Raw genomic sequence first — 105434 nt, 5'->3', positions numbered from 1 at the left:
CAAGATTGGAATTTTGTTGTGCTATTTGTGCCTTATATTTTTCTCCCATAGCATCACTTTTAGCTTTCATTTCTAGCCATTGTTTTTTGAATTCTTCTACATTGCTTATATTTTCAGTTAAAGAAAGTATCTTCATCATACTTGAACCTATATTATCATCTAAAGCATAAGCAATATCATTATCTTTCATAAATTGATATAGCTCTTGTATTTTATCTGCTCCAAAATCATCGTCAAGACCTGCTAACTTACCTGCAACTGTTGTTTCCCCACGTAAAAATTGAGAACTATTATTTGAAGCAAGAAAAGCCATCAAAACTCCACCTTTAGATATTGAACCATCTATGTTTGTATAAATATTTTTCCCTATATCTACACCTGTGCTTAATTTAAAAATATCTGATTTTTTATCGATATAACCATCACCAAAACTATCCCAATCAGGAAAACTTATAGTATTTTTTAAAGAATTTTCATACAAGCTTTTATCTGCTGCGTCTACAAAACCTGTAGGATTTGAGCTAGCAGCTTTATAATATTCATCTTTGGTATAGATTTTTGTTACTTGCAAGGTTTTACTATCCCATTGAAACCATTGTGGAATTTTATTTATATCTTCAGTTGTAAAATTTCCTTTTGGCTCATCAATAAGTTGTGAAAAAACTTTATAAGCTCTTCCTATACTTTTGGCTATATCTAAACTTGTAAAAGCTTTCGCTGTATTTATTTGATCTTTTGCAAAATTCTCCATACCCTTAGCATAAATCTTATAATCTTTTGGTATTCCTGCAGCTTCATTAAAATCACTTGTAAAAAAACCATCTTCATCTACACCATAACCTAGTATTTTATCTATAGCCTTAGATTTATCACTCACTAAATTTGAATTTGTTTGTTTAATTTGTTTTAAAGAAGTATTGTTTGAGATATTATTATTTGAATTTGTATTGCTATTTATTTCTTTATTATCTACTAAATCATTTGTTTTAGAATTCTTTTTAGAATTTAAAGTATTTGTATAATAATTATAATTTGAGTAAGAATTTATACTATTTATCATTTTTTACTGCCTTTTGATCATTTCTACCTTGTATATCGGTAGAAATGAAATTTTTATTTATTACTTATTTGCAGTAAAGATTCTAATAGTTGATTTTTATTATTAAATTCTGCATAAGATATATAAGTTGAATTTTTATCTTTTATTATTTCATTCATAGTTCTTATAACCTTATCATTGTCAAGCTCAATTTTATGTTGAGTATTATCAATATACTTTGCAATTTTTGCTATATCTGTTTGTATATTTTCATCACTCACACCAGCAGCTGCAAAAAATGTTTTTGCTTGTTCAGCTATACCATATCCAAAAGAATATTGTAAAAACATATCTTTACTTAATTCTTTTGAATTGTTGATTAATTCTTTGGAGTCTGAAGTATTTAAATTTTCACTTGCCTTTTGAGCTTCATTTAACACAAGATTGTAAATTCCTACTTGTGCTTTAAAGTGATTTTGCAATTCGATTAAATGAGGATCTTTGTTTTTTGTAGAATTGATTATTTGATCCATTTTGCTTAAAATATCGTCAATAGCTTTTTTAAATTCTGTCTTATTTACATTACCTAAATAGCTTGAATTTTGGCTTAAAGAACTTAAATTGAGACTTTGTTTTAAAATATCATCAAAATTACTTTGAGTTTGATTTGAAGTTTTTTTGCTATGATCTAAAATATTAGTATTTTGAATTTTATTTATATTCATTTATCTTAATTGCTCTAATCTTTCTTTTTTGGAGCCTATTTCTGTAATTTGCACTCCAAAATTTCCATCCACAATCACTACTTCCCCATAAGCGACTCTTTTTTCTCCAATTAAAATTTCAAGCGGATCATTAGCAAGTTGATTAAGCTCAACAACAGAACCAATATCCATCGTTAAAACATCTTTTAAAAGCATTTTTTTATTACCTATGCGAACGCGAACTGGCAAACGAACATCCATAATTAAATTTATATTTTTAAGTTCTTCGCTAATTGCAAAGGCTTTCTCTCCCGTATTTCCAGTTTGATCATTTGGAGTTTCTATGGATTTTCCAGTTAAAACATTATGTATTGTTTCGTCCATAACTAGAGAAATTTGCTCTTCTAGACTTTCTATTTTTACATCGAAAAAATAAAGCTTTATAAAATCCTTAAAATCAACATTGTCCGCTACAAAATCACAAGAACTAAGTTCAAATTCCATTTTTGGAATATCTTTTTGTGCTCCTAATGTGGTAGAAAAAGCTGAAATAATATTTTGTATAGCTTCTTTGGCTGCATCCATTTCTTCTGAGCCAAGTTGATCTTTCTTAGAGATTTCTTCTTCTCCCATCATCCATTCACCAATAGCACTCATAAGAACAGAACTTGCTAAAATTCCTATCTTACCTCCATTATTTATATTAAATACAGCATAAACTAAAGGCGGTTTAAGTGTATCCTGAGATGAAACATCAAATTCTTTATATTCGCTAAATTCTGCATTTTTTCCCGTTAAACCTTCTATGGTGCTAATACATTCATTCGTAAATAATTTTAAAAAATCATTAATCATACTTCTTCCTCCTCTTCCATATCTTCCGCATTATAAGCATTGGCTTTTGCTTTACGTTCTTCTTCATATTTTTCCAAGATTTCTTTAATCTCATCTTTATCTGTGCGTACAAGTTCTATAATTTTAATGGATTTTCTAAAACGATGTAAGCCAATTTGTGCTAAAAATACCTCTTTTTTATCGATACAAACAATAGCTTTATCATCAGCTTCTCTATCGAGTTTTAAAATATCTCCTTGCTTTAATTCTAAAAATTCATGCACATTGATTAAAGTTTTTCCTAAAATTGCTTCATAAACAACTTCTGCACGACCAATTAAGGTTTTAAGTTCTTTATTTCTTGATTTTTTTGCTGAAGTTTCACCCATCATAATATCACGATTTGCTAAACGACTTAAAATACTTTCTAAATGCACAACGGGATAGCAAATATTAACCATTCCGCTTGAATTTCCTATAATGATTTCCATTACAACCATAATTACAATTTCGTTTTGAGATACGATTTGGACAACATTTGGACTTGATTCTTTGGCTTCGACACTTGGGTAAATTTCCGTAACACTTCCCCAGCTTTCTTTTAGTCTTTGCATAATAATACGCAAAATAGAATCTAATAGATTTAATTCAATGTCTGTAAGCTCTCTTGAAGCTTCATAGCTCTCACCTTGACCGCCTAAAAGTCTATCGATCATAGGAAAAGCAATACTTGGATTGATTTCCAAAACACAATTTCCATCTAAAGGTTTAATAGAAAATACGTTAAAGCTTGTAGGACTTGGTAAAGACATTAAAAATTCACCGTAAGTCATTTGATCCACAGAGTGAAGTTTTGTTTCAACAATACTTCTCATCATAGACGAAATTTGAGAAGCCAAATTTCTTGCAAGCTTATCGTGTATACTTTTTATAGTTCTTAATTGTTCTTTAGAAACCCTATTTGGACGCTTAAAATCATATACAACTATATTTCTTTCTTCTTTGTCCTCTTTAGAATTTGAAGCTGCAGGTGCTTCTGTATCATCAACAACTTCAAGTAAGGCGTCAATTTCTTCTTGGGAAAGTATTTCTGCCATTAAATTAGCCTTTCTCTAAGTTTTTTAAGAAGTTTTTTGTGAATTTGAGAAATTCTACTTTCGCTAATTTCTAAAATCTCACTAATTTCTTTAAGACTTAATTCTTCATAATAATAAAGTTGAATAATAAGTTGATCGCGTTCTTTTAATCCTTCTAAAATTTCTTGTATTTTTTCTAAAAATTGTTCTTTTTCAAGTTTTTCTAAAGTATCATCTTCATTGTAAAGCTCTATTTGCTCATCAATTGGTAGGGTATAGCTGATCGCGTGTGCTGTGCGAACTTCTTTGATTTTTTCTATGTCTAAATCAAGTTTTTGTGCTAAATATTCATCATCTGGTTCTTGTTCATTTTCTCTAAAGTATTCATCGATTAAATTATCAATGTCTTTTATTATTTTACGATTATTACGACTCATTACGTCTAAAGAGCGTAAAAAATCGAGCATAGAGCCATTAACGCGTTTTCGAGCAAAACCCCAAAAACTATCATTTTGATCTTTATCATAGCGGCGAGAAAGTTTTATCATTTCTTCAACCCCGACACTAATTAGATCATTAACATCAATACTAGAAGGCAAACGCTCTTTTAAACGAAAAGCCATTGCACGAAGTGCTGGCATATAAGATAAGACTAATTCATCTTGTTCGTTTTTTAATGTTTGAGCATAAGCTTTAGGCGGCTCTTTTCGCATTTTTTCGTCTTTCTTTAGATTCGTTTTTCTTTAACTCTTCTCTTTCTTCATTGAGTTTATCTAGAATTATATCCATTTTCTTTTCTCTAATTACAAGATCGTTAATTATATTATTGCTAGTTTTTTCATAATCGTGCTTATTGAAAATTCTTCCACTGATTTTTTTAACATCAATAAAAGTCATAATAGCAATATGAATACAAACATAAAACATAAAAGTGATAAAACAAGTAAAAATTAAAATATCAAAAGCTTCATCTATGCTAATAACACTAAAGGCAAGTCCTATAAAAAACCCGCAAACTGTAAAAAAAGCTACATAATTTTCTGGTCTCATAATTCCTTCTTTAATTGCTAAAATCTTTCGATAATTTTTCTAAAGAAATTTGAAAAACTTCGATTTGAAACATTATCAAGCATTTTCCGTTCCAACCTGTATAAAAGCTTAGATGCTAGGGATTTTAACTCATCGCTTGCATTGGTATTTTCATCTGTAAATAGAGTTCGTTTTTTTATGCTAGAGCTTACGTCTTTAGAAGAGCTTAGATGCCCTAAAAATTCCAAATTAAGAGGATTTTTAATATTGGCATCAGCAACTTTTTTTATATTTTCAAAAACCTTTAAGGCTTCGTTTTCATTTTTAACGACATTAAACAACATAAGTAAATTTTCTTTAGTTTTTGAAGTCGTTTTTATAGTGGCATAAGCGTCTGTAATTGCTGCAGGATCTGGAACTGTAACTATTATAACTTCATCAGCCATTTCTAAGAAATTTAAAATATTGCCACCAATGCCTGCTCCTGTATCAATAATAAGAAAATCAAGTTCGTCCAAAATACTTGCTTGGTTTAAAAATCTTTCATAAATATTTTTATCATTATATTTTAAAATTTCATCTCCACTTTCGCCCGGTATAAGCCATAAATTAGGTTTGACTTCTATTAAAATATCTTCTAAAGAGCATTCTCCACGTAAAACATGTAAAAGATTTTTTTGTATGCGCACATTTAAAATTACATCTAAATTCGCTAAACCAATATCTGCATCAAAAAGACCTACTTTATAACCATTATGTGACAAAACATTGGCTAAATTTGCACTAATAGTGCTTTTGCCTACTCCACCTTTACCACTTGTAATAGCTATAAAATGAGTATTTTGAGACTTTTTGGTTCCATCTTGGTTCATAAGAGAGCGAAGCTTATTAGCTTGATTATCCATTATTTTGTCCTTTATTAAAGCCTTCTAAAATACAACGAACTAAAAAGTCACTATTTGCTATTTCTATATCATCAGGAACTTCTTGTCCAATTGAAAAAAAGCTAAGAGGTATATTTGTTTCATAGATAAGAGAAAAAATATTACCAAAAACTTTCGTTTCGTCAAATTTTGTAATGATTAAAGTGTCAATATTTAAAAATGAAAAATTTTTATAAATTTCCATCAAATCTTCAAGTTTGGTATTGGCAGAAACAACCAAATTTACATCGATTTCTGCATTAGAATGCATTAAAAACTCTTTTGTTTTAGCAAGTTTAGTTTGATCATATTGTGAATTTCCTATGGTATCAACTAAGATAATTTCACAATTGTTTAAGCTTTTAATCGCTTCATCAAGATCTTTTGGTTCTATGCTATCAATTATAGGAAGCTTCATCATCTTTGCATATTGAAAAAGTTGTTCTACAGCTCCAATTCTATAAGTATCAAGGGTAATAATACCCGTTTTATAACGTTTATCCCCATAAGCATATCTAAAAGCCAACTTTGCTAAAGTTGTGGTTTTTCCTACTCCTGTTGGACCAACTAACATCATAATTTTTTGTTTTTTAACATCAGTTTCAATGCGACAAGGCAAAATATTTCTTAAAAGAGAGTAAAAATATCTTTGCACCGCTTCTTTATTTGTTTTCATAGAGGCTGGCATATTTTCAATTGTTGCCTTCATTATAGCCTCTAAATGCTTTTCAAGCATACCACTTTCTTTAGCTTGTTTATAAATGGTCGCAAATTCTGGCGGGATAATAAGATTATTTCTAGCTTCAGCTTTTTCATCCCACATCATATCTGCTAAAAGATCTATTTTATCATTGAGCTTATTAATTTGTTTTTCAACGTGCTCTATTTTTTTATTATAACTTGGTTGTGGTGTATAATCTTCCAAAGGAGTATTAGTAACTTTAGAGATTTCACTACTGACTTCACTTAGGCGTTCTTTAAAGTCATTAAAACCCATTTTCGTATTAGGATTTATTTTGTTTTGCGGAAAGTCTTGATAATTTTTTTTATCAACTCTAGATGCTCCCAAATTTAAACTTGCTTTCGCATTTGAAAAGTCAAGAATAACATCTTCATCCTCGCTTATATTTTCAGCTTTTGATTTTTCTAAATTAGGATTTGGGATATTTTTTTGAACAGGTTTTTTAGGTGGTAAGCTTTTTCCCATTTTTTTAAGATGTTCATGATAATCAGCTTCTTCGATAGCAACCATAACTTCATAGAGTGCACCACGATTAAGGGTTTTTGGGCGAATTTGTTTGTTGGTAATGATTAAAGCTTTATCACCATAGTCTTCTTTGACTTTAGGTATGATTTGATCTGTATCTTCAACGGTAAAGGTATGGATAAGTTGTCCCATTTATAATCCTTTTATCAAGCCTAAAGGTAAAATTACACTTATTCTTTCTTTAACCCCGCGATGAGGCACCTCACACCACCTATCACGCTTGACCTTTCTAGAAAAATACAAAAGATCCAAATCAAGTGTTCTAGGAGCGTTTTTGAAAGTTCTTTTGCGTTTAAATTTTAACTCATAAAAAAGTAAAACTTTCAAAAAAGCTCTTGCGTGCAAATTTGTTTGTACTAACATAATTGCATTAGTAAAATCCTTTTGTGCTTTAAATCCAAAAGCTTCATTGATGAGAAAGGGTGAAGTTTCTAAAATTTTTATCCTTTTATCATCTATAAATTTTCTAAATAAAGCATCAAAACGTTTTTTTTCAGGTTCTATATTACTCCCTAGTCCTAAAATAGCAAAATACTTAAACTCCTTTTTATATCGGCTAAAATAAGGAAAAAAACGACTTTTTTCCAGTCGCCTTGCTCCTTTAAGTTTTAACATTATGGTTTATTTTGAACCTGTGCCTGTGCTTGCATAGTGCGTAAATTGTTGATTTGATCACAAATTTGGATCACACCCATAAGAGCTAAATGATATCCAAAAGGACCAAAACCTATAATTGATCCGGCACAAACTGGAGCAATAAGACTTTTTTGGCGAAATTCTTCTCTACGATGAGTATTAGAAATATGCACCTCAATAGTTGGCAAAGCCACAGCTGCTATCGCATCACGAATAGCTATAGAAGTATGAGTATAAGCTCCAGCGTTTATAATAATTCCATCTTTTATTCCTAAGCATTCTTGGATTTTATCTACAATTTCACCTTCAAAATTGCTTTGAAAAAAGTCAAGCTCAACATTATTTTGAGAAGCTGCAATTTTCATTTGTTCGTGGATATCATCCATTTTCATTGCACCATAGATATTGACTTCTCTTACACCTAGCATATTGATATTTGGACCTTGGATGACCATTATTTTCATAAAATTCACCTTAACATTAATTTTTAACTTTATATTATAACATTTTAAAATAAATTTTTGCTACAATCATAATTTTATTTAAGGAAAAATTTGTGTATATTATTAGTGCAAGATATATTTTTTTATGTGATGAGAATTTTACTATTTTAGAAAACCAAGCCTTAGTTTTTGAGAGCCAAATTTTAAAATTAGGAAAACTTGAGGATTTGTTAAAAAAATATCCTAAAGCTCAATGGATAAAAACAGATCAAAATTCGATCATTCTTCCTGCATTTATTAATCCACATACTCATTTAGAATTTAGTGCCAATTCTACCACTTTGCACTTTGGGGAATTTTTAATTTGGCTTAAGAGTGTAATTAAGTCTCGTTCTTTTTTAAGCGCTAAGGCTAAAGAAGAATTGATTCTTAAAAATATAAAAAAAATGCAAAGAAGTGGAGTGGGAACTATAGGTGAAATTTCAAGTTTTGGGAGCGATTTAACCTCTTGTTTAAAAGCTAGTGAAAATGGAATGCGTGTTATTTTTTTTAATGAAATTTTAGGGACAAATGAAGAGCAAATTGAAGAAAAAAAGGCTGAATTTTTACAAAGATTCGAAAATTCTTTAAAATATAAGAGCGAATTTTTTATTCCCGCGATTTCTGTGCATTCTGCTTATTCTACCCATCCAAAACTTGCCCATTTTGCACTTGATATAGCAAGAAAATATGATTTATTAGTAAGCACTCATTTTTTAGAAAGCAGAGCTGAAAATAATTGGCTAAGAAAAGCACAAGGTGGTTTTAAAAAATGGCTAGAAAATTTTATACCTGATCCAAAACCATTTTACACCCCAAAGGATTATATAAAACTTTTTAAGGGTGTAAAAACTCTTTTTACACATTGTGTATATTTAAAAGAATATGAGTGGCTTGATAAAAATTATCATTCTATAACTCATTGTGCTTTTTCAAATCGTCTTTTAAGTCAAAAAACTTTTAATTTAAAAAAAGCTTTGCAAAGTGGTTTAAACATCCATCTTGGAACAGATGGACTTAGTTCTAATATTTCTTTATCAATACTTGATGAAATGCGTACAAATTTGTTAATTCATCAAAGGGAAGATTTACTGAATTTAGCTTCTAAACTTTTGCAAATGGCAACATTATATCCTGCAAAGGCTTTAAATTTAAATACAGGGGAGATTAGGGTAGGAAAAAATGCTGATTTTAGCGTTTTTAATCTTGGAGAATGTGAAAAAAAACAAGCTCCTTTGCAATTTATTTTAAATGCTAAAGAGGTGCAAAAAATTTTTATAAAAGGAAGAGAATGCAATTTATAAAATTATTTTTTAAAACTTTAGGAAATGGCATAAAGTTTATCAACACTTATTTTAAAACTTTTGTTTTACTATTGATTTTTCTTTGGATTTTTGCTTCAAGTCAAGACACAAATTCACATTTTGCAAATTTAGAACGTATTGATTTAAAGGGTGAAATTTTTGACAGTTCTTCTGTGTTGGAAAAAATAATTAATGCTAAAAATGATGATCAAATTAAAGGAGTGCTTTTTGTCATTGACTCACCAGGAGGTGCTTTTGCTCCAAGTATGGAGCTTGCCCTGGCTATAAAAGATTTAAGGGCTAAAAAACCCGTGGTAGTATATGCAAGTGGCACTATGGCAAGTGGGAGTTATTTAGCAGGAGTAGGGGCGAATAAAATTTTGGCCAATCCTGCCAGTTTTATTGGATCGATTGGAGTGATTATGCAGGGTGCCGATATTAGCGAGTTGGCCAATAAATTGGGCATTAAAGAGCAAACCATACAAGCGGGAGAATTTAAGAGTGCTGGAACTTTTACGAGGGCTTGGAGCGGTAAAGAAAAACAATATTTACAAGATTTAATCGATCAAAGTTATGATTTATTTGTTGATTTTGTTTCTAAGGAGAGAAATTTAGATAAAACTCAAAAAAATACTTGGGCTAATGCAAGAGTATTTTTAGCACAAAAAGCTAAGGAGTTAGGATTAATTGATGGCTTAAGTAATTATGAAAATGCTAAAAAAGAGCTTGAAAAACTCAGTAAAGTTCAAAATCCTACTTGGAAAGAAGAAGATAAAATCGATAAATTGTTTAATCGTTTAGAAGGACAAGCTTCAAGTTTGATAAGTAAAAGTTTAATTGAAATTGTTTATAAGGCTAATAATAGTTTTACAAGTGCTAGATAAAATCTTAAATATTTTTTGTTTAATTTTTGTAATATTTTTATGCAATAATCATTTATATTTTAAAATTAAGGAGTAAGGTAATGAAAAAAAATATCGTTTTTTTCGAAGTTCGAGGTGGAAGTGACAAAGGAGAAGATGGCTATAGAAAAGATACTATGCCTATGGTAAATGCTTTAAAAGCTAAGGGTTGGAATGCTGAGGTAATTTTTTTTGAGGTGGGTAAAAAAGATGAAATTTACAAATATGTAAAAGAAAATTTTGATGGTTATGTTTCGCGTATCAATCCTGGTAATCTTAAAGAAGAAAATGAATATTTTGATATGTTAAGAAAACTTTGTGATGATAAGCTTGTAGGTATGCCTCACCCTGATGCTATGATAGGTTATGGTGCTAAAGATGCACTTACAAAGTTAGCAGATACTGATCTTGTTCCAAGTGATACTTATGCTTACTATGATATCAAGACTTTTAAAGAAAATTTCCCAAAAAGCTTGGCTAAAGGTGAAAGGGTTATAAAACAAAATCGTGGCTCTACAGGAGAAGGAATTTGGCGTGTGAGTGTAGAAGGTAGTGTCAGTGGAGATAGTTTACCTTTAAATACAAAAATCAAATGTACAGAAGCTAAGGATAATCATGTAGAGCATAGAGAGCTTGGAGAATTTATGGATTTTTGTGAGCAGTACATTATAGGCGATAATGGTATGCTTGTGGATATGACTTTTTTACCACGTATTAAAGAAGGTGAAATCAGACTTTTAATGCTTTACAGCACACCTGTAAATGTGGTACATAAAAAACCAGCTGAAGATGCTGATGCTTTTTCTGCTACGCTTTTTAGTGGAGCAAAATATCGTTATGATAAGCCAGAAGATTGGAAGGCCTTAGTGGATATGTTTTTGAGTGAACTTCCTAAAGTAAGAGAAAAATTAGGTAATTATGACTTACCATTGATTTGGACGGCCGATTTTATTTTAGATACTGATGAAAAAGGTAATGACAAATATGTCTTAGGCGAGATTAATTGTTCTTGTGTGGGCTTTACTTCTCATTTAGAACTTGCTGATGAAGTAGCTTCAAATATTATCAATATCGTAAGTAAATCTAAAGCTTAATCTTTTTAATGTCCATTTTATTATTGACAAAATGGACATTCTTTTGTTTATTCTATCGAGAAAAATTTTCTCAAAATGATCATTTATATTTTTGTTTAAAATAAAATGTCTTCTTTTTTATATTTAAAATTATTAATTACGCATAATTGTATCATTGTTTATTATGCTATTAATTGGAAATTACTTTATTTATATAATAAAATTTATATTCAAGATTTACTGATTCTATATACATAAAATCAGTAAATAATAATATGCGCTTGTTGTGGCCCATGAACTCCAAAAACGGTGATGAGTTCTATATCGGCTGTTCTTGAAGGTCCTGCGATAAACAAAATATTGCTTGGCAAATTCTCATTTTCTTTTTTTGCTAAATTTAAAGCCTCGCTAAGACTTTTAACTATATTTTCTTTTTTAAGCAAAACAATACAAAGTTTTGGAGCCAAAGAAAGCATTCTAGGTTGTTCTTTTGAAGAAAGCACTAGAGCAACACCATGAGAGCTTACCCCCACTCTTGCGTGAATGATAGAAAAGTCACTATGAAAAACTTCAGATCTTAGTTCTTCTATATTTTTATCAAAGCATATTTTTTGTTCAGCGTTGATTTTTTCTAAATTTAAATTTAGATTTTGAGGATAAATAAGCTTAGTATAGCCATAGCTTGACGCGATTTCATTGATTTTTTCTTCAAGTTTATCTTGAGTACTTTCTTCAACGATATATCTATTATCACTCATTTTTTGTTTTAATTCGCTAAGCATATCTTCTGTAGTGCAAATATGTTCTACAGGATCTATACTTGGAGTGCGTGAAAATTCTTTATCACAATAGTAATTTTCAAGTTTTTTTAAAATACTTTCCTTGCTTTTTGAAGAAATTTGTGCAATTTTACTCATAAATAACTCCTTCAAGTTTTTCTACTTCTTTATATAAATCTTTTTTGATTTGTGGTAATTCTTTAAAAGCACTCCAATTTTTAATTACTGGTAAAGAATCTTTAAAATTGTGCAATAAAGAATTAAAATAATGAGCCTTTGAAAGAGAAAATCTCCATAAATTACCATTGGTAGCTAGATTTTTAAACCTTGCAAAAGTAAAGGCTTCCATAGCATTGTGATGAACCAAGTTTGCACCTATAGGCGGATTATCCCCTTGTCCTACTTTATCACGTCTTAGTTTTCTAATAAGATCAGCCAAAGGAATTTTGACAGGACAAACTTCTGAACAACGTCCGCAAAGCGAACAAAAAGTTAAAATATCGCCTGTATGATCTATGCCAAAAATGTTTGGACTGATCACTTCCCCTATAGGTCCAGGGTAAGTTGTTTGATAAGTATGTCCTCCTATTTGATCATAAACAGGACAAAAATTCATACAAGCACCACATCTTATACATCTTAAAGCTTCGTAATAATCTTCGTTTGAAAGCATATTGGTGCGGTTATTATTAAACAATACCACATGCACTTCTTTAGGGCCATCCAATTCCCCATTTTTTCTTGGCCCTGTAATGATGTTATTATAGGTTGGTATAAATTGTCCTGTAGCAGAAGGAGTGAGTAAAGATACCATAGTAGCAGCATCTTCAAAAGTTTCCATTACTTTTTCTATACCACAAAGTGCTATATGGATATCTGGAGCTGTGGTACACATTCTACCATTGCCTTCATTTTCTATAAGCCAAAAAGCTCCTTCTTTAGACATGGCAAAATTAACCCCACTAAGCCCTAATTTTAAGCCTTCAAATTCATCTCTTAAATGTTTTCTTGCGATAGCATTAAGTTTTTCAGGTTCACTTTCTAACTCAGAGTTTAATTTTTCTTTGAAAATTTTTCCTATTTCATAGCGATTTCTATGAATGGCTGGAACTACGATATGCACAGGCGCTTCATCGTTTAATTGTAAAATGAGCTCACCCAAATCGGTTTCAATGGCTTTCATTCCTTTATTTTCTAGATAATGGTTTAAGCCTATTTCTTCACTTGCCATAGACTTACCCTTAAGAACTTTAGTAATATTTTTTTCGATCATAAGTTCATAGATTAGTTCGCAAGCATCTTCTTTGGTGTCTGCCCAATGCACTATCATTCCATTAGCTGTAGCATTTTTTTCAAATTCAAGTAAGCGATCTTTTAAGCTCATTAAAGCATTATTTTTAGCTTGTTTTGCTTTCGATCTTAAACCTTGCCAATCTTGAAATTTGGCATCGATTACTTTAAAGCGATTTGTTTGTAAAGTATGCATAGCATTAACAAGGTTTTCTTGCATTTGTTTATCGTTTAATTTCAAATGAACGATTTGTTCGTGAGGCATCTTAGCATTCATAGTTTTTCTCCTTGCAAACGTTTGACTAAAAAGTCATATAAATGGATAGGTTTGATATCAAGTCCCATTCTTTGCATAGTTCCACCTATATTTAAAAGGCAACCTCCATCAGCACTTACTAGATATTTTGCTCCAGTATTTTGTATATCTTTGACTTTACTTTGTGCCATAGCATTTGAAATTTCAGGTTCTTTAATACAAAAAGTTCCACCAAATCCACAACATTCTTCTTCATAAGTTAAAGGAACGAGTTCAACATTTTTAAGTCTTTTGATCAAATTTTTGTTGGCATCAATGCTTTTTTGCACTCTTAAAGCATGACAATTTGAATGCCAAGTTATTTTTATAGGATCACCTTTATCTTCATAATTTACATTAAGAACTTCATCAAGGTATTGAGAAAGTTCTATTACTCTTTCACTGAAATTTTTTACTTTTTCAAATTGTGGATCATCTTTAAAAAGTTCTAAATAATCATGACTCATCATTCCAGCACAAGATCCACTAGGAACAACGATAGGATAATGCTCATCAAAAAGATTTACATTATACATAGCAATTTCTTTACTTTCTTTAAAGTATCCTGAGTTAAAAGAAGGTTGAGAGCAACAAGTTTGTTTTTTCTTAAAGATAACTTCCACGCCCTCTAAGCGTAAAAGTTTTAGAGCATTTAAAATCGTATCTTGCATAGCAGCTGTCCCTAAGCAAGTTGCGTAAAAATATACTTTTTTCATTGATTTTTACCTCTTTTAATTATTTTAAAATAGCACTAGGAATAATACCTTGTAAGAAGAAGGCAATAAAACAAGTCCAAATTCCTACTAAAATAATAAAAGCTATTGAATATTTAAGCGTGAATTTGAAAAGCTCTGATTCTCTTCCTACTAAACCAACAGCTGCACAAGCAACGGCTATACTTTGCGGACTGATCATTTTTCCTACAACACCCCCTACAGAATTTGCTGCTAAAAATAAAACTTCATTAACTCCAAGTTTTTGAGCAGTTGCTTGTTGCAAGGTTCCAAAAAGTAGATTTGCACTTGTGTCTGATCCCGTTAAGAATACTCCTATCCAGCCTATTACTGGAGAGAAAAATGAAAATATATCTCCTGTGTGAGCAAAGGCAAGACCTAAAGTCGCACTCATACCACTATTTTTAGAAATAAACGCAAAAGCTACAACAAGACCTATAGTAAGACAAGGGATAGCCATTTCTTTTAAGGTTGCTCCAAAACATTCTGCAGCATCGCTTGCTTTAATTTTTAAGATAAAAATAGTCAAAAATGCAGCAAATAAAATTGCTGTTCCTGCTTGTGCAACTGTCTTGCCGTTAATGAAATCTATAGCTAAATTTAAGCTTACTGGTTTTGAAATGCTTGCATCTACAATAGAAGGACTAAGTATTCCTTGAGTGATATTGTTAAATGCAATAGTAATACTAGTAAAGGCAAAAATTCCATCTTTTCCAAAAAGATTTTTAAACCAAGGTTGAGTCCAAAAGATTATACAAATAATGAGTAAGATAAAAGGAGTCCAAGCTTTTAAAATTTCGCCAAAACTTAAATTTGTATTTGTTTGAAAATCTGTTTTACCATCTACGCGATAAATATTTTTTATTTTCCAAAATTTTAAAAATATTGTCGTAATTGCTAAAGAAGATACAGCTGAAATAATACTTGGAAGTTCAGCACCTAAGTAATTAGAACTTAGATATTGAGTAAGGGTAAAGCTTGCTGCAGCTACAAAAACAGCAGGAAAGGTTTCTTTAACTCCTTTAAAGCCATTCATTAAAAATACAACAAAAAATGGAACAATAAAACTAAGAGGTATAAGCATTCTACCGATCATAGCTGAAACGGATTGACTTTCAATTTTGACTAAATCACACATTGCAATTACAGGAATTCCAACAGCACCAAAAGCTACAGGTGCAGTATTTGCTATAAGACAAAGTCCTGCTGCTTGCAATGGTTTAAAACCAAGTCCAACTAGAAGGGCTGCTGTGATGGCAATTGGACCTCCAAAACCTATAGCACCTTCCAAAAACGAACCAAAACAAAAGCCGATTAGTATCACTTGCATTCTATGATCAGGAGTAATACTCATCACACTTTGTTTGATCACTTCAAAAGATCCTGATTTGATTGAAAGTTTGTAAAGAAAAATTGCTGCAATGATAATCCAAGCAATAGGCCACATACCATTAATGAAACCTTGCACAAAACTTGCACCAACTAAATTCCAAGGCATCTTATATATAAATAGCCCAACCAAAGATGCAGCTATAACAGTTAAAAATCCAGCTTGAAAACCCTTAAGCTTGAAAAAAACTAAACAAACCAAAAAACAAAATATAGGTAAAAATGCAAACAAAGCACTTAACCAAATATTTCCCATCGGATCATAAACTTGTTCCCACATCAGATATTTTCTCCTTTTTTGATACTACTTTGAATATAACTAGAGAATCTTATCAAAAATTTTAAAAAAAGGTGCAAAAAAACAATAAAAATCAAAAATATTGCATAGTATTATTAAAAATTTGTGTATTTTGGTAACAGATTATTTTTTTAAAAAATTAATAAAATTTAAATAATAAAACTTTAAATGTTGATGATAATATATTTAAGTTTTGAATTCTTGTTAGTTTGTATTGTTTATTTTAAGCCAATTAATATTTCAAATAAATTAAATTGTATAATTTTTAAAAACTAAAGTATTTAAAAAATCAGTCGATATAGAGTTTGAATCTTTTAAAAATATTGCAAAATTAGTCCGCTTTTTTACGGACTTAAGTGTTGTATTCTTTAATCTTATTTATAATAACATTTAATTTTATTCGATGTTTAAATTCCAGTTTATAGGTGTCTTTTTTAAATTCTGCAAAATTTCGTTTGCTTTTGAAAAATGCCTACAGCCTAAAAATCCTGTTCTAGCTAATGGACTAGGATGAGCAGCTTCTAATATAAAATGTTTTTTTGTATCAATAAGATTTTTTTTAGATTTTGCAAAATTCCCCCAAAGCATAAAAATAAGTCCTGTTTTTTCTATACTGAGTTTAGATATGATAGCATCGCTAAATTCTTGCCAACCCCAGGTACTATGACTCGCAGGTTTTCCAGCTTCAACACTAAGAATAGAATTTAAAAGCAAAACCCCTTGTTTTGCCCAAAAACTCAAATCCCCATCTTTTGCAGGTTGAATTTTTAAATCATTATAAAGCTCTTTATAGATATTAGCTAGGCTTGGGGGAATTTTAATTTCTTTAGGAACTGAAAAACTAAGTCCCATTGCTTGACCTTCTTGGTGGTAAGGATCTTGCCCTAAAATGATCACTTTTAAATCTTTGAAAGGAGTAAGATTGAAGGCATTAAAAGTTAAATTTGCTGGTGGATAAATTGTTTTTTTATTTTCTAAAGCGTGAATATATTTTTTTTTAATTTCTAAAAAATAAGGTTTTAAAAATTCTTCCTTTAAAAAATTTTTCCAATCCTCGTTTATTTTAATATTGTCTAAATCAATAGTTATTTTTTTCATACAATAATCCAAAGTTTTATTGAGGAAAATTATAACAAAATTTATTTAAGGATGTATTTTTAATCTTTATTATTTAGTTTTACTTGAATAAATGTTAATAATATTAACTAAATATTAACTAAAACAGGAATATACTTAATCTACGAAGATTTTTAGTGTTTAAATTAAAAATACAAACTATACGAAAGGTTTAAAATGGGAACAAGAAAAGAGCATGATTTTATAGGAGAATTAGAAATTCCTGACGATGTGTATTATGGAGTGCAAACTTGCAGAGCTTTGGAAAATTTTAAGATGAGCGGTAGGGTTTTAAAAGAATATCCGTTCTTTGTAAAAGCTTTTGCACAAGTTAAAAAAGCAGCAGCTTTAGCCAATAAAGATTTAGGAATGGTTCCGGCTGATAGAGCTGATTATATCGTTAAAGCTTGTGATAGGATTATCAATGGCGAATTTTTAGATCAATTTGTAGTAGATATGGTTCAAGGTGGTGCTGGAACAAGTACAAATATGAATGCTAATGAAGTGATTACTAATGTCGCTCTTGAAATGATGGGCCATAAAAAAGGTGAATATCAATACCTTCATCCAAATGACAATACAAATTTTGGACAATCAACTAACGATGCTTATCCAAGTTCTATTAAAGTCGCAGTTCACGCTAAAATGGGCGATTTACTTAAAGCTATGGAAGTATTAAAAAATGAATTAGAAATTAAAGCAAAAGAATGGAAAGATATATTAAAAATCGGTAGAACAGAGCTTGAAGATGCTGTTCCTACAACCTTAGGAAATACTTTTAATGCTTTTGCAAGTTATTTAAAAAGCGATATAGAAAAAATTACTAAAGCAAGGGAATCAATGACTTATCTAAATTTAGGAGCAACAGCGATTGGAACAGGAATTTGCTGTCATCCTGATTATAAAGATTTAGTTGAAAAATATTTAAGTGATATAACAGGTTCTACTTTTAGACCCGCAGAGGATTTTATAGCAGCGACTCAAGATACAGCCGATTTTGTTCACGTAAGCGGAGCTTTAAAAACTGCTGCGGTTAGACTTTCTAAAATTGCTAACGACATAAGATTAATGAATTCAGGTCCAAGATGTGGTTTAAGCGAAGTTAATTTACCTCAAATGCAACCAGGTAGTTCTATCATGCCAGGTAAAGTAAATCCTGTAATCCCAGAAGTTGTAGGAGAGGCTTGTTATGAGGTTATAGGAAATGATGTAACTATAATGCTTTGCTCAGAAAGAGGAGAATTTGAGCTTAATGCATTCGAACCAGGAATTGCTTATGCTTTATTTAATTCTTTAGTTCTTTTAGAAAATGCAATGCTAACTTTAGCTAACAAGGCCATTAAGCATTTAACAGCTAATCCTGAAAATTGTAAAAAAACCATGTTTAATTCTATCAGTTTGGTTACTGCACTTAATCCTTATATAGGATATGAAAATTCAGCATCTGTTGCAAAAGAAGCTTTGCAAACTGGAAAAAGTGTAGCCGATATTGTTTTAGAAAGAGGTTTGCTGTCAAAAGAAAAGCTTGAAAAATATTTAACTCCTGAAAATATGTTAAATCCACGCATCGAAAAATAAAAGGTTTTTATTATGAGCTTGGAGCTAATTCTACAAATCATTGTCTTTTTGGGTTCTATTTTTATAGGAATTCGTTTAGGGGGTATAGCTATAGGCTATGCAGGAGGTATAGGAGTTGTTGTTTTAGGACTTGCTTTAGGTATGAAGCCAGGTAGTATTCCTTGGGATGTTATTTTAATCATTGCTGCAGCTATTGCAGCAATTTCTGCAATGCAGCAAGCCGGTGGTCTTGATTATATGGTAAGGCTTACTGAGAGGTTTTTAAGGAAACATCCACAATTTATTAATTATCTAGCTCCAATTTGTGGTTGGCTTTTAACTCTTTTAGCAGGAACAGGTAATGCTGTATTTTCTTTAATGCCTGTGGTTGTCGATGTTGCAAAATCTCAAAATATCAAACCTTCAGTTCCACTTTCTTTGATGGTGGTTGCTTCTCAAATAGGTATCACTGCATCTCCTGTTAGTGCCGCTGTTGTTTATATGAGTCGAGTTTTAGAACAATTTGGATGGAATTATCCGACATTATTGGGAATTTGGATAAGCACAACTTTTATTGCCTGTATTTTAACGGCTTTTATAGTTAGCCTTATTACCCCTTTAGATCTTAGTAAAAGTAAAATTTATCAAGAGCGTTTAAAAACAGGACTTGTTAAAGATGCTAATGAAGTTTTACAAGCAGAAGATAAACCAGGTGCTAAACTTTCAGTGGCGATTTTTTTAACAACGGTTTTATGCGTGGTTTTATATGCAACAGCAATTTCTAATAATATTCGATGGATAGATCCGGTTGTTATTTCAAGAGATTCGGCTATTATGAGCTTTTTGTTAACAGCAGCTACTTTGATTACTTGGTTTTGCAAAGTAGATCCGACAAAAATTTTAGATACAAGTGTTTTTAAAAGTGGAATGACAGCTTGTGTTTGTGTTTTTGGCGTTGCGTGGCTTGGAAATACTTTCGTTTCGGGTCACACCAATGAAATTACAGATTTAGCTAGCAATTGGGTAAAACAAATTCCAGCAACACTTGCGGTTGCATTTTTCTTTGCTAGTATGCTTTTATATTCTCAAGCAGCTACGGCTAAAGCTATTGTTCCTGTGGTCATTACTTCTTTAGGTATCACTACTGCAAGTCCGAACGATTCTTATATGTTAGTGGCTTGTTTTGTTGCAGTTTCTGCACTTTTTGTTTTGCCAACTTATCCTACCTTATTGGGTGCTGTGCAAATGGATGATACAGGAACAACAAGAATAGGTAAATTTATTTTTAATCACTCTTTCTTTATACCAGGTGTGTTAGCTATCGCTATTGCAGTAGCTTTAGGCTTTGTGGCTGCTGGTCTTTTTATGTAAATAACAATAGTCCATTTGGGCTATTGTTAATTTTTTGATATAGTTTAAAATTAAATTTTTACGGAATTATTTTGAATGTATCGAATAATATTATTTTTTATTATATTTATTTTAAGCGCCTGCTCAACTCACCAAGAACAAAATTTTCTCTATCAAGAAGAATTGTTTTCTAAAAGGTGTGATCATAATTTTTTTGAAAAACAATTACAAGCGATCCATCAAAATGATGATACTATTTTTAAAGGTTTAAATGCAGCGTATATTGCTAGGGATTGCAAAGATTTTAATTTGAGTAACATAATTTTTGATCAAGTGGAAAATTCTTATAAATATGATGTTGATTTAAAAAGCACTATTTCTAAAAACACAAATTTAATAACTTCTACACTAATAAATGATGGAATAAATGATTATCAAGGTACTTGGTATGAACGCACTATGGTAAATGTTTATAAAGGCTTAAATTTTATGAGTTTGAAAGATTTTTCAAATGCTAGGGTAGAATTTAATCGTGCTTTAGCAAGACAAGAGATGGCTAAGGAATATTTTGCTAATCAAATTGAACAGATGCGAAAAAAGGTTGAAAAAGAAGAGAATTTCGAGCAAAATATCGATAAAAATATTGAAATTATTGCAAATCAATACAATAATCTTTTTGAAGAATTTCATGCGCAAAAAAATTACACAAACGCTTATGCAACTTATATTTCTTCAATATTTTTTTTTATGGACCATGATTATCAAAAAGCTTCTGATTTATTTAAAGAAGTTTATGCAGCCTATAATAACGATAAGGAAATACAAAGAGAATTTGAGCTTTTTGATCAGTATTCTAAAGCTTTAAATCCGCAAAAATTAAAAAAACATGTTTTCATCATTTATGAAAATGGTTTGAGTCCTGCATTGGACGAATTTTCACTTACTCTACCTTTTATTTTTGATCAACATATCGTGACAGCAAGTGTGACTTTACCAACTTTAAAAAAGCGAAATGAATCTTATGTTTATTTAAATATCTCAAATGATACAGATTTTGTGAAAACTTCAAATGTATTTGATTTTGATGAGGTGGTTGCAAGCGAATTTAAAGAAGAATTAAATGCTAAAATTACTAAATCTTTAATTTCAACTCTTTTAAAAACTAGTTTAAATATGACTATAGCAAACAATGATCAAAGCGGAATTTTAACTCTTGTAAGCAATATTTTTACTGCTACAACAACAAGGAGTGATTTGAGAATTTGGAATTTTTTACCTAAGAATATTCAAATTTTAATGCTCGATAATAATGGTTTTATTAAAATTCAAGATGATAATAATCATTTAATTTATTCTAATTTTTTAGATCAAAATAAAGATATATTGATTTTAATTAGATCATTTAACCCAGCGATTCCAAGTCAAATTTACAAAATTGAAAATTAAATAGAGTATAATTAATTTAAAAAAAGGAATTAATAATGAGAAATTTATTTTTTTATTGTTTTCTAGCTATTTTTTTTGTAGCTTGTGGGGCACCTGTTTATACAGATGGTTATGCAAGTCAAGAAAAACAAGGTGATGCTTTAACTTTAGGACTTGATAGAGAAGATTTTGAAAAAACAGCACAAGAAATGATCGAGAGTATGTTGAAAGATCCTGCTTTTTCCAATATTTCACAAGGTCAGAGAAAAGTGATAGCTATTGGAAAAATCGTCAATGATACACCGCAAAGAATAGATACAGATAAGCTTATAAGTAAAATTACCATAGCACTTAGAAAATCGGGTAAATTTATTCTCACTACAGCTGTTGCAGCAGGAGGCGCTCGTGATGAAATGAGTGAAGCTGTAAGGGGATTACGCGACAATGAAGAATTCAATCAAAATACTATTTCTCAAAAAGGAACTTTAATAGCTCCTAATTTTTCTTTAAGTGGAAAAATTCGTCAAGATAATGTCAAACTTAGAAATGGGGACATACAAGTAGAGTACTTTTTTCATTTAACACTTACAGATTTAAACTCAGGACTTGCTTATTGGGAAGATGAAAAAACAATTGATAAAACAGGAACTAGTAAATCGGTGACTTGGTAAAATGAGAAATTTTTTTATTTTAATAGCTTTTTTATCTTTGCTTTGGGCTGAAAATCAAAATATTATAAAAGCTCCAAATGAAAAAAATGTTATTATTTATGATTACACTCCTATTGAAGATGTCAATTTTAGTAATCAAGATAATATTCAAAATTCAAAAACACTTCCTCATCAAAGAACTAAGTTTCAAAAAATTTCACAAGGTTTTGGAACTGGTCAAACAAGAGAAGAAGCGCTAAACAACGCTTTAATTGATGCTTTATCCAAGCTTAAAGGTGTATCAAAAATCAATTTAAGACAAGAAATTAAAAGCGTTGATTTTAAATTTTCAGCTCAAGGACAGATTGTTCAAAATTCAAAAAATACACTTCAAAATGTAAGCAATGGACGTATTGACAGCTATGAAATTACCTCCGCTGAAAACAACGGAACCGATTGGCAAATCGGACTTTTAGCCTATAAATATCTTTACCAAAGCGATCAAAAGCCAAAACTCATACTTTTTGATGAAAATGATGCAAATATAGGAAAAAATTTAACTCAAGCCTTAAACGATGTTTTTTCCAATAGTGATTATTTTACTCTCTTAGAGCGAGAGAATGATTTTAAAAACGAAGACAAGCTCATTGAAAGTAAACAAAGCTCTAGTGAAGAAATTTCTAAATTAGGAAATGTTTTAGGTGCTGATTATATTTTAGAATATAAAATTTTAGATGCATCTAAACAAGATAATTTTATTTCTTATAATAAGCTAAAAATTAATCTATCTTACAAGCTTATATTTTATCCTACAAGAGAAATTGTATTATCAAAGACTTTAAATACAAGTTTAATTGTCACTCGCGACGTTCAAAAAGAATATAAAGCTTGGGAAAATATTGCCTTAATGATACAAAAGCAGATACAAAATTCGCTTTTTAATGTCAATACATTAAACACGCAAGAAAAAGGAAAAAAACCTAGCTATAAGCTTCATAAAAATGGTGGAGTAGAGCTTGGTTTTTAATAAAATTCATTAAATTTTAAAGAAAAATTTTGTAAAATCAGAGTTTTTCTAAACCATTAAAGCTTTTTAAATCCGAAATCGGTGCTTTATGGTACTTACCAAATTATAAGGAAAAGCAATGTATGCTATTATAAAACACAGCGGAAAGCAGTATAAAGTTAGCGTTAATGATGAATTAAAGCTAGATCACTTTGAAGCTGAAAGTAAAGCTACTATCGAAGTGAATGAAGTACTTGCAGTTTGCGATAAAGATATTAAGGTAGGGGCGCCTTTCGTAGCAGGTGCAAAAGTTGTTTTAGAAGTGATCAATCACGGAAAAGATAGGAAGGTTATAATTTATAAAAAAAGACGCAGAAAAGATTCTAAACTCAAACGAGGTTTTAGAAGACAATTTACTCGCGTTATAGTTAAAGATATTAAAGCTTAAGGAGTAAAGAATGGCACACAAGAAAGGTCAAGGTTCAACTCAAAATAATCGCGATTCTATAGGTCGTCGTTTAGGTGTTAAAAAATTTGGTGGTGAATTTGTTAGAGCCGGAAATATCATTATTCGTCAAAGAGGAACTGCAACTCACGCAGGTAATAATGTAGGTATAGGAAAAGATCATACTATCTTTGCCTTAATTGATGGTTTTGTTAAATTTGAAAGAAAAGATAAAGATAGAAAAAAAGTTTCTGTTTATCCTGCTTAATTTCTAGGCTTTTTGCCTAGAAAATTTTAAACTTTTGCTAACATTTTTAATTTTTATTTATAATTATATTTTTGTTTTTAAATTCTTAAATAAAAAATTAATCATAAGAATTAAGTTTTTAAAGCTTTTTATTTTAAGTTTTATTTATGATCGGGGTATAATACCATTGTTTAATTTAAATAAAAGGAGAAATAATGGGAGGCGGAAATACAAATCCAAATTACCCATCAACTACTGGAAATCCTAGTAGTGGCGGTAGGGGAAATACCCTAAAGGGCAAATAAAAATAGTCCTACAATTTGGAAGAGACGAAATATTCTCTTTCAAATTGCGTTTTTATCTTTCTTTTGTTATACTTCTCTTCAAAAAATCTTAAGGTTATAAATGTTTATTGATAGCGTTAAAATTACTTTAGCTTCAGGTGATGGAGGTAAAGGTGCTGTAAGTTTTCGTCGCGAAAAGCACGTTCCATTGGGCGGTCCTGATGGTGGCGATGGCGGAAATGGCGGGGATATTATTTTTATATGCGATAACAATACTCACACCCTTGTTAATTTTAAAGGAAAAAAGGAACTTCGTGCGCAAAATGGTGCAGCCGGTATGGGGCGTAATAAAAATGGAAAAAAAGGAGAAAATTTAGAACTCATTGTTCCTGAAGGTACGCAAGTAATTGACGCACAAAGTAATGAAATTTTACTTGATTTAACTAAAGAAGGACAAAGGGAAGTATTTTTAAAAGGAGGCAAAGGAGGTCTTGGAAATACTCATTTTAAACACGCAACCAATCAACGTCCCGATTATGCACAACCTGGCATAAAAGGAGAGAGTCGTTTAGTAAGACTCGAGCTTAAATTGATCGCTGATGTAGGACTTGTGGGTTTTCCAAATGTGGGAAAATCGACTCTTATTAGTGTAGTTTCAAATGCAAAACCTGAAATTGCAAATTATGAATTTACTACACTGACACCAAAACTTGGTCTTGTTGATGTAGATGAGTATAATTCTTTTGTGATGGCGGATATCCCAGGTATTATCGAGGGTGCAAGTGGAGGCAAAGGTTTAGGACTTGCTTTTTTAAAGCATATAGAAAGAACATCTTTTTTACTTTTTGTATTGGATCCTTTAAGAGAAATGCCTTTAAAAGATCAATTTATAGTGTTAAGAAATGAGCTTGAAAAATTTTCTAAAGAGCTTTTTGGACGGGAATTTGGTATCATGATTTCAAAAAGTGATAGTGTGAATTTAGGTGTTGATTTTGCAAAACAGATCGTAGAGAATATAGTAAATTTAAAAGATTATTTAAAAAGTATAGAAGATCCACAAAGCTTTTTGATAGAGGTTTCAAGTCTTGAAAAAACAGGGCTTAAGAAGCTTAAATTTATGCTTTTAGAAGAGATTAAAAAGTTAAGGGAAAAACATGGAAAAAGATGAAAAACTGAAAAAACTTAAAAAGCAACGTTTAGCAGATATATTGTTTTTGGTTGCAGCTTTAGTGAATTTTATTGGGGTATTTTTTATATCATTGCTTGGAAAAGAGTCAGGACTTATTTGGAGTGGGATTTGTTGGTTGGTTATTGGAGTTATTTTTATTGCTTATAGACAATATCGATTAAGTCAATTAAATAAAAAATTAATTTTGCACAAAAAGATTTACTTTGTTTAAAAGTAAAATTTGATATATTGTTAATTTAGATTGCATGGTTAAAAATAATGAAATTTAGGGAGTAGAAAATGAAAAAAATAATTTCAGCTTTTATTGTAGTTGCAAGTGTTTCTATTTTACAAGCTAAAAATTTAGAAATTTATGAAAGTCCTACTTGTATGTGTTGCGATTATTGGGCAGCCTATATGAAGAAAAAAGGTTATAGTGTAAAAGTACATAAAACAAATGATTTTTTAAAAATTAAAGATCAATATGGTATCAAAAATGAATATCAAAGCTGCCATACAGGAATTATTGAAGGCTATGTCGTTGAAGGACATGTTCCTGAAAGCGCTGTAGCTTGGCTTCTTGAAAATAAACCAAAAGATGTTATAGGTATTTCAGCTCCTGGAATGCCACAAGGAAGTCCTGGAATGGAGCAAGGTCATTATGAAAAATATCCTGTCATTTTAATGAAAAAAGACGGAAGTTATGAAATTTATGGCTATTTTTTAGGAGATCAAAAACTTTAATTATTTATAAAGGATAAGATTAATTTTTTATCCTTTTAATTTCATTTTCAAGTATATGATAAGGTGTTAATCCTATAAATTTTTTATTCATTTTTCCTGACTCAAAAAAACTAATTACAGGAACTCCATAAATACCACCTATTGAATCTGAAAGATACTTAGCTGCATTTTTTTCATAAAATAAAGTTAATTGAGTTAAACCTTTTTCTTTTGCCCAATTTTTTGCATCATTTAAATTTTTTGCATCCCCTAAAACTACAAAGATATTAAAATTATAATTTTGGATTAATTGTTGTAAAATTTTTATTTGATCTTTGCAAACCCCACAATCTTTAGTAAAAAATGCTAAAGCAAAATTTTGATCTTGTTGGTTGAGTTTTAATTTTTTCTCAAAACCATTATAGGAAAAATTATAATTTTTATTATCCAAACTTTTAAAATTTTCCCCATCACTGCAGGCTATAAAAAATAAAGCTGTGATTAAAGCAATGAAATAAGCTTGGATTTTAAATTTTCCCAAGGTGTTTCTCCTAAAATTCTATCTTTTATAATTCCATCTTTAATGATAATAGTTGTTGGTGTTGCAAATATGGCATACCTATCTTGTGTTATTTTAAGATCATCTTTTAAAATTTCGACATTTTTAAAATCAAATTTTTTAGCTAAAGATTGTATAGTTTGTATATCATTGGCTGAATTGATCGCATAAACGCTAATTTTATCTGGATAATTTTGCGCAAATTTATCTAGATAAGGCAGTTCCTTTAAGCAAGAAGAGCAACCATTTTGAAAAAAAACTAATACTTTTAAAGAATTTTTATCATCGTTTAGTTTAATTTTATCTCCTAAAAGATTTTTAGCTGAAATTTCTGTAGCCACTTCTCCTATTTTCGTACTTTTTTTATGATTTTCAAAGGAGCATGCATTAAATAAAAATAGCGCAATAAAAATGCATAAAAATTTCATTTTAAAACCCCATGATGTAAGCATATAGTTCTATCAGCAAATTTAGCTAAATCTGGATTGTGTGTGATTAGAATAATTGTTTTTCCTTCATTTTTGAGTTTTTTTAAAGTTTGAAGAACGATTTCTTCATTAGCTTCATCTAAATTCCCTGTGGGTTCGTCTGCGAGTAAAAGCTCTGGGTTGTTAATCAAAGATCTTGCAATACATACTCTTTGTTGTTCTCCCCCACTTAGTTGATTGGGTAAATGATCTAAGCGATGTGAAAGTCCTACTTTTTCTAGCATCATTTTTGCATCTTCTTCATCAACGCAAGAGTGATAATATTGAGAAAGCATCACATTTTCTAAAGCATTTAGATAAGGGATAAGATGAAATTGCTGAAATATAAGTCCTATTTTTTCTCTGCGTAATTGTATTTTTTGTTCTTCTTGAATTTGTTCTAAATTTTGCCCATCTAAGATATATTGACCACTGCTTGGAGTATCCATTAGAGATAAAATATTTAAAAGTGTGGATTTACCACTTCCTGATGGCCCCATAATGGCAAGCCATTCTCCTTGATAAACATTTAAATTAATATTATTTAAAGCCTTAACTTTGCCAAAATTTTTGCTAAGATTTGTTATTTTTATTAATTCTTTCATTTTAATCACCTTTCAAATTATCACAAATATTAATTTTTAAAGCCTTTTTTATAGGTAAAAAAGCGGCAAAAAAAGCAAAAGCCAAAGAAATAATGATAGATATTAATACCGCTTTAAATCTAAAGTCAATGCTGGAATTAAAAATTAAATAACCAAAAATATTGGCTAAAAATATTCCACAAAATGCCCCTATGATGCTTGCTATTAAGCTTACTATAAAACATTCACTTGCAAAAAGTTTAAAAATTTCGCTCTTTTTAGCTCCTAAGGCTAAACGCAAAGCAATTTCTTTTTTTCTAGAAAATATGATAGAGCTTAGTGTGGTATTAACACTGGTTGTAACTATAATTAAAACAATAATGACGATTAAAAACATTAAGGTTTTTATTTTTTTAAGAACCAAATTTTCACTTAAAGATACCGATGATATAGGTTTAGCGTTGATAGTATTATCACTAATAGTTTGGGTTTTATGCCAAACGCTTTGAAAATCACTATCTATTATAGCATTAGCATAATTAATGCCTTGAGTATCACTTAAATTTTGAATTACATTTAAAGACGCTAAGGCTATGCTATCGAATTCATCATTACTTGAAAATATAGCTTTTATGGTTAGTTTAACACTTTTTCCATTATTTGGATTATAAATTTGCAGTTCATTTCCTGCTTTAAGGTTTAATTGTTTAGCTAGATCGACACCTAAAAAAACAGAATTATCGTTAAAATCTCTTAAAGAAAAGCTCCCATCTTTTATCTCTAAAAAAGGTTTAGTCAGTCTTAAGGCTTTAAAATCTGTTCCCAAAACAACCGCACTTGTGCTGCCTAAATTTAGGAATTCATATAAAAACGGCGTTAAAGCTCTAGCTTTTAATTTTTGTTTGATTTCTTCATATTTGATATTGGGAATAAAATTTTCATCTATATTTTTAGAACTTATAATTACATTTGCTCCATAAGCTTTTAATTCCTTGGAAAGTTTTGTATCTATATCAAAATAGATATTTAAAAATGCTGAACAAGTTAAGGCACCTATGAAAATGGATAAAACGATGATAAAAAGTCTTTGATAAGAAAAACTAAGGCTTTTAAAAAGCTCATTGAAAAAAAATCTATTTTCCATAAAGCACCTCTACTGGAGAAAGATTGGAAATATTTTTTATAGGGATTAAGCAGCCAATTATAGCTATTAAGCCAGCAAAAACTAAACTCAAAGGTAAGGCTATAAAAGCAATATCGATAAAATAGCCAAAAATATTAAGACTAATAATTTCTGAAATTCCTATACCAAATAAAAATCCGAAAATTGCAGCGATAAAGGCTACAATTAAATTTTCACTAGAAAAGATTAAATAAATTTGAAAAGTATTAGCTCCAAGGACTTTTAAAAGACCTATTTCTTTTTTTCTACGATGAATTTCTGAATTCATAAGACTTGAAATGGCTATGCTTGAAACAATGATGCAAATAATGCAAGTGATTAACATTAAAGATTGAATTTTTTTAACGATTAAATTTTGAGCATCGCTTATAGCATTTAGCACTTTTACATCAGAACCAGGAAGTCCATCTTTGATTTGACTGGCAATAGAGCCTACATAAGCAGAACAATACCATTTATCGTATTCAACTTGATCGAGTTTTTCCTCTCCTAAGCGGCGTACTTTTTCAGAAAGTGCGGATTCTGGTATAGTAAAAGCTCTAACTTCAGCACTTGAATAAAGCCCTTGTTTGTTGAGTAATTCTTGGACAAGGTGTAAAGGAGCAATGATTTTATTTGACATCTTAGGATTTGTATGTAATAAAATTCCTACAATCTTAACTTCTTTTGAAATATTATTTTCTCCAAGGAGTGTTATATTTTGTCCTATTTTTAGTTTGGAATTTTTAGCCAAATCTTCACCAAGCATAATTTCATTGCTATCATCTTTTGCCCAGTTTCCTTCTACTTTAAGATAAGGATAAAGAGTTTGAATTCCTGTTACAAAATCATCATCATCTTTTATTTTAATCGCTTGACTAAAATAAGTACCATATAATAGGGTTTTTATAAGCTTACCATCTTTTTTAATTGTGATTTTTCCATCTAAAAAAGGAGCTAATGCTGTGATATTATTACGCCAATAAATATCTTTAATCATGTATAAATTTTTCTCTTTAAGATAGTTTTTATTTTTTAAAGGTTCATAAATTTCATTACCAATTTCAATATTTAAATTAGATCCTTTAGGTAAAACAAGTATATTTGATCCATAACTTTTTAATTGTTCTGTGACTTCATTGCCTATGCTTAAAGTAATATTTAGCATAATACAAAGCAAAAGAGTAGCTAAAAAGCAAGTGAGAAAGGCTAAGAATTTTTGAATTTTATTTTTAAAAATAGAATTAAGAATTATTTTAGCCAACATCATTTCTCCTTTGGATCAAAAATTTAGCTTCAGTTTCTTCAATAAATTTTAAAGGATCTTTTTTGAATTCTTCATAGTTTTTTTCATTAATAAAATAATAAGTAATTCCTTTATAACTATAAGAAAAAGGTGCTTTTATGTTAATGAGTTTATCTTTTGAGACAGGATCAATTACTTGAATTTCTTTGATTTGACTAAAATAATTAGATCCAGCAATTACATCTTTTACATCGATAATAATATTTTTGCCATCATAAGTGTATTTTAAAGGAATAGGATTGCAACCACCTGATTTTCCTACGCTTGGTAGGAAAATACGGACATTACAAGAAATGCAGATTAATTCTCCATCTTTTTTAATATATCCCATATCTCCACAAATCATACAAGCGTCAAAAACAGCGACAGGAGAGTCTCTATCTTCTCTTTTATTGATTAGAAAAAATCTCACAACCTTACCTTCAGCTGTTACATAGGCAAATCTATGGAGTTTATTATCCCTTAAAAGAGCCACATCAAAGATAAATTTGCCCTCAGCGTTAGGTAAAATTTCTTTAGGTTCATCTATAACCAAAGGTTTAGAACTGATCATAAAAAAATACAAAACGATACAAAAACTAACTATACAGCTTATAAAAACGCTCGAAAAATAAGAATTGATTAGATGATTTTTTGCCTTATCTTTGCGATACTTAATATCTAAAATCGTATGCTTATTGATATTGTTTTGGCGAATTTTTAAACTTAAAAAAGCAAGAATAAGGATTAAAATGATATAAAGATAAATTTTAAAAGTACCAAAATAATTGCTTTTTCCAACAAAGCTAACCAAAAAAGTTTCAGTATCAATAATTGAATTTCTCATCAAAGTGAGTAAAATATTAGCTAAAGCACGATCCATTTCTACAAAGATAACGATACAAAAGACAACAAAACTTGCTTTTTTATTGATTGTTTTTTGCCATCTTAAAAAGAAAAAGATTAAAATACAAATAATGAAAGCTAAGAATATAAAACCTAAAGATGTAATTGTTTGACTATCCAATAAAGAATTGCTAAATATAGGTAAATCTTGATTGATATAATAATAATTTAAAGCTATACAAAAACTTATAATGGTTGATAATATTAAATTTAAAATTTTAAACTTTTCCCAAAAATAAAATATAAAACTTACGAGCAAAGAAGCTATAAAAATAAAATTGAAATTAAATATCAAATTATCAGTTTTTAAAAATTGTGCAGATATAAAAAATGCAAAGTATCCAAATAAAAATCCCAAAAAAACCGCTATAAAGCTTTTTGTAATGTATTTTTTGTCAGGATTTATAAAAGCTATTAAAACGCTTAAGGGCAAAATATTGGAAATAAAATTGACAAAATATATGCTCATAATCTTTCACTTTTTTATATTGATAAGAGTTATTATTACATAAAAAACTTTAACAAGTGTAAAAAATAAATAAATTTTTGTATAAAGATTTTTAAGATATTAAAATTAATCAAGATTTTATTTTTTAAAGAATAAGAAGTATTTTTAGAAATTCTATTATTAAGAATTTCTAAAAATTTGGGAATTATTTAGGTGTGCCTGTGTATTTAAATTTGTAATCAACTTTAAAAGGTTCAAACCATTTACCTACGCCAGTTTCTTCATCAACATGGCGTCCAAATCCTTGTTTTTCAGGATTTGAAATATAAAAAGTGAGTTCATAATTACCCACTCCAAAACCACCTTTTTTGTCTTTTTCCATAGCGATATTAGCACCATAATGAGGACCATCATCCGCAACCATAGGCATTAAAGTTCCGCGTTTAATGGCTCCAGTATCCGTATTTTTAAGTTCATAAGCTATGGTTAGATAAGGCATCCAAAATCCTTCAGGAAAGCCATTAGGATTATTTTTAGTTGCGTGAATATCTGCTTCTAAGTGAATATCTGCTAAAGATGCTGCAAGATCAATTCCTCTTGGTTCCATTTCGATTGGTTGAAGATAAACAGCGGCTATTTCCATCCCATTTAATTCTTTTGGATCGCCAATTGGCACTTCACCTGCAAAAAGATTGATACTTGCAATCGCTGCTATAGCAACGCTTGATAAAATTTTTTTCATTTTACTCCTTTTTTTGAAATTTGTTTTGTGATTAAAATACCAATGATTAATAAAATTAAGACTATAAATTGAGGAATTAAAGTTTCATAGTAAGGATAAATTCCAAGCCATAATATAGGTTCAAAATTCATAGGAACTAAACTAGGAAGGATGATTTTTCCTTCTATAAGCTCTGCTATACCCTTGCCTGTAAAAACAAATACCATGTAAAAGATTATATAAGAGGTGATATAAAAAAATTGCTTAACAGGGATGCGAATAGCTCCTGCTTTTAAAAGAAAATATAAAACAATTAAAATTAAAATTCCAAGTCCAAGTCCCCCAAATATAGCACTTAAATCCGTACTGGTTTTTGCATCAAAAAGCAAAGCTTGATAAAAAAGAACCGTTTCCGCACCTTCTCTATAAACAGCTAGAAAAACGGTAATCCAAAGTGTTTTTGCGCTATTGTTTGAAATAGCATCAATTGCACCTTGCTTGATAAAACTAGCCCATTTTTTATTTTGTGCGTTTGAAAGCAACCAAAATCCAACATAAAATAATAAAAGAACAGCTATAAGCATAGTAATGCCTTCTATAAGTTCTCTACTTTGCCCCGCATTTTCTTTAAAAAGCCAAGAGACAGCAAAAGCTGTAATAAAGCTGAGTATGATTCCGGTAAAAAGTGCGCTATAGGCTATATTGAGGCGATTTTTATTACCACTTTGAACAAGATAAGATACGATAGCAACAACGATAATTAAAGCTTCTAAACCTTCGCGTATGATAATTCCTAAAGCCCATATAAAAAGAGAATAAGGCGTAGAATCTTGAATTTTATCTATGCCTTGCTGGATGAATTTTTCTAATTCATCAAAAGTAGCTTTTAGCTCTTTTTTATCGGCGCTATTTTTGATTAATGCAACGCTTTGAGAAAATAAACTTTCAATTTTTAATTTCAAATTACTATCTACCGCCCCTATTTTGTTTTCCATTCCACTAGCTTCAAAAATGTCTAAATAAGTATTTTGTAAATCATTAATAGCTGAAATATTAAAACCATCATAATTATTTAAAATTTCATTTAAAGCAAGTTTAATATCATCTCCTACTTTAGCATAATTTTTTCCTTGATTTTCATTATTAAAACCTTTTAATTTTAATTTTGAAAGTTCTGAATTTGGAATTTGTAAAAATACATCAAAAAGCTGCTCTTCTATATTGTCTAAATCATCTCTTAGTTTTTTTTCATCAACTTTTTTTTCATCAACTTTGCGTATCAAAGCTCTTAGAGCTTGTTGAAATTTTTGATCATTTCCTGCCTTGGTAAATTTACTGATTAGAATTTCAACTTTTGTATTACGATAATCATTAAATAAAGCATCATTTAATAAATTTTTACTTTCATCATAATTTCCGTTTTTAAAGGCATTTGCAGCCAAGGTAAATTTAGTGGAAATATTATCAAGAATAAATTGTAATCTTGCATCCATAGAAGCTGCTGCCTGAAGATCTGAATCAATGCTATTTTCTTTAATATTTGATGCGGTTGTATTAGGATTAGTTTTACTTTGATTAAGCTCGCTCGTTTTTACTCCCATTATTTGAGCAATTAAATTTTCGGCATCAGCTTCTCGTTTAGCATTAGCTTCTAAGCTAGACTTTTCTGCAGCTGCCTTATCGTAATTTGTTTCACTAGCTTCTGCTTTTAGCCTGTATCCATTTTGTAATATAGGAGCAATTTCGTCTAAATCATAATAAAGACTATCAATAAGTGCATTGATTTGTTCTAAAGGAGCTTTTTCTTTATACATACGACGCAAATTAACAAATTTACGCTCCATTGTAATAGCTTTTCGACCTATATTTCGACCTATAGGACCCTCCATATTTTCAAAATGTTGAAAATATGCATCTTCGCTTAGTTTTTTTGCACCTTGGTTGTCTCCTTGTTTGTATAAAGCAAGACTTTGTTTTAATATATTTTTAATAGTATTAGATTCGGTTACATAATCATCAATTTTTGCAAATGCAGAACTTGTTAAAAAGAATACAAGACTAAAAAATACAACCTTAAAAATTTTCATCTAAATCTTATTTCCTTAATTTTGTTTTATATAATGAAATGATTTTATAAAAATAATATTTATTATCAATAAAGTATAATATCAATAATCTTAAATAAGACTAAAATAATATAATTTTTACCAAAGATTATCATGATTTATAAAATATTTTTTAAAGGTGTTAATTTTTAAGAAAAAATTCCGATATTAGTTAAGTGTCTTTTATAAGACTATATTTAAAATAAGGAGGAAAGTATGATTTCAGATGCAACCATGAGTAATGCGAACTTATTGACAGCGGTTAATACTTCTGTATTAAAAAAATCTATGGATACAAATGAAACATTAATGAGTAAGCTTATTGAAGGTATGGAGAATGTCTCTGAAGCCTCCGCTCCACAAGCTTCTAGCTCTAGTGGTTTGGATATTTACGCTTAAATATCTTAATTTTTAGGATGTAGTTTTACATCCTAATTCTCACCCAAAAATAATTATTTCTTTAGTATTTTTTGCTATAATCCGAATTAAAATCCATAAAGAACAAAATTCCTTTAGGAGTATAAATGCATATTATAAAAAAAATAATTTTAAGTGAAACTTTTCCTGGAATTTTGCTAATATTTTTTACTTTTTTAGCTTTGTTTTTTAAAAATTCCTTTTTAAATCCAATCTATACAGATCTTTTTCATGCTAATTTTACAATAGGGTTTGATCATTTTAAAATATCAAAACCTTTAGAACTATGGATAAATGATGGTTTAATAGCTATATTTTTTCTTTGTATAGGACTTGAGTTAAAATATGAAATTTTAAGAGGACAACTTAAAAATATAAAATCAGTTTCTTTGCCTTTATTTGGAGCTTTAGGAGGTATGATACTTCCGGCTTTGATTTTTACTTCGATCAATCATCCTCATGAATTTGCCATGCAAGGTTGGGCTATTCCAACAGCTACCGATATAGCATTTGCTGTAGGGATTTTAATGCTTTTGGGAAATAAAATTCCATCTAGCCTTAAATTATTTTTACTTTCTTTAGCGATTTTTGATGATTTGGGTGCGATTATTATTATTGCATTATTTTATACCGATCAACTTTCATTTTTAGCAATGGTTATTTGTCTTTTATGTATTTTAGTTTTATTTATTTTTAACTATTTTCATATTACACATTTATCCTTATATGTTTTAATTGGAGTAATTTTATGGGTAGCAATGCTTAAGAGCGGGGTTCATGCTACTTTAGCAGGGGTTATCATAGCTTTGTTTATACCTTTAGATACTCCAAATAAAAAACCTTATTTGCATGAGGTTTTAAAAGATTTAAATCCTTGGGTAGTATATTTTATTTTACCTTTATTTGCCTTTGCAAACGCTGGGGTTGATATCAAAGATATGGATATCAGTGCTTTGTTTTCGCCTGTTAGTCTTGGAATTGTGCTAGGTTTATTTTTAGGAAAACAACTAGGAGTTTTTTCTTTTTGTTATATTGCTATTAAATTCAAACTTGCAAAACTTCCCGAAAATATTAAATATTCTAAATTTTATGGAGTTTGTATTTTAACAGGTATAGGTTTTACTATGAGTTTATTTATCGATGGTTTAGCTTATAAAAATAGTGATATTTTTGAACACGCGGATAAACTAGCTATTTTATCAGCAAGTTTTTTAAGTGCATTGGTTGGTTTTATATATCTTAAGATAATTAAATGAATGATATATTTTGCAAATTAAAAAAAATATTTTTAAGTGAAACTTTTGGTGGAATTTTGCTCATTATTTCTACCATATTTGCTTTATTTGTGCAAAATGGATTTTTTAGCGAGCATTACCGAAATCTTCTTAATTTAAAGGTAGGGTTTAGTGTAGGCGAATTTGAGCTTAATAAACCTTTTTTGCTTTGGATCAATGATGGATTAATATCAATTTTTTTCTTTGCGATCGGACTTGAGCTTAAAAAAGAATTTTTACATGGAGATTTTAAAAATCCTAAAAATATAATATTACCTTTTATAGCGGCCTTAGGTGGGATACTTGTTCCTGCTTTATTTTTCACTTTAATCAATATAGGAGATGTTTATACACTTAAAGGTTGGGCTATTCCAACAGCTACAGATACAGCTTTTGCTTTAGCTATATTGATGATGTGTGGTAAACATATTCCATCAAGTTTGAAATTTTTTTTACTTTCTTTAGCAATTTTTGATGATGTGGGTGCTATTTTAATTATCGCAATTTTTTATACCACTGAACTTTCTATTTTTGCTTTTACTGTAGCTGCAATTACTATTTTTATAATGTTTATATTAAATATTTTAAAAATTACGCGAAAATCTTTTTATTTCATTTGTTCTTTAATTCTTTGGATTAGCGTTTTAAAAAGCGGAGTTTATGCTACTTTAGCAGGGATTATCACTGCTTTTTTTATTCCTATGGCTACCAAAGAAGGAAAACCTTTTTTAGAAGAAATTTATGAGAGTTTAAAATTTTGGCTCACTTTTGTTATTTTACCTTTATTTGCCTTTGCAAATGCTGGGGTAAATTTATCAAATATTGATCTAAAGGCTATTTTTTCAGGAGTGAGTATAGGAATATTTTTCGGACTTTTTATAGGAAAGCAATTGGGAGTTTTTGTCTTTTCTTATTTTGCTATAAAATTTAAATTAGCCAACTTACCTCAAGGGTCTAATTTAAAACAACTTTATGGAGTTTGTATTTTAACAGGCATTGGTTTTACTATGAGTTTATTTATTGATGGTTTAGCTTATGAAGTAAGTGATATATTTCATTATGCGGATAATCTTGCTATTTTAATAGCTTCATTTTGTTCAGGAATTTGGGGCTTTATCTATCTTAGATTTTTTGCAAATCGTGCTTAAAGGAAGTTTAATGATACAAATTTTTTTTATTTTTTTGACCTTATTTTTTATTACTGGATGTAGCTTTTATCCTAATTTTGCTTTTATGGGAAAAACAAATTATCATTCCTCAAACGCAGAATCTAAACTAAAATCAATTGCTTATGAATGGAGAAGAACTCCTTATGTTTTAGGAGGTACTACAAAAAGAGGTGCGGATTGTTCAGGCTTTACTCAAAAAGCTTTATTAGAATTAAATACAAGAATTCCAAGAACAACTACCACTCAATTAAATTCAGGTATAAGAGTTTCTAAGTCAAATTTAAAAACTGGAGATTTGGTTTTTTTTAAAACAGGTAGAGGGCCAAATGGTATGCATGTTGGAATTTATACAAGTAGAGGAAAATTTATACACCTTTCTTCTAAAGGTGGAGTTAAGGAGGTTAGCTTGAGTAATTCTTATTGGAAATCACGTTATATAGGTGCTAGAAGATATATAAGATGAAAATCGGTGTTTTTGATAGTGGCGTAGGAGGACTTAGCGTCTTAAAATCTCTTTATGAGGCAAATTTATTTGATGAAATAATTTATTATGGAGATACTGCGAGAGTTCCTTATGGAGTGAAAGATAAGGATACAATTATTAAGTTTTGTTTGGAAGCGTTGGAATTTTTTAAAAAATTTCAAATTGAAATGCTTATAATAGCTTGTAATACTGCAAGTGCTTATGCTTTAGATGTATTACAAAAGAATGCTAATATTCCCATATATGGAGTTATAGATGCTGGAGTTGAAGCAACAAAAAAAGCACTCAAGTATAAAGATGAGAAAATTTTAGTAATTGCTACAAAAGCGACTATAAATTCACAAGAATATCAAAAACGTCTAATCGAACAAGGTTTTACTAATATTGAAGCTTTAGCGACTGGACTTTTTGTTCCTATGGTTGAAGAGGGTATTTTTGAGGGAGAATTTTTACAAAGTGCTATGAAATATTATTTTGAAAAAGTTCAAACTCCCGATGCTTTAATTCTTGCTTGTACTCATTTTCCTTTTTTAATGAAATCTTTGAGTAATTATTTTGGTCAAAATACAAAATTAATCCATTCAGGTGATGCTATAGTTGATTTTTTGAAAGAAAAAGAAAAATTAATTTATAAAAAAGATAAAGCTCTTTTGCATTTTTATGCTTCAAGTGATGTGCAATCTTTAAAAAATACTGCTAAAATTTGGTTAAATTTATAAGGATAAATCATGATAGAATTAAAAAAACCTGCCGAAATAGAAAAACTTAGAAACGCAAATCAAATCGTTGCAAAAACTTTGGATTTTCTAGAAAAAGAAATAAAAATTGGAATGAGTTTAAAACAAATTGATCAAATGGCAGAAGAGCATATATTAAGCTTGGGTGCCAAACCTTCTTTTAAAGGACTTTATGGCTTTCCAGGTGCAATTTGTACTTCTTTAAATCAAGTTTGCATCCATGGAATTCCTGATGATAAAATTCTCAAAGAAGGCGATATTTTAGGCATAGATGTCGGCGCAATGCTTGATGGGTATTATGGAGATGCTGCTAGAACTATTGCTATTGGTAAAATTTCTTCTAAGGATGAAGCTTTGATTGCTTGTGCTAAAGATGCTTTGTATTATGCAATTGATATTATTAAAGATGGAATGCGTTTTAAGGAGCTTTCGGCTGCGTTGGGTGAATTTATTACTTCAAGAGGTTTTGTTCCATTGCGTGGGTATTGCGGACATGGAATAGGTCGGAAACCTCACGGGGAGCCTGAAATTTTAAATTATTTAGAAAAGGGAGCTAATGCAAAAAGCGGACCTAAGATAAAAAATGGAATGGTTTTTTGCATAGAACCTATGATATGCCAAAAAGATGGCACTCCAAAGCATTTTAATGGAAAATGGGATGCGGGCAGTGCTGATGAGTTAAACACTGCACATTATGAACATTGCGTAGCGGTTATTAATGGGCGAGCAGATATTCTTTCTGCTTTATGAAACAGCTTTTATTATCTAAAAAGATTTTTAAAATCTGTAGTTGAATTATACATTCCAGTGTTATCTATACTTTGACCCATAACAATAGCATTGGCTAGATCAGCTAAAATATTTTTTATTTCATCTCTTTTATCTTGAATATATGCTAAAACTCCTTCATATCCAGCTTTTTCTAAGATTAAAAGAGGATTTGAAATTTCAAATTCAAAAAGTTTTTTGCCAACATATACGTTAAAAATATTTCCAAAAAGTGCAGTTCCCATGAAAGAACAATTTTGGATAAGTTGCGAAGTGGTTGCATCTAGAGTGCGTTTTTGTAAATCATCGATTTTTTCATCAAGTCTTTGAGTAATGCTTTGTTCAATTTTTTTAAGCGAGAGTTCAAGTATTTGTAAAGCACCAATAAAATCATTAGCATCATTTATTTGAGAGCAAATTTGATTGGCCTTAAATTCGCCAACTCCTTCCACTTCTCCCAAATGTTTTTTTAATACATCTAATTCATTTTTCATTTTTTTGCCTTTCAAAAAATTATTACTAAATTTTATTAAAGCAAAAAGTGTTCCTATTTTTTAATTTATATTAGAATTGATCCATAAAACAATATCTTTGGTTAAAGAATTTAGACCTTTGTCAAAGGCTTTATAAACACCTTGAATATCTTTTTCATCAATATTTTGTTTGGTGCTAAAAAGACGATGAGAAATGGTTTTATTTTCTTTTGCGTCAATTAAATTCACGCTGATTGTAATCTTTGCATAATTTTGCTCAAGTTTAATAATCTGTTCAAAAGATTCAATTCTACTTTCAAGAATATAATCAGACTCTAAAGAGCTTTCTTTAAAAATCACAGCTTTGAATATTTTAGCTTGTTCTAGTTTGGATAAAAGCAAAGATTGATAAAAATTGCTTGGCAAATCCGCCCAAAAATAATAAGCATAAGAATTGCCCATATTATTTTCTATATATATAATTGATTTTGAATTAAGATATAAGGGTAAATAAGCATTTTTAATTTTTAAAATTTTATCTATTTTTTTAAAAACAATATTAGATGGAATTTCATTGTTTTTTAAAATAAACATTTGAGTTTTATCAACTTGACTATTAATGGAACATCCATAAAAAATAAAACTTAAAATAAATATATATAAATACTTTTTCATTATCTTTCTCCAGGTCCTAGTTGAGGTTTTTCTTGTTTAAATAAAAGATCAGATGGGCTTTTTTGTAGATTTTTAATTAAAAGTTCGCTTTCTAATAAAACTTTTTTTAAGAGTCCTAAATTTTGTTCAATATCTTCATCATAAGAGTCCATTTTTAAATTGGCTTTTTTGGCAAAAGAATTTAAAGCAATTGCCCCTTCTTTAATGCTTTTTAAAATTTCATTAAAATTTTTAGCCGCAAGACTTATATTATCTGCCATTTGTCCTAATTTAAAACTTGCATTTGTAATATTTTGACTCATTTTTTGTGAGTTTTGATTAAGGTTAATGCTAACTTGGGCTAAATTTTTTAAAATGAGTTCTAAATTTTTTAAATTTTGCTTACTTAAAAGTTCTTTGGTTTTATCATCTGCTGTTTTAACTAAAGAAAAAATATGTTCGCTTTGTTTATCTATGGCGGTAAAAAAACTTTCTTTAAATTGGATTATAGGCGGTTTATTTTTGTTTTTACTGATTAATTTTGGACTATCTTTACTTCCACCTTGCAATTGAACAAATTTAAGCCCCGTAATTCCTTGTAATTGCAAAGTTGCGAAAGTATCTTGTTTTATAGGAGTATCTTTTTTTACTTTAATCAGTATTTCAACTCCTAAATCTTGCTGTGTATTAATGCTAATATTTTCTACGCTTCCAACTTCTACACCTAAAAGTCTTACTGGCGCTTTAATGCCAAGGCCGGCTACAGATTCTTGCGTTTGAATTTCATAATATTCAAAGCTTTCATCCTTAGCATATCCTCCAAGCCAAAGTATAAATGCCAAACTAGCAAAAAACAATCCAAAGACAAAAATCCCTACAAAAAAGTAATTAGCTCTATTTTCCACTTTTACTCCATAAATCTTTTTAAAAGTTTTTCATTTTGCATTTTAAGTTCCTCATAAGTCCCATAAAATCCCACTTTTTTATTTTCTAAAATGATAAAACGATCAAGCAAGGTTTTCATACTGTCTTTATCATGAGTTACCAATACAATGCTAAGATTAAAAATTTGTTGTAATTCTAAAATAAGCTCATCAAATTCTCGGCTACTATGTGGATCTAAACCTGAAGTAGGTTCATCAAGAAAAAGCAATTTGCTATCTAAGGCTAAAGCTCTTGCAATGGCCACTCTTTTTTGCATTCCTCCGCTTAGTTGGCTTGGAAATTGCCTTAAAACACTTTCATTTAATCCAACCATTTTAAGCTTCATAAGAACTAATTCTTTGATGGAAATTTCATCCAATTGAGTGTATTCTTTTAAAGGGATAGCTATATTTTCATAAACATTTAAAAAACTAAAAAGAGCAGCAAATTGAAAAACCACTCCCCATTGTTTTTGTAAATTTAAAGCATTTTTTTCACTGATATTTTTAAGCTTAAAGCCTAAAATTTCATACTCTCCTTCATCAAAGTGTTCTAAAAGTAACATTTGTTTGAGTAAAACGGATTTGCCACTCCCGCTTCCACCCAAAATGCCAAAAATTTCATTTTCTTTAACTTCAAAATTGATTTTATTGTGGATTATTTTTTGATCAAATTTGGTCGTGATATTATGTGCTTTAATAACCATCAAATTCCGGCCATAGTTAAAATAATCGAAAATAAAGCATCAAATGCTATCACCCAAAAAATAGTACTTACAACACTTTTTGTGGTATAAATTCCTATGCTTTGTGTGGTATTTTTTACCTTAAAACCATTAAAACAGGCAATTGAACCTATTAAAAATCCAAACATCGGAGCTTTTGCAAGACCTATGATGATATGCTTTAATTCGACTGCTTCTTTAAAGCGTCTTATAAATTCTGAAAAAGAAATATCAAGGTTTATTTTTGCAACTATCATTCCACCTAAAATACTTATAGCATCGCTTAGAGCGACTATTAAGGGCATAGAAATGATCAAGGCTATAACACGAGGGATAATGATAAAATCAAAAGATCTAAAGCCCATTGTATTCATTGCAGCGATTTCATCTGTTATTTTCATCACTCCAATTTGTGCCGTGTAAGAACTCGCACTTCTTCCAGCTATTATAATAGCTGTGATCAAAGGAGCAAGTTCTCTAGTGGCTGAAATTCCTATTAGATCAACAATAAAAATATTAGCCCCAAATTGTGCCAATTGGTAAGCTGCTTGATAAGCAAGAACAACTCCTATTAAAAAAGCAGTTAAAATGACAATAGGTAAAGCGTTAAATGCTGAATTTTCTATATGATATAAAAAAGATACGAAGCGGAAATTTTTAGGATTTTTAAAACACAGCAAAAGGCTGATGAAAAAAGCACCTATAAAATTGATAAAATCTCTTAAAATTATTAAAAAGTTGATAATTAGTATCCCTAAAGATGTAAATAATTCTTTAAAGCTGATCTTATTTTTTTGCACATTATTATCTATTCTTTGATAGTTTTTTTCACAAAGTTGGAATAGTTTTTGAAAACGCGAGTTTAAACCTTGCTTTGATATTGTAATATTATTTTTTTTAAGATCAAATTCTAAAGCTAAAAAAAATCTCACTCCAGCCATATCAATTTTTTCTAAATTACTAAAGTCAAAAATATAGTTTGCATTTGAAATTTGAGATAAAAAATTGTGGATCTTTAATTTTGCAACACTTGTTTTATCCCAAATTCCAAAAATCAATAATTTATCTTTTTGAAATTTAAAATTTGCATCCATTTTGTTTTTCAAGTATAAAATTTAAAAGTTTAGAAGTGCTAAAGCCAAAGTATTCAAATACATCTTTTTCTTTTCCACTCTCTCCAAAACTTTCAATACCATAAACTCTATGACAAAATTTATAAAGTTCATTAGAATTTGCTGCTTCAACCCCTATAACTTCTCCTTGCAAAATTCTTTTTTTGTAATCATTTTCTTGCTGATCAAAAAGTTCAAAGCAAGGCATCGAAGCGACATTGCAGGCAATATTTTGTTTTGCAAGTTCATTGGCAACATCTAAGCAAAGTGAAACTTCGCTACCGCTAGCAAGTAGAGTAAATTTAGGATTGGTGTTTTCTTTTAGCAAATAAGCTCCATTTTTAACATCCCCAAAGACTGGTTCACTTAAAGCTTTTAGTTTTTGACGTGAAAGCACAAAAGCACTTGGTATGTCTGCGTTTAGAGCTATTTTCCAAGCTTTAACATTTTCAATCCCATCTGCAGGTCTAAAAGTCAAGAAATTAGGCATAGCTCTAAAAATACTTAATTGTTCGATAGGTTGATGCGTAGGACCATCTTCTCCCACTCCAATACTATCATGAGAGAAAATAAAGAAATGTTTGATTTTCATTAAAGCTGCAATTCTAGCAGCAGGTTTTAGGTATTCACTAAATATAAAAAAAGTTGCTGAAAAAGGTAAAAATAAGCCATAGCGCGCAAAGGCATTATTAATAGCTGCCATTGCATGTTCTCTTATGCCAAAATGGATATTTTTTCCTTCTACAAAATCTCCCATTTCGTGAAGTTCTGTTTTATTTGAAGGACCTAAATCCGCACTTCCGCCTAAAAAGCCTTCTAAATTTTTAGCTAAAATATTTAAAATTTCGCCATTACTGTCTCTTGTGGCAAGATCTTTGCCTTTAAAATCGGGATATTGTATTTTACTAAAATCAGGCTTTAAAAGCTTTTCTAAGAGTTCTTTTTTTTCTGAATTTTTAAGTTTTTCTTTCCATCTCGCTTCTTCTAAATCCCCAAGTTCTATAGCACTTTCAAAGCGAATTTTTGCTTCTGGTGGAATTTGAAAGGTTAAATTTTTATCAAAACCTATTTTTTCTTTAGCTTCTTTTACAATATCTTCTCCTAAGGGTGCACCATGGCTTTTATGGCTTCCTTCGAGCTTTCCAGCACCTTTAGCAATGGTTGTTTTTGCAATAATAAGGCTTGGTTGTTTAGAATTTTTTGCTTTTTTTAAAGCTTTATCAATCTCTTCAAAATTGTGTCCATCGATATCTTGAACTTCAAAACCTTGAGATTTAAAACGCAAGGCAACATCTTCATTAAAGGCAAGACCTACATCTCCTTCTATAGAGATATTATTGCTATCATAAATGAGTATTAAATTATCTAGTTTATGAAGTCCTGCTAAAGAACAAGCTTCATAAGAAATTCCTTCTTGTAAATCTCCATCACCACAAAGACAATATACTTTATGATCAATAAGATCTTCTCCAAGCATTTTTTTGGCTTTTTTAGCAGCCATAGCAAACCCAACAGCGTTTGCCACACCCTGTCCTAAAGGACCCGTTGCAATTTCAATACCTGGTGTTGTGATTTCTGGATGCCCAGGAGTTTTAGAATGAAGTTGTCTAAAATTTTTTAAATCATCTAAACTTAAATCATAACCGCTTAAATGCAAAAAACTATAAATTAAAGCACTAGCATGGCCACCTGAAAAAACTAATCTATCGCGGTTTATCCAATTTGGATTTTTAGGATTGTGCTTTAAATGATAACTTAAAACACTTAAAATATCAGCTAGACCTAATGCAGCACCAGGATGACCAGAATTTGCTTTTTCAATCATATCTGCACTTAAAAATCTTAAAGTATCTGCTTGAATTTTTAGAAATTTTGCATCCATTTTCAACCTTTATAAATATTGTGTTATAAGATTTTCAATCATTTTTGATATGTTTTCATCTAAATCGATCAAATCATTTTTGCAATCTTGAATCAAATCATTTTTGTAATTTATAGCTTCTTGAAGTCCTAATAAATTCACAAAAGAATTTTTATGTGTATCGTGATTTGTGGGTTTTCCACTCTGTTCTTCACTCATAGTTGCATCAATAATATCATCATTGATTTGGAAAATCAAACCTAATTTTAAACCGATATTATAAATCTTTTCACTTTCTTTTTCATTTAGTTCGCAAATTTCACAACCCATTTTTAAAGATGCAGCTATAAGCCTTGCAGTTTTATGAATGTGTAAAAATTTAAGTTCATCTAATTTGAGTTTTTTATCTTCAAAATAACAATCAATAGCTTGACCTATAATCATTCCATTAATACCCGCATTGTAAGCTAAAGTACGGATTAGATTGATTTTGATCTTTTCTTTTAAATTTAAATTACTTAATAATAAAAAAGCTTCTGTGTTTAAAGCATCTCCAACTAAAATAGCTGCAGTTTCATCATAGCTTTTATGTAGAGTAGGGGCACCTCGTCTAAAATCAGCGTTATCCATAGCAGGTAAATCATCATGAATAAGAGAATAAGTATGGATAAATTCTAATGCTAAGGCTGCATCTAAAGCATTTGAAATGAGCTGTGGCGTTTTGCAATTGACTACACCTAAAAGTAATTGCGCACGAAAATGTTTTCCTCCTGCTTTTAACATTGCTTGCAAAGCTTCGTTAAAAAAAGGATGAAAACTTTCTATATATGGCAAATGTTCATTTAAATGCTTGATAAAAATTTCTCTCACTTTTTAAGCCTAATAAAAAATTGAAAATTTCCATCTCCATTTGTATTGATATTGCCAAGCAAATTATCATTAAAGTTATGTAAAGGCAGCTTAGAACTTTTTCTTTGAATTAAAATATTAAAATCATTTCCTCCAGCTAGTATGGTCTGTAAGTTTTTAAAATCTTTAACTATAGCATTATTGACGCGTAAAATTTTATCGCCCACCATAAATCCAGCTAAATCAGCTTTAGATTTTGGATCAACTTTTGTAACAATCAAGGATGAATTAACACTTAAGCCTAAATTGCTTCTAAAATTTGTTGGTTTTACTTTCGGTTTAGTGTTTGGGAGATTAAACATACTTATGTCTTTTGCAAAAACTTCAGTTGAAATGTTTAAATCTACATTATCTCTTAAAACTTGAAAATAAAGAGTACTTCCAGGATCTGCAAAAAGGATTTTTTCATTTAGTTTTCTTAAGCTTTTAACAGGGGTTCCATCTACACTTATCACTTCATCATTAATTAAAAATTGACCATTTTTACGAATTTTATTAACATAAATCTTATTCTCTCTTAGTGCAAAATCTACACCTATATCCCCCCAATAAACATCGTTATATTTCATAAAGTGTTTTAAATAACGATTTCCTATAAAAGAATTATCATCTAAAGCAATACCCATCATCTCGCAACAAGCAGTTCCTAAAAGTCCTATTTTTGTATTAAAATCAAGCTGATCTCTTTCATTAATGTTTTGAGCTAAATATTTAATATGACCTATATAAGGTTTATTTGGATCCCAAACTCCTACCCAATCATTACGAGTTAATTTTTCTTCATCTCCCATAGGCGTAGGAATCAGTGAAAAGTCAGTTCGAACAAGATAAAGATTTAAAAAAGGATCGTATTTTACATATTTGTTCAATTTTGCATTAGGTAGTTTCAAAACAGCCAGTAAATTTTCACTCAATACAAAAGCAGGAAGTCCCTCGTAATTAAACATACTAGCTTTATTTCTTTCATAACCTGCGACAAAATCTTCAAAAGTAGGGCGTTCTATGGCTTGCCCGATCATTAAAAAAGCGATAATACAAAATAAAAATCTCATAATTTTCCAAAGCCTCCTAAAACATCATTAGTTATATGATTGCGATTTTGTGTAACCATAGCTAAAACATCATTGATAGCAGATATAAGTAAAATTTGCATCGATTCTTTGTCCTCAAGCAATGAATCATCAATACTTACATCAATAATTTCTCCTTTTCCATTTGCACTGACTTTTACAAGCCCCCCGCCACTTTTTGCACTAAATTCTTTATTGGCAAGTTCTAATTCTATATTTTTTGCTTTTTCTTGAACTTGATTTAAAAGTTCTCCCATTTTAGAAAAATCTATATTTTCAAACATTACTCGTCCTTAAAATTTCATTTACAACAAGTTTATCACTAAAGGGATGTTTTACACCTTTAATTTCTTGAGTATCTTCATCACCTTTGCCTAATATTACTACCAAATCGTCTTTTTCTTTAAGTTCTAAAGCTTTTTTAATCGCTTCTTTTCTATCTTCAATCATCAAAGCTTTTTTTGGTTCTTTAAAACCGCTTGCAATTTCTTCGATTATGGTTTTTGGATCCTCATCACGTGGATTATCACTTGTAATGATAGCAGTTTTTGCAAAATGTTCTACAATTTTGCCCATTAAAGGTCGTTTGGTATGATCTCTATTACCTCCTGCTCCAAAAACCACAATAAGTTTTTTATTTTTAAGTGTGTCGAGCACTTTTTCTATACCATCAGGTGTATGAGCAAAATCAACGATAACTCCATCAGCAACCTGTTCTACTCTTCCGCAAACTCCCCCAAAATTGCTAATCGCTTTTTCTAAATTGATTAAATTTGGTTTCACAAGTTCATTTACACAAGCACTTGCGGCTAAAAGATTATAAAGGTTAAAAAGTCCTAACATAGGTGATTCTATATGAAAACTTACATTTTTAATCATAACAATTGCCTCAATTCCATTTTCTAAAGAATAAGCTTTGATTTGATATAAAGAAGGATTTTCTATCCCATAAGTGAAAGCGTTTTTTACATTGAATTTGATTGCTAAAGCGTCTTTATTGATAAATTTTAAACTTTCATCTGTAAAAAAAAGTTCTTTAGCTTGTTTGTAATTTTCAAAGGTTTTATGAAAATCTAGATGATCTTGAGTGATATTGGTGAAAATTTTTGCTGCAAATTTTAAACCCTCGATTCTATTTTGCACTAGAGCGTGAGAGCTTACCTCCATAACAAAAAAATCACATTTTTTTTCTGTAGCTATTTTTAGGTATTCTAAAGTTTTTAAAATCGCAGAAGTTGTGAGAGATTTTTGATCAATTTGTTCATCATTTATAAAAGCACCACGAGTTCCACAAAGACCACAATTATATCCTAAATCAAGTAGTATAGAATAAATTGCCGCTGCAGTGGTTGTTTTTCCATTTGTTCCAGTAATACCGATGATTTTTATATTTTCATCAATATTAAGCAATTTTTTACATTCTTCAACATCAATAATCTTGCATTCTTTTTTTAAGGCTTCATTTTCAAATCGTTTGTTTTGCTCTGTTGTTAAAAAAAAGCAATTTTTTTCACATTCTAGGGTATTATCTGTAATGAATGAATTTTCAAGCTTGATTTTCACTTTTAAATCCTATAAGTTTTTCTTGAATTCTTATAAATTTTTCATTGGCCCAAAAATGAGCAAGAACATTTTCTATATAATTTAAAGTCATATCTTTGTAACCATTATCTACCAATTTTTCTAAAAAATCTAAAAAATCATCACGATTGTCAATGACTAATTTAGTACTATTTATAACATTTTCAAAACTCTTTTTAAAACCGATTTGCTGTTCGCTTTTTAAAAAATCTTGATAATTTAAAGCGTGACCATCTTCGAGTTCATTTTGTGATTTTTTTTCATTTTGAGCTTCTATAGTTTTAAAAATTTCTTCAAAATCTTTATCGATTTTACTTACAGAGTAATGTTCTAAATAAAATTCAAAAAGCAAAATAGCTTCTTTAGGAAACTTCAAAGCCAAATCACAAAGCAAGATAAAATTAAACAAACGTTTATTTTTGCGTTTTTCATAGGCTAGAGAAAAATATACTTTTGCTGCTTTAAAATCTTTTTTTAAAAAATGTTCAATACCGAGTTTTTTATAATTTTGCAAATTCTTCTGCCCCGCCATTTAAATTTACGATGGTAATTTCTGGATGAATATCGATTTTAAGTTGTCTTTCAAGTCCGTATTTTAGAGTTGTGCTACTTGATGCACAACCTTTGCAAGCACCGATTAAATGCACATAAACTACTCCATTTTTAATCCCCAAAAATTCAAGCCCACCTCCATCACGTTCTAACATAGGAATGCTTTTTTCTAAGCTCGATTTTACAGGATTTATAAGTTCTTCATCGCTAAAAGGCATCATCAAATCAATCCTTAAAAAAATTTCTATACTTTAGCGTGATTGTGTTTAAAAAAAGGTAAATTAAATACTTTTTTATTATTTAACTTAAAAAGGTTCTTCATTGTATTCTTGCGTGGAATTGATATTTAACTCTTTTGTGCCAAATTTTTTAAAAGAAAAAATTCTATTTAAGTTTTTAAATAATTCTTCTAGCTTTACTTCATCTTTTTCATTTTTTATTAAAAATAAATATTCTTTTAAAAAAGTCAAACATTCTTTTTCTTTTAAATTTTTATTTAAAATATGAGAGCTTTTATCAATTAAAGTGAAAAGTTGTTTTTTTAAAGCCAAAGTTGAGCTTGTAATATCGATATGATTTAAAAAGGCTAAATTTACTTTACAAATTCCAAATAAAAATTCATTTTCGCTTAAATTTTTTCGGATATTTTTTTGTTCTAGTTCTCTTACTTCACTATCTTCATAGCCTTTTTTTTCTAAAATTTTTTCTAATAAAATTTTATGTTTAAAGCAAATACTATCGCTAATTTGTTTAAAAAATTCGTGCATATTTGGATTATTTTTTAAAAAATTAAGAATTTCAAGTTCTGTAATATGAATTTTTGCATTTGGAATTTCTAAGTAGTTAAGGTTGAAATTTAAACTTCTATTTTGCTTGGAATTTTTCGTTAAGATTACAAGTTTTTCTTCAACTCCTAGAAGTTTTGAAACTAAGTTTGTATAAGAATTTGCTATTAAAGGCTCAAGATTAAAGGTATATTTTTGCACACTTTCTAAAGCTTTTTGTTTATCAAGTGCAGAATCGAGCGAAAATTCTGCTATTATACGCCTAATATAGAATTCTCCAAGCTCTATGCCTTTTTCGAGTATATCATAAAGTTTTGCATTTTGGTTATTAGCAACCAATTCAGCAGGATCTTTCCCACCTTCTAAAAGAGCGACTTTTCCATCGATTTTGTGAATGCTTAGTAAAAAAGCTGATCTTGTAGCAGCTCTTAATCCTGCTTCATCATTGTCAAAACAAAGTATCACTTTAGTTTCATAGCGGCGGATTAAAGGCAAGTGATGCTCGGTTAATGCGGTTCCAAGAACGGCTACCGCATTATTAAAGCCTGCTTTATGAAAAGCAATTGCATCCATATAGCCTTCGCAAATTATCATTTCCTTTTTTGCACTGATAGCATCTTTGGCTAAATGAAAGGCGTAAAAAATTCTACTTTTATCAAAAAGCATATTTTGAGGAGAATTGACATATTTGGCCATTACGTTTGGATTGATAGTTCTTCCACCAAAGCCTACAAGTGTATTTTTTTGATCATAAATTGGAAAAGTAATACGCCATATAAAACTCGCGTAAATTTCACCTTTTCCATCTTTTTTTAAAGCCCCAACAGCTAAAGCATCTTCAAGCGATATATTTTCATTTTGCAATAATCTTACGCTTTCTTCGCTTGATTTTGCAAAACCTAATTCAAATTTAGCAATATCTTTATCGTCTAATTTTCTTGAGTAAAGATAGTCTAAAATTTCTTTATGATGCGAAAGATTGTTTTTAAAATAAGCATTTAATTTAGGCAATATAGTTTTTAAATCTTTTTTGTTTTCATTTTTTTCTTTGGTATAGCTTAGTGTAAAATTACAAAGACTAGCAACTTTTTCTACCGCGTCAGAAAAATTCAGCTTTTCATAATCCATTACAAATTTAAAAGCATCTCCACCTGCTTTACACGCAAAGCAATGATAAAAACCTTTTTGAGCATTAATATGCATAGAAGGATTTTTGTCTGCGTGAAATGGACATACGCAAACAAAGCTAGAGCCTTGTTTTTTTACTTCAATGTAATTTTCAATTATATCAACAATATTAAGTCTTTGGGATAAATTTTCTATACTTTCTTTAGATATCATTTTAAAAACCTTAAATAAAATTATACAAAGATTTAGCTATAATTTGGCATAAAATTTTAAAGAGAGTTTATGGATTTTTTCTTTGTAGAATACAGAGATCCTTTAGTGGGACTCATTATTTTGACTATTTTAATCTTTGTTGTTGCTGTAGCAAATTATGCTTGGAAAGCTTTTGCAAATAAAGACGAAGAGCAAAAGCTTGAAAAATTCATTAAAAAATTTGAAATAGATAATGCGCATAAAGATTTGTTAAGAAATGAGAGATTAAGTTTTGGAAATTTAAGTTTTTTAGCTGATATTTTTACAAAGAGTGGAGAATTTGAGAAAGCGACCCAAATTTATTTGATTGCACTTGAAAAAAGTAAAGATAAAAATGAGCAAGAATTTATTTTTATAGCTTTAGCAAATATTTATTTTAAGGCAGGATTTTTAGAACGAGCTAAAGAGGTTTTACTTCAAGCTTTAAAGCTTCGTCCAAGAAATATAGAGGCTTTAAAGCTTTTAAAAATTGTATATTTAAAATTAAAAGCTTATAAAGAAAATTTAGAGATTTTGGAATGTTTATTTGAACTTGGAGAGGATGTAGAAAAGGAGCAAGAATTTATTAAAGCTTTAAATTTGCAAACTTTAAATTTAAGCGATGAAGAAAAAAAAGAAAAACTTTTAGAGCTTCAAATAAAAAATAATCCTATGTTAGGGCGTTTAGTTTTTGAAAAATATCATTTATTTATAGAACAAAATTTTAATCACATTTATGATCTTCTTTATAAAGAAAAAAAAGCTTTAAATTTGCAAAATGAAGAATTTTTAGAGTTTTTTTATGCTTTAGGTTTTATTCAAGAAGATAAAATTCCAAATCATTTTGTTTTTCAAAATTCAAATTTTAAAATGTTTAAAATTTTACGTGATAATTCTTTTAAAACAAGACTTGAATTTTCTTATCGTTGTATGGAATGTAAAAATATTATGCCTTTATTTTTTTACCATTGTCCTATGTGTTATGAATTTAACACTTGTAAGATTATTTGCGAAGTGAAAAATGATGAAATGTGTTGAAATTTATACAGATGGATCTTGTCTTAATAATCCAGGTTTTGGAGGATGGGCGTATATAGTGCGTTATAAAGAACATCAAAAAGAGGGTTTTGGATCGGAAAAAAATACTACAAACAATAGAATGGAGTTAATGGCTATTGTCGAGGCTTTAAAAATTTTAAAAGAACCTTGCAAAATTAAGCTTTTTACGGATTCAAATTTAATGGTTCAAAGTATCAATGAATGGCTTAATGATTGGATTAAAAAAGATTTTAAGGGTAAAAAAAATGTGGATTTATGGAAAGAATATTTAACATTAGCAAAATCACACCAAATTCAAGCCTTTTGGATCAAGGCACATAATGGACATATAGAAAATGAAAGATGCGATACTTTAGCAAGAGAAGCTGCTTTAAAATTGCAAAAGGAAAGCGATGAAAAATATTGAGTTATTAGAACAGAATCTAGGCTATCAATTTAAAGATAAAAATCTTCTTATTCAAGCACTCACTCACAAAAGCTGTAAAAAATCTTACAATAATGAGCGTTTAGAGTTTTTAGGGGATGCGGTGCTTGATTTGATCGTAGGGGAGTATTTATTTCATAAATTTGGAAAAGACGCTGAAGGCGATTTGTCAAAATTAAGAGCCGCTTTAGTGAATGAAAAATCTTTTGCAAAAATCGCCGATAGTTTAAATTTAGGTGATTTTATTTTTATGAGTGCATCTGAAGAAAATAATGGAGGAAGGCAAAAGCCTTCCATCCTTTCTGATGCTCTAGAAGCGATCATAGGATCTATTCATTTAGAATCAAGCTTTGAATGTGCAAGAAATATTGCTTTAAAACTCATAGAAAATAATTTTCCAAAAATTGATGCAAAAAATTTAATCAAAGATTATAAAACAAGACTGCAAGAGATCACTCAAGGCACCATAGGACAAACTCCAGAATACGAAACACTGCGTGCTTTTGGGCCCGATCATTTAAAACAATTTGAAATTGCTTTAAAATTAGAGGGAAAAGAAATTGCAAGGGCTATTGCAAAAAGCAAAAAAGAAGCTCAGCAAATGGCAGCAAAAATTGCACTTGAAAAATTGGAAAATTTATCATGAATACCTTTGGCACAAGATTAAAATTTACAAGTTTTGGAGAGTCTCATGGAATAGCTGTGGGTTGTGTGATAGATGGAATGCCTGCTGGGATTAAATTTGATGAGGAATTTTTACAAAATGAACTTGATAAACGCAAAGGTGGAAATCAATTTTCAACCCCAAGAAAAGAAAGCGATAGAGCACAAGTCTTAAGCGGAGTTTTTGAAGGATATACCACAGGTCATCCTATAGCCATAGTTGTTTTTAATGAAAATGCACGTTCTAAAGATTATGATGATTTTAAAGATGTATTTCGCCCTGCACACGCTGATTTTACTTATTTTCACAAATATGGCTTGAGAGATTATAGAGGTGGTGGAAGATCAAGCGCTAGAGAAAGTGTTGCTAGGGTAGCTGGGGGCGCTGTATGTGCTATGCTTTTAAATGAATTTGGTATTTGTGTTCAAAGTGGAGTTTTTGGAGTAGGAAATTTAATTTCAAATTTAAATGAGAATCAATTTGATTTTAATTGGGCTCAAAAAAGCGAAATTTTTTGTCTTGATCCTAGCTTAGAAAATGATTTTAAAGCAGAAATTTTAAATGCAAAAAAATCTAAAGATAGTATAGGTGCAGCAGTTTTTACAAGGGTTAATGGAATGATAAAAGGACTTGGAGAAGTTCTTTATGATAAATTAGATTCTAAACTCGCTCATGCTTTAATGGGGATTAATGCTGTTAAGGCAGTGGAAATAGGCGAAGGGATTAATGCAAGCAAAATGTATGGATCTCAAAATAATGATATTTTAAAAGATGGTAAATTCTTAAGTAATCATAGTGGGGGTATTTTAGGCGGAATTTCAAATGGAGAAGATCTTATTTTAAAAACTTATTTTAAGCCTACTCCTTCTATTTTTAAAAAGCAAGAAAGTATGGATCAGTTTGAAAATAATGTGAAATTAGAATTAAAAGGCAGGCACGATCCTTGCGTTGGTATACGAGGAAGTGTTGTGGTTAATGCTATGGTGCGTTTGGTTTTGGCTGATTGCTTACTTTTAAATGCGAGTGCAAATTTAAACAATTTAAAAAATATTTATGGATTAAAATAAAAAAAGCCTACTTAAAAAGTAGGCTTTTATAGCAATATTTTGAAAAGATTCAATCACTATATCGTTCTTTTTTGAAATTAGTTTATACTAACTTATAAAAAATTTACTAATTTGTGTTTTATCTTCAAAAGCTGAGGTGATAAATTTTTGGTTTTTAAATTCTAATTCATAGTTAGTATTTATATCGCATTTTGTGTAAGTTAAAGCAATTTTTAAAGCGAGTTCTATATCTTGATTATTTGCATTCGCACTAAGCAAAGAATAAGCTCCTATTAAATTTCCTATGCCTATAACTTCATATTTTGGAGTTTTTAAATTTCTTAAAAGTTCATTTTCTAATTCATTGCGCCCTATGATCATTTTAGCGCCCATAGGCAATCTTAAATGACGTCCGTATTTTAAAAGTTGTGCGTCATTAACTTGCATATCTTTATCAAATTGTATGAAATCGCGAATTTTTTTAGCAAAGCTATCAAGGGTTAATAAACATCCTCCTCCTGGGCTTTCAAAATCTTCAAGTCCAAATTGTGCAGCCAGTTCCAGTTGTCTTTTGCGACTTCTTCCACTAATGCCTTCTAGTTTTTCTCTATCTACCCAACCTTCTTTTTCGGGCTTTGTTAGAGGTAAATTTTTTGCACACATAGGACGCAAGATAAGATCTTCTTCATCAAGGGCTAATTTTTTAACCTTCGCCATAGCGTCATTTCTTTGACTCATTGGTCTTTGTCCTAAAACTTCTCCAGTGATTACAAAACTAGCTTTTTCACTTTCTAGCATGGAAAGAGCAGTTTTAAACATAAAAGCATGGCAGTCTATGCAAGGGTTGAAATGCTTGCCATAGCCATATTGTGGATTAAAAAGAACTTCTTGTAAATAAGAATTTTTTACATCGATCATTTCAAAATCTGCACCCACCATAGCCGCTCTTTTTTTCATGATCTCACTTTTATCGCTTGTGCTTCCAAAACCTATATTAATATTTAGAGCTTTTACTTCTATACCTTGAGAAGTAATGAGTTTCATTGCTAACATACTATCAAGGCCACCACTAAAAAGGGCTAATGCTTTCATTGCTTTCCTTTGCAAATTTAATTTCTTAGTATAAATAAATTTGTTTTTTTGTCGATTTAAATTTGTAATTGTATCTAAAGAATTTTAAGATCGCAATTCTGCTTTAGAAGAGAATGAAAAGTTGTTTTTGTAAGCCAAGTTTAAAAATTTTGAAAGGGCTGTCATGGAAAAATTAACAATGAATAGTTTAAATGCTTTATCAAACAATCAAAATATTACAAATCGTAAAGAAATTTTAGAATTAAAGGCTGAAGAAAAGGATAAAGTCAAGGTTAATGATCTTTCAGATGATAGCAATTCTGGCAAGAAAGTCGTTTTTGAGGACAAAGAAGGTGAGTTGATATCTTTAAATTTGAGTGAAGAAAATTACAAAAGTTTGCAAAATCATTTTGGTTCTTATGCAAATTATATTGCCAGAGATGATGGATCTATAAGGCTAAATGGAGAAGCAAATGAATTTATTTCCAATTGGTTTGAAAATGCAAAAAATGAATTTTTTAGTATTAAATCTACGCAAAGCAATGAAAGAATTAATATAAGTTTTCATCAAAATACTTTGCATGAAAGTATGCAAAATTTAGGTTTAAAACATAGTGACTTGATATCTGATGATGCAAGTATAGAAGAAAAATTGAATTTTTTCATAAATAAGGATGTTAATAAAGATGGAAATATCGATGATAGCGATGTTAAAGAGCCAAGTTTTAGAGAAATTTTGGGTGATTTAAAAGAAGCTTCAGGCGGTGGAGCAAATGCTATGCAAAGTGTTGATCCACAAAAAATTCAAAAAAAAGATGATGATAAAGCTAAAATCAAAGAAAAAGAAAATGATGATGAAGATTTACTTCAAAAAGCACAAGAGAAAGGTTTAAACTCTTTAAGCGCTGATGAGCAGGCTAAACTTAAAGCTAGTAATCCAAAAGAATTTGAAGAACTTCAAAACAAATCTTTAGATGAGTTGGCTAAGAACTTAAGCAAAGACTTAATGCAACAAATTAGTGACAATGAAGCTATATTTGTCGATAAAAGAGTGTGAATAAAAGTAACATATTTTTTGTAATTTTTCAATTTATTATATAAAATGTTTGTTTTTTATAATTTTTCTGTTAGTATATAAGTGTAATTAAAAAAGAAAGGAAAAAATGAAAAAAGTATTATTGTTTGCTATTTTTAGTTTGGTTTTTTCAAATGTTGCTTTTGCGAGTTCTGATTGCGATACAAGATGTCAAATACTTAAAGAACAGTGGAATATTTATTACAATAAACTAAGATATTGTGATAAATTGCCTTATTATCAAGCCACTATGTGTCGTTTGGCGGCTGCTCATTTTAAGCCTTAAGGATAAGCGATGAAAATTGCTAAAGATGTAACGATTATCGGATTAAATGATGTAATGGCTTATTCCAAAAGAGCTTATTTAGATAAAAAAGATTTTCAAGATTTAAAGCAAGAAGAATTTAACCCAGAAGATTTTTTAGTAAAACTAGATTCTAAAAGAGAAAAATCTGGTATTAAAGTTATATTTGAAGATGAAGAAAGTTCTTTATTTGTAAGCTTGAATTTAACTAAAAGCAATTTTCAAAACATTTTAAAACATTTTGGCGATAAGGAGGATTATTTTTTAAGAGAAGATGGTTCGATTAGACTAAATGGTAAAGCTCAAAATTTTGTAGCAGGCTGGTTTAAAAATGCAGCTTATGATTTAAATTATTTAAAAGCAGATGCAGATAAAAATGGAATTATTAAAGGCAAAGAAAATAATAATCTTTATCTTTATAATCTTACAATTACCCCTGATAATCCTAAAGGCGGAGCTAATGATCTAATCAGACAACTTTATATTACCACAGGAGGCAAAAGTAAAGTAGGAGATGACGGCAAAGAAAGAGATTTAGAAAGTGCTTTAAATGCTCTACTTACTTTTGATAAAAATGCTGATGGCAAAATTACTGTTTTGGAAATTGAAGGTTCTAAAGATAGAATTTTAGCTGATGCACAAACTATGTTTGATAATGGAAACTCTGTAAGCAAGACGCTTTTGCAAAAATTAAAGAAAATGCAAGAAGAAATTGATAATGCAAGCGATGAACAAGAAGATTCCGATATTAAAAACAAAGCTTTAGATCAAGGTTTAAGTGCTTTAAATATGCAAGAACTTTTAAAATTTAAGCAAAAATATCCTGATGAGTATGAGAAATTGAAACAAAAAGACTTAGAGGATTTGAGTAAAAATTTAAGCTTTGATTTGCAAAAAGAAATCGATTATGGAAGCTTAGAAATCATAGATAAATTAGTTTAATTTATCTTATATACTATAGGTAGGACAATCCTTAAGTCGTTTTTATAGTAGGGAAAATTCACCGAAGCTTTACGGATGCTTTCTAGGGCATTTTTATCTAAGAGGGTGTATCCGGAGCTTTGGATTATCTTTAACTCTGCTAAGGTTTTATTTTCTTTCCATAAAAATTCTACTTTTACTATCCCTTGCATACGCATTTTTTGAGCTTGTCTAGGATAACTTTGAACTTTTTGAATAGCTTTTTGGATTTGTTCAAGCAAAGGATGTTTATCTTTACCTTGTGTAAGTTGAGTGATTTGAGAAGGATTTTCTGTCATTTGCTTTGTAGGATTTTCTATAGGTGTTGAGGCTTTTTTCTGCTCTATTTTTTTGATTTTCTCTCCTTCTTTTTTTATAATTTTAGATTGAATTTTTTTGACTTTAGGCGTTATTTTTTCTAAAATTTTATTTTCTTGAATAGGTGTAGAATTTTCTCTAGTAAATTGTTTTATAGATAAAGCAAAAACTTCTTTATTGTTGAATTTTATTTTAAAAAAATCAGCAGAATGAAATATTAAAAAAAATATAGGCAAAAAGCTTAAAAAAGATATATAAAAGGCTTGATATTTATGATTTAAAAATAAACTTTTCATCTATTTTTTTTCTGCGATTATTTGAAATTTTTCATGCTCTTTGCTTTTTAATAAATCAATAATTTGGACAAAGCTTTCAAATTTAGCGTTTTTATCGCTTTTTAATTCTACTATAGTTTCTTGATCAAGCCCTGATATAGCTTCTTTTAATTGATCTAAAGTCGCTATTTTGTTATCTAAATAAAAAACGTTTTTTTCATCAATACTGATAAGGAGTTTTTTTTCATTTTCACCAAGACTCATAGAGCTTTCACTTTTAGGAAGATTGATTTGAATTTTACCTTGTGCAATAAAGGTTGAAATGCTAAGTACTATAGCAAGTAAAACCAGCATAATATCTATAAATGGAACTATATTTAAACCTTCGTTTTTTGGAAGCTTAAGCATCTTTTTTCATCCTGTATCTATTGCTTAAAAGTGAAATTTTTCGCAACAAAGCATTATATGCTATAAGAGTTGGAATAGCAACTAAAAGACCTAAAGCTGTAGCTTTAAGAGCTAAAGAAAGTCCTATAACTATAGATTTTACATCTATATTACCTGCTAAACCCATTTCATAAAAAGTAACCATAATACCAATAACAGTTCCTAAAAGACCAATATAAGGAGCATTAGAGTAAATGATATAAATAGTAGTTAAATTTTCGGTAATTGCATCATCAAATTCTTCTTGATTTTTATAATCTTTAAAATCAATTTTTCTAAAAAATAATATTCTTTCAACTACACACCAAAAAGCTATAAATGCCATAATTCCAAGAATTATAAAGATGATTAAATCAATATAATTTCTCAAAAACTCCATATAAACTCCGCTAATTTTTTAACTTTGAATGATTATACTACAAGGAAAATAAAACTATAATTAATATTAATTATCATAATTTTTAAAAATTATTTCTCAAATCAGATTATTTTAAGATATAATAAAAATCATAAAAATATATTTTAAGGAAGTTGTATGCAGCAAAATCATAATTTTACTTCTTTTGTTCTTTTAAATGATAGTGAATTTGATTTTTTAAAATTAAGTTCTTTGCTTGAAAGCGAATTTGGTATATTGGTTCCAGATGAAAATTTTAATCAAGATGGTGTTATTTTTTATCATAAGAATATGTTAGTCACTTTAAGCTTAATTAAAAATCCTATACCAAACGAAGAAGCCGAGTATTATGCGAATTTTAATTTTATGTGGAAGGATGCTCTAGAGGAAACTAAAAAACATAAGGCACATCTTCTTATAGCAGTGCTTAGTCAAAATGAAAGCAAACTCGAACAAGCTAAGCTTTTTACTCAAATTTCATCGGCATGCTTGCAAGATAAAAATGCTCTAGGATTTTATACAGGTGGAGTTGTTTTGGAGCCTAAATTTTACATTGAAAATGCGAAGATGTTGCAAGAAAATCGTTTACCAGTTTACAATTGGGTCTATGTCAGTGTTTATCCTAGCGAAGATGGCGTGAATGCTTATACTTATGGATTGAGAAATTTTGATAAATTAGAGCTTGAAGTGATTAAGAGTAAGCTTAACGAAAAAGAACTATTTTTTACTATGTATGATATTGTATTGCATATTTTAACTTATGATATAGATTTAAAAGATTTAAATACTTTAAAATTTGAAAATGGTAAAAATATTCAATTTTCAAAAAGCGAAGGAATAGGTGTTGAAGGAGAAAGTTTAAAGGTAAGTTTTTAGGTTTCACATTTGCTTCACAAAGTTAGGTTAAATTTTCTCCAACCAAAATCAAAAAGGAGAAAAAATGAAAATGAAATTAGGTTTAGCGGCTTTACTCGGTGCTTCAGTACTTTTAGCTAGAGATATCGTTGTTCCTGCGAGCACTCTTCCACAAAATGCAAAAAATTTTATTACTACAAATTTTAAAAATGCACAAATTGCTTTAGTTAAAAAAGATATTGATTCTTATGATGTAACTTTAAGCAATGGAATAGAAATTGATTTTATGATCAATGGAGACTGGAAAGAAGTAGATGGCAAATATCAAACATTGCCTAGTACGATTTTACCAAATATTATGTCTAAAATAAGTACAACTTCAAATGCACAAATTGTAGAAGTCAGTAAAGAGGTTAATGGATATAAATTTGAAACAAATAATTATATGAAAATTTATACAGATGCTCAAGGTAATATTTTAGGACAAAAATTTGATCATTGATTTTTTATAGTTTATTAAAAAATTATTAAAATATTTGGATTTATCCAAATATTTTATTTGTTTATCTTAAAGCACCTGAATTATGTTATTATATTTAAGCTTATTTATTTAAGTTTAATTTAAAAATATTATTAAAATTTAATAAAAAATAATAAAAATTTACCTTATTTACAAATAATTTGGTATAATAATTTTTTAGTAATTTTGATAAATTTTTATGATAAAGGAAAACTAATGAATGCTTCGAATAGTAAATGGACCAGCCACGATATACGGTGGGTACTATCTCTTTTTGGAACGGCAATTGGCGCAGGCGTTCTTTTGCTTCCAATTAGTGCAGGGCTTGGCGGACTTATTCCGCTTTTGATTATTCTTGTTTTAGCTTTCCCTATGACTTATTTAGCTCATAGGAATTTATGTCGTTTTGTTCTTTCGAGTTCAAATCCAAAAGATGACATTACTTTTGTTGCGGAAAGTTATTTTGGTAAAGGTGGCGGATTTTTAATCACTGTATTGTATTTTTTTGCTATCTTACCTATTTTACTTGTTTATAGTGCAAATCTTACAACAACTTTAATTGAATTTTTAATCAATCAGTTTAATTTTGATGCTACAATGATGCATGAAGGACGTTGGTGGATAAGCTTTTTAATAGTAAGTGTTTTAGTTCTTGTTTCAATTTTTGGCGAAGGTGTTGTCACTAGAGCTATGAGTTTTCTTGTTTTCCCTTTCATTATATTTTTGTTTATTCTTTCATTACTTTTGATTCCTCAATGGAATATTCATCTTTTTGAAAATGTTGATTTTTCAGTATTATCAACAGGTGATTTTTGGATAACGTTGTGGCTTGTGATCCCTGTAATGGTATTTAGTTTTAACCATTCTCCTATTATTTCATCTTTAGCATGTTATTGCAAAAAAGAATATGGTGATGATGCAGAATTCCGTGCTAGAAGAATTATTTCTTTTGCTGTTGTTTTAATGGTTTTTGTAGTTATGTTTTTTATTTTTTCTTGTGCTTTAACTTTTACTCCCGAAGAATTTGCATTAGCAAAAGCTCAAAATGTTAATATTTTGACTTTTATTGCAAATAAATTTCCTCAAGTAGCTGTTTTAACCTATGTTGGACCTATAGTTGCTCTTGTTGCAATCAGCAAAAGCTTTTTAGGACATTATCTTGGTTCTCAAGAAGGTTTAAATGGTATTTTATATAAAGCAAGTGGTGGAAAAATCCAAGGTAAATTAGCACAAACTTTAACAGCGATAATTACTTTTGCTATTGCTTGGTATGTAGCTTATAAAAATCCAGATGTTATTGGTATTATTGAAGCTATAGGTGGTCCTGTTTTAGCGATATTGCTTTTTTTAATGCCTCTTTATTGTATTTATCGTTTTGATATTTTGGCAAAATTTCGTAATAAAGCTTTAGATGTTTTTATTCTTATTATGGGGATAATAGCAATTTCAGCTGCTATTCATAATCTTTTCTAAGGATATATTAATGAGCAGTAATTTTAGTATTTTTAAAATTGGAGTCGGCCCTTCATCATCACATACTTTAGGGCCTATGTTAGCAGGAAATTTGTTTTGTAAGAAAATTGTCAAAAGGTTAAATGAAGTTGATAGAATTCAAATCATTCTGTATGGTTCTTTATCTTTGACAGGCAAGGGACATTTAAGTGATAAGGCTGTAATTTGGGGATTAAATGGTTTAGAAGCTAGAAACTTAAGTGCTCCTGTGCAAGAAGAAGCCAATAAAAATGCTTTAGAAAAAGGAAAAATTAACTTATGCGGTGAAAAAGAATTAAAATTTAATTACGAAAAAGATTTAATTTTTTCTAAAGATTTTTTACCTTTGCACGAAAATGGTATGCAAATTAAAGCTTTTGATGTAAAAAATGAAATCGTAGAAGAAGAAACTTATTATTCCGTAGGTGGAGGGTTTGTTTTAACAGCTCAAGAATTAGAAAAAAGGGGTAAAAATTCGAACCAAAGCACAATGAAGCTAGATATAGAACTTAATAATGCTCAACAAGCCTTAGATTTTTGTGAAAAGAATGGTTGGGACTTGGCTGAACTTTCTTATAATTATGAACTACAATTTCATACCAAAGAAGAGATTAGATCTTATTGTCTTGAAATTTGGGAAGTAATGCAAGAAGTATATTATAATGGTACTCATCCAACTGAAGAGTATTTACCAGGAAAACTTAACTTAAAACGCCGTGCTAAAGGTATGAAAGAGCGTATTGCTATGACAGCTGATCCTATGGGAATGATTGATTTTATTTCATTATATGCTATTGCAGTTGCAGAAGAAAACGCAAGTGGAGCAAAAGTAGTTACAGCGCCTACAAATGGTGCTTGCGCTGTTATTCCCGCTGTGATGCTTTATCTTAAAAATCATACTGTTGGTTTCAATGACGAGCAAGCTATAAATTTTTTACTTACAGCCATGCTGATCGGTTCTTTATATAAGAAAAATGCAAGTATTAGTGGAGCTGAGGCAGGATGTCAAGCTGAAATTGGAAGTGCAAGTTCTATGGCTGCTGCTGCGATGGCTACGGTTTTGGGAGCGAATGCTTTTAAAGCTTGTAATGCTGCTGAAATGGCAATGGAGCATCATTTAGGTTTGACTTGCGACCCTGTGGCAGGACTTGTTCAAATTCCTTGTATAGAAAGAAATGCTTTTGGAGCAATTAAAGCAATTAGTGCTGCTAGAATGGCAATGACTCGACAATCAACTCCTAAAGTTGGTCTTGACGAAGTAATAGAAACGATGTATGAAACTGGGAAAGATATGAATTATAAATACAAAGAAACTTCCTTAGGTGGCCTAGCTACAAATTTGAAAACTGTGTGCTAAAGCGTTTATGCTTTAGCATTTTTTCTTTTCTTTAAAAACTCTTTTACATCTTCTTTGAAAAAATTTTTAAAAATATTAATATGCTTAAAAAGCAAATTAGCATTAATAAAACTTACAATTAAAAGAATAATGCAAATTATAAAAAAAATCAAATCAATAATCTTAAATTGATCAATTGTAGCTAAACTTATAAAAAATATACTTACTAAAAATAAAAAAGCTAAAAGCAAACCTTGTTTTGTTTGAATTTCATTAAAATTATCTAAATTTTGAGTAAAATTTTTAAAAAATATAATTTTTTTATCTAAATGTAAAATTAAAATTTCATCATTTTCTTTAAATGTGTATTGTTTAATACCTTGATAAGTGAAGGTATCACCATTTGGATTAAGTTCATCTTTAAAAGATTTTAAAATATAGTCTTTTGAGATAATATTTTTAATATTGCTTTGTCTTTCAATTTTAAATAATTCAACTTCATATTTTAAATAAAATAATTTATTCAAGTTCGTAAATGCCATAAGTATCACTTCCTAAAAAATTTTTATAAAGTGGTTTTAAATTTAAAGGTATTGTAACATTTTTTTTATTGTTTAGAATTGAACTTTGAAAAATTAAAAATAAATCCATTTCATTTTTAAAAGTTTTTAGAAAATTTTCTCCACCTTCATACATCAAAAATTTAGCTTTTTTTGGAATTTGTGTGTAAATTTTACGATTTGGAACTTTAAACAAAGGGATATTTTGATCAAAACTTTCTAATTTATTATGACTTAAAATACAAATATCAGGTGCTTTTCCTTGGCAGAGCCTTGCATCTAAAGTGGGTTTATCAACCCTTATAGTCTCTCCACCTACCACTAATAAATCTATGATTGATCGAATTTTATGGGCATAGGTTCTACTTAATTCATTACTAACAATTTTTCCAAAGGAAGATCCATTCATAGAAAGAGCAAGTTTAAAAAGTTTAAGTTGTCCTTTTTGCCATTTTAAAAAAGGTTTTAGAAGGTTTTTTCCTTCTTTTTCAAGAATTCCAAATTCCACTTCTATGCCTTGATTTTTTAGAAAATCTCCTCCTCCTTTTGCGGCATCATTTTCATCTTTAACGCTGATAAAAATCTTTCTAAAGCCAAGCTCGCTAAAAAGTTTCGCGCAAGGAGGAGTTTTTCCTTGATGAGAGCAAGGTTCTAGCGTAACATAAGCAATAGCATCTTTAAATGCACCTTGGTGATTTTTACAAATAAATTGATGTAAAGCATTGGCTTCTTTAGGTAATGAAATTTCAGGTTTTATTTTTTTTAAAGCGTGACTAATGGCATTTAATTCAGCATGCGCTAATCCAGCTTTTTCGTGTGCTTCTATGGCTAATATTTTTTCATTTTTATTTAAAATTACACAACCTACAGCTGGATTTGGATAAGTTAAAAACTGATATTTCCAAGCCTCATTTAAGGCTAATTGCATATAAAATTCTTTCATTTTTTCCAATTTTACTTTTTTATTAATGTGTTTTTTGTGATTATATAATATTAAGTTATTTTTTGTCTAGTATTTAAAGAAGTTAGTGGCCGGGAGAAAGGGATTCGAACCCCTGGAGGTGTTACCCTCAACGGTTTTCAAGACCGCCGCTTTCGACCACTCAGCCATCTCCCGATTAATGATAAATAATTTTGTGCCTTTTTTGGAGGCGACATCCGGATTCGAACCGGAGATCAAGGCTTTGCAGGCCCATGCCTTACCGCTTGGCTATGTCGCCCTGATAATTCGAAGTGGTGCCCGAGGCCGGACTTGAACCGGCACGGAAGAAAAATTCCGAGGGATTTTAAGTCCCTTGTGTCTACCAATTCCACCACCCGGGCGGGTGATATGGAGCGGGAAACGAGATTCGAACTCGCGACCCCAACCTTGGCAAGGTTGTGCTCTACCCCTGAGCTATTCCCGCAGAGTCTAAAGATGAAATTCTAGCAAAATAAACTTAAAGAGAGTTTATCTTGCTTTATTTGCAGACGAACAAGGCTGTTGCGTTTAAACTTTGTTTTGTATCTTTTACAATAGGTAAAGCAAGTTGCATATCATTTGATTTTGCAGCAAAAATTCTTGGTGTTATATTTGGATCTAAATTCGTTTTAAGTGTTTTTAATGTGCAAGATTTATTTAAATCCTTAGAATAAATTCCTTCATAAGAATAAGCTTTTTGCAAAAGTTTGTCATAAAGTTTTTCTTTATTTTCTTCTAAAAGTTGTTTTGAAAATTTAGGCTCTAAAGTAGGTATGGAAACTCCTACAAATGAACTTTTTTTAACTATAGAATTTAAATCATTTAAAAAGTGATTAAAATTATCGAGTTCATTTTCTTTAATAATGCATTCTAAATTTGCGTTTAGTTTTTGTCCTTTTATAGTTTGTGCTCCATCTTTGTAAGAAAAATTAGGCTCTATAGAAAAGCTTCCGCCGCTACAAAAATTATCTTTTTTGGCACGTTGCGTGATTTGACTAAAAGTATTAGTTATTTGATTTTTCTCTTCATCGCTTAGTGTGATTTTTGTATCAAGATTTTCATTTGCCCAAAAATTGATATTTGTATAAAATTCATCGGGTTTTAAGTCTGTATTTACTTCTATATTTCTTGAAAAAAATAAAGCTTGGTTGGAATTTTTTTTCTCTAAAAACTCAACATTAAAAATAACTCCGGCAATAAAAAGTAAAAGACATAAAAATCCTATACCTAAACCTTTAACAAAAGCTAACATATTTTTCCTTGATTTAAATTGATTTTGTTTATTTTATCAAAAAATTTAAAATTTTTGATATACTTTACTTTATGCAAAAACACATCATTAAAAAACTTCAAGAAAATTTACTTTTTTGGTATGAAAAAAATGGAAGAAAAGCTTTACCTTGGAGAAATTTAAAAAGTCTAGAATGTGATGAGCGTTTAAAAAATATCGATAAGGCTTATGGTGTATATATCAGCGAAATTATGTTACAGCAAACTCAGGTAAAAGCAGTTTTAGAGAAATTTTATTTTCCCTTTTTGGAAAAATTTCCTAATTTACAGAGTATTGCAAAAGCTAATGAAAATGAGCTTTTAAAAGCTTGGCAAGGTTTAGGGTATTATAATCGTGCTAGAAATTTAAAAAAAGCAGCTTTAGAATGTATGGAGAAATTTGGCGGCATCTTGCCTAAAGAGCTTGAAAAATTAAAGAGTTTAAGTGGAATAGGATCTTATACAGCAGGTGCAATTGCCTGTTTTGCTTATGATCAAAAAGTCGCTTTTGTAGATGGAAATATACGTCGCGTTTTAAGTAGGCTTTTTGCTTTAAAAAATGCTTCTATGAAAGAACTTGAATCTAAAGCATACAAAATATTGAATTTACAAGATGCTTTTAATCATAATCAAGCCTTATTGGACGTAGGTGCTTTGATTTGTTTGCCTAAAAATCCAAAGTGTGGAATTTGTCCTTTTTATGATTTGTGTAAAGCTAAATTTAATCCTGAATGTTATCCAGAAAATAAAAAGATTGCTTATGAAAAATTAAATTTATGTCTTATCTTGATGGAATATAAAAATCAATTTGCCATTAAACAAAGTTTTGAAAATCTTTATAAGGGTATGTATAATTTTCCTTTATTTAAAGAAAGCGAGATTGAATTTGCAAAAAATATGAAATATTTGGGAGAATTTAAACATAGTTATACTAAATATAGATTAAATATTAAGGTTTATCATCAAATTTTAAAGACTAAAACTAAAGATTATGAATTTAAAAAATTTAAAGAACTAGAACATATTCCATTTTCAATACTTTCCTTAAAAGCCTTAAATTTAATTAAGTTCTGATTTTTTAGGCAAACATAAAGTAGCCACGAGCATAAGGATTGTAAAAATAGCTATATAGATAAAAAAGCCATTTTCTATATTTGCATTTTTAAATTGTAAAGCTACCCAAGGGGCAGAACCTCCAAAAACAGCATTTGAAATAGCATACCCTAAACCCGTTCCTAATGCTCTTACGTGTTCAGGAAAAAGTTTAGCTTTAAAAATTCCAGCCATTGAAGTGTAAAATTAAGATAAATTCAAGAACTTATAGACGCATAAAAATCCTGCAGCAAAAACTCCAAAGGCATTAATTTGTTGAATTAAAGGGTTATGTGATGTTGAAAAAGTATGAGCAAAATATGTTGCCGTAAATATAAAAATCAAATCATTCCACTAAATTACCGCTACTTGTAGCTATTATTGAGCGAATTTTTTTCGCACGAGTAAGATCTTGCATAAATATTTCCTTAATTTTATATTTTTATTCCAAGTATAGTATGATTTTTGTTTAATGTATTTAAAAATAAATAAAAAAGATAAAAATATTTATCAAAATGTTACTTATTTTCCAAATTGTATAAAATTTGATAAAATTGTGTTTAGGACGCATGATGAAATTTAAAAAAATTTATATAGAATTAAGCGATATTTGTGGTTTAAAATGTGATTTTTGTCCTTCAAAAAAAGCGATTCGTGGCGTTATGAGTCAAGAAAAATTTGATATTTTGGCTAAACAAATTCATAACCAATCTAAGCTTTTTGCTTTACATCTTTTGGGCGATCCTTTGATTTTATCAGATTTAGAGGATTATTTAAAAATCGCCAAAGATTACAATATGAAGCTTGAAATTACTACGAGTGGTTTTTATTTTAATTCTAAAAATTGTGATTTGTTGTTAAAATATGAAAATATTCATCAAATCAATATTTCTTTAATGGCTTTTTTAAGTCAAAGCAAGCTTTCCTTAGAAGAATATTTTAAACCCATTATAGAATTTTGCAAAGAACATTTAAAGAATGAAAATTCTAGTTTTATCAATCTTAGACTTTGGAATTTAGACTCTTGTTTTCAACCTCCTAAAGAAAATTTAATTATCTATCGGTTTTTATCCAAAGAATTTCAAAAAAATATCGATAATACTTTAGTAAAAAATTATCTGGCAAGACATATCATACTTCATCAAAATACACTTTTTAAATGGCCAAATTTAAGCGATACTCCTTTATATTTTTATGGAAAATGTTATGCTTTAAAAGATCAAATTGGAATTTTAAGTGATGGAACCTTGGTTCCTTGTTGTTTGGATACTCAAGGTGATATTAATTTAGGCAATATATTTGAAAATGATTTCAAAAGCCTTCTTCAATCACAGCGTTTGCAGTCTATAAAAAAAGCTTTTGAAAAAAATAAACGCATAGAAAAACTTTGTCAAAGTTGTGAATTTTTTAAGGCCAGATTAGACGATTGATTTTTTTCTAAGCTGCTCTTGAATTCTTTTATTCTATCTATTATTTTAGGACTTAATCTTAATAATATATGTGTATTTTTGTAAGTATAAATTTGATCTGTTTTAGCTGCTTTGGTATTTTTTAGCAAAGAGTTAGAATTTAATAAGCTATGTTGATTTGCATTAATACCAAGAATTAATAAATCTGGATTTTGTTTGAGTATATATTCTGCTGATATTACAGGACGTGCAATATCGCTTTTTGGACTTAAATTTTTTATTCCAATGAGTCTTAAAATGTCAGCAATTAAAGAATTATCATTAAAAGCCATTAAAGGTTTGCTAGAATAAAGATATATTGCACTTTTATTTAAGGGATCTTTTTCTAAATTTTTTAAACGATTTTCAAAATTTTGTAAAAGTTTTTTTCCTTGTTCTTCTTTTTGTGTGATTTTTGCAAGAATTTGTATATTATCTTTTATATCATTAATACGTTCTGCTTTTAGATTGATATTTTTTATACCAAAATTATCAAGTTTTTCTTTTAAATTAAGAGAATAAGAGCTTAAAATTACTAAACTTGGTTTTAAAGAGATGATTTTTTCAATTGATGGATTTGAAAAAGTCCCAACGCTTGGAATTTTAGAAGTTTTATCTTCAGGATAAATGTTTGAGTGTTGCAAAGAGGCAATGCCTATGATTTGATCATTTGCTTCAAGCATAAAAAGCGTTTCAATGCTTGCAGGATCAAGTACTATAATGCGTTCTTTTGCCTGCATTATCCCTAAAAACATTATACATAAAATCAGTATTTTTTTCATTTTATTCCCTTTAAAGCTAAAATATAAGGTTTTGAGTTTTGATAAATAATTTCGCAATTTAAGTTGTAAATTTCTTTCAAAATTTCTTTTTTAAAAAGCTCTTTTGTGGTACCAAAATATTGTACTTTACCTTTTTTTAAAAAAAGCAATTTATCGCAAAATAGTGAAGCAAGATTTAGATCGTGAAGTATGGCTATGATGGTTATTTTTTGTTCTTGGATCAAATTCTCACAAAAATTTAAAAGTTCAATAGCGTGATTTAAATCAAGTGCCGAGGTAGGCTCATCTAAAAATAGAATTTTTGGCTTTTTAAGCAAGGCTCTAGCTAATAACACTTTTTGAAATTCACCTCCACTTAAAGACAATATATCTCTTTGTAAAAATCCATCTAATTTTAATGTTGCAGCAAGTTCTTCAACTTCTAAAATATCTTCTTTAGAATAAGTTCCAAAAGTGCTTTTTAAATGAATGTATTTACTCATTAAAAGTGTATCTATGACTTTTAAAGGAGTTCTTAACTCTGAATTTTGAGGAACAAAGCCGCAAATTTGAGCAAATTCTTTAAGTTTAAAATCTTTAATGTTTTTATCAAAAAGTATTATTTCTCCACTTTCTGGGGTTAAGTTTTGAAGCATAAGTTTTAAAAGGGTGCTTTTGCCTGATCCATTGGGTCCTAAAATTCCTATAAATTCTTGCTTTTTAAGATCTATATTGATATTTTTTAGCAATGCTCTTTCATTGTAGGAAAAATTTAAATTTTTTATTTTTAACATTATAAAAATCTCCTAACTTTTAAAGCCAAATATAAAAATATCGGCGAACCTATAAAAGCGGTTAAAATTCCTATAGGAATTTGTACAGGTGCTATAATTGTTCTTGCTAAGGTGTCGCAGATGAGTAAAAAAAGTCCTCCAAAAGCTGTACAAAAAGGTATTATTAAGATATTATTATAATTTTTAAATAAAAGTCTTACAGTATGTGGTATGATAAGACCCACAAAAGCAATCAATCCTGTAAAAGATACAGCAAAAGATACAGCCAAAGAAGAAACTATAAGCAGATTGATTTTAAGTTTGTCTGCATTTACTCCTAAATTTCTTGCCTCATCATCTCCACTTAAAATAATATTGAGTTTATTTTTATGTATATAAAAATATGTTAGAGAAAAAACTAAAGGAGGGATTAAGATAATCACTTCAAACCAAGAAACCGATCCAATATTTCCCATCAACCAAGCGACTATTTTAAAAGAATCTTCCCCTATAAGATAAGTAAAAAAGGAAGTAAAAGCTCCTAAAAAAGATGAGGTTGCTATCCCTATAATAAGTAAAGTAGCTATGGAGGATTTTGAAGAAATTTTAAAGATTGCTAGAGTAAAAAAAGCTGAACAAAAAAATCCCAAAATTCCATAGAAATAATCAGGTAGTTTTAATAAGTATGCTAAAACCGCACCAAAGGTTGCTGCTGAAGCTATACCTATAATATAAGGATCTGCTATGGGGTTTGAAAAGACATTTTGTGTGATCGCTCCACTACTTGCTAAGAGCATACCGATTAAAATGGCCATAATAATACGTGGCAAACGTCCATCAATTATAATCTGACGTAAAATATCATCTTCTGAGAAAAGATAAGAAAAAAGTTTAATAGGGCTTAAATTTTCATCTCCCATGCAAAGAGAAATAAATCCAATGCCTAAATAAGCCATAAAAATGCCTATACTCCAAAAAATATTTTTAGAAAGCATATTTAAACTCTAAATAATAATTTCTTCCATTTCCAGCTAAATATTGATCATTGACGCTATCTTGATAGGTGTAGTATTGTTTGTCAAAAAGATTTCGAATTCCTCCAAAAATTTGTAATTTTTTGTAAAAATACATTAAACCAATATCTGTTAGCATATAGTCTTTTATCCAAGCATTTTTGCTCATTTTTCCCGTGTTTTCATCTATAACGCCATTATCTTTTGATCGAGAATAATACGTTAGATCTAAAAAGGTGTTCAAATTTGAGTTTATAGCATACTCAACTCCTGCTGTAGCTTTGATTTTTGATACATAAGGGATTATTTTTCCACCATTAATACCTTTTGAAATTTTGGCATCTATATAGGTTAAGCTTTGTCTGAATAATAATACATCATTTAGAAAACTTTGATTAAGATTAAGTTCTGCTCCAATACGACGTGTTTGATCTATGTTATAATATTTCCAAAATGCACCAGATTCGGAATGAGGATTTCCAAGATATGAAATTTCATCTTTACTTAAGGTGTAAAATAAAGTTAAATTGATTCCATAAAAATCCCACCAAAAATCATTCATACCAAGTTCAAAAGTATTAAAAATTTCGGAATTTAAATTAGAAGAATAATATTTTTGCGTTTTTTGGTCTTTATTTACAAATTGTGCAGGAGATGGAGAAATAAATCCTCTTTCGTACTTAAAGTATAAATTTCCTGTATTAGAATATTTTAAATTTGGGGTGATTTCAAAAGCAATATTATCTCCTGTATCATCAGTGTTAAATATTTCTGTGTTATTTTTAGAATTTTGAGAAATAATCATTTTGCTTGTATAGTTTCTATCGGTTTTGTAAAGATTATATTCATATCTAGCCCCACTAGAAATGCTAAAAATATCATTAAATTCGTGAGAATCAAGAGCAAAAATAGAATGACTTTGTTTATTCATATCCATAAGAGTTGTCATAGTATGATTTATTGACATATTAGGAATATTTACATCATAATGGATAATGCTTGTTCTTTTTGCATCGTGATTTGCAAATTCATAACCAAAAACAAAATAAGAGTCGCTTTTATAATTATACTTGCTTTTAAGATTGATTCCTGTAATTGTATCTTGAAAATTACTTCCATCTTGATAAACAGGTGTATTAATTCCTCCAAAACCCATTATAGAAACATCTTTGAGATAATTTATTTTCTGATTTTGCCAAAAACTTTCTAGATCAAACTCCCATTGATTGTTAAGATAATAATGATAATCTAAAGTGATTTCAGGTCTGTTGATAGCACTGATAGTTTCGCTATCGCCTTTTTGCTTAGGATTATCTTCAATTTGTGCTTTTGTTAAATATCCACTACTTGTGTTTTTACTTTTAAAATAGTTATAACCTAAGATCAAATCACTATATTCATTTGGATTTATATAAGCTTTAGTATTGATAAAATAACCTTTTTCATTATACCCTTTTTGATAGCCATCTATATTAAAGCCTTCTGTATTTAAATTTAAAGATAGCTGTTTGTTTATTTTTTTAGTTATATCAATCCCTAAATTTCCTCCAAGTTTATTTTGATCATATCCATTGCCCTTTACGTTAATAGAGAATGCATCTTCTTTTTGTTTTTTTGTGATGATATTGATCACCCCTCCACGAGTCCCATTTCCATAAAGTACAGATCCCCCACCTGGAATAATTTCTATACGTTCAACATTGTCAAGATTGATACTATTTATAGGAGTAGTTCCGTGAGAATTATCCAGCATATTTATAGATCTTCCATCTACCATAACTTTCACAGCAACATTGGATTTATCGCCCTGACCACGCATATCAACATTACGACCTAATCCAAAATCCACAAAATTAATTTCAGAAACTCTTTCTAAGGCTTGTTCTAAAGAGCTAAAACCTTTTTTTTGTAAATCCGAACCTTCTATAACTATAACATTTCTTAAATTACTATCAGAATCTTGCTCAAAACCACTCGCAGATACAACGACTTTATCGAGTTTTATATTAGTTTCTTGATTATTTTCTATCGCATTTATATCAATGAATAAAAAACTTAATAGCATCGGTATTTTTATCAGTTTTGAATTTTTATACAATATTATAACTCCTTGAAAATAAATAATGATAATATATATCATAATTTAAAAGCGAAATTTATCGTTTATTATCTTAAAAATATATAAATTTTTAAATTTATTAACACAAAATAATTTTTAAGATTTTTTTAATTTGATAATTGATATCATTATATTTTTTTGATTAAAATAAATTAAAAAAGGAATAAAATGAATTTAGAAAGCATTATTTCTCATATGAATGAACACCACCAATCAAATTTGGTCGATCTTTGCAAAAAATTTGGTGGTATAAAAGATCCAAAAGAGGTAAAGTTGCAAAATGTTGATTTTACAGGTTTAGATATAGTTTATAATGGTAGTGAAAATCTGCGTATAGAATTTCCTAAAAAAGCTAACGAAGATACCTTAAAAGATACTATAATTTCTCTTTGTATGAGTGCAAAAACTGAAGATAATTTTAGTGGAGTAGCTAAAGAAATTGAAGAATTTAAATTAAATTTTAATTCCGTATGTTTAGCTACTTTAAATGAAAATAATGAGGTTGTTTGCTCTTATGCGCCTTTCGTAGCTACAAATTGGGGAAATTATATTTATATTAGCGAAGTTAGTGAGCATTTTGGTAATATTAAGAAAAATCCAAACAATATAGAAGTTATGTTTTTAGAAGATGAAAGTAAAGCTGCCTCTGTAATACTTCGCAAAAGATTGCGTTATAGGGTTAATGCAAGTTTTATAGACAGAGGCGAGCAATTTGATAAAATTTATGATAAATTTGAAAAACAAACTGGTGGAGAAGGCGGTATAAAAACTATAAGAAAAATGCTTGATTTTCATTTAGTGAAACTTGAATTTGGAAAAGGACGTTTTGTCAAAGGTTTTGGACAAGCATATGATATCGATCAAGGTAAAATCACTCACGCAAGTGCAGGAGCAAATGGAAATCCACACAAATTTCCACATAAACATTAAAAATTTACAAGAGTAAGATTATAAATTTTGCTCTTGTAAAGATTCAGCTTGATAATGGGCGATTAAAGGCTCAATGATTTCATCAAAAAGTCCATCTTGCATAATAGAATCTAAACGATATAAGGTTAAATTGATACGATGATCGCTGATGCGATTTTGAGGAAAATTATAAGTGCGTATGCGTTCACTTCTATCGCCACTACCCACTTGAGATTTTCTTGCCTCGCTTTCTTGCGCTAAACGTTCATTTTCTTGCATTTCATAAAGTCTAGCTTTTAAAACTTTCATTGCACTTTCTTTGTTTTTATGCTGACTTTTTCCATCTTGATTTACGACAACTATGCCAGTAGGAATATGGGTAATGCGAACAGCAGAATCGGTGGTATTCACACTTTGTCCGCCATGTCCTGAAGAACGCATAACATCGATTTTTAGATCATTTGGATTTATTTGTATCTCGATGTCATCAACTTCTGGCATAACAGCTACAGTAATAGCTGAGGTATGCACTCTTCCTTGAGATTCTGTTTGAGGAACTCTTTGTACTCTATGAGTTCCTCCTTCGTATTTAAGTCTAGAATATGCTCCCATACCTTTAACGAGCATTATAATTTCTTTAAATCCTCCAACACTTCCTTCGCTTGAGCTGACGATTTCTAACTTATAATTACGATTTTCCGCGTATCTTGCATAAGCTTTTACAAGATCGCCTACAAATAAAGAAGCTTCATCGCCACCTGTGCCTGCACGAATTTCTAAAAAAATATTTTTTTCATCATTGGGATCTTTAGGTAAGAGTAAGATTTTCAGTTCTTCTTCAAGCTTAGGTTTTAATTCTTCTAAAATTTTTAATTCTTCTTTGGCAAGTTCTCCAAGTTCATAGTCATTAAGCAAAGCCTTATTTTCTTCTATACTTTCTAAAGTTTTTAAATACTCTTTAGCTTTTAAAACAATGGGTTCTAAGTTTTTTTGTTCTTTTGAAAGAGCAGTCATTTTTTCGATATCGTTTATGATATCAGAGTTGCTAAGAAGAGAATTTAATTCTTCATAGCGTTTTAAAAAAGGGTCTAATTTATCGGCTAACATTAAAAAATAAAATTAGGCAATTTTATTTACTAAAAGAGCTAGACGACTTACACGACGTGAGGCAGTTTGCTTTTTAAGAAAACCTCGACTAACCATAGCATGAATGCTTTTATTAGCTATTTTGAAAGCTTCATTTGCAGCATTTTTATCATTTTTTGCAGCCGCTTCTCTTACAGCTTTAGTTATATTTTTAAGTCTTGTTCTATAAAATCTATTTCTTTCTGTTTTTTTAATAGTTTGTCTCGCTCTTTTTTCAGCAGATCTGTGGTTTGCCATTAAATATTCCTTTTTTGAAATTTTAAGGGTTAATTATATAAGAATAAAATTTAAAATTTCATTAATTTAAGTAAAATTTCAAAATAAATTTTTTAAATTAATATCCCAAGTTACAAGATTAAATTGAAGTAAAATCCCATAAATTACAGCACTTAAAAGTCCAGCAAATAAACCCGCTAACATATCATCTAGCATCACACCCAAGCCACCTTTAACTTTTTTATCAATTTTTCCTATAATAGAAGGTTTTGTAATATCGAAAAAACGAAAAAATATAAAAGCCGTTAGAAAATTTAATAAAGAATTTGCGCTACTTGCTGCGATAGCACAAGCTAAAAATACTCCAGCAACTTCGTCAATCACTATATGTTTATCATCGTGAATGCCTGTTTTTTTTTCATAATCATCTATGATACGAATACTTGCAATAAAAATTAGAAAACTTAATAAAAATAAAGTCGTATTTTCTAAATATTTTAAGATAAAAAAAGCAGGAATTAAAGCAGCAAGAGTTCCAAAGGTTCCAGGTGCTTTTGGCGAACAGCCTGAATAACAAAAAGTTAAAAAAAATTTTTGCATTTTTTTCCTTTATATCATATAAGACATTTGATGTGTTTCTAAAAGTTTTTGATAAAATTCTTCATCTTTTTTATATTCCAAAATACCATCTGTAGCAAAAAGATCGTTGTATATTTTTTGTAAATTTTTAAAACGATTTGGAAAGATTGAGGATAAAATCATACTAGAAATTTCTTTTCGCATAAAAATCGATGGTGGGATGATTCCTGATCTTAATAAATTTTTTAAAGATTGAGAATTATAATGTAAATGATGATGACATCCGTGTGGACAAGATCGGGTACTTACAATCATATGACAAATATCGCAAAATACAAATTCGGGTAAAACAATCACTTCTATATCATAATCTTTAGAAAATTCATCTAATATTGTTTTTGGCTGATTTTCATCGTAAAACATTCCAAGTCCAGTATGATTTTGTCCAACTACAAATTTAGTGCAACCAAGATTTTTTGCTATTATACTTTCAAGTCCTGGGTTTAGATGAGAATGAAAAATATTGATGTTTTTAAGCGGAAAAATAAAAATTCTATCGGGTGGTAGATAAGTTTGGATAATTTTTTTTAGATATTTTTGTTTTAAATCAAAATCAAAACCGTCTGGCTCAAAAGACTCTACCAAAAATACAACAACTAAATCCGCTTTATCTATAGCCCAGCGAAACATTCTTTCGTGTGCTCTGTGTAAAGGATCAAGGCTTGTAACAAGAGCTGTAATTTTTTGAGCATTAAGATTTTCTTTTGTGAGTTTAAAATTTTCTTTTATCATTTTTATGGAAGAATTATAAATTTCTATTTCTCCGCTGATACAAATTTCTCCATGATTTTCCAAAGAGCAAGTATGCGAGTTAAAAATACTAGAAAAATTTTTATCACTCTTAAATTTGCTTTTAAGATCAATATGCCCTACAATTTTTTCATTAAAAATGAGCTCTATTTTATCTCCTATTTTTAAATTTTTGGCATTTTTTGGAGCAAAAGTTAAAGGATATGGAAAACTTTCACCTTTAAATTTTCCAGTTTTTAAGATTTCTTTGCTTTCATTTTCATCCATTAAATGTGTGCAAGTTCCCAATAGTCCTTCTTGGATAAGAGAAAGGATCCCTAATTCATTTTCGTCAATAACAATGTTTTTATTTTTTCTTGATGTCATATTTTTTCCTCTTTTGCCATAAGGATTTGCGAGAAATTCCTAATTTTTTTGAAAGCTCAGTATCTGAAAAGACATTTTGATATTTTAAAATTATAAATTTTGCATACTCATCTAATGTTAAAATTTCATTACTGATGATATCTTTTTCATCATCATTAAGATTAATATATTGGAATTTGGAATTTGGGATATTAGAATTTGTATGCAAGATTACACTTTTATTTTTTATAAACTCAAACAATCTCTCCTGTTCCAAAGGTTTTAAAAACTGCAAATTGCTTAAAAATAAAAGAGTATTTTCTATGTAAGATTTTATAACCTTTTCTACCGAATTTGTTACAGCTAGATCAATATATGAAAGCATTATATCGCATTCATTGATAAATTTAAACACAAAAGCATCAACAGAGCTTTGTTTATTAGACTTTATGATAATAGGAAATTTTAATTTTTTAAAATTATAATCAGGAATTTTAATAGTTTCCAAGCGCGATTTTATATAGTTTTTATAGGCTTTATTTTGTACAGAAAATTTTTTAAAATCTTGATGATGTTTAATTTTTCTTATAAGTTCTTCTATCATAAAAGGTTTTTGTATATAATCACTTGCACCTAATTTCAAAGGATTTGAAACCGTATCAGTACTAATATAAGAGATTAGCAAGATAATAATACTATGTTTAAAATGTTCTACAGCTTTTAAAAAATTGGCTGTATTTGTTGAGAGCAACACAATATCATAATGCTTTTTGTCGTGATACTCATCAAAAGAATTAATAATCGTGCAATTATATCCAGCGCTATTTAATTTTACGCTAATACTTTGCGCTAAGTAAATTTCATTTTCTATAATTAAAACTTTCACAATAATGTCCAATCAAAATATTTTAAATTTACATTACTTAGCACTGCTATGCCTTCTTTTCGTCCTATAGATCCTAGCTTTTCTGTTGTGGTAGCTTTTATATTAATTCTATACTCGCTAATGTCTAAAATATGTGCTATATTTTTAGCTATACTTTCTTTAAAATCTTTGAGTCTAGGAGTTTCTGCTATCACGCAAATATCTGCATTTACAAGCTCAAGCCCAATTTCTTTGACTTTATGATAAACTTCTTTTAAAAGCTCTATAGAGTTTGCATTTTTAAATTTTATATCTGTATCAGGATAAAGTTCGCCTATATCACCCAAACTCGCAGCCCCCAAAAGTGCATCAATCAAAGAATGTGCTAAAACATCACCGTCTGAGTGCGCTTTCAAGCCCATGCTAGGATGAATTTCTACACCCCCTAAGATCAAAGGTCTTTTTTCTCCAAATTCATGGACATCAAAACCATTTCCACAAAAAATTTCACCGCTAGGTTTTGGTAAATTAAATTTTTTTAAATCCTCTTTAAAGGTTAATTTTCTAGCATTCTCTTCGCCTTCTATAAACCAAATTTTACCACCTACAGCCGCAATAGCTGTACTATCATCTGTAAAATTTACATCTTGATCAAGAGCCTTTTTAAGTAAATTAGTGCGTGAAATTTGTGGAGTTTGAATAAGCTTGATTCTTTCTCTTTGTAAAATTTCATCATCAAAAAGTGTCGTATCACAAACTTTTAAAGCTGGAGTGATGCAATCTGCCTTATCAATATTTTCAAGCAAGCGATCGAATAAATTTTTACTGATGGAAACTCTTGCGACATCGCTTACTATAACAAATTCTGTTTCAACCAGTTTTAAAGCGTTTTTTAAAGATTGTGCGCGAGTATCTCCACCTTCTACGATTTCATAATTTTTTGCGAATTTTTTCATATAAGAAGTATTACTAGAAGTAACAATTATCTTTTTAAAAGGGTAAAAAGAACTCAAATTTTTAGTTGCATAGAGCCATAAAGGATCGCTACCAATACGCAAAAATTGTTTTTTTACCTCCATGTTTAAACGCGTAGAATTTCCAGCTGCTAACATAATTAGACTTAATTCTCGCATTTTTTATTCCTTAGATGTGATTTTATAAAATAAACTTAGTTATTATAATGTTACCATATTATACACTTACAAAAAGCTAAATTTTAGATTTTTATGAGTAAAATAAATTTTTTAATTTTTTTTAAGGAAAGTTAGAATTATGAAAGAGCAAATTTTAGAAAAACTTAAAAATGTAAAGTATCCTAATTTTGAAAAAGATATAGTTAGTTTTGGTTTTGTTAAAGAAATAAAAGTAGAAAATAACGAAGCTTTTATCAATATCGAAATCGCTTCATCCAATCCTGAAATTTCTAATGAAATTCGCAAAAATGTTAATGAAGTTTTATCTTCTTTAAATTTAAAAAATATAGAAATTAACATCATCACGCCGAAAATTCCTGAAGAGAAAAGCAATTCGAGAAGTGGTAAAAATATCGTTCCTCAAGTAAAAAATTTTATCATGATTTCAAGTGGTAAAGGTGGAGTAGGTAAATCAACTACAACCGTAAATTTAGCCATTTCTATGGCAAAGATGGGTAAAAAAGTAGGGATTTTGGATGCGGATATTTATGGGCCAAATATCCCAAGAATGCTTGGAGAAACTAAAACTCAACCTGAAGTGGTAGGACAAAGATTAAAGCCTATTTTAACACACGGGGTTTATATGATGAGTATGGGAGTTTTGATCGAAGAAGGACAAGGGCTTATGTGGCGTGGTGCGATGATCATGAAGGCTATGGAGCAATTACTCGCTGATGTGATTTGGCCTGAACTTGATGTTTTATTTTTAGATATGCCTCCAGGAACAGGTGATGCACAAATCACTTCTGCACAAAGCATACCAATCACTGCAGGTGTATGCGTGAGTACTCCACAAACGGTTTCTTTAGATGATAGCAAACGAGCACTTGATATGTTTAACAAACTTCATATCCCAATCGCAGGTATAGTAGAAAATATGAGCGGATTTTTATGCCCTGATAATGGTAAAGAATATGATATTTTTGGTAAGGGAACTACCGAGGAAATGGCAAAAGCTTATAAAAGTGAAGTTTTAGCACAAATTCCTATTGAAATGATCGTTAGAGAAGGTGGGGATGATGGAAAACCAGTGAGCTTTTATCATCCTGAAAGCGTGAGTTCAAAGCGTTATTTAATGGCGGCTGAAAAAATTTGGAATTTTATAGAAAAGATTAACAATGAAGGCGGAGCAGATAATTCTGCAATTCAACCGATAATGAACGGAAAAAGCGCTTGTTCACATTGATATTTAGGGTTATTCCCTAAATATTTTTTTACTTCTTATCTTTTTAAATCACTTTTAAATTTTTACACCACTTCTTAAAAAGTATTTATTAATTAATGTCAAAATTGTATAAGATTTTTTAGGAGGATACAATGAAGATATTGCAAGAAGCATTTGGTGAGTATAACGATGAAAAAGTTACACGAATTCGGTTGATTAATGACAATAATGTAGAAATTTCCTGCCTTAGTATGGGGGCAATTTGGCATCAATTTTTAGTTCCAACTAAGGATAAAGAGTATCAAAATTTATTATTGAGTTTTGATAACATTGATGATTATTACTCAAACCCTCAAAACATTTGTAAATCGATCGGCAGGGTTGCTGGAAGAATTAAAAATGCATCGTATGATTTAAACGCAAAGCATTATAAATTGCCACAAAATGATCACGGCAATACTCTTCATGGTGGACCACACGGCTTTTCAACTTGGAACTGGGAATATTCAACTTCAGTTGATGAAAATAGCGTGAGTGTGACTTTTCAAAAAAAAATCGATGAAAGCATGGATGGCTTTTTTGGAGAGATACAAGCTAGTATTGTTTATACTTTAGACAATCAAAATAAAGTAAGCATTGCATATAGTGCGATAGGTGGCAAGGAAGATACTTTGTTTAACCCAACATGCCACGTTTATTTTAATTTAAGCAATCGTCGCGATTTGACAACGCATGAATTGCAAATCAATAGTGATCATATTTTAGAAACCGATGAGCGTTTAATCCCTACTGGAAAATTCATTGCTGTTGATAACACAGCTTATGATTTTCGTAATTTTAAAAATGTAGAATCCGTGCTTAAAGAAATTAAAGGACTAGATACAGCTTATGTGCTTAAAACAAATTTGGCTGCCATTTTAAAAGATAAAGAAAGCAAACGTCAAATTATCGTGCATTCAGATCGTAATGGACTTGTTGTTTATACGCCTGAAAAAATTGAAGGACAAAATATTTCATTTAGTCGAGATAAAGGCGCTTTAGCAAATAAAAATGAAGGCATTGCTTTAGAGGCACAGACTTTGCCAGATGCGATTCATCATAAAAATTTTGGTGATATTGTATTGCCAAGTCATAGCAAACAAACCTATCTTATATCATTTACATTTAAACAATGATTTAAGAAAGCAAGTTTGGATTATTTTTGATGAAAATATGGAAAAGTGGTTTTCTAAACCTTGAAAATATTTTCTTAAGCTTAAAAAGCTATAATTTAAAACATTTCAAGAAAGAAAAAAATGAAAAAAATTTTAAAAGGAATTTTAGCTTTAGGGCTAATTAGTTTTTTAACAGGGTGTGGCGACAATTTAGTAAAGCTAGAAAACAAAGACAATTCTCCTTATTATGAAACTGCAATTGAGGCCGTTAAAAAGAAGTATCCAAATTATGAACTTTACGATTTTTCTTCAGTAAAATCTTTAGAAAAAAAGATTGTAAATGCAAGTGTGAGAATTCCTAGACTTGAAGAAAATTTAAAAGACCAAAAAAAACTTTATCGTTATTTTAATTTTATTATCTTGAAAAATAACCAAAATGATTATAAATTTATAGATGTTAGATGTGATAATAAATCGTATGCAGATAAAACCTTAGTTTGCTACGTAAGCGACGAGGACAAAAATTTTTTTATAAAATAAATAAATTAATGCGGACTTATGATCCGCATTAATTATAAACCCTTATCTTTCAAATTCTCATTTTGCTTATTATTGATTTTTCTAGAAAAAGAAGAATAAGAAATTTTGCTTTTATTTATGATATTTAAATCATCTTTTATATTTAAAATTTCGCAACCTTTCTCATACTCTTTAATCAAAAAAGGATTAATCTTTTTAATGTTTTTATTTGAAAGCTCCAGCTTTAAATTCTTAAATCCAAGCGTAATATTATCTTGCAAGAAGTCTTTATTGCTTTCTAAATTTTTAAGGTAGTTTTCGTATTCCCACACTTCAGAATTTGATTTTTTAAGCAAATAAATTGCATTATCTAAGCTTTGTATTTTCTTTTCTAAATTAAAAATATTTTGTTTTTTGCCATTGAAAAGACTTAAAGAGATTAAATTTGCTTCTAAATTCTTTTTCATAGCATCATCTAAATTTTGATTATTTTTAGAAATAGTATTTTTAACTTTTAAGAATTCTTGATAATCTTTTTTTGATGAAATTTTTACATTTTTTATGCTATCTGAAAACATTTCTAATCGTTTTGCGTCAATTATTTTTTCATAAGTTAATTTATTTAATTCTTTGTTTAAAATTTCAATTTTTGAATTAATTTCTTTCAACTCTTTCATTTCATTTAAAATAGAATTTTCATTCTCTTTTATTTTTTTGCTATTGAGTTTTAAATCTCGCCCAATTTTATAAAATTTTTTATTATTTTTCTTTTTATATTGATTAAAAAGATTAAGCAAATGATTTCTTTCATCTTTTAAATTTTTATTCTCTTCAGAAAAAAAATCAATTCTACTTTTTTTCTTTTCGATTTTAATATTTTCTCTTTGAATATTATTTAATAAAATCTCATTTAAATTATTTTTAGTTTCATACTCATCAAGATATAAATTTCTTTTAATTTTTTGACATTCTTTCTTTAAATCTTTTTCTAAAATTGAATGATTATGATAACGCAAACCTTTGTTATTTAAAGTCATACAAAAATTATTTCTAATATCGTCCCAAAACTCTTTCACGTCTTCTTTTTTATCAAAATGAATTTTCTTTTTTGTCAGTATATTTCTTTTATTTAAAACGATATGAACGTGTGGATTATTTTGATGAGTATGTAAAACCATAACATACTTATAACCGAGAAAATTATTATCCATAACTTGCTGAACAGATTTTTTTAAAATTTCAAGATTTTTAGGAGTAGGATTTTCTTTTATAGAAAACATTAAATGCCAAGCGTCTTTTGCATTTTCTGATTTAGAAAAATCTTTTTTCCAGTCTTTTAAAACTTCTTTGGTGGTAACTTCCTCCCCTTTTTCATTAATGAGTAAGGAATTATCATTATTTTTTAAAATATATTCCATCGCTCTTTTTGCACCAGCACTTGATAAATTGCTTAAAAGTTTTACAATAACTTGTTTAGAAAAAGAAGATTTATTGAAATTATTAATATTATTTTTTATTGAATAAGAACTAACATAATGATTAAAAATTTTATTTCTTTTAAAATTGTCTTTTATGATAGAACTTGCTTTTTTAACTTTTTTTATTTCTTCAAGTAATTCTTCAATCTTTTTTTGCATTCTTTTCTCAAAAATTTTAGTAAATTAATTTAAAAAATTATAGTAAAAAATATAAAACTTGTATAGAGGCAGGATAACCCTTTATAGTGGCTGTTTTTTAACTCAAATCACTATTTTATAGTGCTTTGAACGTTAAAAAAGATTTTTTTGCAAAAAATAAAATTAAAAAAAACTTTTTTTTAATTTTTGTTCTTGAAATAAATTACTTTTTTTTAAAAAAATAAAATGATAAAAAAAATAAAAAAAATATGAAAAAAAGTCATCAAAAAAAATATGAAAAAATAATACAAAATATGCAAAAGAATATTTAAGATAAGAAATGAGATTTAAGACGACTAAGAAAAAGCATCACATAATAAGAAAAAAGAAACATTTAATATAGAAAGATAAAGTATTTTTTACGATACTTTATTTTATAAAAAATAAAAACAAAAATTCTATTTTAAAAAGAATAAAAAAATCAAAATTTTTGCTTAAAAAATATAAAAAAAATCAAAAATTGAATAAAAAATAATTATTAAAAATCATTGAATGATTTTTTTTATGAAAAAAAATTAAAACTTTTAAAAGTATGAAAAAATAGCTATTAAAAAGAATTTTTTTTACCATTTTTTTTTAAAAAAATAAAAAAATATTAACCCCCCTTTTTTTGCGACTTTTTTATAGTGGCTTTTTTTGAAAAAAAAATCCACTTAAAAGTATGAAAAAATAGATATTTAATTGATTATATTTTTTTCCAAAAAGTTATATTAAATAAAACTTAATTAAGTTTTATTTAAAAATAAAAATATCGTTTAAAGTATGAAAAAATAATTACTTTAAGTTTAAATTAAGTCGCAAAAAAAAAAAGGGGGGGGGTTAATACCTTATGCTATGATTTTGAAAGATTTGCAAATCAATATTTTTATTTAAGGAAAAAAATAATGAGAAAAAATTAATATCGTTTTTAGTATTGTTCTTTATAGCGGTTTTAAAAGTATTTATTACTTATATAAAAATTTGCGGATTTTAACTTAAAGTAAGAATTCAAGTTTTATTTTGATATAATCCATCTTTTAAAATAAATAATAAAAAGGAAATAAATGTCGATAAATACCAAAGAAGATTTTTTACTTTTAATCAAACAAATTGAGCAAAAAAGTGGCTATAGAACTCCTAAAGCCTTTGGTATAGCGAGGCTTGATAGAGGACAAATTAATAAAAATAAAATTTTACAAGCAAGTTTTGCTTTGGTCAATTATGAACAAAATTTTGCTTCAGCAACGATAATGCTTGAAGCTTTTATGCAAAGAGGTGTTGAAGTTGATTTTAGCAAAAGTGAATTTTCGCAAGTTTTAAAACTTGAAGATATTGATTTTGCTTTATCTTGCTTTAAACCTTTTTTAGAAGAAGAAGGACATAAAAATATTGATTTATTAAAACTTATTAAGGATAAATTTAAAGACGATGAATTTGCTTTTGTATGTCTTTTTGAAGATAAAGAACCTTTGAGTGTTGAAAGTGTTTATCTTAAACTTTATTTACTTTCTACAAAAAAAGTGCCTTTAAGAAGTATAAATTTAAATGGTGCGTTTGGACTTTTAAGCAATGTTGCTTGGAGTGACGATAAGCCTATAGAACTTGAGTATTTAAGAGAAAATGAAGTGCGTTTAAAAATGACTAATCAATATCCAAAGATTGATTTTGTAGATAAATTCCCAAGATTTTTAGCACATATTATACCTGAAGACAATACAAGAATTTTAGAAAGCTCTAAAGTAAGAATGGGTGCTTCTTTAGCGGCTGGAACAACTATTATGCCGGGTGCTTCTTATGTGAATTTCAATGCTGGAACAACAGGGGCTTGTATGGTGGAAGGCCGTATAAGCTCAAGTGTTGTGGTAGGAGAAGGATCAGATATAGGCGGAGGAGCTTCTATTTTAGGAGTTTTAAGTGGTACAAGTGGGAATGCGATCAGTATAGGCAAAGCGTGTCTTTTAGGTGCAAATTCAGTTACTGGAATTCCTTTAGGTGATAATTGTATCGTTGATGCAGGAATTGCCGTTTTAGAAGGGACTAAGTTTTTACTAAAAGATACACAAGAACTTGCAAAGCTTAATCCAAATTTCACTTTTGATAAAGAAATATATAAAGGTTTAGAACTTCAAGGTTTAAATGGGCTCCATTTCCGTCAAGATTCAACAACTGGAGTAATGATCGTTGCTTTAAATAAAAAAGCAGTAAAACTCAACGAAGCCTTGCATTAAAATAAAATTATTTTAAAAGAAGAAATCCAAAAACAGGAGGCAAAACAAAATGACAATGCAAATACAAGTGCCAGAAGTAATATCAGGGCAGATGAGCGAGGAGAGTTTGGAGAGATTAGCGAGGAACTTACACATAGCGAAAGAGGACGATATGAAAGAAATTCCTCTTTGGCTTTTGGAGGACTTAGCGATAACTTGCAAACAATTGCATTTAGAGAAAGAATTGGACAAAGTCTTGGAGGAAATAAAACTCAATCTAGAGGCACAGCGGAAAGCAGATTTGATGGAGCAAGAAGCCAGAGAAATGAAGATAAAAGCAGACTTAGCGGAGCAGAGAGCAGAGAAAGCGGAGCAATTAAATCTTCAAATCAAGAGCTTTATGAGGCAAATGAAAGAAAAATATGGAATAGCTTAAGTAAGGAGGAAAAACAAACTTTTAAAAGCTATTCTTTAGAATTAGAAAAGCAAAAATTATCATCTTATATTAATGATGAGATGATTAGAGACGATATTTCAAATCTAAAAAAAGATTTGAAATATTATATGAAAAAAGCTGATATTTTAGTTCCTAGAAAAAAGTAAAAATTTAGTTTCCTTATTTGTAGTCAAAGTTAAAAAACTAGGGTTTAATTTTTCATCTACCTTTTAAAATATCATAATCAGTTAATTTTGGAGAAGCATAAATGCTTTCAAGCACCTATTTCTTGCATAATATTTTTTAATTTTTGAAAACATATAATTGTAAAGATTTTTATTTTGTTTGGTAAAATTATAAGTGATTCTGAGATAGATCATATCCTCAAGATGGCGTATTTGGTTTTACAGGATTTGAAATAATTGGACTCGCTCCATTTTGTAAAATTCTAAAACTAACACTGTGTATAAAATCGAGTTTAGAATGATCCAAGTTGTAACCAATCGTAACATTTATACTCAATTTTAGCCTTTTTAATTTAAGATTAGAATCAGTTTTAGCTAATTTTAAATATTTCTATAATAAAGTATTAATAACTAGAAGTGTGATTTTTTGCACAGTTTAAATATTTGAAACGTTTCGGATAATACAATTTAAAGAGGAGATATCTTTATGATTTCAAAGTACTGCAGACTGAGTAATTCTCATTCTGATTTAATTATTAAAACCCATCCACATGCAGAGATTATTTATTGGGGCTCTGCGCTGAAACATTTTTCACCAGATGACTGCGCTAGTCTGGAAAGACCGGTTGCGAATGGTCGTTTGGATGTTGATACTCCACTGACACTTATGGCTGAAAATGGCTTGGGACTTTTTAGTTCTTCAGGACTGGAAGGACATAGAAATGGACTAGATGCATATCCTATCTTTCATACGGTTGATGTTGAACATACTAAAAATACCCTGAAACTTACTAGTGAAGATTCTATAGCCGGCCTACGTATGGTCAGTGAGTTGATTATGACTTCATCAGGGGTTTTAAAAGTTCGTCATGCACTGACCAATCTTAAAGATGATGACTGGTGGATAAATCGTTTCGCTATCACTCTACCGGTAGTTGAACGTGCACAAGAAGTTATGGCCTTTCATGGACGCTGGACTCGTGAGTTTCAGCCGCACAGGGTGCGTGTGGATCATGATGCTTTTGTGTTGGAAAATCGCAGAGGACGGACATCTCATGAGCATTTTCCGGCGTTGATTGTCGGCACACCTGGCTTCTCAGAGCAACAAGGAGAGGTGTGGGCAGTACATCTAGGGTGGAGTGGAAATCATCGTATGAGATGTGAGGCAAAAACTGACGGTAGGCGTTACCTACAGGCAGAAGCTTTGTGGATGCCTGGTGAAAAAGCTATTAAGAAGGATGAAACCCTGTACACACCTTGGTTATATGCCTGCCACTCTGTGGATGGTCTTAATGGAATGAGTCAGCAATACCATTGTTTTTTACGTGATGAAATTATCCGTTTTCCTGAGAATAAAAGCCGCCCTGTACATCTTAATACTTGGGAAGGTATTTTTTTCGATCATAATCCTGATTACATCATGCAGATGGCTGATCGAGCAGCATCACTGGGTGTTGAGCGTTTCATTATTGATGATGGTTGGTTTAAAGGACGTAATGATGACCACGCTGCTCTTGGCGACTGGTATATAGATGAAAAGAAATATCCAAACGGGCTGATGCCAGTTATTAAGCATGTGAAATCTCTTGGTATGGAATTTGGCATATGGGTTGAACCAGAAATGATTAACCCAGATTCTGATTTATTTCGTCTTCATCCGGATTGGATATTGTCAATGCCAGGATATTCCCAACCAACTGGAAGATATCAGTATGTTCTTAATCTGAATATTCCAGAGGCCTTTGATTATATTTATGAGCGTTTATCATGGTTACTGGGAGAACATCCTATTGATTATGTGAAATGGGATATGAATCGTGAGCTTGTGCAGGCTGGATATGAAGGCCGTGCAGCAGCAGATGCACAGACTTGTCAGTTCTACAGGTTACTTGATCTCCTTCGCGAACGCTTTCCACATGTTGAGTTTGAGTCTTGTTCTTCCGGTGGTGGGCGTATTGATTTTGAAGTTCTGAAACGCACACATCGGTTTTGGGCATCTGATAATAATGATGCACTGGAGCGTTGCACCATACAGCGTGGTATGAGTTATTTTTTCCCTCCGGAGGTGATGGGGGCTCATATTGGTCCTAGTCGTTGCCATACAACTTTCCGGCAGCACAGTATCGCTTTTCGTGGTTTGACTGCATTATTCGGTCATATGGGACTAGAACTGGATCCGGTGGCCGCAGATGAGATAGAATCTGAGGGTTATCGTCGTTATGCTTTACTCTATAAAGAATGGAGAAAACTAATTCATACAGGTGTTTTCTGGCGTGTGGATATGCCAGATTCTTCGATACAGGTTCAAGGAGTAGTTAGCCCTGATCAGTCTCAGGCACTTTTTATGATCAGTCAGCTTGCAATGCCGGATTACACCTTACCTGGCATACTTCGTTTTCCTGGACTGGTAGCAGAAGCACGTTATCGTATTAAGGTTATTGATCACCCAGAAATTCAGGTGGTCGGCGAAGGTGGCCATACTATGCGCAAATTACCACTCTGGATGAACCAGTCTTTAGAGGCTAGTGGTGAATGGTTGACACAAGGAGGAATTCAACTTCCTATACTGGATCCAGAGAGTGCAATTTTAATTGCACTTGAAAGAGTGTGAGAAGAGTAAGAATAATGAATTCTGTAAGTATATATAAGAATCCAGATTTCTGGATTTTCGGTCCATTTTTCTTTATCTATTTTTTCATCATGGCAATCTATTTTCCGTTTTTTCCTATATGGTTGTCCGATGTGATCGGACTCAGTAAAATGGAAACAGGTATAGTCTTTTCATTTATGTCTTTGCTTGGTATCATTTTACAGCCATTATTTGGGTTTATATCAGATCGCTTGGGACTGAAAAAAAATCTAATCTTTAGTATCAGCTTGTTGTTGTTATTTTTCGCTCCCTTTTTTTTATATGTATTTGCACCCCTGCTGCTCTTTAATATCTGGATAGGTGCACTGGTTGGTGCTGTCTATGTCGGTATTGTATTTAGTGCAGGTGCTCCAACTATCGAAGCCTATATAGAGCGGGTCAGTCGCCGTAGTGGATTTGAATACGGTAAAGTAAGAATGTTTGGGTGCTATGGTTGGGGGATATCTGCGAGTATAACAGGAATACTTTTTAGTATAGATCCTTCCATTGTTTTTTGGATAGGATCTGGATTTGGTGCATTATTGCTTTTTTTATTGTATTTGGCGAGCCGTACCGGCCAGACGGCAAAGGTTTTGAATATACAGGGTGTCAACTCTTCCTTGGTTTCTGCTAAAACAGTCTTTAGTTTGTTTCGCATGCGTCAAATGTGGATGTTTGTTTTATATGTGATTGGTGTAGCATGTATCTATGATGTATTTGATCAGCAATTTGCCACCTTTTTTCGTTCATTTTTTGATACTCATGAGGCAGGAACACAGGTATTCGGGTTTGCTACCACCGCGGGTGAGTTTTGTAATGGTATTGTTATGTTTTTTGTACCATGGATAATTAATCGTATTGGTGCTAAAAATGCCCTTCTTGTTGCAGGCTTAATTATGACCATCCGCATTACCGGTTCTTCTTTTGCTACCACTATTACAGAAGTTGTAATTTTAAAAATGCTTCACTGTCTTGAAGTTCCATTTTTATTAGTAGGGGTGTTTAAATATACTACGGTAATATTTAGTACTCGATTGTCAGCGACTGTTTATTTGGTCGGTTTTAATCTTTCCAAACTACTTGCCGCAATACCTCTTTCTACCTTTGCTGGCTATTTGTATGATCATATAGGATTTCAGAATACGTATCTTATGCTAGGGATGATTGCTCTGATTGTTACTGTGATATCAGCTTTCACGCTTACTTCCCATAAAAGGATTTTAACATAGAGAATTTGAAATAAGGAGTTTTTTTTGGGGTCTCGACGGGTTCTTTTTTATACCCCAAAAACTCCTTACCAATATCAAAAAGTGTGAGCGGTTTAGGTTTATTGCTTTTCTGTTAATATTAAAGCTTTAATTTTACCTTTTTGAGATATAAAAACAATTTTTTTAAATGTTGTTTAGTACTTGCTAAACCTTCTATTTATGTTTTAAGTTTCAATTTTTAAATAACATTGATTTTAATAATACTCACAAACCTATTTAAAGCAATGCTACTATCTTGATATGGATTGATATTTTTGATTATAGATGCTTTAAAAAGGCATATAATTTGTAATAAGGTCTATTTTGTTTTTGTATACAGAATTTTTTAAAGAGTTTTAGCTTCTAGTTTCTTTTCCAATTTGATTATAATTTGATCTATTACTATACATTAGAAAAAACATAAGACTTAAGTTTTTATCAGAAATTTTTACAAAATTTTTTTATAACGAATTTTTTACTTCTTGTTTTAAAGTATTGATACCCATTTTAAAATTCTACCCACTGTGTGATCCTAGTAGTATTAGAAACATTAGTTTTTTCTTTAATAAATGGTTAAAAACGATTATCTTTTGTAGCTAATTCTAAATCATCTCTTCAGGAAAAAAATTCTTTCAATTATTTCATTAAGGATATCGAATTGCTCTGAATTATTAAAGAATATTTTTGCTCTATAGTTTTGGACAAATATTTTTTCAGAATTTTTATAAGTATTAGCAAAAACCATACTTGGAACATTAAAACCTGCTAAAGCTAAAAACGACAAAGCGTTTTTATAACTTTGATTTTCTTTCATGGTTAAATTTCCATACCGATAAAATTATTCTGAAATTATAATATTTTTATAAAATTTGTTCTATAAGAAAATTAAAATCTTAGTCAAAAGAGATTACAAGGAAGAATTATAATTTTATTACAAAATAAATTTCTCTAGCAAATTTATAGCTAGAGAAATTTATATCAAGCCACAAATTCAATAAAAGCCATTTCGGCAGCATCGCCACGACGAATTCTTGTTTTTATAATTCTAGTGTAGCCACCGTTTCTTTCTTTAAATTTCGGAGCAATTTCTGTTACTAGTTTATTAGTAGCGTTTTTATCTTGCAAGGAAGCAAAAACAGCTCTATGAGCATTGAAATCGCCCAATCTAGCTCTAGTAATAAGTCTTTCTACATATCCTCTTAATTCTTTAGCTTTTGGTAATGTTGTTTCGATTTTACCATTATTAACCAAAGCAATTGTTAAATTTTTTAACAAAGCAGCACGATGAGATGAAGTTCTGCCAAGTTTTCTATATCCGTGTTTATGTCTCATTTTTTATCCTTCATTTTGTGCTTTTAATTCAGCAATTTTTTTGCTTAATATGTCTCTGTTATCACTTAATTTAGAAGTTCCTACAGGAAAACCTATACTTTCCATGATGCTTTTGATTTCATCAAGTGATTTTTTACCTAAATTTTTAAGCCCTGCAAGTTCATTTACACTCATTAAAGCAAGTTCGCCTATATAAACGACTCCTGCTTTTTCAAGGCAGTTGTAACTTCTTGCACTTAAATTTAAATCAGTAATATTTTGCAATAATTTAGTATTTTCTAATTCATTGCTAGTGGCTTGATTTTTAATAATACTTCTAACATTAGTGATTTTATCAAAAACTGATAATTGTTTATACATAGCTTCTAAGGCATTTTGAAAAGCTTCATTTGGAGTGATTTGTCCATCTGTTGTTATAGTTAAAACCACTTTTTCATAATCGGGATTATCTTCAAATAAAACTTTTTCAATATCATAAGTAGCTTCTCTTACAGGAGTAAAAAAGGCATCAAGAGCGATAAATTTTGGATCATTTAAAAGCTCTTTTGTTTCTTCGCTTGGCACGTAACCAATTCCTTTTTCTATAATCAAAGTAAATTTAAGTTCCGCATCTTCATTGATAGTTGCTAAATATGCATCAGTATTTACCACTTCAACTTGATTGTTGTTTAAATCTTTGCCATAAATTTCTTTAGGACCTTTAAAACTAAATTCTACTATTTCTTTATCGGCATTACTTTTAAGTTTAAAGCGTAATTTTTTAAGATTGATAATAAAAAGTGCTACATCTTCGAACATACCACGCATACTGTCAAATTCGTGAGACACTCCATCAATATGAATTGCAGTTGGAGCGTAGCCTATAGTGCTTGTATAAAGCAAACGACGTAAAGGGTGAGCTAAAGTAATCCCATAGCCAATTTCAAAAGGCCAAGCACTAATTTTAGCCACAGTGTCGCTAATATTTTCTATCGTAAATTCTGTCGGTGTATAAGCAGATGTTGTAATTTTTCTCATATCTAACTCCTATTACTTAGAGTAAAGCTCAACTATAAATCTTTCCTCTACAGGAATAACAACTTCTTCTCTTTCAGGTTTTCTTGTAAAAATTCCAAATCTTTTATCTTTTTCTACATCAACCCAAGCAACTATACCAGTTTGTGCTGTAAGTTCTATCGCTCTTGTAATTTGAGGATTGTTTTTGCTTTTTTCGATAATTTCGATTTTAGCACCTGCCTCAACTCTAAAACTTGGGATATCCACTCTTTTACCATTCACTAAAATATGCCCATGGGTTACAAGTTGTCTTGCAAAACGACGAGTGGTTGCAAATCCCATTCTATAAACTACATTGTCTAATCTTTGCTCTAAAAGTTGGATAAGTAAAACCCCTGTATTACCATCTTTTCTAGCTGCCTCTGCAAAAAGTCTTCTAAATTGCTTTTCGCTAACTCCATACATAAATTTAGCTTTTTGTTTTTCTCTTAATTGAAGTCCATATTCGCTAATTTTACCTTTTCTTGCTCCGTGTTGACCTGGTGCATAAGGGCGTTTATCTAATGCGCTTTTCCCTGCTAATCTTCTTTCTCCTTTTAATGCCAAGCTAACACCAAAGCGTCTTTCTAATTTTTCTACTGGTCCTCTATATCTTGCCATAATAATCTCCTAAATTTTTCTTATATCTTAGACACGACGACGCTTAGGCGGTCTGCAACCATTGTGAGCCAATGGAGTGATATCTTTTAAGAAAGTAACTTTAATCCCTTCCATAGCACCTACGCTTTTTACAGCAGTTTCTCTACCGCTTCCAGGTCCTTGCACTTTTATGCCTACTTCTTTAATCCCGTGTTCTTTTGCTTTATTTAAAGCGTCTTCTACTGCTTGTTGTGCTGCATAAGGGGTTGATTTTTTAGAACCTTTAAATCCTAAACCACCTGCACTGCTCCAAGCAATCGCATTTCCCATTTCATCTGTAACTGTTACCATGGTATTGTTAAAAGTTGCACTGATATATACAATACCCTTTGCTATATTTTTTTTAACTACTTTTTTCTTTACAATTTTTCTTTTAGCCATTTTTTATCCTTATGATTTTGCACCAACGGTTTTTCTTTTACCCTTGCGAGTTCTAGCATTTGTTTTTGTTTTTTGACCACGAACAGGCAAGCCTTTTCTATGTCTTAAACCTCTAAAACTTCCCAAATCCATAAGAGCTTTGATATCCATAGCAACTTGTTTTCTAAGATCCCCTTCAACCATATAGTTTTCTTGGATTTCTTTTCTGATTGCTGCTGCTTCATCTTCGCTAAGCTCATGCACTCTTTTATCATAAGAAATTCCTGTTTTGTCAAGAATTTTTCTTGATGTAAAAAGCCCTATACCGTAAATATAAGTAAGTCCATACTCAATTCTTTTTTTCTTTGGTAAATCAACACCTGCAATACGAGCCATGTTTATCCTTGTCTTTGTTTATGTTTTGGATTTTCGCAAATAATGCGAACTACGCCTTTACGGCGAACTACTTTGCACTTGTCGCACATTTTTTTAACAGATGGTCTCACTTTCATGAGCGTCTCCTTATTAAGTAAATTCCACTTGATTTGCGACTGCATCAGGTTTTATGAATAACCAACTATTTTTAAAATAAGTGGTGAATTTTAAAAATACTTCTTTCATAGTTCGATACAAAATGTCGCAAAAATGCTAATTTTATCGAAAAAAAACTTTTAATTAGCTTATTTATATCTAAAAGTAATGCGTCCTTTATCAAGACTATAAGGGGTAAGTTCTACTTTAACTTTATCACCAGGCATAATTCTTATATAATGCATACGCATTTTTCCTGCAATGTGACAAAGAATGACATGTTTATTGTCTAATTCTACTTTAAAATTTGCATTGGGTAATGCTTCAAGTACTGTTCCGTCAATTTCTATTACATCATCTTTTGCCAAAAGTTTTCTCCTTTTAATTTTTAAAATGTAAAAATTATTCTATCAAAAATTATTAAAAAATTTACTTATTTTTTGTTATTTATCGTTTGATATTTTTTTGATAAAATAAAAACAACCAAATCTTTATAAAAAGGAGATGAAATAATGATCGATTATAAAATTTTAGACAATGGAAGAATTTATAGCAAGGGCTATGCCATGCTTAGCAAGGATGCAAAATTTACCCCATTTGAATTTTCTCGTCATGCTATAGGCGATAATGATATTTTGATAAAAATTTTATACGCAGGAATTTGTCATAGCGATGTGCATACTGCAAAAAGTGAGTGGGGATCGACTATTTATCCTTGTGTTCCTGGCCATGAGATCGCTGGAGAGGTTATTGCTGTGGGTAAAAATGTGAGTAAATTTAAAGTAGGCGATTATGCGGGTGTGGGTTGTATGGTAAATTCTTGTGGAGAATGCGAAGCTTGCAAGCAATCACAAGAGCAATTTTGCGAAAATGGAAAAACAATCTATACTTATAATTGTAAAGATATTTTTCATAATAATGAAATCACTTATGGTGGTTATTCTAACAATATAGTCGTGAGTGAAAAATTTGCCGTTTGTGTTCCTAAAGATGCGCCTCTTGAGAAAGTTGCCCCTTTACTTTGTGCGGGTATTACAACTTACTCACCTTTAAAATTTTCTAAGATTAAAGAAGGATCTTATGTTGGTGTAGCAGGATTTGGTGGACTTGGAATGATGGCGGTTAAATATGCTGTCAAATTAGGTGCAAAAGTCAGTGTTTTTGCACGAAATGAAAATAAAAAAAGCGATGCTTTAGCAATGGGTGTAAGTTCTTTTTATACAAGCACGGATAAAGATGTAGTTAAAGAACGTTTTGATTTGATTATCTCAACCATTCCAACCCCATATGATCCTTCTGTTTATCTTGATTTGCTTAAATTTGGAGGAGAATTTGCTGTAGTAGGACTTCCACCTGTTGAGCATAAAATAGGAATTCAAATCAATACTTTAATCCATAAAGCAGGAAAAAGAGTTTATGGATCTTTAATAGGTGGGATAGCTGAAACTCAAGAAATGCTTGATTTTTCACTTAAAAATAAAATTTACCCAGAAACCGAGCTAATCACTCCACAAGAAATCGATAAAGCTTATGAAAATTTAACTTCCGGAAAAGCAAAATTTCGCTACGTAATCGATATGAGAAAAGAATAAATTTTTTAATCAGCGATCAAAAATAAGATCGCTGATATTAAAATTTCTTTCTTCGGCAATTTTTAAAAGTTCTTGTAAAGTTTTTTCATCTAGTTTTTCTCTTGCTAAAATCCATAAATATTTTTTATCAGGACTTCCTACGATGGCTACTTTATATTCTGTATCTATAAAGATAATTTCATAATTGGTTTTGTTAAAAAGATTCATAAAAAAATTAAAGCTTACGGCTAATTTTCGATTAGCATTTAGCTTTGCTTTACCTTTAATGCTTGAAATTTCATTTTCTTTTTGGCAAAAATTTTCTATCTCTATATAAGGAGTTTCACCTTTGTATTTTAATGTGTATTTAGCCTTTGAGCTTTGGCAAGTTTTTTGAAAAAAATTTGGTTTTCTAGCAATCTCAAGCCATTCACCCATATAATTTTGTAAATTTATATCACCAATTAGTTCTATCATAAATTTATCCTTTTTTAAAATTTTAATATTTATAAGCTTATATATTTTTTAGATGATTTATATTTTGGTTATCGTTAAAGAGTTAAAATATTTTAAAATTATTTTGAAAGGTATAAGTGATGAAAAATGTATTTTTAATTAATGGAGCAAAAGAATTTGGACATTCTAAGGGTCAGCTTAATCTCACTTTGCATAATCATGCTGTTAAAATTTTAAGCGATTTGGGATTTGAAATTTTACAAACGCACATTGATAAAGGTTATAATGTGCAAGAAGAATTAGAAAAATTTTTAAAATCTGATGTTATTATATATCAAATGCCAACTTGGTGGATGGGTGAACCTTGGATTGTTAAAAGATACATCGATGAAGTTTTTACAGCAGGGCATGGCAAACTTTATACTAATGATGGAAGAAGTCATGAAAATCCTAAGAAAAATTATGGAAAAGGTGGTTTAGCTAAAGATAAAAAATATATGTTTAGCTTGACTTGGAATGCCCCAATTGATGCTTTTAATGATAAAAACGAATTTTTTGAAGGTAAGGGCGTGGATATGGTGTATTGGCATTTACATAAAGCTCACGAGTTTTTAGGTATGAAGGCTTTAGAAACCTTTATGTGCAATGATGTGATGAAAAATCCACAGATTGAAAAATACCTAAGTGACTATGAAGCACATTTGAAAAAAGTTTTTAAATAAAATCTAAAATTAAGTTTTATTTAGATTTAAATTAATAAATTCTTTCAAAGCATTTTCAAGCTCGTTTCTTTTTATTGTAATGCTTTGAGTTATTTTTCTTGATATGTGCATTCTAGTATAAAGGTAAAATATTTATTTTAATTTTTACAAATACTATATTTACACCAATAAATATATAATTTATAAAGATTTTTTTAAAATAAATTTCAAAGGTTTCATAAAAGGTTTTTTTTGCTATCCATTATGAAAGTTTTAGACTAGCGATAAATTTTCTAAAAAGTCTATAGAATCTAAAATGTGAAAATTTAGATTGTGTGATAGTAATAAAAGTATTATCTTTTAAATTTCCTTTAATTTTTTTCTTTTTAATTTCATAAATATAAGGTTTATAAACTAGAGAATCGAGCTTGTAAATTGTTTTTTAGAGTTTGTGCCTTGAAGATATTTTTTACCTTTAATAATAATTTGATAAAAATCTATAGCCACAACTCTATTTATTATTTTATCCTGTTTTTTATAGGACTATAATAATTTTTTCCAAAAATATAAAAATCAAAGATAAGATAATGTAAAAATCGGAGCATTTTCATTTCATCAACTTTAAAATCATTATTTAGAATTCTAAGAATTGAATTTTTAAGTTCAAATTCATTTCTTGCTTGTAAATTAAATCATTAAAAGCATAGAATGCCCCACCGCAGATTATGCAAGGTTTTTGCATCATTAAAGCATATAATCCAACGCCAGAATTTTATTAATACGCAAGCTTCACAAATTTGTATAAGATCTAAAAAAATTGTATCATCAGGAGCAAAAAGTAAATTTTTATAAACCTTTTTATTTAGTGTTAAATCTAAAGGGTATTTTTTGGCTATAAATATTACATCTTATTTTATAAACTCTTTGGCTAATTTATCAACGATTTTTAAGAAACCTTGATAATCAAAAGGTGGTTTGGAAAAATATTTAATGACTGTATCACTTGGAACTTGTAAAGCTATAAAGATAACTTTATTTATGGCGGATTCCTAGTGTTCTACGAAGTTCTATTTCACTTTGTCTTAAGTCTTGTTTTTCAAGGTAATTTTCATTGTAAAAAAGTTCTTTATTAATGAAATTTTTTGTTTTTAAAATTTGTTCCTCGTTTAAAATTTTATTCCAATTTTTTTCATCATAGGAATTAGAATCATAATTAAAACCTTCATCGAAAAACCAACTATCATTTATCGCCCCTCTTTCCCAAATTATATAGGGAATTTTGCTCTTTGCAAAATTGATAAATTTTTAAGTCTTAATTCATTATCATAGGGGTTAAAAAGTATAATATTTGAAATTTCATTATTTTTTAAAAAAATCAAAAACGCTTTTTTATTAAGTTTTGGTTCGTTTTCATAATAATCAAAAAAATCTCCTTCTAATTTAAAAATACATTCTCCAATAAAAACACTGATTTGATTTAAAATGCGATGAGAAGTGGAATTTTCCTGAAATAAAGCAAGATTTTTTTTATTTTTTACAGAATTTTCTTGCAAAGACTCTATAAAATGATTTTTTTTAGATAGGTTTTTAAAAAATTTTTTATGATTGGAATCTCTATTATTAAAATATCCATTTTGATTAGGCTCTATGTGCCAAAGATGATAAAGATAGATTCCATAAACGGCTGCTTCATTTCCTACTATTGAAAATAAAGCCCTAAAGCCTTTAAAATCATTAAAATTCCAATTTCTATAATCAAAATCTAAGTTATTTGGCAGGGCTTCAAAAGTAGCACAATTTTTTAAAATTCGCATCATTAGATCAAAATCTTCATAGCCATGCCCTATAAATTCCTTATCATTTCCACCGAGTTCTAAAAATTTAAAGCGATTCATTACAATAGTACTTGAAGCAGGAGTTAAGAATTTTATAAATTTTTTGTCAAACAGTAAATCCTGCTTAATTATATTATCCCATAAAGAAAGTTTGCGATTTTGTAAAATTTCCGTACCCAATTCATTTAAAAATACACAAGGTAAAACTAAAAAAGCATTGGGATTTTTATCTATTTCTTTTATAGAGATGAGTTCTAAAATATTTTCTAAATTTTTTTCACTTATAACACAATCGACATCCAAAGACATTACTACATCACTTTTTGCATTGATAACACCCAAATTTCTGCATTGTCCTGTAGAAAAAACTTTACTAGCTTGTTGAATTTCATCTTTAATGTAACGATGCCCTTGATTTTCAATTAAAATTTTAAGTTCTGGATGTTCTATCGACGAAAAACCTTCTACAAAAATATACTCAACTGATTCATTACTAACATAGTGTTGAGCTTTTTCTATTACTCTTTCTTTGATATAAGGACGCTCTTTGCTTGTCCCAAAAGGAATGATTATAGATAACTTTGCCAAATTTTTCAACCTTAACTTAAATAATAAATATATTTTTATAGAAAAAATATAAAATTATAGATAATCGATACTTAAATTATACTTTTACGATAATAAATTGGCTTATTATTATTATATAAACTATAAATTAAAAGTGGAAAAATGAAAGTTGTCGATAGAATCAATGAAATTTTAAAAGAAAAAAATATCAGCAAAAAGGAATTAGCCAATCGCTTGATTAATCTAGGAATGAAAGCCAATAAGACCGGAGAAATTCCTACACTTTCAAGTATCTATGCATATTTAAACGGAAATATCGATATCAAAGCCGATATGATACCTTTTATTGCCGATGCTTTGGGGATTTTTGAACAAGAGCTTTTTAGCGATAAAAAAGAAGAGAATTTTAAAATTATCAATAAGCTTTATAAAAACAAACCTTTGCATCAAAATTATGCCGAGCTTATAGAACTTTTTGAATTTTTATCGCCAAAAAATTTAGAAATTTTAGAAGAAATTTTACTTGAAAATAAAGCAAAAAGCTTAGAAATTAGCTCTTTGCTTAGAAAAAAATTTTAATCCTTTCTTGTTTTAGCATCCACTATAAATAAAGGTTTATAGAGTAGTTTAAATCCGCTAATAAAACTTAAAGTATCATCATTTGTAAGCCAATTGATGAATTTTTTTGCTTCAGTGTAATTAACATTTTTGCAATGCTTTGGATTTACCGCGATTACAGAATAAAAATTTTTCAATCTATCATCACCTTCATTAACGATGATCAAATTTGGTTTTCCTTTTTCATTAAATTCATACTTGATATAAGTACCACGATCGGTTAAAATCACCCCTTTTTTTTCTTCAGCGATTTTAATACTTGCGAGCATTCCTTGTCCGCTTTGTTGATACCAGCTTTCTTTTTCTGGAACTTTACCTATGCTTTTCCACAAGCTTTTTTCTTTATTATCGGTGCCTGATTTGTCCCCTCTTGAAATAAAGGTTAATTTTTCATCTCTTATAAGTTTTAAACTCTCTTCTAAATTTTTACCCTTAAATTTTGGTGCTAAAGATTTATCCGCAATAATTACAAAATCATTATACATTACAGGAGTTCTATCAACTCCATAACCTTTTTTGATGAATTCCTTTTCAGCTTTTGGAGAATGCACAAAAAGCACATCTGCATTACAATCTTCACCCATTTTCAAAGCCGCACCTGTGCCAACAGCAACCCATTTTAAAGTATTGCCTGTTTCTTGCTTATAAAGAGGTTGTAAGCCATCGAGCAAGCCTGTATTGTCAGTGCTTGTTGTGGTTGCCATTCTTAATTCTACTGCTTGAATATTTAAAGCCAAAAACAATCCTAGAAATATCGTTTTTTTCATCTTTTTCCTCTAAAAATTTTTACAAATATAATGTAGAAAGATTTTAACATAAATTATGCTAAAATTTCTTAATTTATTTTTTTTGGACTTGTGAATTTGGAATATATTTTTGATGGTTTTAAGCAAGCTTTATTATTGTTATTAAATGCTGATGATAGTGTGATTTCAGCCATAAAAAACAACCATGTTAAGTTCTAGTATATCTATAGTTTTAGCTTTACTAGTAGGCTTTCCTTTGGGTTTTCTTTTAGGTTTTTTTAATTTTAAATTTAAACGTTTTTTAAGGCTTATAATTGACACAAGTCTTCTTTTCCAACGGTAGCTGTAGGATTAATTTTATACGCTTTGATTTCAAATCGTGGACCTTTAGGGGAACTTAGCTTACTTTTTACCATAAAAGCTTTAATTTTAGGTCAATTTATACTAGCCTTACCCATAGCAATAGCTCTTTTTGTGAATTTAGTTGAAAATATTAGTAAAAAGCAATTATTGTATATTAAATCTTTACATTTAAACAAAATAAAACTTATAGTAACGATTATTTATGAATTACGCTTTGCTCTTGTAAGCGTTATAGCTTTAGTTTATGGACGCATTGTTGCTGAGATAGATGTAGCCATGATAGTGGGCGGAAATATCAAATACGATACAAGAACGATTACAACGGCAATTTCTTTAGAAACCAATAAAGGTGAATTTGCCAGTGGCATTGCTCTTGCTTTGGTTTTGATTTTGATAGCTTTTGTTTTAAATTGCATCATTTATAAATTAAAAGGGATTAAGTGATAGAGCTTAATAATTTTAGTTTTAGTTATAATCAAAAAATATTTTAAATATTAAAAATTAGTTTTAGATACTAGTAAAATCAGTATTTTAATGGGTTTAAATGGGAGCGGAAAATCTACACTTTTAAGAATTCTTAAATTTCTTGAAGGTGATTTTGAAAATATTTCTTATTTTGGAAAAATACATTTAAATTCAGATGAAAAGCGTCAAATTTATCTTCTTTTTCCAGAACCTATATTTCTAAATCGTAGTATTGAAAAAAATTTTTCATTTCTTTTAAAAAACTTATAAAATTGATTTAAAAGAAAGTCAAAATTGCATCGATGAAACTTTTAATTTGCTTGAGATCGACAAAAGTTTGCTTAAAAAACATCCCAATGAACTTTCCTCAGGACAAAGTCAAAAACTTGCTTTTGCTTTGGCTTTAAGTGGTTCGTGCAAAATATTATTTATTAGACGAGCCTAGTGCTTTTTTAGATCAAAAAACAGCTATTTTGTTTAAAAAAGCAATTTTATTTATGCAAAAAACTTACAATAGCGGCTTTTTAATTGCAAGTCATGATAAAGTTTTTTTAGATTCTTTAGTACAAAAAAAGATATTACTTGCATTCTGGTGAAATTTTGGAATTTGAAAATACTAATGTTTTTGATCTTGAAAATAAGGGAATTTATTTTGATCGTTTTATAGATTTTAGTCCTTATATGGAAAAAAATTCAAGTAAAATAGCAATAAATCCTTATAAAATTTCTTTTGCAAAAGAAAAAGATAATTTAGATCATGCTTTTGATTTTATTATTGATAAATGTTTAGTTATAGATTTAAGAACTAGAAAGGATTTTATTTTTGTGCGTATTAAAATTCAAGATAAAATTTTAGAATTTGCCTTAAGTCAAGAGCAATTTAACAAAAGTGGTTTAAATTTATATAATGAAATTATTCTTGCGTTTAATCAAGATGCTATTTATTTTTTAGATTAACATAATTTTTGTAAAATCATTTTTTTAAGATTAAAATTCAATTGTAATTTAAAAAATATTAATAGAAAATCGTTATTGATTTTAGTTTAAAAATAAAGGATTATTATGTTTCAAACTTGTATTTTTCCTGCAGCTGGCTATGGGACTAGATTTTTACCCGCTACAAAAAGTTTGCCTAAGGAAATGTTGCCTATACTTACTAAACCTTTAATTCATTATGGAGTCGATGAGGCTTTAGAAGCTGGGATGGATAATATGGGTTTTGTTACAGGAAGAGGCAAGAGAGCTTTAGAGGATTATTTTGATATTTCTTATGAGCTAGAACATCAAATTTCTGGAACAAAAAAAGAATATTTACTTAAAGATATAAGATCTTTAATCGATCGTTGCACTTTTATCTTTACACGTCAAAATGAAATGCGTGGATTAGGTGATGCAGTACTTAAAGGTAAATCTTTAGTGCGAGATGAGGCTTTTGGAGTTATTTTGGCTGATGATTTATGCGTGAATGAAAACGGCTTAAATGTAATGGCACAAATGGTTAAGATTTATGAAAAATATCGTTGTACTGTTATAGCGGTTATGGAGGTACCAAAAGAACAAGTTTGTAATTATGGAGTGATCGCTGGAAATACAGTAGAGGAAAATTTGATCATGGTAAATTCTATGATAGAAAAGCCTGATCCTGATGAGGCTCCGAGTAATTTAGCTATTATTGGGAGATATATTTTAACTTCTGATATTTTTGAAATTTTAGAAAATACCCAAGAGGGTAAAAATGGAGAAATTCAACTCACCGATGCACTTTTAACTCAAGCAACTAATGGTATGGTTTTAGCTTATAAATTTGAAGGAAAGCGTTTTGATTGCGGTAGTGTAGAGGGTTTTGTCGAAGCGACCAATTATTTTTATAAAAAAAGCAAGTGTTAAAAAATTTGATTTTAATGATAAGTTTATTGATTTTATGTAATAAAAATCACTAGTCAAGCTAGATTGAGGTTGGAAAATTGATTTTAAAAAATATTTTAAAATCCTAGTATTTTTTTAAATAAAAAGAGTATAATAATTATAAATAAATTTTATAATATAAATTTTTAACTAATAATAATTATTATTTAAGAATTTTGTGTTATAATTTTAAAAAATAAAAAAGGAGTTACAATGTCAGTTGTTAAACAATTATTACAAATGCAAGCGGATGCTCATCATTTATGGATTAAATTCCATAATTATCATTGGAATGTAAAAGGTTTGCAATTTTTTTCAATCCACGAATACACAGAAAAAGCTTATGAAGAGATGGCAGAGCTTTTTGATGATTGTGCTGAAAGAGTATTGCAACTTGGTGAAAAAGCCATCACTTGTCAAAAAGTATTGATGGAAAATGCTAAAAGCCCTAAAGTGGGTAAAGATTGCTTTACGCCAACTGAAGTTATTGAGCTAATCAAACAAGATTACGAATATCTTTTGGCTGAATTTAAAAAATTAAACGAAGCATCAGAAAAAGCAGGAGATACAACTACAGCAGCATTTGCACAAGAAAATATTGCAAAATATGAAAAAAGTCTTTGGATGCTTAGATCCACTTTACAAAATACTTGCAAAATGTAATTAGAAAGGGGTTTTTACCCCTTTATGATTTTGATACCTTTTTAAATTTATCCTTTAAGAAATCTTTAACTCTTCAAGAATTAGATTTTAAAGAAAAATTATATTCTCAATTCCAAAAAGATAAAGATGATTTGATTAAGATATATCATTATTCTTTGCTTTCACATGCTGCTTATTTGAATTTGGACTCAAAAGATATGTTTTATCAAATTAAACAAAAAGAACTTTTTAAAGTTTTAACAAATTCTTCTTATGAAAATGGTATAGCTATAGGCAAATTTGATCCTTTTATAGCATTTTATTTTATAAAAAATTTTGTTTTACTCGCTCATATCAATGAAAATTTTTCAGAGTCTAAGGGTGGTTTTAGGGCAAGTTTATTTCAAGATAAAAACACTCAAGAATTTATTTTAGCCATTGCTGGGAGTGATTTAAGACCGATTAAATTTGACTTCGGAGATATTTGGAGTGATTTTTTAATTTTAAATCACAAAATTCCTAAAGCGCAATATTTGTCCTTGTGTTCTTTTTATAAAAAAATAAAATCACAATTTCAATTTAGAAAAATTACTTTGGTGGGCCATTCTTTAGGTGGGTATTTAGCACAAATTTTCATAGCACGTCTTAGCTTTGCTGTGGATAAAATTTATACTTTTCAAGCTCCTGGACTTTCTAAAAATATAAGAAATAATATTTTTAATCATCTTGATTATATAAAAAATAATTCTTATCATTTTTATACGTATCATTTGGCTAAGGAGCAAATTTATTGGCATCATTTTAATTTTGTTCAGGCTTTGCATTCTAAAATAGGAAATAAGATTGTATTGAATTTAGGAACGAGACTGCATCATCCAAAACTTTGTCCTGTTGTGATGCATAAAGTTTTAAAACTTTTATGAAGAAAAAATTATTATAATTTCCTTTTTAAAAGGAAAAAAATGAAAATATTAAATTTTTTTTATGAAAATGCATCCAAATTTGAAATGAGCTATGAAAGAAAGGTGCAAATT

General features: G+C 29.4%; 113 protein-coding genes, 4 tRNA genes and 3 pseudogenes (1 of these 120 only partly in view). 49 read left to right on the top strand and 71 right to left on the bottom strand.

Features of this window, described 5'->3' with window-relative positions; genetic code table 11:
• The 10 genes from CQA69_RS09025 to aroQ form a co-directional block, all read right to left on the bottom strand.
• The coding region (locus CQA69_RS09025) for a Cj0814 family flagellar-dependent secreted protein (RefSeq protein ID WP_212741623.1) at positions 1-1060 on the bottom strand (1060 nt) is incomplete at its 3' end.
• Between the two features lie 53 nt (positions 1061-1113).
• On the bottom strand, positions 1114-1764 hold the full coding sequence (locus CQA69_RS02930; RefSeq protein ID WP_137620330.1) for a hypothetical protein: 651 nt from the start codon (positions 1762-1764) through the stop codon (positions 1114-1116).
• Positions 1765-2598, bottom strand: coding sequence for a flagellar motor switch protein FliY (gene fliY / locus CQA69_RS02925; protein WP_137620329.1), 834 nt, complete (start codon positions 2596-2598; stop codon positions 1765-1767). It lies immediately after the preceding gene.
• Positions 2595-3674, bottom strand: coding sequence for a flagellar motor switch protein FliM (gene fliM / locus CQA69_RS02920; RefSeq protein ID WP_137620328.1), 1080 nt, complete (start codon positions 3672-3674; stop codon positions 2595-2597). Before fliM ends, fliY begins: the two co-directional genes overlap by 4 nt.
• Positions 3674-4366 (bottom strand): RNA polymerase sigma factor FliA, encoded by a 693-nt coding sequence (locus CQA69_RS02915; protein ID WP_137620327.1) that lies wholly within the window; start codon positions 4364-4366, stop codon positions 3674-3676. The genes fliM and CQA69_RS02915 overlap by 1 nt, the downstream gene beginning before the upstream one ends.
• Positions 4347-4703, bottom strand: a complete 357-nt coding sequence (locus CQA69_RS02910) for a hypothetical protein (protein ID WP_137620326.1) — start codon at positions 4701-4703, stop codon at positions 4347-4349. The genes CQA69_RS02915 and CQA69_RS02910 overlap by 20 nt, the downstream gene beginning before the upstream one ends.
• Before the next feature lie 17 nt (positions 4704-4720).
• A complete protein-coding gene (flhG, locus tag CQA69_RS02905) occupies positions 4721-5587 on the bottom strand; it encodes a flagella biosynthesis ATPase FlhG (RefSeq protein ID WP_137620325.1) in 867 nt (288 codons plus the stop codon).
• Positions 5580-7004 carry a flagellar biosynthesis protein FlhF gene (gene flhF, locus CQA69_RS02900; protein WP_137620324.1) on the bottom strand — a complete coding sequence of 475 codons (1425 nt, stop codon included), beginning with the start codon at positions 7002-7004 and terminating at the stop codon, positions 5580-5582. Before flhF ends, flhG begins: the two co-directional genes overlap by 8 nt.
• A complete protein-coding gene (folK, locus tag CQA69_RS02895) occupies positions 7005-7487 on the bottom strand; it encodes a 2-amino-4-hydroxy-6-hydroxymethyldihydropteridine diphosphokinase (protein WP_137620323.1) in 483 nt (160 codons plus the stop codon).
• Positions 7487-7972: a type II 3-dehydroquinate dehydratase gene (gene aroQ / locus CQA69_RS02890; RefSeq protein WP_137620322.1), complete on the bottom strand. Its 486-nt coding sequence runs from the start codon at positions 7970-7972 to the stop codon at positions 7487-7489. Before aroQ ends, folK begins: the two co-directional genes overlap by 1 nt.
• Before the next feature lie 92 nt (positions 7973-8064).
• Here aroQ and mqnF point away from each other — a divergent pair, with 92 nt between their 5' ends.
• The 3 genes from mqnF (at position 8065) to CQA69_RS02875 (ending at position 11290) form a co-directional block, all read left to right on the top strand.
• Positions 8065-9294, top strand: coding sequence for an aminofutalosine deaminase family hydrolase (mqnF, locus tag CQA69_RS02885; protein WP_137620321.1), 1230 nt, complete (start codon positions 8065-8067; stop codon positions 9292-9294).
• A complete protein-coding gene (gene sppA, locus CQA69_RS02880; RefSeq protein WP_137620320.1) occupies positions 9282-10178 on the top strand; it encodes a signal peptide peptidase SppA in 897 nt (298 codons plus the stop codon). The genes mqnF and sppA overlap by 13 nt, the downstream gene beginning before the upstream one ends.
• A gap of 80 nt (positions 10179-10258) precedes the next feature.
• Positions 10259-11290, top strand: a complete 1032-nt coding sequence (locus CQA69_RS02875) for a Cj0069 family protein (protein WP_137620319.1) — start codon at positions 10259-10261, stop codon at positions 11288-11290.
• A 239-nt stretch (positions 11291-11529) separates the two neighbouring features.
• On the opposite strand, the gene CQA69_RS02870 is transcribed toward CQA69_RS02875, so the two are convergent.
• The 5 genes from CQA69_RS02870 to ung all read right to left on the bottom strand — a co-directional run bounded on the left by CQA69_RS02870 (position 11530) and on the right by ung (position 17152).
• Entirely contained in the window at positions 11530-12186 is a 657-nt protein-coding gene (locus tag CQA69_RS02870) for a LutC/YkgG family protein (protein ID WP_137620318.1), read from the bottom strand.
• Positions 12179-13615: a LutB/LldF family L-lactate oxidation iron-sulfur protein gene (locus CQA69_RS02865; RefSeq protein WP_137620317.1), complete on the bottom strand. Its 1437-nt coding sequence runs from the start codon at positions 13613-13615 to the stop codon at positions 12179-12181. Before CQA69_RS02865 ends, CQA69_RS02870 begins: the two co-directional genes overlap by 8 nt.
• Positions 13612-14349: a (Fe-S)-binding protein gene (locus CQA69_RS02860; protein ID WP_137620316.1), complete on the bottom strand. Its 738-nt coding sequence runs from the start codon at positions 14347-14349 to the stop codon at positions 13612-13614. Before CQA69_RS02860 ends, CQA69_RS02865 begins: the two co-directional genes overlap by 4 nt.
• A 19-nt stretch (positions 14350-14368) precedes the next feature.
• Entirely contained in the window at positions 14369-16036 is a 1668-nt protein-coding gene (locus tag CQA69_RS02855) for a lactate permease LctP family transporter (RefSeq protein WP_137620315.1), read from the bottom strand.
• Between the two features lie 414 nt (positions 16037-16450).
• Positions 16451-17152: a uracil-DNA glycosylase gene (ung, locus tag CQA69_RS02850; RefSeq protein WP_137620314.1), complete on the bottom strand. Its 702-nt coding sequence runs from the start codon at positions 17150-17152 to the stop codon at positions 16451-16453.
• A gap of 195 nt (positions 17153-17347) precedes the next feature.
• Between ung and CQA69_RS02845 the strand changes: the two genes are divergently transcribed.
• The 10 genes from CQA69_RS02845 (at position 17348) to CQA69_RS02800 (ending at position 26046) form a co-directional block, all read left to right on the top strand.
• Positions 17348-18748, top strand: a complete 1401-nt coding sequence (locus CQA69_RS02845; RefSeq protein ID WP_137620313.1) for an aspartate ammonia-lyase — start codon at positions 17348-17350, stop codon at positions 18746-18748.
• 12 nt (positions 18749-18760) lie between these two features.
• Positions 18761-20098 carry an anaerobic C4-dicarboxylate transporter gene (locus tag CQA69_RS02840; protein ID WP_137620312.1) on the top strand — a complete coding sequence of 446 codons (1338 nt, stop codon included), beginning with the start codon at positions 18761-18763 and terminating at the stop codon, positions 20096-20098.
• Positions 20099-20173: 75 nt separating this feature from the next.
• Positions 20174-21523 carry a hypothetical protein gene (locus CQA69_RS02835; RefSeq protein ID WP_137620311.1) on the top strand — a complete coding sequence of 450 codons (1350 nt, stop codon included), beginning with the start codon at positions 20174-20176 and terminating at the stop codon, positions 21521-21523.
• Between the two features lie 35 nt (positions 21524-21558).
• The gene (gene lpoB / locus CQA69_RS02830; RefSeq protein ID WP_137620310.1) at positions 21559-22173 is read left to right on the top strand and encodes a penicillin-binding protein activator LpoB; all 615 of its coding nucleotides are present in this window, start codon (positions 21559-21561) and stop codon (positions 22171-22173) included.
• Position 22174: 1 nt separating this feature from the next.
• Complete coding sequence (locus CQA69_RS02825; protein WP_137620309.1) at positions 22175-23179, top strand: CsgG/HfaB family protein; 1005 nt, start codon at positions 22175-22177, stop codon at positions 23177-23179.
• Between the two features lie 118 nt (positions 23180-23297).
• The gene (gene rplU / locus CQA69_RS02820) at positions 23298-23606 is read left to right on the top strand and encodes a 50S ribosomal protein L21 (protein ID WP_137620308.1); all 309 of its coding nucleotides are present in this window, start codon (positions 23298-23300) and stop codon (positions 23604-23606) included.
• A 10-nt stretch (positions 23607-23616) separates the two neighbouring features.
• Positions 23617-23871: a 50S ribosomal protein L27 gene (rpmA, locus tag CQA69_RS02815; protein ID WP_002778821.1), complete on the top strand. Its 255-nt coding sequence runs from the start codon at positions 23617-23619 to the stop codon at positions 23869-23871.
• A 384-nt stretch (positions 23872-24255) separates the two neighbouring features.
• On the top strand, positions 24256-25302 hold the full coding sequence (obgE, locus tag CQA69_RS02810) for a GTPase ObgE (RefSeq protein ID WP_137620307.1): 1047 nt from the start codon (positions 24256-24258) through the stop codon (positions 25300-25302).
• Positions 25289-25534: a hypothetical protein gene (locus CQA69_RS02805; protein ID WP_137620306.1), complete on the top strand. Its 246-nt coding sequence runs from the start codon at positions 25289-25291 to the stop codon at positions 25532-25534. Before obgE ends, CQA69_RS02805 begins: the two co-directional genes overlap by 14 nt.
• A gap of 68 nt (positions 25535-25602) precedes the next feature.
• Positions 25603-26046 carry a DUF411 domain-containing protein gene (locus CQA69_RS02800; RefSeq protein WP_137620305.1) on the top strand — a complete coding sequence of 148 codons (444 nt, stop codon included), beginning with the start codon at positions 25603-25605 and terminating at the stop codon, positions 26044-26046.
• A 19-nt stretch (positions 26047-26065) separates the two neighbouring features.
• Here CQA69_RS02800 and traF read toward each other — a convergent pair whose 3' ends face one another.
• The 8 genes from traF to CQA69_RS02760 all read right to left on the bottom strand — a co-directional run bounded on the left by traF (position 26066) and on the right by CQA69_RS02760 (position 34244).
• Entirely contained in the window at positions 26066-26566 is a 501-nt protein-coding gene (gene traF, locus CQA69_RS02795; protein ID WP_137620304.1) for a conjugal transfer protein TraF, read from the bottom strand.
• Positions 26527-27012, bottom strand: a complete 486-nt coding sequence (locus tag CQA69_RS02790; RefSeq protein ID WP_137620303.1) for a TlpA family protein disulfide reductase — start codon at positions 27010-27012, stop codon at positions 26527-26529. Before CQA69_RS02790 ends, traF begins: the two co-directional genes overlap by 40 nt.
• Positions 27009-27662 carry an ABC transporter ATP-binding protein gene (locus CQA69_RS02785; RefSeq protein ID WP_137620339.1) on the bottom strand — a complete coding sequence of 218 codons (654 nt, stop codon included), beginning with the start codon at positions 27660-27662 and terminating at the stop codon, positions 27009-27011. The genes CQA69_RS02790 and CQA69_RS02785 overlap by 4 nt, the downstream gene beginning before the upstream one ends.
• Positions 27658-28779, bottom strand: coding sequence for an ABC transporter permease (locus CQA69_RS02780; RefSeq protein ID WP_137620302.1), 1122 nt, complete (start codon positions 28777-28779; stop codon positions 27658-27660). Before CQA69_RS02780 ends, CQA69_RS02785 begins: the two co-directional genes overlap by 5 nt.
• A complete protein-coding gene (locus tag CQA69_RS02775; RefSeq protein WP_137620301.1) occupies positions 28769-30067 on the bottom strand; it encodes an ABC transporter permease in 1299 nt (432 codons plus the stop codon). Before CQA69_RS02775 ends, CQA69_RS02780 begins: the two co-directional genes overlap by 11 nt.
• Positions 30054-31457 (bottom strand): Fe-S-containing protein, encoded by a 1404-nt coding sequence (locus tag CQA69_RS02770; protein ID WP_137620300.1) that lies wholly within the window; start codon positions 31455-31457, stop codon positions 30054-30056. The genes CQA69_RS02775 and CQA69_RS02770 overlap by 14 nt, the downstream gene beginning before the upstream one ends.
• Positions 31458-31641: 184 nt before the next feature.
• Entirely contained in the window at positions 31642-32178 is a 537-nt protein-coding gene (locus CQA69_RS02765; RefSeq protein ID WP_137620299.1) for an iron transporter, read from the bottom strand.
• Positions 32175-34244 (bottom strand): FTR1 family iron permease, encoded by a 2070-nt coding sequence (locus CQA69_RS02760; protein ID WP_137620298.1) that lies wholly within the window; start codon positions 34242-34244, stop codon positions 32175-32177. The genes CQA69_RS02765 and CQA69_RS02760 overlap by 4 nt, the downstream gene beginning before the upstream one ends.
• Positions 34245-34478: 234 nt before the next feature.
• Between CQA69_RS02760 and CQA69_RS02755 the strand changes: the two genes are divergently transcribed.
• The 6 genes from CQA69_RS02755 to map all read left to right on the top strand — a co-directional run bounded on the left by CQA69_RS02755 (position 34479) and on the right by map (position 39093).
• Positions 34479-34661, top strand: coding sequence for a YjfB family protein (locus CQA69_RS02755; protein WP_137620297.1), 183 nt, complete (start codon positions 34479-34481; stop codon positions 34659-34661).
• 125 nt (positions 34662-34786) lie between these two features.
• Entirely contained in the window at positions 34787-35935 is a 1149-nt protein-coding gene (nhaA, locus tag CQA69_RS02750; protein WP_137620296.1) for a Na+/H+ antiporter NhaA, read from the top strand.
• A complete protein-coding gene (gene nhaA, locus CQA69_RS02745) occupies positions 35932-37101 on the top strand; it encodes a Na+/H+ antiporter NhaA (RefSeq protein ID WP_137620295.1) in 1170 nt (389 codons plus the stop codon). Before nhaA (CQA69_RS02750) ends, nhaA (CQA69_RS02745) begins: the two co-directional genes overlap by 4 nt.
• 10 nt (positions 37102-37111) lie before the next feature.
• Positions 37112-37585, top strand: a complete 474-nt coding sequence (locus CQA69_RS02740; RefSeq protein ID WP_137620294.1) for a C40 family peptidase — start codon at positions 37112-37114, stop codon at positions 37583-37585.
• Positions 37582-38325, top strand: coding sequence for a glutamate racemase (gene murI / locus CQA69_RS02735; RefSeq protein ID WP_137620293.1), 744 nt, complete (start codon positions 37582-37584; stop codon positions 38323-38325). The genes CQA69_RS02740 and murI overlap by 4 nt, the downstream gene beginning before the upstream one ends.
• Before the next feature lie 9 nt (positions 38326-38334).
• Positions 38335-39093: a type I methionyl aminopeptidase gene (map, locus tag CQA69_RS02730; protein WP_137620292.1), complete on the top strand. Its 759-nt coding sequence runs from the start codon at positions 38335-38337 to the stop codon at positions 39091-39093.
• Positions 39094-39104: 11 nt separating this feature from the next.
• On the opposite strand, the gene CQA69_RS02725 is transcribed toward map, so the two are convergent.
• From CQA69_RS02725 to dnaG, 13 genes are all read right to left on the bottom strand, one after another.
• On the bottom strand, positions 39105-39605 hold the full coding sequence (locus CQA69_RS02725; RefSeq protein ID WP_137620291.1) for a flagellar FLiS export co-chaperone: 501 nt from the start codon (positions 39603-39605) through the stop codon (positions 39105-39107).
• Positions 39606-39665: 60 nt separating this feature from the next.
• Entirely contained in the window at positions 39666-40259 is a 594-nt protein-coding gene (locus CQA69_RS02720) for an ABC-type transport auxiliary lipoprotein family protein (protein ID WP_137620290.1), read from the bottom strand.
• Complete coding sequence (locus tag CQA69_RS02715) at positions 40259-41143, bottom strand: MlaD family protein (RefSeq protein ID WP_137620289.1); 885 nt, start codon at positions 41141-41143, stop codon at positions 40259-40261. The genes CQA69_RS02720 and CQA69_RS02715 overlap by 1 nt, the downstream gene beginning before the upstream one ends.
• A gap of 2 nt (positions 41144-41145) precedes the next feature.
• Positions 41146-41868: an ABC transporter ATP-binding protein gene (locus CQA69_RS02710; RefSeq protein ID WP_137620288.1), complete on the bottom strand. Its 723-nt coding sequence runs from the start codon at positions 41866-41868 to the stop codon at positions 41146-41148.
• On the bottom strand, positions 41868-42980 hold the full coding sequence (locus CQA69_RS02705) for an ABC transporter permease (protein WP_137620287.1): 1113 nt from the start codon (positions 42978-42980) through the stop codon (positions 41868-41870). The genes CQA69_RS02710 and CQA69_RS02705 overlap by 1 nt, the downstream gene beginning before the upstream one ends.
• Positions 42964-44880 (bottom strand): transketolase, encoded by a 1917-nt coding sequence (tkt, locus tag CQA69_RS02700; protein WP_137620286.1) that lies wholly within the window; start codon positions 44878-44880, stop codon positions 42964-42966. Before tkt ends, CQA69_RS02705 begins: the two co-directional genes overlap by 17 nt.
• A 9-nt stretch (positions 44881-44889) precedes the next feature.
• The gene (locus CQA69_RS02695) at positions 44890-45729 is read right to left on the bottom strand and encodes a polyprenyl synthetase family protein (protein WP_137620285.1); all 840 of its coding nucleotides are present in this window, start codon (positions 45727-45729) and stop codon (positions 44890-44892) included.
• The gene (locus tag CQA69_RS02690; protein WP_137620284.1) at positions 45726-46820 is read right to left on the bottom strand and encodes a PDZ domain-containing protein; all 1095 of its coding nucleotides are present in this window, start codon (positions 46818-46820) and stop codon (positions 45726-45728) included. The genes CQA69_RS02695 and CQA69_RS02690 overlap by 4 nt, the downstream gene beginning before the upstream one ends.
• Positions 46817-47122: a YbaB/EbfC family nucleoid-associated protein gene (locus tag CQA69_RS02685; protein ID WP_137620283.1), complete on the bottom strand. Its 306-nt coding sequence runs from the start codon at positions 47120-47122 to the stop codon at positions 46817-46819. Before CQA69_RS02685 ends, CQA69_RS02690 begins: the two co-directional genes overlap by 4 nt.
• Positions 47115-48401: a UDP-N-acetylmuramoyl-L-alanyl-D-glutamate--2,6-diaminopimelate ligase gene (locus CQA69_RS02680; RefSeq protein ID WP_137620282.1), complete on the bottom strand. Its 1287-nt coding sequence runs from the start codon at positions 48399-48401 to the stop codon at positions 47115-47117. The genes CQA69_RS02685 and CQA69_RS02680 overlap by 8 nt, the downstream gene beginning before the upstream one ends.
• A complete protein-coding gene (locus tag CQA69_RS02675; RefSeq protein WP_137620281.1) occupies positions 48385-48933 on the bottom strand; it encodes a histidine kinase in 549 nt (182 codons plus the stop codon). Before CQA69_RS02675 ends, CQA69_RS02680 begins: the two co-directional genes overlap by 17 nt.
• Positions 48920-49192, bottom strand: a complete 273-nt coding sequence (locus CQA69_RS02670) for a NifU family protein (protein WP_137620280.1) — start codon at positions 49190-49192, stop codon at positions 48920-48922. Before CQA69_RS02670 ends, CQA69_RS02675 begins: the two co-directional genes overlap by 14 nt.
• 84 nt (positions 49193-49276) lie before the next feature.
• The gene (dnaG, locus tag CQA69_RS02665) at positions 49277-51097 is read right to left on the bottom strand and encodes a DNA primase (RefSeq protein WP_137620279.1); all 1821 of its coding nucleotides are present in this window, start codon (positions 51095-51097) and stop codon (positions 49277-49279) included.
• Positions 51098-51166: 69 nt separating this feature from the next.
• On the opposite strand from dnaG, the gene CQA69_RS02660 reads away from it, so the two are divergent.
• From CQA69_RS02660 to aroC, 4 genes are read left to right on the top strand one after another with little or no spacing between them, the layout of a single operon-like run.
• A complete protein-coding gene (locus CQA69_RS02660) occupies positions 51167-52153 on the top strand; it encodes a tetratricopeptide repeat protein (RefSeq protein ID WP_137620278.1) in 987 nt (328 codons plus the stop codon).
• Positions 52140-52580 (top strand): ribonuclease HI, encoded by a 441-nt coding sequence (gene rnhA, locus CQA69_RS02655; RefSeq protein WP_137620338.1) that lies wholly within the window; start codon positions 52140-52142, stop codon positions 52578-52580. Before CQA69_RS02660 ends, rnhA begins: the two co-directional genes overlap by 14 nt.
• On the top strand, positions 52567-53244 hold the full coding sequence (gene rnc, locus CQA69_RS02650; RefSeq protein WP_137620277.1) for a ribonuclease III: 678 nt from the start codon (positions 52567-52569) through the stop codon (positions 53242-53244). The genes rnhA and rnc overlap by 14 nt, the downstream gene beginning before the upstream one ends.
• Positions 53241-54329, top strand: coding sequence for a chorismate synthase (gene aroC, locus CQA69_RS02645; protein WP_137620276.1), 1089 nt, complete (start codon positions 53241-53243; stop codon positions 54327-54329). Before rnc ends, aroC begins: the two co-directional genes overlap by 4 nt.
• 87 nt (positions 54330-54416) lie before the next feature.
• Here aroC and CQA69_RS02640 read toward each other — a convergent pair whose 3' ends face one another.
• Positions 54417-55400, bottom strand: a complete 984-nt coding sequence (locus tag CQA69_RS02640) for an MnmA/TRMU family protein (protein ID WP_137620275.1) — start codon at positions 55398-55400, stop codon at positions 54417-54419.
• Between the two features lie 163 nt (positions 55401-55563).
• Here CQA69_RS02640 and CQA69_RS02635 point away from each other — a divergent pair, with 163 nt between their 5' ends.
• The 3 genes from CQA69_RS02635 (at position 55564) to CQA69_RS02625 (ending at position 57700) form a co-directional block, all read left to right on the top strand.
• Positions 55564-56436 (top strand): hypothetical protein, encoded by an 873-nt coding sequence (locus tag CQA69_RS02635; protein WP_137620274.1) that lies wholly within the window; start codon positions 55564-55566, stop codon positions 56434-56436.
• A gap of 106 nt (positions 56437-56542) precedes the next feature.
• Positions 56543-56740: a hypothetical protein gene (locus tag CQA69_RS02630; protein ID WP_137620273.1), complete on the top strand. Its 198-nt coding sequence runs from the start codon at positions 56543-56545 to the stop codon at positions 56738-56740.
• Between the two features lie 9 nt (positions 56741-56749).
• On the top strand, positions 56750-57700 hold the full coding sequence (locus CQA69_RS02625) for a hypothetical protein (protein ID WP_137620272.1): 951 nt from the start codon (positions 56750-56752) through the stop codon (positions 57698-57700).
• On the opposite strand, the gene CQA69_RS02620 is transcribed toward CQA69_RS02625, so the two are convergent.
• Genes CQA69_RS02620 through exbB form a run of 3 tightly spaced genes read right to left on the bottom strand, consistent with a single transcriptional unit; the run spans position 57697 to position 59137 of the window.
• Positions 57697-58332 carry an energy transducer TonB gene (locus tag CQA69_RS02620; protein ID WP_137620271.1) on the bottom strand — a complete coding sequence of 212 codons (636 nt, stop codon included), beginning with the start codon at positions 58330-58332 and terminating at the stop codon, positions 57697-57699. The genes CQA69_RS02625 and CQA69_RS02620 overlap by 4 nt on opposite strands.
• Positions 58333-58719 carry a TonB system transport protein ExbD gene (gene exbD, locus CQA69_RS02615; protein WP_137620270.1) on the bottom strand — a complete coding sequence of 129 codons (387 nt, stop codon included), beginning with the start codon at positions 58717-58719 and terminating at the stop codon, positions 58333-58335.
• Complete coding sequence (gene exbB, locus CQA69_RS02610) at positions 58712-59137, bottom strand: TonB-system energizer ExbB (RefSeq protein WP_137620269.1); 426 nt, start codon at positions 59135-59137, stop codon at positions 58712-58714. The genes exbD and exbB overlap by 8 nt, the downstream gene beginning before the upstream one ends.
• 156 nt (positions 59138-59293) lie before the next feature.
• On the opposite strand from exbB, the gene CQA69_RS02605 reads away from it, so the two are divergent.
• From CQA69_RS02605 to CQA69_RS02590, 4 genes are all read left to right on the top strand, one after another.
• On the top strand, positions 59294-60031 hold the full coding sequence (locus tag CQA69_RS02605) for a DUF4261 domain-containing protein (protein ID WP_137620268.1): 738 nt from the start codon (positions 59294-59296) through the stop codon (positions 60029-60031).
• 64 nt (positions 60032-60095) lie between these two features.
• The gene (locus CQA69_RS02600) at positions 60096-60512 is read left to right on the top strand and encodes a PepSY-like domain-containing protein (RefSeq protein ID WP_137620267.1); all 417 of its coding nucleotides are present in this window, start codon (positions 60096-60098) and stop codon (positions 60510-60512) included.
• Between the two features lie 234 nt (positions 60513-60746).
• Entirely contained in the window at positions 60747-62003 is a 1257-nt protein-coding gene (locus CQA69_RS02595; RefSeq protein WP_137620266.1) for an SLC5/6 family protein, read from the top strand.
• Between the two features lie 10 nt (positions 62004-62013).
• On the top strand, positions 62014-63378 hold the full coding sequence (locus tag CQA69_RS02590) for an L-serine ammonia-lyase (RefSeq protein WP_137620265.1): 1365 nt from the start codon (positions 62014-62016) through the stop codon (positions 63376-63378).
• A gap of 5 nt (positions 63379-63383) precedes the next feature.
• Here CQA69_RS02590 and CQA69_RS02585 read toward each other — a convergent pair whose 3' ends face one another.
• The 7 genes from CQA69_RS02585 to CQA69_RS02555 form a co-directional block, all read right to left on the bottom strand.
• The gene (locus CQA69_RS02585) at positions 63384-63899 is read right to left on the bottom strand and encodes a hypothetical protein (protein ID WP_137620264.1); all 516 of its coding nucleotides are present in this window, start codon (positions 63897-63899) and stop codon (positions 63384-63386) included.
• Entirely contained in the window at positions 63877-64860 is a 984-nt protein-coding gene (gene ribD, locus CQA69_RS02580) for a bifunctional diaminohydroxyphosphoribosylaminopyrimidine deaminase/5-amino-6-(5-phosphoribosylamino)uracil reductase RibD (protein ID WP_137620263.1), read from the bottom strand. Before ribD ends, CQA69_RS02585 begins: the two co-directional genes overlap by 23 nt.
• A gap of 86 nt (positions 64861-64946) precedes the next feature.
• Positions 64947-65034 (bottom strand) — tRNA-Ser (locus CQA69_RS02575).
• A 29-nt stretch (positions 65035-65063) separates the two neighbouring features.
• A tRNA-Cys gene (locus CQA69_RS02570) sits at positions 65064-65137 on the bottom strand.
• Between the two features lie 14 nt (positions 65138-65151).
• Positions 65152-65240, bottom strand: a tRNA-Leu gene (locus CQA69_RS02565).
• Positions 65241-65248: 8 nt separating this feature from the next.
• Positions 65249-65323, bottom strand: a tRNA-Gly gene (locus CQA69_RS02560).
• A gap of 54 nt (positions 65324-65377) precedes the next feature.
• Positions 65378-66130 (bottom strand): hypothetical protein, encoded by a 753-nt coding sequence (locus CQA69_RS02555; RefSeq protein WP_137620262.1) that lies wholly within the window; start codon positions 66128-66130, stop codon positions 65378-65380.
• A gap of 71 nt (positions 66131-66201) precedes the next feature.
• Between CQA69_RS02555 and mutY the strand changes: the two genes are divergently transcribed.
• Positions 66202-67221 (top strand): A/G-specific adenine glycosylase, encoded by a 1020-nt coding sequence (mutY, locus tag CQA69_RS02550; protein WP_137620261.1) that lies wholly within the window; start codon positions 66202-66204, stop codon positions 67219-67221.
• Here the strand turns inward: mutY and CQA69_RS02545 are convergent.
• Positions 67207-67446 (bottom strand): annotated as a pseudogene (locus tag CQA69_RS02545) (alpha-ketoglutarate permease); the annotation flags it as partial. The gene mutY and the pseudogene CQA69_RS02545 sit on opposite strands and share 15 nt — an antisense overlap.
• A gap of 365 nt (positions 67447-67811) precedes the next feature.
• On the opposite strand from CQA69_RS02545, the gene CQA69_RS02540 reads away from it, so the two are divergent.
• Positions 67812-68669 (top strand): radical SAM/SPASM domain-containing protein, encoded by an 858-nt coding sequence (locus tag CQA69_RS02540; RefSeq protein WP_137620260.1) that lies wholly within the window; start codon positions 67812-67814, stop codon positions 68667-68669.
• Here the strand turns inward: CQA69_RS02540 and CQA69_RS02535 are convergent.
• From CQA69_RS02535 to CQA69_RS02520, 4 genes are read right to left on the bottom strand one after another with little or no spacing between them, the layout of a single operon-like run.
• Entirely contained in the window at positions 68630-69469 is an 840-nt protein-coding gene (locus tag CQA69_RS02535) for an ABC transporter substrate-binding protein (protein WP_137620259.1), read from the bottom strand. The two genes, CQA69_RS02540 and CQA69_RS02535, sit on opposite strands and share 40 nt — an antisense overlap.
• Positions 69466-70242, bottom strand: a complete 777-nt coding sequence (locus tag CQA69_RS02530) for an ABC transporter ATP-binding protein (protein WP_137620258.1) — start codon at positions 70240-70242, stop codon at positions 69466-69468. The genes CQA69_RS02535 and CQA69_RS02530 overlap by 4 nt, the downstream gene beginning before the upstream one ends.
• Entirely contained in the window at positions 70242-71216 is a 975-nt protein-coding gene (locus tag CQA69_RS02525; protein WP_137620257.1) for a FecCD family ABC transporter permease, read from the bottom strand. Before CQA69_RS02525 ends, CQA69_RS02530 begins: the two co-directional genes overlap by 1 nt.
• Complete coding sequence (locus CQA69_RS02520; protein ID WP_137620256.1) at positions 71206-73332, bottom strand: TonB-dependent receptor; 2127 nt, start codon at positions 73330-73332, stop codon at positions 71206-71208. The genes CQA69_RS02525 and CQA69_RS02520 overlap by 11 nt, the downstream gene beginning before the upstream one ends.
• A 189-nt stretch (positions 73333-73521) precedes the next feature.
• Between CQA69_RS02520 and CQA69_RS02515 the strand changes: the two genes are divergently transcribed.
• Positions 73522-74283: a HugZ family heme oxygenase gene (locus CQA69_RS02515; RefSeq protein WP_137620255.1), complete on the top strand. Its 762-nt coding sequence runs from the start codon at positions 73522-73524 to the stop codon at positions 74281-74283.
• An 18-nt stretch (positions 74284-74301) separates the two neighbouring features.
• Here the strand turns inward: CQA69_RS02515 and prfA are convergent, their stop codons facing one another.
• The 6 genes from prfA to CQA69_RS02485 all read right to left on the bottom strand — a co-directional run bounded on the left by prfA (position 74302) and on the right by CQA69_RS02485 (position 79356).
• Positions 74302-75369 (bottom strand): peptide chain release factor 1, encoded by a 1068-nt coding sequence (gene prfA / locus CQA69_RS02510; RefSeq protein ID WP_137620254.1) that lies wholly within the window; start codon positions 75367-75369, stop codon positions 74302-74304.
• Between the two features lie 12 nt (positions 75370-75381).
• A complete protein-coding gene (gene rpsT / locus CQA69_RS02505; RefSeq protein WP_137620253.1) occupies positions 75382-75645 on the bottom strand; it encodes a 30S ribosomal protein S20 in 264 nt (87 codons plus the stop codon).
• A 78-nt stretch (positions 75646-75723) separates the two neighbouring features.
• Positions 75724-76224 carry a phosphatidylglycerophosphatase A family protein gene (locus CQA69_RS02500; protein WP_137620252.1) on the bottom strand — a complete coding sequence of 167 codons (501 nt, stop codon included), beginning with the start codon at positions 76222-76224 and terminating at the stop codon, positions 75724-75726.
• 9 nt (positions 76225-76233) lie between these two features.
• The gene (locus CQA69_RS02495) at positions 76234-77379 is read right to left on the bottom strand and encodes a sulfate adenylyltransferase (RefSeq protein ID WP_137620251.1); all 1146 of its coding nucleotides are present in this window, start codon (positions 77377-77379) and stop codon (positions 76234-76236) included.
• On the bottom strand, positions 77360-78244 hold the full coding sequence (locus CQA69_RS02490) for a DNA-binding transcriptional response regulator (RefSeq protein ID WP_137620250.1): 885 nt from the start codon (positions 78242-78244) through the stop codon (positions 77360-77362). Before CQA69_RS02490 ends, CQA69_RS02495 begins: the two co-directional genes overlap by 20 nt.
• A complete protein-coding gene (locus tag CQA69_RS02485; protein ID WP_137620249.1) occupies positions 78241-79356 on the bottom strand; it encodes a bifunctional 2-C-methyl-D-erythritol 4-phosphate cytidylyltransferase/2-C-methyl-D-erythritol 2,4-cyclodiphosphate synthase in 1116 nt (371 codons plus the stop codon). The genes CQA69_RS02490 and CQA69_RS02485 overlap by 4 nt, the downstream gene beginning before the upstream one ends.
• A 139-nt stretch (positions 79357-79495) precedes the next feature.
• Between CQA69_RS02485 and CQA69_RS02480 the strand changes: the two genes are divergently transcribed.
• The 3 genes from CQA69_RS02480 to CQA69_RS08915 all read left to right on the top strand — a co-directional run bounded on the left by CQA69_RS02480 (position 79496) and on the right by CQA69_RS08915 (position 82275).
• On the top strand, positions 79496-80602 hold the full coding sequence (locus CQA69_RS02480) for an Mrp/NBP35 family ATP-binding protein (protein WP_137620248.1): 1107 nt from the start codon (positions 79496-79498) through the stop codon (positions 80600-80602).
• A 131-nt stretch (positions 80603-80733) separates the two neighbouring features.
• Positions 80734-81756 carry an aldose epimerase family protein gene (locus CQA69_RS02475; protein WP_137620247.1) on the top strand — a complete coding sequence of 341 codons (1023 nt, stop codon included), beginning with the start codon at positions 80734-80736 and terminating at the stop codon, positions 81754-81756.
• Positions 81757-81876: 120 nt separating this feature from the next.
• Positions 81877-82275: an LptM family lipoprotein gene (locus CQA69_RS08915; protein WP_171000299.1), complete on the top strand. Its 399-nt coding sequence runs from the start codon at positions 81877-81879 to the stop codon at positions 82273-82275.
• A 32-nt stretch (positions 82276-82307) separates the two neighbouring features.
• On the opposite strand, the gene CQA69_RS02465 is transcribed toward CQA69_RS08915, so the two are convergent.
• A complete protein-coding gene (locus CQA69_RS02465; RefSeq protein ID WP_137620245.1) occupies positions 82308-83891 on the bottom strand; it encodes a relaxase/mobilization nuclease domain-containing protein in 1584 nt (527 codons plus the stop codon).
• Positions 83892-84973: 1082 nt separating this feature from the next.
• On the opposite strand from CQA69_RS02465, the gene CQA69_RS02460 reads away from it, so the two are divergent.
• Positions 84974-86137, top strand: a complete 1164-nt coding sequence (locus CQA69_RS02460) for a tetrahydrodipicolinate N-succinyltransferase N-terminal domain-containing protein (RefSeq protein WP_137620244.1) — start codon at positions 84974-84976, stop codon at positions 86135-86137.
• Positions 86138-86305: 168 nt separating this feature from the next.
• Positions 86306-86719, top strand: a complete 414-nt coding sequence (locus CQA69_RS02455; RefSeq protein ID WP_137620243.1) for a hypothetical protein — start codon at positions 86306-86308, stop codon at positions 86717-86719.
• A gap of 217 nt (positions 86720-86936) precedes the next feature.
• Here the strand turns inward: CQA69_RS02455 and CQA69_RS08910 are convergent, their stop codons facing one another.
• Entirely contained in the window at positions 86937-87074 is a 138-nt protein-coding gene (locus CQA69_RS08910; RefSeq protein ID WP_171000297.1) for a hypothetical protein, read from the bottom strand.
• Between the two features lie 150 nt (positions 87075-87224).
• Between CQA69_RS08910 and CQA69_RS02450 the strand changes: the two genes are divergently transcribed.
• Together CQA69_RS02450 and CQA69_RS02445 are read left to right on the top strand one after the other, a co-directional pair.
• A complete protein-coding gene (locus CQA69_RS02450; RefSeq protein WP_137620242.1) occupies positions 87225-89348 on the top strand; it encodes an alpha-galactosidase in 2124 nt (707 codons plus the stop codon).
• 14 nt (positions 89349-89362) lie between these two features.
• Complete coding sequence (locus tag CQA69_RS02445; RefSeq protein ID WP_137620241.1) at positions 89363-90595, top strand: MFS transporter; 1233 nt, start codon at positions 89363-89365, stop codon at positions 90593-90595.
• Positions 90596-91220: 625 nt separating this feature from the next.
• Here CQA69_RS02445 and CQA69_RS02440 read toward each other — a convergent pair.
• The 8 genes from CQA69_RS02440 to infA all read right to left on the bottom strand — a co-directional run bounded on the left by CQA69_RS02440 (position 91221) and on the right by infA (position 94899).
• A complete protein-coding gene (locus CQA69_RS02440; RefSeq protein ID WP_137620240.1) occupies positions 91221-91427 on the bottom strand; it encodes a hypothetical protein in 207 nt (68 codons plus the stop codon).
• A gap of 164 nt (positions 91428-91591) precedes the next feature.
• Complete coding sequence (gene rplQ / locus CQA69_RS02435) at positions 91592-91945, bottom strand: 50S ribosomal protein L17 (protein WP_137620239.1); 354 nt, start codon at positions 91943-91945, stop codon at positions 91592-91594.
• Positions 91946-91948: 3 nt separating this feature from the next.
• The gene (locus tag CQA69_RS02430) at positions 91949-92962 is read right to left on the bottom strand and encodes a DNA-directed RNA polymerase subunit alpha (RefSeq protein ID WP_137620238.1); all 1014 of its coding nucleotides are present in this window, start codon (positions 92960-92962) and stop codon (positions 91949-91951) included.
• Positions 92963-92974: 12 nt separating this feature from the next.
• Positions 92975-93601 carry a 30S ribosomal protein S4 gene (gene rpsD, locus CQA69_RS02425; protein ID WP_137620237.1) on the bottom strand — a complete coding sequence of 209 codons (627 nt, stop codon included), beginning with the start codon at positions 93599-93601 and terminating at the stop codon, positions 92975-92977.
• Positions 93602-93628: 27 nt separating this feature from the next.
• Positions 93629-94021, bottom strand: a complete 393-nt coding sequence (gene rpsK / locus CQA69_RS02420; RefSeq protein WP_002779544.1) for a 30S ribosomal protein S11 — start codon at positions 94019-94021, stop codon at positions 93629-93631.
• A 9-nt stretch (positions 94022-94030) separates the two neighbouring features.
• Positions 94031-94396 carry a 30S ribosomal protein S13 gene (gene rpsM, locus CQA69_RS02415; protein WP_002779545.1) on the bottom strand — a complete coding sequence of 122 codons (366 nt, stop codon included), beginning with the start codon at positions 94394-94396 and terminating at the stop codon, positions 94031-94033.
• Positions 94397-94398: 2 nt separating this feature from the next.
• The gene (rpmJ, locus tag CQA69_RS02410) at positions 94399-94512 is read right to left on the bottom strand and encodes a 50S ribosomal protein L36 (protein WP_002781429.1); all 114 of its coding nucleotides are present in this window, start codon (positions 94510-94512) and stop codon (positions 94399-94401) included.
• A gap of 168 nt (positions 94513-94680) precedes the next feature.
• On the bottom strand, positions 94681-94899 hold the full coding sequence (gene infA, locus CQA69_RS02405; RefSeq protein ID WP_002781436.1) for a translation initiation factor IF-1: 219 nt from the start codon (positions 94897-94899) through the stop codon (positions 94681-94683).
• 147 nt (positions 94900-95046) lie between these two features.
• Between infA and CQA69_RS02400 the strand changes: the two genes are divergently transcribed.
• Positions 95047-96123 carry an NAD(P)-dependent alcohol dehydrogenase gene (locus CQA69_RS02400; protein WP_137620337.1) on the top strand — a complete coding sequence of 359 codons (1077 nt, stop codon included), beginning with the start codon at positions 95047-95049 and terminating at the stop codon, positions 96121-96123.
• Between the two features lie 9 nt (positions 96124-96132).
• On the opposite strand, the gene CQA69_RS02395 is transcribed toward CQA69_RS02400, so the two are convergent.
• Positions 96133-96579: a lipocalin family protein gene (locus CQA69_RS02395; protein ID WP_137620236.1), complete on the bottom strand. Its 447-nt coding sequence runs from the start codon at positions 96577-96579 to the stop codon at positions 96133-96135.
• A gap of 119 nt (positions 96580-96698) precedes the next feature.
• On the opposite strand from CQA69_RS02395, the gene CQA69_RS02390 reads away from it, so the two are divergent.
• Positions 96699-97280, top strand: coding sequence for an NAD(P)H-dependent oxidoreductase (locus CQA69_RS02390; RefSeq protein ID WP_137620235.1), 582 nt, complete (start codon positions 96699-96701; stop codon positions 97278-97280).
• Between the two features lie 1244 nt (positions 97281-98524).
• Here the strand turns inward: CQA69_RS02390 and CQA69_RS02385 are convergent.
• Positions 98525-99682 (bottom strand): galactosyltransferase-related protein, encoded by a 1158-nt coding sequence (locus tag CQA69_RS02385; RefSeq protein WP_171000294.1) that lies wholly within the window; start codon positions 99680-99682, stop codon positions 98525-98527.
• 141 nt (positions 99683-99823) lie between these two features.
• Here CQA69_RS02385 and CQA69_RS02380 point away from each other — a divergent pair, with 141 nt between their 5' ends.
• Positions 99824-100240 (top strand): helix-turn-helix domain-containing protein, encoded by a 417-nt coding sequence (locus CQA69_RS02380; RefSeq protein WP_137620233.1) that lies wholly within the window; start codon positions 99824-99826, stop codon positions 100238-100240.
• Here CQA69_RS02380 and tupA read toward each other — a convergent pair.
• Positions 100237-101046: a tungstate ABC transporter substrate-binding protein TupA gene (gene tupA / locus CQA69_RS02375; RefSeq protein ID WP_137620232.1), complete on the bottom strand. Its 810-nt coding sequence runs from the start codon at positions 101044-101046 to the stop codon at positions 100237-100239. The two genes, CQA69_RS02380 and tupA, sit on opposite strands and share 4 nt — an antisense overlap.
• 96 nt (positions 101047-101142) lie before the next feature.
• Here tupA and tupB point away from each other — a divergent pair.
• The 6 genes and pseudogenes from tupB to CQA69_RS02345 all read left to right on the top strand — a co-directional run.
• Positions 101143-101832, top strand: a pseudogene (tupB, locus tag CQA69_RS02370) (tungstate ABC transporter permease TupB).
• A pseudogene (gene tupC / locus CQA69_RS02365) lies at positions 101829-102810 on the top strand (tungstate ABC transporter ATP-binding protein TupC). The pseudogenes tupB and tupC overlap by 4 nt, the downstream one beginning before the upstream one ends.
• 105 nt (positions 102811-102915) lie before the next feature.
• Complete coding sequence (gene galU, locus CQA69_RS02360; RefSeq protein ID WP_137620231.1) at positions 102916-103740, top strand: UTP--glucose-1-phosphate uridylyltransferase GalU; 825 nt, start codon at positions 102916-102918, stop codon at positions 103738-103740.
• A gap of 231 nt (positions 103741-103971) precedes the next feature.
• Positions 103972-104421 (top strand): Dps family protein, encoded by a 450-nt coding sequence (locus CQA69_RS02355; RefSeq protein ID WP_137620230.1) that lies wholly within the window; start codon positions 103972-103974, stop codon positions 104419-104421.
• Positions 104409-105323, top strand: coding sequence for an Mbeg1-like protein (locus tag CQA69_RS02350; protein ID WP_246023107.1), 915 nt, complete (start codon positions 104409-104411; stop codon positions 105321-105323). Before CQA69_RS02355 ends, CQA69_RS02350 begins: the two co-directional genes overlap by 13 nt.
• A gap of 39 nt (positions 105324-105362) precedes the next feature.
• Positions 105363-105434, top strand: the 5' end (the start) of a protein-coding gene (locus CQA69_RS02345; RefSeq protein WP_137620229.1) for a DUF4143 domain-containing protein. The gene runs 963 nt beyond the window's last position; the window shows 72 of its 1035 coding nt (coding positions 1-72); the start codon lies at positions 105363-105365; its stop codon lies off the right edge, out of view.

The sequence above is a fragment of the Campylobacter estrildidarum genome, from assembly GCF_005406205.1.
Taxonomy (GTDB): Bacteria; Campylobacterota; Campylobacteria; order Campylobacterales; family Campylobacteraceae; genus Campylobacter_D; species Campylobacter_D estrildidarum.
This window is presented reverse-complemented; position numbering and strand designations above follow the sequence as displayed.

Bases quoted from the DNA above. Each gene is read 5' to 3' on its own strand.
- rnhA (WP_137620338.1), top strand. From the start codon at position 52,140: ATGAAATGTGTTGAAATTTATACAGATGGATCTTGTCTTAATAATCCA.
- CQA69_RS02690 (WP_137620284.1), bottom strand. From the start codon at position 46,820: ATGAGATTTTTATTTTGTATTATCGCTTTTTTAATGATCGGGCAAGCC.
- obgE (WP_137620307.1), top strand. From the start codon at position 24,256: ATGTTTATTGATAGCGTTAAAATTACTTTAGCTTCAGGTGATGGAGGT.
- CQA69_RS02855 (WP_137620315.1), bottom strand. From the start codon at position 16,036: ATGTGGGAACAAGTTTATGATCCGATGGGAAATATTTGGTTAAGTGCT.
- flhG (WP_137620325.1), bottom strand. From the start codon at position 5,587: ATGGATAATCAAGCTAATAAGCTTCGCTCTCTTATGAACCAAGATGGA.
- rpmJ (WP_002781429.1), bottom strand. From the start codon at position 94,512: ATGAAAGTGAGACCATCTGTTAAAAAAATGTGCGACAAGTGCAAAGTA.
- ung (WP_137620314.1), bottom strand. From the start codon at position 17,152: ATGAAAAAAATAACTATTGATTTAGACAATATTAAAATAAACGAGGAT.
- CQA69_RS02725 (WP_137620291.1), bottom strand. From the start codon at position 39,605: ATGAAAAATGAATTAGATGTATTAAAAAAACATTTGGGAGAAGTGGAA.
- CQA69_RS08915 (WP_171000299.1), top strand. From the start codon at position 81,877: ATGAAAAAAATTTTAAAAGGAATTTTAGCTTTAGGGCTAATTAGTTTT.
- aroQ (WP_137620322.1), bottom strand. From the start codon at position 7,972: ATGAAAATAATGGTCATCCAAGGTCCAAATATCAATATGCTAGGTGTA.
- CQA69_RS02630 (WP_137620273.1), top strand. From the start codon at position 56,543: ATGAAAAAAGTATTATTGTTTGCTATTTTTAGTTTGGTTTTTTCAAAT.
- CQA69_RS02780 (WP_137620302.1), bottom strand. From the start codon at position 28,779: ATGGAAAATAGATTTTTTTTCAATGAGCTTTTTAAAAGCCTTAGTTTT.
- CQA69_RS02485 (WP_137620249.1), bottom strand. From the start codon at position 79,356: ATGCGAGAATTAAGTCTAATTATGTTAGCAGCTGGAAATTCTACGCGT.
- CQA69_RS02595 (WP_137620266.1), top strand. From the start codon at position 60,747: ATGAATGCTTCGAATAGTAAATGGACCAGCCACGATATACGGTGGGTA.
- CQA69_RS02440 (WP_137620240.1), bottom strand. From the start codon at position 91,427: ATGAAAGAAAATCAAAGTTATAAAAACGCTTTGTCGTTTTTAGCTTTA.
- lpoB (WP_137620310.1), top strand. From the start codon at position 21,559: ATGAGAAATTTATTTTTTTATTGTTTTCTAGCTATTTTTTTTGTAGCT.
- tkt (WP_137620286.1), bottom strand. From the start codon at position 44,880: ATGGATGCAAAATTTCTAAAAATTCAAGCAGATACTTTAAGATTTTTA.
- CQA69_RS02500 (WP_137620252.1), bottom strand. From the start codon at position 76,224: ATGCAAAAATTTTTTTTAACTTTTTGTTATTCAGGCTGTTCGCCAAAA.
- CQA69_RS02860 (WP_137620316.1), bottom strand. From the start codon at position 14,349: ATGAAAAAAGTATATTTTTACGCAACTTGCTTAGGGACAGCTGCTATG.
- sppA (WP_137620320.1), top strand. From the start codon at position 9,282: ATGCAATTTATAAAATTATTTTTTAAAACTTTAGGAAATGGCATAAAG.
- CQA69_RS02515 (WP_137620255.1), top strand. From the start codon at position 73,522: ATGAATTTAGAAAGCATTATTTCTCATATGAATGAACACCACCAATCA.
- CQA69_RS02835 (WP_137620311.1), top strand. From the start codon at position 20,174: ATGTATCGAATAATATTATTTTTTATTATATTTATTTTAAGCGCCTGC.
- CQA69_RS02540 (WP_137620260.1), top strand. From the start codon at position 67,812: ATGAAATTTAAAAAAATTTATATAGAATTAAGCGATATTTGTGGTTTA.
- CQA69_RS02670 (WP_137620280.1), bottom strand. From the start codon at position 49,192: ATGATGCCTTTTAGCGATGAAGAACTTATAAATCCTGTAAAATCGAGC.
- CQA69_RS02380 (WP_137620233.1), top strand. From the start codon at position 99,824: ATGAAAGTTGTCGATAGAATCAATGAAATTTTAAAAGAAAAAAATATC.
- CQA69_RS02495 (WP_137620251.1), bottom strand. From the start codon at position 77,379: ATGACATCAAGAAAAAATAAAAACATTGTTATTGACGAAAATGAATTA.
- CQA69_RS02740 (WP_137620294.1), top strand. From the start codon at position 37,112: ATGATACAAATTTTTTTTATTTTTTTGACCTTATTTTTTATTACTGGA.
- CQA69_RS02770 (WP_137620300.1), bottom strand. From the start codon at position 31,457: ATGAGCATATATTTTGTCAATTTTATTTCCAATATTTTGCCCTTAAGC.
- CQA69_RS02535 (WP_137620259.1), bottom strand. From the start codon at position 69,469: ATGAAAAAAATACTGATTTTATGTATAATGTTTTTAGGGATAATGCAG.
- rpsM (WP_002779545.1), bottom strand. From the start codon at position 94,396: ATGGCTCGTATTGCAGGTGTTGATTTACCAAAGAAAAAAAGAATTGAG.
- rpsD (WP_137620237.1), bottom strand. From the start codon at position 93,601: ATGGCAAGATATAGAGGACCAGTAGAAAAATTAGAAAGACGCTTTGGT.
- tupA (WP_137620232.1), bottom strand. From the start codon at position 101,046: ATGAAAAAAACGATATTTCTAGGATTGTTTTTGGCTTTAAATATTCAA.
- nhaA (WP_137620296.1), top strand. From the start codon at position 34,787: ATGCATATTATAAAAAAAATAATTTTAAGTGAAACTTTTCCTGGAATT.
- CQA69_RS02765 (WP_137620299.1), bottom strand. From the start codon at position 32,178: ATGAAAAAAATTTTATCAAGCGTTGCTATAGCAGCGATTGCAAGTATC.
- CQA69_RS02450 (WP_137620242.1), top strand. From the start codon at position 87,225: ATGATTTCAAAGTACTGCAGACTGAGTAATTCTCATTCTGATTTAATT.
- mutY (WP_137620261.1), top strand. From the start codon at position 66,202: ATGCAAAAACACATCATTAAAAAACTTCAAGAAAATTTACTTTTTTGG.
- CQA69_RS02635 (WP_137620274.1), top strand. From the start codon at position 55,564: ATGGAAAAATTAACAATGAATAGTTTAAATGCTTTATCAAACAATCAA.
- CQA69_RS02390 (WP_137620235.1), top strand. From the start codon at position 96,699: ATGAAAAATGTATTTTTAATTAATGGAGCAAAAGAATTTGGACATTCT.
- murI (WP_137620293.1), top strand. From the start codon at position 37,582: ATGAAAATCGGTGTTTTTGATAGTGGCGTAGGAGGACTTAGCGTCTTA.
- CQA69_RS02620 (WP_137620271.1), bottom strand. From the start codon at position 58,332: ATGAAAAGTTTATTTTTAAATCATAAATATCAAGCCTTTTATATATCT.
- CQA69_RS02355 (WP_137620230.1), top strand. From the start codon at position 103,972: ATGTCAGTTGTTAAACAATTATTACAAATGCAAGCGGATGCTCATCAT.
- folK (WP_137620323.1), bottom strand. From the start codon at position 7,487: ATGTTAAAACTTAAAGGAGCAAGGCGACTGGAAAAAAGTCGTTTTTTT.
- dnaG (WP_137620279.1), bottom strand. From the start codon at position 51,097: ATGATATCTAAAGAAAGTATAGAAAATTTATCCCAAAGACTTAATATT.
- CQA69_RS02930 (WP_137620330.1), bottom strand. From the start codon at position 1,764: ATGAATATAAATAAAATTCAAAATACTAATATTTTAGATCATAGCAAA.
- CQA69_RS02445 (WP_137620241.1), top strand. From the start codon at position 89,363: ATGAATTCTGTAAGTATATATAAGAATCCAGATTTCTGGATTTTCGGT.
- CQA69_RS02530 (WP_137620258.1), bottom strand. From the start codon at position 70,242: ATGTTAAAAATAAAAAATTTAAATTTTTCCTACAATGAAAGAGCATTG.
- CQA69_RS02460 (WP_137620244.1), top strand. From the start codon at position 84,974: ATGTCGATAAATACCAAAGAAGATTTTTTACTTTTAATCAAACAAATT.
- CQA69_RS02605 (WP_137620268.1), top strand. From the start codon at position 59,294: ATGCAGCAAAATCATAATTTTACTTCTTTTGTTCTTTTAAATGATAGT.
- CQA69_RS02760 (WP_137620298.1), bottom strand. From the start codon at position 34,244: ATGAAAATTTTTAAGGTTGTATTTTTTAGTCTTGTATTCTTTTTAACA.
- CQA69_RS02475 (WP_137620247.1), top strand. From the start codon at position 80,734: ATGAAGATATTGCAAGAAGCATTTGGTGAGTATAACGATGAAAAAGTT.
- CQA69_RS02870 (WP_137620318.1), bottom strand. From the start codon at position 12,186: ATGAGTAAAATTGCACAAATTTCTTCAAAAAGCAAGGAAAGTATTTTA.
- CQA69_RS02705 (WP_137620287.1), bottom strand. From the start codon at position 42,980: ATGGATGCAAATTTTAAATTTCAAAAAGATAAATTATTGATTTTTGGA.
- CQA69_RS02660 (WP_137620278.1), top strand. From the start codon at position 51,167: ATGGATTTTTTCTTTGTAGAATACAGAGATCCTTTAGTGGGACTCATT.
- CQA69_RS02845 (WP_137620313.1), top strand. From the start codon at position 17,348: ATGGGAACAAGAAAAGAGCATGATTTTATAGGAGAATTAGAAATTCCT.
- flhF (WP_137620324.1), bottom strand. From the start codon at position 7,004: ATGGGACAACTTATCCATACCTTTACCGTTGAAGATACAGATCAAATC.
- map (WP_137620292.1), top strand. From the start codon at position 38,335: ATGATAGAATTAAAAAAACCTGCCGAAATAGAAAAACTTAGAAACGCA.
- CQA69_RS02805 (WP_137620306.1), top strand. From the start codon at position 25,289: ATGGAAAAAGATGAAAAACTGAAAAAACTTAAAAAGCAACGTTTAGCA.
- CQA69_RS02555 (WP_137620262.1), bottom strand. From the start codon at position 66,130: ATGTTAGCTTTTGTTAAAGGTTTAGGTATAGGATTTTTATGTCTTTTA.
- CQA69_RS02685 (WP_137620283.1), bottom strand. From the start codon at position 47,122: ATGTTTGAAAATATAGATTTTTCTAAAATGGGAGAACTTTTAAATCAA.
- rnc (WP_137620277.1), top strand. From the start codon at position 52,567: ATGAAAAATATTGAGTTATTAGAACAGAATCTAGGCTATCAATTTAAA.
- ribD (WP_137620263.1), bottom strand. From the start codon at position 64,860: ATGAAAGAATTTTATATGCAATTAGCCTTAAATGAGGCTTGGAAATAT.
- CQA69_RS02710 (WP_137620288.1), bottom strand. From the start codon at position 41,868: ATGGTTATTAAAGCACATAATATCACGACCAAATTTGATCAAAAAATA.
- CQA69_RS02585 (WP_137620264.1), bottom strand. From the start codon at position 63,899: ATGGCATTTACGAACTTGAATAAATTATTTTATTTAAAATATGAAGTT.
- CQA69_RS02720 (WP_137620290.1), bottom strand. From the start codon at position 40,259: ATGAAAAAGTATTTATATATATTTATTTTAAGTTTTATTTTTTATGGA.
- fliM (WP_137620328.1), bottom strand. From the start codon at position 3,674: ATGGCAGAAATACTTTCCCAAGAAGAAATTGACGCCTTACTTGAAGTT.
- CQA69_RS02875 (WP_137620319.1), top strand. From the start codon at position 10,259: ATGAAAAAAAATATCGTTTTTTTCGAAGTTCGAGGTGGAAGTGACAAA.
- CQA69_RS02755 (WP_137620297.1), top strand. From the start codon at position 34,479: ATGATTTCAGATGCAACCATGAGTAATGCGAACTTATTGACAGCGGTT.
- galU (WP_137620231.1), top strand. From the start codon at position 102,916: ATGTTTCAAACTTGTATTTTTCCTGCAGCTGGCTATGGGACTAGATTT.
- rplU (WP_137620308.1), top strand. From the start codon at position 23,298: ATGTATGCTATTATAAAACACAGCGGAAAGCAGTATAAAGTTAGCGTT.
- CQA69_RS02865 (WP_137620317.1), bottom strand. From the start codon at position 13,615: ATGAATGCTAAGATGCCTCACGAACAAATCGTTCATTTGAAATTAAAC.
- CQA69_RS02825 (WP_137620309.1), top strand. From the start codon at position 22,175: ATGAGAAATTTTTTTATTTTAATAGCTTTTTTATCTTTGCTTTGGGCT.
- CQA69_RS02790 (WP_137620303.1), bottom strand. From the start codon at position 27,012: ATGAAATTTTTATGCATTTTTATTGCGCTATTTTTATTTAATGCATGC.
- aroC (WP_137620276.1), top strand. From the start codon at position 53,241: ATGAATACCTTTGGCACAAGATTAAAATTTACAAGTTTTGGAGAGTCT.
- prfA (WP_137620254.1), bottom strand. From the start codon at position 75,369: ATGTTAGCCGATAAATTAGACCCTTTTTTAAAACGCTATGAAGAATTA.
- CQA69_RS02640 (WP_137620275.1), bottom strand. From the start codon at position 55,400: ATGAAAGCATTAGCCCTTTTTAGTGGTGGCCTTGATAGTATGTTAGCA.
- CQA69_RS02480 (WP_137620248.1), top strand. From the start codon at position 79,496: ATGAAAGAGCAAATTTTAGAAAAACTTAAAAATGTAAAGTATCCTAAT.
- CQA69_RS02625 (WP_137620272.1), top strand. From the start codon at position 56,750: ATGAAAATTGCTAAAGATGTAACGATTATCGGATTAAATGATGTAATG.
- CQA69_RS02395 (WP_137620236.1), bottom strand. From the start codon at position 96,579: ATGATAGAACTAATTGGTGATATAAATTTACAAAATTATATGGGTGAA.
- rpsT (WP_137620253.1), bottom strand. From the start codon at position 75,645: ATGGCAAACCACAGATCTGCTGAAAAAAGAGCGAGACAAACTATTAAA.
- CQA69_RS02775 (WP_137620301.1), bottom strand. From the start codon at position 30,067: ATGATGTTGGCTAAAATAATTCTTAATTCTATTTTTAAAAATAAAATT.
- CQA69_RS02840 (WP_137620312.1), top strand. From the start codon at position 18,761: ATGAGCTTGGAGCTAATTCTACAAATCATTGTCTTTTTGGGTTCTATT.
- CQA69_RS02910 (WP_137620326.1), bottom strand. From the start codon at position 4,703: ATGAGACCAGAAAATTATGTAGCTTTTTTTACAGTTTGCGGGTTTTTT.
- rplQ (WP_137620239.1), bottom strand. From the start codon at position 91,945: ATGAGACATAAACACGGATATAGAAAACTTGGCAGAACTTCATCTCAT.
- CQA69_RS02465 (WP_137620245.1), bottom strand. From the start codon at position 83,891: ATGCAAAAAAAGATTGAAGAATTACTTGAAGAAATAAAAAAAGTTAAA.
- CQA69_RS02590 (WP_137620265.1), top strand. From the start codon at position 62,014: ATGAGCAGTAATTTTAGTATTTTTAAAATTGGAGTCGGCCCTTCATCA.
- CQA69_RS02430 (WP_137620238.1), bottom strand. From the start codon at position 92,962: ATGAGAAAAATTACAACATCTGCTTATACACCGACAGAATTTACGATA.
- fliY (WP_137620329.1), bottom strand. From the start codon at position 2,598: ATGATTAATGATTTTTTAAAATTATTTACGAATGAATGTATTAGCACC.
- CQA69_RS02525 (WP_137620257.1), bottom strand. From the start codon at position 71,216: ATGCTTTCTAAAAATATTTTTTGGAGTATAGGCATTTTTATGGCTTAT.
- nhaA (WP_137620295.1), top strand. From the start codon at position 35,932: ATGAATGATATATTTTGCAAATTAAAAAAAATATTTTTAAGTGAAACT.
- CQA69_RS02600 (WP_137620267.1), top strand. From the start codon at position 60,096: ATGAAAATGAAATTAGGTTTAGCGGCTTTACTCGGTGCTTCAGTACTT.
- CQA69_RS02915 (WP_137620327.1), bottom strand. From the start codon at position 4,366: ATGCGAAAAGAGCCGCCTAAAGCTTATGCTCAAACATTAAAAAACGAA.
- rpsK (WP_002779544.1), bottom strand. From the start codon at position 94,021: ATGGCTAAAAGAAAAATTGTAAAGAAAAAAGTAGTTAAAAAAAATATA.
- exbD (WP_137620270.1), bottom strand. From the start codon at position 58,719: ATGCTTAAGCTTCCAAAAAACGAAGGTTTAAATATAGTTCCATTTATA.
- exbB (WP_137620269.1), bottom strand. From the start codon at position 59,137: ATGGAGTTTTTGAGAAATTATATTGATTTAATCATCTTTATAATTCTT.
- CQA69_RS02800 (WP_137620305.1), top strand. From the start codon at position 25,603: ATGAAAAAAATAATTTCAGCTTTTATTGTAGTTGCAAGTGTTTCTATT.
- rpmA (WP_002778821.1), top strand. From the start codon at position 23,617: ATGGCACACAAGAAAGGTCAAGGTTCAACTCAAAATAATCGCGATTCT.